Below are 115,343 nucleotides of genomic sequence, written 5' to 3'. Positions count from 1 at the left end.
GAGCTGGGTGGACGACGAGGCGTAAGCCGAATGGACAGGGGGCCGCGGAACAGCTCGCGGCCCCCTCGTCCATGCGCCCGGCCGAGACCGCCGCGGCGCCTTGTCCACCGCGTAGAACCACGCACGGGTGATCCTTCCGCATCGGCACAGGACGCGCCCCCCACCGCCACTACACTGCCAAGCACAAGCGCGTCAGGCTCACAGCGTCGTGCGTCTTCCACGCGGCTTTCCCCCTTCACCGCCTTCGGCCGTCGGGACGGCCGTCCGCGAAGGACTAGTGAGGACTGAAGACCACGTGAGCTCGAAACCCGTCGTACTCATCGCCGAAGAGCTGTCGCCCGCCACCGTCGACGCCCTCGGGCCGGACTTCGAGATCCGGCACTGCAACGGCGCGGACCGCGCCGAGCTGCTCCCCGCGATCGCCGACGTCGACGCCGTCCTCGTGCGCAGCGCGACGAAGGTCGACGCCGAGGCCATCGCCGCCGCCAAGAAGCTGAGGGTCGTCGCCCGCGCCGGCGTCGGCCTGGACAACGTCGACGTCTCCGCCGCCACCAAGGCCGGCGTGATGGTCGTCAACGCCCCGACCTCCAACATCGTCACCGCCGCCGAGCTCGCCTGCGGCCTGCTGGTCGCCACGGCCCGCAACATCCCGCAGGCCAACACCGCCCTGAAGAACGGCGAGTGGAAGCGCAGCAAGTACACCGGCGTCGAGCTCAGCGAGAAGACCCTCGGCGTGGTCGGCCTCGGCCGGATCGGCGTCCTGGTCGCGCAGCGGATGTCGGCCTTCGGCATGAAGGTCGTCGCCTACGACCCCTACGTCCAGCCGGCCCGGGCCGCGCAGATGGGCGTCAAGCTGCTGACCCTCGACGAGCTGCTGCAGGTGTCGGACTTCATCACCGTGCACCTCCCCAAGACGCCCGAGACCGTCGGTCTCATCGGCAACGAGGCGCTGCACAAGGTCAAGCCGTCGGTCCGGATCGTCAACGCCGCGCGCGGCGGGATCGTCGACGAGGCGGCGCTGGCCAGCGCGCTCAAGGAGGGCCGGGTCGCCGGCGCGGGACTCGACGTCTACGCGACCGAGCCCTGCACCGACTCGCCGCTCTTCGAGTTCGACCAGGTCGTCGCCACCCCGCACCTCGGTGCGTCGACGGGTGAGGCGCAGGAGAAGGCCGGCATCTCGGTCGCCAAGTCGGTGCGGCTCGCGCTGGCCGGCGAGCTGGTGCCGGACGCGGTCAACGTCCAGGGCGGCGTGATCGCCGAGGACGTCAAGCCGGGGCTGCCGCTGGCCGAGCGTCTCGGCCGGATCTTCACCGCGCTCGCGGGCGAGGTCGCCATGCGCCTCGACGTCGAGGTGTACGGCGAGATCACCCAGCACGACGTCAAGGTGCTCGAACTCTCCGCACTCAAGGGCGTGTTCGAGGACGTCGTGGACGAGACGGTGTCCTACGTCAACGCCCCGCTCTTCGCGCAGGAGCGCGGGGTGGAGGTGCGGCTGACGACCAGCAGCGAGTCGCCCGAGCACCGTAATGTGGTGACCGTGCGCGGCACCCTCGCGGGCGGTGACGAGGTGTCGATCTCCGGCACGCTGTCGGGCCACAAGAACACCCAGAAGATCGTCGCGGTCGGCGAGCACTCCATCGACCTGTCGCTCGCGGACCACATGGCCTTCATGCGCTACAGCGACCGCCCCGGTGTCGTCGGCACCGTCGGCCGGATCCTGGGCGAGGCGGGCATCAACATCGGCGGGATGCAGGTCTCCCGGGCCGATGTCGGCGGCGAGGCGCTGGTCGCGCTGACCGTCGACGACACGATTCCCCCGAACGTGCTCACCGAGATCGCCGAGGAGATCGGCGCGACCTCCGTGCGCGCGGTGAACCTCGGCGACTGACCCGCCGGTCTGCGCAGCTCAACGGGCCCGGGCCCCGCTTCGGCGGAGTGCTCGGGCCCGTTTGCGTGCCCGCATCGTACGGATGCCGGCGCGATCCGCGACCGCGGTTCCGGCAGGGCCGACGGGGACGCCGTTCACTCGAATGGCGTAATGACGGGCTCGGGGCGGTGCGGTCGCGGGGCCCGCCGGCGCCGTCGTGCGCCGGCCGGGGCGCCCGCCCGCCGGTCCTTTCGAGTCGCTGCGGAAGGGACGGCGTCGCGCAATGGGAAGTGTGCGGCCCGCGTCGGTGTGCGGAAGGAGAGCGCCATGAATGCACCCCTGGGAGACGCCCCCCGGAGCCTGACCGGTCTGCATGTGGTCGATGCGGACGGCGCGAAGATGGGCAAGGTCCAGCAGGTCTACCGGGACGACGCCACCAACGACCCCGAGTGGATCACGGTGCGCACCGGGCTCTTCGGCATGAAGGAGACGTTCATCCCGCTGGCCGGGGCCCGCAGGAGCGGCGACCGGCTGCATGTTCCGCACGACAAGGAGGCCGTCAGGACCGCGCCGCGGATCGACGCCGACGGGCACCTCGACCCTTCCGAGGAGGAGGAGCTCTACCGCCACTACGGGATGGCGCGGCCGAGTGCGTACGGCCTTCCGGGGACGCCGGGGCCGGGGGAGGGGCGCGGCGAGGCGCCGGACTCCGGCGGGGAGCCCGGCCCCGGCGGGGAGCCCGGGGGCGGGGCGGCGGATCCGGGTACCGGGGGGACCCCGCGCCCCGGCGGGACATCCGGGACCGGCGGGATGCCGCCGTCCGGGTAGGGCGTGCGGGGAGGGCGTGCGGAGGCCGGTGGGGGCCGTCGGGCGGAGGGTGTACGGGCGTTTAATACGGACGTCTGGTACGAGCGTATGCGCAGAGATAGGCTGCCTCCATGGGACACCGTGAAGACCTTCTGGAGGGCGCCAAGCGCTGCCTCCTGGAGAAGGGGTATGCGCGCACCACCGCCCGCGACATCGTGGCCGCATCCGGTGCCAACCTCGCCTCCATCGGATACCACTACGGCTCCAAGGACGCCCTGATGCGCCAGGCGATCATCGCGTCCACCGAGGAGTGGGGCGCCGGTGTGGCCCAGGTGCCGGCCGGCAGCGGCGGGGCGGAGGCGGGGGACACGGAGCCGCTGGAGCGGTTCGCCGCGGTCTGGGACGCGGTCCTGGAACGGATCGCCACGGAACGGGAGTTCATCGCCGCGCAGGTGGAGGTGCTGGGGCTGCTGCCGCGCGACGCGGCACTGCGCGAGGCGATCGGCGAGGTGCTCCCGGAGGGCGGCGAGGGGCTCGTCGCGGTCTTCGAAGGGGTGCCGGACACCGAGGTCGACCCGGAGGCGGCGCGGGTCGTGGGCTCCTTCTACCAGGCCCTGCTCACCGGCCTGATGGTCCAGTCCCTGCTCACGCCGGACGCCATGCCCTCCGGGCGGGACCTGGCGGCCGCACTGCGCCGGGTCACCGCGGGCGAGGTGCTGGGAAAGAAGTGACCCGGGCGGCGAGGCCCGCCTCCGCCTCCGCCCGCCTCCGCCCGGCCCCGCCTCCGCTCGGCCCCGCCTCCGCCCGGTCCCCTGAACCGTTCGGCTCCCGGAACCGCTCACCCCCTGAACCGCCGCTGGTGAACGGCCCGTTGTCAGTGGGTGGGTGCATCATGCGTGCCATGCATCAGAGCACCGCCGACGTCCTGCACGCACTCGCATATGAGCACCTTCCGCCCGAGACCGCCGAACGGTGGATCGGCCTGCTGCGGCAGGGCCTGCGCCTGGAGAAGGCCACGGACACCGATCCGGTCGCCGGGCGGCTCGGAGGTCTGCCGGAGCTGCCGGAGGCCGAGGAGTGGCCCGTATGGGAAGGGCAGGGCCCGCTCTCCTTCGTGGCGGCGCTCGACTGCGCCGCGCTCCCCTCCGCCGCCCTCGACATCGCCCTGCCGACGGAGGGAACCCTGGCCTTCTTCCACTTCGACGGGCAGGTGGACGACGGCTGGGCGGTGGTCGCCCCCGACGAGCCCGACAGCTGGGCGGGGGCACGGGTGCTGTACGTTCCCGCGGGCGTCCCCGTCGCGGAACGGGCGGCCCCGGAGGGCATCCGGCCGTATCCCGGGGTGCCGCTGACGTCGCGCGTGGAGACGACGGCGCCCTACGGGCGGCACCCGGTGGTCCGTCACGAGTTCGCGCCGATGCCCGAGGACCACCCGGTGTGCGGCGACGCCTTCGAGGAAGCCCTGTGGGACCACTCCGGGGGCACGGAGCACCGCATCGGCGGTCATGCGCACCCCGTGCAGGGCGACGTGGAGACCGAGGTCGCCCGCGGTGCCCTGGGCTCTCCGCCGTGGGACGACCCCCGTATCGGAAAGGAGGCACTCGGCTGGGTGCTGCTCGCCCAGTTCGACAGCGACGACGACGCCGACATGATGTGGGGCGACTGCGGCGTCCTCTACTGGCTCATACGCCCCGAGGACCTGGCCGAACGCCGCTTCGACCGCGCCATGTTCACCTGGCAGTGCGGCTGAGGCGGGGGAATGCGGCTGACGCGCAGCCGCCCGCCGGTGGCGGGCCGGCGGGGTGACCACGGCCGGGGCGGCGCGGTGCGGGGTGCCGGGCACCCCCGCGGCCCCGGTGCGGCTCACAACCGTGCCGCCTTGAGGGCCATGTGCAGCAGCAGCCGGTGCTCGCCGTCGTCCAGGTCGAGGCCGGTGAGCTTCTCCACCCGGCCCAGGCGGTAGTAGAGCGTCTGGCGGTGGATGCCCAGGGCCTGCGCGGTGCGGCTCGCCTGGCCCGCGCAGTCGAGGAACACCTCGGCGGTGCGCGCGAGTTCGGCGTGTGCGGGGGCCAGCAGCGGGGCGATGGCCGGGTCGGGTGCGGTGTCCGGCAGCGCGGTCAGCATGCGGTACGGGCCGAGGGCGTCCCACTGGGTGACCGGGCCGAGGCGGGGCTCGGCGCGGGCCGCGCGGGCCGCGTCCAGCGCCTCGCGCCAGGTGGCCGGGAGGTCGGTCAACTCGATGGCGGCGGGGCCGATTCCGGCGGCGCCCGGCCGGGGCGGCACGGGGTGTCCGGCGGGTCCGCCGTTGCGCTCCCTGCCGCGCCCCGCCCGCCCCTCGGCCGGGACGCCGCCCGCGCGCGGGGAGCGCAGCAGATGCTCGGCCACGGTATGGGCCGGAGCGAGCGCGCCGGCCGAACGCAGCCGCACCAGCGCGGCCAGGACGGGCGCGGCGGCCGCGGACGGCGGCCGGGCGCCTGGCGCGGTGCGGCCGGCGGGCCCCTTGCCGGACGGCGCGGCGGCATCCGCCTCGTCCGCGCCCTCGGCCGGCGCCGCGGGACCGCCCACCGGCAGGGTGCACGCCGCCAGCAGGCCCGGCAGGCTGGGCAGGGGGGCCACATCGGTGTCCGAGGTGTCCCAGGGCAGCACCGCGACCAAGGCGAGCGGGACGCCCGGGGTGAAGCGCAGACTGTCCTGCAGCGCCTCGCGCAGCGCGACCGCGGCGGCCTGCCGCCCGGTGGGCTGCGCGGCCAGCAACTCCCGCAGCAGGTCGCCGAGTTCGGACCCGGCGCGGGCCTCGTCGGCCAGCAGCGCCCCGATCCGGGCCGCGGTCTCCATCGCCTGGGCGATCCGCGGGTCGGGCGGCGCGCCGCGGCCGCCCAGTTCGAGATCGGTCAGATGCCCGTCGTCCAGCAGCCAGACATAGCCGTGGGCGATGCCCCGATGGCGTACGGGCAGGCAGATCCGCCCCTTGAAGACACCGGCCGCCGGGTCCGGCGGAATGCGCAGCGCCGTGGTGGCACGGGCGATCCCGAACGCCTCGAACCAGGCCCGTACCGCCGCCGACGAACGGCGCTGGAGGATCGAGCGGGTCCGCACGGGGTCCATGACCTCGTCGTCGTCGCCCTCGTGCGCGCCGAACGCAATCAGTCCGAAATCGCGGTCCTCCAGCGTCGCCGGGGCGCCGAGCGCCGCCGAGATCTCGTCCACGAGCTGCTGGTAATCGCCCCGCATCGGCCGCCCGGCTCCTCTCCTGTCGTCACCCCACCGGCCCCGCCGGCACCGCGGTGCCGGCACCTCCGGCCCCTGGGGCACCTTTCACCCCGCTGTCACCGCTGACCCGGCCCGCACCCCTCCATTCTCATACATCTGTCTGAGATCCCGACCACGAAGGCGTGACAGCTGTCGATGGCCGGGAAGTGGCGCGATCCTTAAATTTCAGGTGGCTCAATCTTGCCGACGCGTTCGTCCCGTCCGGCGTCCGCCGGTACTTGTCACCCTGAATCGTGGAGGTGCCCATGCTGGGTCCCGTGCTCCTCGCCGCAGCGCGCAGCGACAGCATCCGCCGCATCGTCGCGGCCGCGCCGGTCACCCGCCCCGTGGTGGACCGGTTCGTCGCCGGCGAGCGACTGGACGAGTCCATGGCGGCCGTGCGGTCCCTGGCCGCCCGTGGCCTGGAGGTCACCCTCGACCACTTGGGCGAGGACATCACCGACCCGGCCGAGGCGCTGCGCAACCGCGACGCCTACCTGCAGCTGGCCGCGGCCCTCAAGGAGCACGGACTCGGCGTCAAGGCCGAGATGTCGGTCAAGCTGTCCGCTTTCGGGCAGGCCCTGCCCGGCGGCCACGAGCTGGCGCTGAAGAACGTCACTCCCGTCGTCGAGGCCGCCGCCGAGGCCGGGACGACCGTGACCCTCGACATGGAGGACCACACCACGGTCGACTCCACCCTCGCCATCCTCGCCGACCTGCGGGAACGCTTTCCCCAGACCGGCGCGGTGCTGCAGTCCTACCTCTTCCGCACCGAGGACGACTGCCGCGCGCTCGCCGGGGAAGGCTCCCGGGTGCGGCTGGTCAAGGGCGCGTACAAGGAGCCCGCGACCGTCGCCTTCCAGGACAAGCGGGAGGTCGACAAGGCGTATGTGCGCTGCCTGAAGATCCTGATGGCCGGAGAGGGCTACCCCATGATCGGGTCGCACGACCCGAGGATGGTGGCCATCGGCCAGGAGCTGGCACACCGCAACGGACGCAAGCCGGCCGACTACGAATTCCAGATGCTGTACGGCATCCGCGAGGCGGAACAGCAGCGGCTGGTCGCCAACGGGCACCGTATGCGGGTGTACATCCCCTATGGCACCGACTGGTACGGGTACTTCATGCGCAGGCTCGCCGAGCGCCCCGCGAACCTCGGGTTCTTCCTGAGGTCGCTGGCGACCCGCGGCTGACCGCCCCGCGGGGGCGGGCGCGGGTGGATGCTGGAAGCCCGGGGCGCGTCCCGGACGGCACCGCCCGCGGCAGCCCACCCGAAGCGGCCGCGGCCGCACCACCGACGTACGAAAACCGACGAGCGAAATCGAAGGAGACACGGCCGCTATGGACGCTGTGACCCAGGTCCCCGTGCCGGTGAACGAGCCGGTCCACACCTACGCCCCCGGCAGCCCGGAGCGTTCCCGTCTGGAGGCCAAGCTCAAGGAGCTGGCCGACAACCCGATCGAGCTGCCGATGACCATCGGCGGCGAGCGTCGGATGGGCGGCGGCGAGCGTTTCGACGTCGTCCAGCCGCACCACCACGCCTCCCGGCTCGGTACGTACGCCAACGCCACCGTCAAGGACGGCCAGGACGCGGTCGACGCCGCGCTGGCCGCCGCCCCGGCCTGGCGCGCGCTGTCCTTCGACGACCGCGCCGCGATCATCCTCAAGGCCGCCGACCTGCTCTCCGGCCCCTGGCGCGAGACGATGGCCGCCGCCACCATGCTCGGCCAGTCCAAGACCGCCCAGCAGGCCGAGATCGACACCCCCTGTGAGCTCATCGACTTCTGGCGCTTCAATGTGCACTTCGCGCGCCAGATCCTCGCCGAGCAGCCCCCGGCGAACTCCCCCGGTGTCTGGAACCGCTCGGACCACCGCCCCCTCGAAGGCTTCGTCTACGCGATCACGCCCTTCAACTTCACCGCGATCGCCGGCAACCTCCCGACCGCGCCCGCCCTCATGGGCAACGTGGTGGTCTGGAAGCCGTCCCCGACGCAGACCTACGCCGCCGTGCTGCTGATGCAGCTGCTGGAGGAGGCCGGGCTGCCCAAGGGCGTCATCAACCTCGTCACCGGCGACGGCAAGGACGTCTCCGAGGTGGCGCTGACCCACCCGGACCTCGCGGGCATCCACTTCACCGGTTCGACCAAGACCTTCCAGTACCTGTGGAAGACGGTCGGCAACAACATCGAGAACTACAAGACCTACCCGCGGCTCGTCGGCGAGACCGGCGGCAAGGACTTCATCGTCGCCCACCCCTCGGCCGACCGCGCCGTGCTGAAGACCGCCATGACCCGTGGCGCCTTCGAGTTCCAGGGCCAGAAGTGCTCCGCCGCCTCCCGCGCCTACGTCCCGGCCTCGCTGTGGAACAACGGCCTCAAGGAGGAGTTCGCGGCCGAGGTCGACGCCCTGTCCATGGGCGACGTCTCGGACCTGTCGAACTTCATGTCCGCCGTCATCGACGAGCGCTCCTTCGCCAAGAACAAGGCGGCGATCGACCGCGCCAAGGCCGACCCGACCATCGAGGTCGTGGCCGGCGGCACCTACGACGACAGCGAGGGCTACTTCGTCCGCCCGACGGTCCTGGTCTCCACCGACCCGGAGAACGAGATCTTCAAGGACGAGTACTTCGGCCCGATCCTCGGCGTCTACGTCTACGACGACGCCGACTACGACGCGATGCTCACCCAGATGGAGTCCGCCTCGGCGTACGGCCTGACCGGTTGCGTCATCGCCCAGGACCGCGCCGAGGCCGCCCGCACCTGCGAGCTGCTGCGCTTCGCGGCCGGCAACTTCTACATCAACGACAAGCCGACCGGTGCCGTCGTCGGCCAGCAGCCCTTCGGCGGCGGCCGCGCGTCCGGCACCAACGACAAGGCCGGCGCCAAGCAGAACCTGATGCGCTGGACCTCCACCCGCTCCATCAAGGAGACCCTGGTCCCGCCGACGGACTACCGCTACCCGCACATGGGCTGACGCCCGCGCAACGCCGACGGCCCGGCTCCCCTCTCCCCGGGGGCGCCGGGCCGTCGGCATGGGGTCGGGCGGAGCGCGGCGGACCGGAGAGCGTCCGGTGGGCGACCCCTCGACGGACCCTTCGGTGCGACGGACGCTTCGATGATCTTGGCGTGCAGGCCCTCGGGGAGTTCCCTGGCTCCGCCGCGCCAGGGAGCGCCCCCCCATGGCTGTGACCAGCGAATGTTCCCGGATCACCAGTGCGGGCACCCGCCCGCCGTCTCAGATAGTAGGAAGCCCAAGTAATTGTGCAGACATCACGGCCGAGCTGTCCTAGCGTTGTAGGAGCCGAACGTAACGCTCCATCGAGCGATTGCGGATGTGGCCCGGTGCGCAAGCGCAGGTGACCCCTGCCGTGCCGAGGCCCCCGCGTTTTCCGGCCGCTTCTGGATCGACGCATCCCATTTCTTCTCGGGGCACTGGCATAGGAGACGTGAATCATGGCCGAGACTGCCGTCCGCAGGACCCGTCACTCCGCCCGTACGACCAGCGACGCCGACCGCAGGAATGCCGCGGCCGCCCTCCAGCGCGCCCTCGACCGCCGTGACAACGGCGGCTCCACCGGGCACTGAGCCGATGCGCGCGCGAGGCGGGTCGGTGCTGACGCGGTCGGCGTCGATGCCCTGCCGGTGCTGCTGGCGCATCCGGCTGTCCGTGGCCCGGTGGCTCTTCCTCTCCTGAGCGGTCCGAGCCTCTAGGGGCGCCCGGATGCGGGCGCCCCTAGAGGTGGCCGCTGCTCACCGCGCGGGCGGGCGGGTCACCTCGAAGTGGTCGATGCGCTCGCCGGACTCGGCGAGGGCGGTGACCTTCATCCGCGGGCGGTGGCCCGGCGAGACCTCCACGGCGATGAAGGAGAAGCCGGTGTAGCGGACCCGGGACCACTCCACGGTGTCCTTGTTCTTCACCTGGCCCTTGGCCCAGTGGTAGGTGTCGACGTGGTCGACGTCCTTGACGTGGCCCTCGTAGCTGTCCGGCACGGGGAAGTCGTACAGGGCCCGGCCCGCGCCGCCCGCGGTCACGTACACCAGACCCTCGCGGGCGGTGTCGACGCTCTCCCCGATCGGCATCTTCTTGGTGACGCGGCCGCCCTTGAGGGCGTCGGTCCGCTCGTAGATGTGGTTGTGGCCGTTGATGACCAGGTCCACCTGGTGCTTGTCGAACAGCGGCAGCCAGGCGTCGCGCACCCCGCCGTCGGAGGCGTGCGAGTTGGTGGTGGAGAAGGCGCAGTGGTGGAAGAACACCACGATGAAGTCGATGCCGTCGCTGGCCCGCAGTTCGGCCAGCCTGCGATCCAGCCAGCGGGTCTGCTTGCCGCCGGTGTAGCCCTGGTTGGCGGGGATCTCGTACGACACGTCGTTGGCGTCCAGGGCGACGACCGCGGTGTTGCCGTAGGTGAAGGAGTAGACGCCGGGGGCGTTCTCGGCGTCCGGGCCGTTGCCGGGCAGCGTCCAGCGGGCCTGCTGGCCGCCGTAGCCGTGGGGGGAGTACCAGGCCTCCATGTCGTGGTTGCCGGTGGTCACCATCCACGGCACGGACTTGGCCACCGACTCGGTCTGCGCGAGGAACTGGTCCCACACCCGGGCGTCGTAGGCGTCGTGCTCGGAGCCGTCGCCGTCGGTGTCCGCGTAGCAGATGTCGCCGGCGTGCAGGTGGAAGGACGGGTTCTGACCCAGGATCAACTGGTCGTTGGCGAGGGCGTGGTAGCTCACGCCCTGGTCGCCGAAGGCGGTGAAGACGAACCTCTCGGGCCGGGCCGGGGCGGTGCGGAAGGTGCCGATGGTGGAGAAGTGGCGCGGGTCGGCGGGGTCGAAGCCGTCGTGGCCCACACCGTAGTAGTACGTCGTTCCCGGGCGCAGCCCGTCCAGCGCGGCGTGCAGGTAGTACTGCTGCACGGCGGGCAGCGCGGCGGACAGCGCGGGGGTGTGCAGATCGCGCACCTCGGCCTCGATCCTGCGCCCCAGGTCCCACGGCTCGGTCCCCACCCGCAGATACGGCCGCCCGACCGTGAACGGCACCTGCCAGCTCACCCGCATCTGGCTCCTGGGGTCGGCGCCGAAGGCCAGGTGGCGGCCGAACGGGGCGACCAGCGCACCGTCGACGCCGACGGCGGCGGGGGAGGCCGGCAGGGTGGGGGAGGCCTGGGCCGAACCGGCCAGCAGACCGGAGCCCGCGACGACTCCGGCGGTCGCGGCCGAGGTGCGCAGCAGACCGCGGCGGCTCAGCTTCGTACGGAGGTAGTCGTGCTGCTCGGGCATGCTCATCCGGGCCGCCAGCTGCTCCGGAATGCCGACGCGCGGGGTGTGCGAGGGCGGGTGGGTCCCCCGGGTGTTTCCAGTCATGGCGCCGAAGGTGGCAGGGCGAACCGACCGCGACGGGGACAGCGGGTGAACGGCGGCTGACCGGCTCCCCACCTGTCCGTATGGCGGACGTTACGTGTCAATCCATGGGACGGAGAGTAGGGTCCGCAGCATGTCTCGCAGCATTCGCCTCGCAGTGATCCCCGGTGACGGTATCGGCCAGGAGGTCGTGGCCCAGGGCCTGAAGGTCCTGACCGCGGTCCTCCCGCAGGACGTCAAGCTGGAAACCCAGGAGTACGACCTCGGCGCCCGGCGATGGCATGCGACCGGTGAGACCCTGCCCGACGAGGAGTTGGAGTCGCTCAAGCAGCACGACGCGATCCTGCTCGGCGCGATCGGCGACCCGTCCGTGCCCTCCGGGGTGCTGGAGCGCGGTCTGCTGCTCAAGCTCCGCTTCGCCTTCGACCACTTCGTGAACCTGCGCCCGTCGAAGCTCTTCCCGAACACCGCCACGCCGCTCGCCGGCCGCCCCGACATCGACTTCGTGGTGGTCCGCGAGGGCACCGAGGGCCCGTACACCGGCAACGGCGGCAGCCTGCGCACCGGCACCCCCGCCGAGGTCGCCACCGAGGTCAGCCTCAACACCGCCTACGGCGTCGAGCGCGTGGTCCGCGACGCCTACGAGCGGGCCAACGCCCGCCCGCGCAAGAAGCTGACGCTGGTGCACAAGAACAACGTCCTGGTGTACGCGGGCCACATGTGGAAGAACATCTTCGACAAGGTCGGCCAGGAGTACCCCGAGGTCACCACCGACTACCTGCACGTCGACGCCGCGACGATCTTCTTCGTCACCCAGCCCGAGCGGTTCGACGTGATCGTCACCGACAACCTCTTCGGCGACATCCTCACCGACCTCGCCGCGGCCGTCACCGGCGGCATCGGCCTCGCCGCCTCCGGGAACATCAACCCGACCGGTGAGTTCCCCTCGATGTTCGAGCCGGTGCACGGCTCCGCACCGGACATCGCCGGCACCGGCAAGGCCGACCCCACGGCGACGATCCTCTCCGTGGCCCTGCTCCTCCGTCACCTCGGCTACGCGCCGCAGGCCGCCCGGATCGAGGAGGCCGTGGCCGCCGACCTGGAGGCCCGGGAGGGCTCGGCGCGCAGCACGGACGAGATCGGCGACGCCCTCGCCGCACGCGTAGCGGGCTGAGGCCCGCAGCGCACACCCGCACACGGACAGCGCCGGGCCCGTCACGGGCCCGGCGCTGTCCGCGTCGCGCATCCCCCGGGTCCGCCGCCCGCGGGATGCGACCATCGGACCCGGAACGGGCCCTCGGTTCCGGTGGCCGATACCCGGGGGCGATAATCGGACGTGGCAGCGCCGCCCGCGAGGAAACTCGGACGTCCAAGTAACGACCGGTACGTTCAAGAAGTCGTGCGCGGCCGCCGCACACACCGCACCGGTGCCGCATGGTGGGGGCCGCCCCCCTGACCCCCGGCCGGAGGGCTGGGCCGGTGACGCTCCTCCAGCTCATGCTGGGAGGTACCTGCAGGGATCGGAACACGCAGTGAAGGACAGGCATTCATGACGACGCCCACGATCGAGCTCAAGCCCTCCTCGCACCCGCTCTCCGACGCGGAGCGGGCGCAGATCCTGGCCGCCCCCGGCTTCGGCCGCCACTTCACCGACCACATGGTGACGATCAAGTGGACCGAGGGCCGCGGCTGGCACGACGGGCAGCTGGTGCCGTACGGGCCGCTCTCCCTCGACCCGGCGACCAACGTCCTGCACTACGCGCAGGAGATCTTCGAGGGCCTCAAGGCCTACCGGCAGCCCGACGGCTCCGTCGCCACGTTCCGCCCCGACGCCAACGCCCGGCGCTTCCAGGCCTCCGCGCGCCGGCTGGCCATGCCGGAGCTGCCCGTCGAGACCTTCATCGAGGCCTGTGACCTGCTCGTCCAGCAGGACAAGGGCTGGGTGCCGGCGCACGGCGGCGAGGAGTCGCTCTACCTGCGCCCCTTCATGATCGCGACCGAGGTCGGCCTGGGCGTGAAGCCCGCCAACGAGTACCTCTTCGTGGTCATCGCCTCGCCCGCCGGCGCGTACTTCGCCGGTGGCGTCAAGCCCGTCTCCATCTGGCTGTCCGAGGACCGGGTGCGCGCCGTCCCCGGCGGCATGGGCGACGCCAAGACCGGCGGCAACTACGCCGCGTCGCTGCTCGCGCAGGCGGAGGCCGCCGCGCACGGCTGTGACCAGGTCGCCTACCTCGACGCCGTGGAGCACAAGTGGGTCGAGGAGCTCGGCGGCATGAACCTGTACTTCGTGTACGGCGACAAGATCGTCACCCCCACGTTGACCGGCTCGCTCCTCGCCGGCGTCACCCGTGATTCCCTGCTGTCCGTCGCCCGCGACCTGGGCTACGCGTCGGAGGAGGCCCGGGTCTCCATCGACCAGTGGCGGGCCGACACCGAGAACGGCACGCTCACCGAGGTCTTCGCCTGCGGTACGGCCGCCGTGATCACCCCGGTCGGCACGGTCAAGAGCGCGGGCGGCGAGTGGGTCCAGTCCGGCGGCGAGCCCGGCAAGGTCACGCTGAAGCTGCGGGACGCGCTCCTCGACGTCCAGCGCGGCATCGCCGACGACAAGCACGGCTGGATGCACCCGCTGGGCTGATCCGGGTTTCCGGGCAGCCGGCCGAGGCCGCTCCCGGACGGACCGAGGCCGCCCCCGACGTCGCGTCGGGGGCGGCCTCGGTCGTGTCCCGGCCGGTTCAGCCGGCCTCCGCGGGGGCCTTCGCCGGGGCAGGGGCGTCGGGGGCGGGCGGCACCGCGCGCAGCGCCGCGACCGGGCGCGGGTCCCGGGCGGAGAGGGCGAGGTGGACGAGGCCGCCCACGGCCGCCGCGAGCAGGAAGCTGATGTCGATACCGCCGGTCACGGGGAGCAGCGGCCCCTGGTAGAAGGGCGTGTCCACGCCCAGCAGGCCGACCGCCGAGCCCAGCGCCCAGGCGGCGGTGGCCCGGACGTTCCAGCCCGCCCGGTACCAGTACGCGCCGCCACGGGTGCCGCGGTTGTAGACCTGCAGGGACTCCGGGTCGTAGGCGCCGCGGCAGCGGACGAAGCCGATCACGGTGATCACCGCCCAGGGGGTGCCCACGGCCGTCATCAGCAGGACGAAGGAGGTCATCGCGTCCTGGGCGGCCCACAGGAAGTGGCCGGCGTACACCAGCGCGGTGGAGAGCGCGGCGACGACGTAGGTGGCCTGGGTGCGGCTGGCGCGCGGCAGGATCGCGTCCAGGTCGAGGCCCATGCTGTAGAGCATCAGGCCGGAGTTGCCGACCGAGCCGGCCGAGGCGTTGAGCAACAGCAGCGCCAGGTACCAGAACGGGGCGCCGGCCACCAGCGGCCCCGCGTAGTCCTCGCCCGCGCCGACGGCGAGCGCCGTGAACGTACCGAAGAGCTGGGGCACCAGGAGGCCGACCAGCAGGCCCAGACAGGTGGCGCCGAAGACCTTGCGCGGGCTGTGCCGGTGCGGGGAGATGTAGCGGCTGTAGTCGCCGAGCAGGGTGATGAACGCGATGGGGCCGCTGAGCCCGGCGGAGACGGCGGCCAGCAGCCAGGTCTGCCAGAAGCCGCCGAGCAGATAGCCGCCGGCGTGCGGCGCCGCGGTGGTGAAGGTGCCCGCGTACGCCACGACGCCGACGGCCAGCAGGACGGTCAGTCCGACGGCGAGCACCTTGCTCAGCCGCAGCAGCACCCGGTAGCCGTAGACCGCGCCGACCGCGGTGGCGCCCGCCAGGAGGGCGTAGACCAGCGCGTAGGTCGTGCCGCTCGACGGCAGCCCGGTCAGGCGGTGCAGGCAGCCGACGACCGCGTCGCCGCCGACCCACAGCGTCAGCGCGGTGTAGCCCAGCGACAGCAGCAGGCCGATGACCGAGCCGATCAGCCGGCCGCGCACGCCGAAGTGGGCGCCGCTGCTGGTGGACAGGTTGGTGGCGCTGCGCAGCGAGACCAGCGCGAGCGGGGCGGTCAGCAGGGTGCCGACGACGGTGCCGGCCACCAGGGAGGTCACCGAGGGCCAGAAGCCGAGCCCGAAGGAGACCGGGAGCCAGCCGAAGATCACCACGCCGAGGGCGAGGTTCGACCCGAGCAGGATCGAGATCAGGTCGCGAGGGCCGCTGGTGCGTTCCTCGTCCGGGATGGTGTCGACTCCGCGTTGTTCGATCGGCATGAGGGCTCCCCTGAGAGGCCGGACAACAGTGGGTGAGCAGCGCTCCGGGGGCCGTGTTCCGTACGGGGGCGGTGCGCGCCGGGCGCTGTTCACGCTGTCGAGATCATGTAGAGCGGCGCTCTATCCGCCGCATCTTTTAGAGCAGCGCTCAATGTCGCTCATCCCTGTGCTCTCGGTCAATGCTTTCGTCCCGGCCGATTTCGTGGTTAGAGTGTCGCTCTAATCGATCGGGAGGAGTGACGGGATGCGGTTGACCCCGACAGAACGCGACCGGCTGCTGCTGTTCGGCGCGGCCGAACTGGCGCGGACGCGCCGGGCCCGCGGACTGAAGCTGAACGTGCCCGAGGCGACCGCGTTGATCGCGGACACAGTCTGCGAGGCGGCGCGGGACGGGCGCCGCCTCGCTCAGGCCATCGAGGCGGCGCGCGGCGTGCTCGGCCCGGACGACGTGCTGCCGGGCGTGGCCGATGTCGTCACCGAGGTGCATGTGGAGGCCGTCTTCGACGACGGCTCCCGGCTCGCGGTGGTCACCGACCCGATCGGCGCCGGCTCCCCGGCCGCCGGGAGCGACCGGGCACCCGCGCCCGGGGCGGTGCTCCCCGGACCGGCCGGCCAGGAACCCGTGCCCGCGGTCCGCCTGACCGTGCGCAACACCGCGACGGTGCCGGTCAGCGTCACCTCGCACTTCCACTTCTTCGAGGCCAACCCCCGGCTGGACTTCGACCGGGCCGCCGCCTACGGCATGCGGCTGTGCGTCCCGGCCGGCTCGTCGGTGCGGTTCGACCCCGGCGGCGCCGAGGAGGTGGGCCTGGTCCCGATCGGCGGTGACCGGATCGCGATCGGCTTCGCCGGTCTGGTGGACGGCCCGCTGGACGCGCCGGGCGCGAAGACGGAAGCGCTGCGGCGGGCCGCCGCCTGCGGCTACCTGGGAGCGGAGGAGCAGGCATGACCGGGACCATCGACCCCCACGAGTACGCGTCGGTGCACGGCCCGCGGGCCGGCGACCGGGTCGTCCTCGGCGACTCGGGCCTGGTCGTCCGCGTCGAGTCCGATTCCCAGCGGCCCGGCGACGAGTTCCTGGCCGGCTTCGGCAAGACCGCCAGGGACGGGCTGCACCTCAAGGCCGCTTCGGTCCGCGAGACCTGCGACGTGGTGATCAGCAATGTGCTGGTCATCGACGCCGTCCAGGGCATCCGCAAGGTGTCGATCGGCATCCGTGAGGGCCGTATCCACGCCATAGGGCGGGCAGGCAACCCCGACACCCTCGACGGCGTCGAGGTCGTCGTCGGCACCGGCACCTCGATCGTCTCCGGCGAGGGCATGATCGCCACCGCGGGCGCCGTCGACACCCATGTCCATCTGCTCTCGCCCCGCGTCATGGAGGCCTCGCTGGCCTCCGGTGTGACCACGATCATCGGCCAGGAGTTCGGGCCGGTCTGGGGCGTCGGCGTCAACTCCCCCTGGGCGCTGGGGCACGCCTTCGGCGCGTTCGACGCCTGGCCGGTGAACATCGGCTTCCTGGGCCGCGGCTCCTCGTCGGGCGACGCCCCGCTCGTCGAGGCGCTCGCCGAGGGCGGCGCCTGCGGCTTCAAGGTGCACGAGGACATGGGCGCGCACGCCCGGGCCCTGGACACCGCGCTGCGGGTCGCCGAGGACCACGACGTCCAGGTCGCCCTGCACAGCGACGGCCTCAACGAATGCCTCACCGTCGAGGACACCCTGCGGGTGCTGGACGGCCGGACCATCCACGCCTTCCACATCGAGGGCTGCGGCGGCGGCCATGTCCCCAACGTCCTGAAGATGGCCGGGGTCCCCAACGTCATCGGCTCCTCCACCAACCCCACCCTCCCCTTCGGGCGGGACGCGGTCGCCGAGCACTACGGCATGATCGTCTCGGTCCACGACCTGAAGACCGATCTGCCGGGCGACGCCGCGATGGCCCGCGACCGCATCCGGGCCGGCACGATGGGCGCCGAGGACGTGCTGCACGACCTCGGGGCGATCGGCATCACCTCCTCCGACGCCCAGGGCATGGGCCGCGCGGGCGAGACCGTCCGCCGCACCTTCGCGATGGCGGGCAAGATGAAGGCCGAACTCGGCCCGCTGGAGGGCGACGGCCCGCACGACGACAATGCCCGGGTGCTGCGCTACGTCGCCAAGCTGACCCTCAACCCCGCCATCGCGCACGGCCTTTCGCACGAGATCGGGTCGATCGAGGTCGGCAAGATGGCCGACATCGTGCTGTGGAAGCCGCAGTTCTTCGGCGCCAAGCCGCAGCTGGTGCTGAAGTCCGGCTTCCCCGCCTACGGCGTCACCGGCGACCCCAACGCCGCCACCGACACCTGCGAACCCCTGGTGCTCGGCCCGCAGTTCGGTGCGCACGGGGCGACCCCCGCGGAGATCTCCGTCGCCTTCGTCGCCCGCGCGGCGGCCGAACAGGGCGGTGACGGGCTGCCCACCCGCCGCCGCCGGGTCGCCGTCCGCGGCACCCGCGGCATCGGCCCCGGCGACCTCGTCCACAACTCCCGTATCGGACAGGTGCAGGTCGACGGGCGCAGCGGCCTGGTCACCCTCGACGGCGACCCGATGCGCTCGGAGCCGGCCGACACCGTCTCGCTCTCGCGCCTGTACTTCCTGTAACAGCCCGGCCCGAGCACCCCGGCCGGCGCGGCGGCCCGCCGCGCCGGCCGGCCGCCGCCCCGCCCCCGCCCCGTGACACCGACCGCCACCGCGAACCGTGAGGACCCCCGCATGAACACCCCTGCCGCCGACGGCTTCCGCATGCCCCCGGAGTGGGCCCGCCACGAGCGCACCTGGATGGCCTGGCCAGGGCCCAACTTCACCTTCGGCGCGGAGGGCGGCGAGACACTGGCCGGGGCCCGCCGCGCCTGGGCCGCGGTCGCGCGCGCGGTGCGCCGCTTCGAGCCGGTCACCGTCGTCGCGGGACCGGGCCAGTCCGAGGGCGCCCGCGCGCTCCTCGGCGCGGACATCGACCTCGTCGAGCGCCCGCTGAACGACGCCTGGATGCGTGACATCGGCCCCACCTTCCTCACCGACGGCACGGGCCGACTCGCCGCGGCCGACTGGGTGTTCAACGGCTGGGGCGCCCAGGAATGGGCCCGCTGGGACCTCGACGAGAAGATCGCCGAGCAGGTGTGCGGGCTGGCCGGCGCCCGCCGCTACGCCACCGGCCTGGTCAACGAGGGCGGCGGCATCCACGTCGACGGCGAGGGGACGGTCCTGCTCACCGAGACCGTCCAGCTCGACCCGGGCCGCAACCCCGGCCGTACGCAGGAGGACGTCGAGGCCGAGATCCACGCCCACCTCGGCACCACCAAGGCGATCTGGCTGCCGCGCGGCCTGGCCGCCGACTACGGGCAGTTCGGCACCCGCGGCCATGTCGACATCGTCGCCGCCTTCGCCCGCCCCGGCACCGTGCTCGTCCACACCCAGCCCGACCCCGGCCACCCCGACCACGCGATCGGCACCGAGATCGCCAAGCTGCTGCGGTCCTCGACCGACGCCAGGGGCCGGCGGCTGGAGGTCGTCGAGGTGCCCGCGCCGACCGTCGTGGAGGAGGACGGCGAACTGGTCGACTACTCCTACATCAACCACTACCTCTGCAACGATGGCGTGGTGCTGTGCGGCTTCGACGACCCCCGTGACGAGGAGGCGGCCGCGATCTTCCGCAGGCTCTTCCCCGGGCGGACGGTGACCCTGGTCGACGCCCGTACGATCTTCGCAGCGGGTGGCGGTATCCACTGCATCACCCAGCAGCAGCCGAAGGCCTGACCCGCAGGCCCCGTCCAGCCGACCCGGAGGTCCCCGTGCCCGGTCCCGTGCGCCGCCCGCGGCGCCGGCTCAGCCAGCCCCGCGAGCAGGTCCTCGCCGCGGCGATGACGACCATCGCCGCGGAGGGCCTGGACCGGCTGACGATGGCCGGTCTGGGCCGCGAGGTCGGCATGAGCAGCGGCCACATCCTGTACTACTTCGGTACGAAGGACGAGCTGCTGCTGCAGACCCTCCAGTGGAGCGAGGAGCAGCTCGGCGCCGAGCGCCGGGCCGCCCTCTCCCGCCGCGTCCCCGCCCGCGAACGGCTGGACGCCCTGGTCGACCTCTACCTCCCCGAAGGCCACCGCGACCCGCGCTGGACGCTGTGGCTGGAGGTGTGGAACCGCTCCCAGAGCGCCGACGACGAGACCCGCGAGCGCCAGCTCGACCTCGAACTCGCCTGGCACCGCGACCTGGTGGCGCTCCTCGTCGAGGGCATCTCGAAGGGCGAGTTCCGCCCCGTCGACGCCGAACGCTTCGCCACCCGCACCCGCGCCCTCCTCGACGGCTTCGGCACCCACCTGGTCGTCGGCCTGCCGGGCACGGACCGGGAGCGCGTACGCGACCACATACGGGAGTTCCTGGACGAGTCGCTGACCGCCTGACCGCCTGACCGCCTGACCGGAGCCGGCGCACCGGCCGCCGGCCGTCCCGTGACCGCAACGCACGCAAGTACCTGCGATCGTTGCCGACCACGCTCTTGCCGAAGACCCGCCGGTCCGCGACCGTGAGCGGCTATGGGACGAGAGCAATGGAAGAAGATCTGGGTCGGCTCGGCCGGCAACATGGTCGAGTGGTTCGACTGGTTCGTCTATGCGAGCTTCGCGGTCTATTTCGCGGATTCGTTCTTCCCGAAGGGGAACGACACCGCGAACCTCATGAACACCATGGGGATCTTCGCCGTGGGCTTCTTCATGCGACCGGTGGGCGGCTGGGTGCTCGGCCGGGTCGGTGACCGCAGGGGCCGCAAGGCCGCGCTCACGCTGACCGTCACGCTGATGTCCGCCTCGGCGATCCTGATCGCCGTCGCGCCCACCTACGGGGCCGCGGGCTACGGCGGGGTGGCCGTGCTGCTCCTCGCCCGGATGCTCCAGGGGCTCTCGGTCGGCGGGGAGTACGCGGCCAGCGCCACCTACCTCACCGAGGCCTCCGCGCCCGGACAGCGCGGGTTCGCCTCCAGCTTCCAGTACGTGTCCATGACCGCGGGCCAGCTGCTCGGCCTCGGCCTGCAGATCGTGCTCCAGCGGACCCTGTCCGAGGACGCGCTGCACAGCTGGGCCTGGCGGATCCCGTTCATCATCGGCGCGCTGGGCGCCGCGATCGTCTTCTACCTGCGCCGCAACATGCTGGAGACCGAGGTCTACGCCGAGGACGAGGGCGCCCACGCCGACCCCGCCCGCGGCACCCTCAAGGCGCTGCTGGCCCACAAGCGCGAGGCGTTCTTGGTCATCGCGCTCACCATGGGCGGCACGGTCGCGTACTACACGTACACCACCTACCTCACCAAGTACCTCTCGGGCAGCGCCGGACTGTCCAAGCCGACCGCCTCGCTGGTCAGTTTCTGCGCGCTGTTCCTCTTCATGTGCCTGCAGCCGCTGGCGGGCAAGCTCTCCGACCGGATCGGCCGCCGTCCGCTGCTGATCACCTTCGCGGTCGGCTCGACCTTCCTGACCGTGCCGATCATGACGCTGCTCAAGCACGCCGGCAGCTTCTGGCCGGCCCTCGGGCTCTCGCTGCTGGCGCTGGTCGTCGTCACCGGCTACACCTCGATCAACGCCTGTGTGAAGGCCGAGCTCTTCCCGACCGGCATCCGGGCGCTGGGTGTCGCCCTGCCGTACGCCATCGCCAACGCGCTGTTCGGCGGCACCGCGGAGTACGTCGCCCTGTGGTTCAAGGAGGGCGGCATCGAGTCCGGCTACTACTGGTACGTCGCCGGCTGCGCCGCGGTCTCGCTGGTCGTCTACGTCACGATGCGCGAGACCCGGTCCATCGATCTGCACCGGGTCGGCAAGCGGGACGCGGGCGAGAGCGGCGAGGCGCGCGTGCTCGCATCCTGAGACGCTACGGGCACGGGCGGTGGTCGTGTGCCAGACTGCCCCCGTGCTCTCGTTCGCCATGATTATTGGCAGCAGGCGCGCCGGTCCGCAGTGACCGCCCCGTACGAACCGAGTACGGCGTGGCCACCGTCGTCCCAGACCCGCGCGCAGACCTCTCGCACCCGCGAGGGGTTTTTTCGTTTCCGGCCCACCTCTCGCCGGAGGCGGAGCGCGAGGGACCATGGAGGGACGGTGGAACCGGTTATTCCGGTAGACCGAGATCCCGACAGGAGCCAGACCAGCATGACGGACGAACCCCAAGCCCACCCGGCCGACGCGGTGTCCGACGACTTCCACGTCTTCGACACCACGCTCCGCGACGGCGCGCAGCGCGAGGGCATCAACCTCACCGTCGCCGACAAGCTGACCATCGCCCGGCACCTCGACGAGTTCGGCGTGGGCTTCATCGAGGGCGGCTGGCCCGGCGCCAACCCACGGGACACCGAGTTCTTCGAACGGGCCCGCGCGGAGATCGACTTCCGGCACGCGCAGTTGGTCGCCTTCGGCGCCACCCGCAAGGCGGGCGTCCGGGTCGAGGACGATCCGCAGGTCGCCGCGCTCCTCGACTCCCGGGCGCCGGTCATCACGCTGGTCGCCAAGTCCCACACGGGCCATGTGGAGCTGGCGCTGCGGACCACGCCCGAGGAGAACCTCGCGATGATCCGGGACACCGTCGCCCACCTGCGGGCCCACGGCCGCCGGGTCTTCCTCGACTGCGAGCACTTCTTCGACGGCTACGCCCTGGACCCGGTCTACGCCAAGGAGGTCGTCCGCACCGCGAGCGCGGCCGGCGCCGATGTCGTGGTGCTCTGCGACACCAACGGCGGCATGCTGCCCGCGCAGGTCACCGCCGTCGTCCGGACCGTCCTCGCGGACACCGGCGCGCGCCTGGGCATCCACGCCCAGGACGACACCGGCTGCGCGGTCGCCAACACCCTGGCCGCGGTGGACGCCGGCGCCACCCACGTCCAGTGCACCGCCAACGGCTACGGCGAGCGGGTCGGCAACTCCAACCTCTTCCCGGTCGTCGCCGCCCTGGAGCTCAAGTACGGGCGCCCGGTGCTGCCCGAGGGCAAGCTCGCCGAGACGACCCGGATCTCGCACGCCATCGCCGAGGTCGTCAACCTCACCCCGTCCACCCACCAGCCCTACGTCGGTGTCTCCGCCTTCGCCCACAAGGCCGGCCTGCACGCCTCCGCGATCAAGGTCGACCCGGACCTCTACCAGCACATCGACCCGGCGCAGGTCGGCAACACCATGCGGATGCTGGTCTCCGACATGGCGGGGCGGGCGTCCATCGAGCTCAAGGGCAAGGAGCTCGGCGTCGACCTCGGCGAGGACCGCGAGCTGATCGGCCGGGTCGTCGACCGGGTCAAGGAACGCGAACTGGCGGGCTACACCTACGAGGCCGCCGACGCCTCCTTCGAGCTGCTGCTGCGCGCCGAGGTCGAGGGCCGGCCGCGCCGCTACTTCACCGTCGAGTCCTGGCGGGCGATCGTCGAGGACCGCCCGGACGGCACGCACGCCAACGAGGCGACCGTGAAGCTGTGGGCCAAGGGCGAGCGGATCGTCACCACCGCCGAGGGCAACGGCCCGGTCAACGCGCTGGACCGGGCGCTGCGGGTCGGCCTGGAGCGGATCTATCCGCAACTGGCCCACATGGAGCTGGTCGACTACAAGGTCCGCATCCTGGAGGGCGCCCTGGGCACCGGCTCCATCACCCGGGTGCTGGTCTCCACCAGCGACGGCCGGGGCGAGTGGTCCACGGTCGGCGTCGCGGAGAACGTCATCGCCGCGTCCTGGCAGGCACTGGACGACGCGTACGCCTACGGACTGCTGCGGGCCGGGGTCGAGCCGCAGGAGTGAGCGCCGCGGCAGCGGCACGACCGCGGCCCCGCACGGCCCTCGGGGGAGAGGCGTGCGGGGCCGCGGTCGTACGGCGGGGCATACGGGGTCAGGCCTGCGGGGCGGCCTTGACGGCGGAGATGTCGAAGACGAGCTTGACCTTGTCGCTGACCATCACCCCGCCGGTCTCCAGCGCGGCGTTCCAGGTCAGGCCCCAGTCGGAGCGCAGGATCTCGGCGCTGCCCTCGAAGCCGACCCGCTCGGCGCCGTAGACGTCGGTGGCCGCGCCGTGGAACTCCAGGTCGATGGTGAGCGGCTTGGTGACGTCGCGGAGGGTCAGGTCCCCGGTGATGCGGTAGCGGTCGCCGGCGACGCGCTCGGCGGCGGTGCTGCGGAAGGTCATCAGCGGGAAGGCCTCGGCGTCGAAGAAGTCGGCGCTGCGCAGGTGGCCGTCGCGGTCCGCGATCCCGGTGTCGATGCTGGCGATCGTGACGTCGAGGGACGCGGTGGAGCGGGACGGGTCGGCGCCGTCGAGGTGGAGGGCGCCCTCGTACTCCCCGAACGTGCCGCGGACGTTGGTGACCATGGCGTGGCGGACCGTGAAGCCGATGCTGCTGTGGGCCGGGTCGATGGTGTAGTCGCCGGTCAGCGCTGCGAGGGCGGGGTCGGCGTCGAGGACGGCAGCGGTGGCGGGGGCGGTGGTGTCGCCGGTGTCGGCGGTGCGCTTGCGGTGGAACAGAGCCATGGCTCCTCCTCGAAGACGGCGCACCGGACGGGTGCGCAGGTTTGGTTTAAGCTTCAACGAGATTCACCGTAACGCCATCTGGTTCAACATTCAACCTCTCTCCTCGGGCGGGCTCCGCCGAGCGGGTGGCCGACGGCGTTGCGGCGCGGTCATTGCCGCCCTCCGGCGGCTCGTGCTAGACCATCGGGAACTCCCAAGTGCGCAGCGCCACACCCCAGTTGACGCCATGGAGAGGACCGACCGTGCCGCCTTTCCCCGCCACGTCCGTCTGGTCACGCCGAGGATTCCTCGCCACCGCCACCGCGAGCGCACTCGGCCTCGCCGCCCGCCCCGCCGGCGCCGCCCCCGGCCCGGCCCTCCCTCCCGGGGACGCCTTCACCGCCCTGCGCGGCCGCTGGTGCGAACTCACCCTCGGCAGCGGCTTCGATCCCGCCGCCCCGCCGTACGCCGCCGCCCTCAAGGAGACCGGCGACCTCGCCGGCGCCTTCCGGGCGGGCATGCGGCCGGCCGCCGGGTCCCTCTGGCCGGACTGCCGCTACGACCCGCCGTCCGGGATCACCCGGAGCTACGGCCGGCTCGCCACCATGGCGCAGGCCTGCGCCCAGCCCGGCACCGGCCGCACCGGCGACCCCGGCCTCGCCGAGGCCGTCCGCACGGGGCTCGACCACCTCGAAGTCACCGTCTACAACACTGCCACCGCCCGCTACGGCAACTGGTGGGAGTGGCAGATCGGCAGCCCCAGACTCCTCCTCGACACCCTCGCGATCCTCGACGACCGGCTGCCCGGCGGCCTCGACGACGGCCTGCGCGAGCGCTGCCTGGCCGCTGTCGACCACTTCGTCCCCGACGCCATGCTCGGCGACTACACCGGGACCAGCACCGGCGCCAACCGCGTCGACCTGTGCCGGGTGGTCGCGCTGCGCGGCATCGTCGGCCGCGCCCCCGCCAAGATCGCCCTGGCCCGCGACGCCCTCTCACCGGTCTTCCCCTACGTCACCCACGGCGACGGCCTCTACGCCGACGGCTCCTTCGTCCAGCACACCTGGGTCGCCTACTCCGGCACCTACGGCTACGTCCTGCTGGACGGCCTGGGCCGGCTGTTCACCCTGCTGGGCGGCTCGCCCTGGCAGGTCACCGACCCGGCACGGCAGATCGTCCTCGACAGCGTCGAGCACGCCTACGCCCCGCTGCTGCACAACGGCCTGATGATGGACAGCGTCAACGGCCGGGCCGTCAGCCGCGGCTACCTCCGCGGCGACGAGCGGCACATCCTGCGCAGCGACCACTACCACGGCCATGCGCTGATCGCCGCGATCGCGGTGCTCGCCCAGGCCGCGAGCACCGCCGAACGGGACCGCTGGCACGCCATGATCAAGGGCTGGGCCGCCCGCGACCGCACCCTGCCGGTCCTCACCGACCGGCAGTACACGGTCGCCGACCTCGCCCGGCTCAGGACGATCGCCGACGGGCCCGCGGCCACCGCCCCCGAACCCGTCGGCCACCGGCTGTTCCCCGCCATGGACCGCGCCGTGCACCGCCGCCCCGGCTGGGCCGCCGGCCTGGCCATGGCCTCCGACCGCATCACCTACTACGAGAACGGCAACGGCGAGAACCCGCGCGGCTGGCACACCGGCGCCGGCATGGTCTATTGGTGGGGCGCCGACTTCGGGGGCGACCAGTACACCGATGCCTTCTGGCCCACCGTCGACCCCTACCGGCTCCCCGGGACGACCGTGTCCACCAAGCGGCTGGCCGACAACGAGGGAGGCGGCTGGGGCGAGCCCAAACCCGCCGCGCGCTGGGTCGGCGGCACCACCGACGGGGAGTTCGCCGCCCTCGGCCAGGACCTGCGCGGACTGGCCTCCACCCTCACCGCCAGGAAATCCTGGTTCGCGCTCGCCGACTGCCTCGTCTGCCTGGGCGCCGGCATCACCTCGCGCGACGGGGTGCCGGCCGAGACCGTCGTCGACAACCGCTGCCTGGGCGAGCGGGGCACCGCCGCGCTCACCGTCGACGGCGTACGCCGGCCCGGCACGCTCGGCGTGACCACCTCCTTCCGCCGCGCCCACTGGGCCCACCTCGCCGGGCACGGCGGCTACGTCTTCCCCGGCGGCGCACCCCTGACCGTGCTGCGCGAGGCCCGCACCGGCTCCTGGCACGACATCAACACGACCTCCTCCACCGAGCCCTTCACCCGCCGCTACCTCACCCTCTGGCACGACCACGGCACCGACCCGCTCGACGCCCGCTACTGCTACCTCCTCATGCCGGGCGCCGGCCCCCGCACCCTCGCCGCCCGCGCCGCCGACCGGCGCTGGCTGACCGTGCTCGCCAACGACGCCGGCCGCCAGGCGGTCGCCGTCGACCCGCTCGGCGTAACGGCCGCCAACTTCTGGCGGGCGGGCAGCGCGGGGCCGCTCACCAGCAGCGGACCGGTGAGCGTGCTGGTCAGAGAGCGCCGCGGACGGCGGCGGCCGACGGTACGGCTGTGCCTCGCCGCCCCCGAGCGCACCGGCGAACCGCTGGAGATCACCTGGTCACGGCCGGTGCGCACGGTGCTCGCCCACGATCCGGCGATCGAGGTGCTGGCCACCGGCCGCGCCCTGCGGCTGCGGCTGGCCCCCGGTACCGACTGCGCCACCCACACCTGCACGGTACGGCCGGGCTGACCGGCCCCGGCGGCCCCGCCGGGCCACCGGTCACGACAACGGCAGTCGGCTCCTCTTTGTCGGCCCCATACAGTCGCGGGGCGGCGCGGCCACCCGAACGGACGCCGCGGCGCGGGGCCCGTGCAGCACGGTTCTGTACTGCCTGCCCACCAAATCGCATGCGACGTTGTACGAAACCGACATCGGTGCGGGACGCCCCGCGCACGTACCGTCGATACATGACCACTGTCGAAGATCTGCCCGCCGGCGCCAACGACGCCCGCGGGCGCGTCGCCGAGCTGCACGCCATCCGCGAGCAGGTCCGGCGAGGACCCAGCGAGCGGGCGACCGAAGCGCAGCGTGCCAAGGGCAAGCTGACGGCGCGCGAGCGGATCGAGCTGCTGCTGGACGAGGGTTCGTTCAACGAGGTCGAGCCGCTGCGGCGGCACCGGGCGACGGGCTTCGGCCTGGAGGCCAAGAAGCCCTACACCGACGGCGTGATCACCGGCTGGGGCACCGTGCACGGCCGGACCGTGTTCACCTATGCCCACGACTTCCGGATCTTCGGCGGCGCGCTGGGCGAGGCCCACGCCACCAAGATCCACAAGATCATGGACATGGCGATCCAGGCCGGTGCGCCGCTGGTGTCGCTGAACGACGGCGCCGGTGCCCGTATCCAGGAGGGCGTCTCCGCGCTCGCCGGCTACGGCGGCATCTTCCAGCGCAACACCAAGGCCTCCGGCGTCATCCCGCAGATCTCCGTCATGCTCGGCCCCTGCGCCGGCGGCGCCGCCTACTCCCCGGCCCTGACGGACTTCGTGTTCATGGTCCGAGAGACCTCGCAGATGTTCATCACCGGCCCCGACGTGGTGCGCGCGGTGACCGGCGAGGAGATCACCCAGAACGGCCTGGGCGGCGCCGACGTGCACGCCGAGACCTCGGGCGTCGCCCACTTCGCGTACGACGACGAGGCCACCTGCCTGGAAGAGGTCCGCTACCTCCTCTCGCTGCTGCCGGCGAACAACCGGGAGAACCCGCCGTCGGTGCCCAGCGAGGACCCCGCGGACCGCTCCGGCGACGCCCTGCTGGACCTCGTCCCGGCCGACGGCAACCGCCCGTACGACATGCGCAAGGTGATCGAGGAGATCGTCGACGACGGCGAGTTCCTGGAGGTCCACGAGCGCTGGGCGACCAACATCATCTGCGCGCTGTCCCGGCTCGACGGCCGCGTCGTCGGCATCATCGCCAACCAGCCGCAGTCGCTGGCCGGCGTGCTGGACATCGAGGCGTCCGAGAAGGCCGCCCGCTTCGTCCAGATGTGCGACGCCTTCAACATCCCGATCGTCACCCTGCTGGACGTCCCCGGCTTCCTGCCCGGCGTCGACCAGGAGCACGGCGGCATCATCCGGCACGGCGCCAAGCTGCTCTACGCGTACTGCAACGCCACCGTGCCGCGGATCTCGCTGGTCCTGCGCAAGGCCTACGGCGGCGCCTACATCGTCATGGACTCGCAGTCCATCGGCGCGGACCTGACCTACGCCTGGCCCACCAATGAGATCGCCGTGATGGGCGCCGAGGGCGCCGCCAACGTCATCTTCCGCAAGCAGATCGCCGAGGCGGACGACGCCGAGGCCATGCGGGTGCGCATGGTCAAGGAGTACAAGTCCGAGCTGATGCACCCCTACTACGCGGCCGAGCGCGGCCTGGTCGACGACGTCATCGACCCCGCCGAAACCCGCCACACGCTCATCCGCGCCCTGGAGATGCTGCGCACCAAGCATGCGGACCTGCCCGCCCGCAAGCACGGCAACCCGCCCCAGTAACCACCCCCGCACCCGCACCCGGCACTACGCCCACCGCGACGACGGAGACCACACCGTGAATTCTGCCCACCGCACCGACTCCATCCGCGTGGAGAAGGGCCAGGCCAGCGAGGAAGAACTCGCCGCCCTGACCGCCGTCCTCCTGGCCCGCGCCGCCCACCGGCCGACCGCCGCCCCGGCCCGACCCCACGCCACCGCCGCCCGCTGGCGCCGCCTGGAGCGGCAGAGCGGCTTCCACGGAGCGACCAGCTGGCAGCGGTGACGCTTCGCTGATGCCGCCGACGAGGGACCCCGCGGGTGCGGGGTCCCTCGTTTTTCGGCGTGTGTCTGCGGGTGCGTTGTGGCTGGGCGCGCAGTTCCCCGCGCCCCTTTTGGGGCCGTTGTGCCGGGCCTCGGTGGCGTCGGTTGGCCCGTGGGGGTTTGTACGGGGTGGCCCGTGTGTGCCGTGGCTGGTTGGTGGCGGCCGGGGCTTTGCGGGGTCGGTGGTTGCCGCGGAGGTCGGAGGGGACGCACCGGCACCCTCCCCCAGCCTTCGGCCGGGAGGTGCCCCCACGGCGCGGGCGGCCCTGGTACGTGGCACAGAATCGCCCGGCGTTCGCTCCGGTCCTGCGGGCGGGTCCCGGTACATCCCCTCCGACCTACGCCCGTTGCCGACCGCGACCCGGTGACACCGTTCCTCACCGATCCACGCGTCGGCCCCGGCCAAGCCTCGCCCGGAGCAGGCTCGGCCGGATGACGACTCCTCGGCAGCCGGAACCGGCGCGGCTGGCCAGAGCCTTGCCAAGGGGCGGGCTCCCGGTGCCGTAACGGTGATCGGTACGGCGGGAAAGACGCCAACGCGCGGCGGTCGGAGGGGATGTCCGGTGCCCCGCCCGCAGGACCGGAGCGGACGCCGGGCCGGTCTCTCCCACGTACCAGATGCGCCCGCGCCGAGGACGGGGTACCGGGCGTCCCCTCCGACCCACCACCCACGGCGCCTGGGCGAAACGGCCCCAGCCACCGGCAACCCGCACCAAGGCCACGCAGCGAAGCGACCCCGTGCCCGGCCCCAGCCACACACAACGCGCCACCCGACCCGACCGCGAAGCGACCAACGTGCCCGGCCCCGGCCACCGGCAACGCACCACACCCCGTGCCCACATGAGGGATATACCTCCCGAAAGCCCCTGAACCAGCGGGATATGAGGCCTCATCTCTTTTCGGACGTGGTGTTCCGGTTTGGCATGTGGCGTCCGGATCAAGGCGTAGGTTCGCCCCAATCCTGGGGAGCAGAGCTGCGCAAGCCGCCCTCCCCGTGCTGGCATGCGCTCGTCATCCACTCCTGGTGTTCCCGCAGCGCGGGCCTAGGACGACCGGAAGGAAAGCCCATGCTCAGCACGCTCAGTGCTGGTGCCGCAGTGGCATCGTTGCTCCTCGCCGGATCGGCATCCCCCACCACCGCCACCCGCTTCGGCGACGACCCGCCGAGCGGAAAGATCACCATTACCGTCGCCACGGTCAACGGATCGGGCTGCAGACCCGGCAGCGCCGCCGTGGCCATCGCCCCCGACAACACCGCGTTCACCGTCACGTACAGCGAGTACCTCGCCCAGGCGGGCGCCGGCAGCAAGCCGACCGACTCCCGCAAGAACTGCCAGATCGCGCTCAACGTGCACGTCCCGCAGGGCTTCACCTACGCGATAGCCCGCGCCGACTACCGCGGCTACGCCTCCCTGGCCCGGGGGGCCAGAGGGCTGGAGCAGGCGGGCTACTACTTCCAGGGCCAGCAGCAGACGGCCCGTAAGAGCCACACCTTCACCGGCCCCTACGACTCCAACTGGCAGACCTCGGACGAGACCGACGTCGACGCGCTGGTGTACGCCCCCTGCGGCGAGGAGCGCTACTTCAACATCAACACCGAGATGAGGGTGGACGCCAAGTCGGCGGACCCCAAGGCCACCAGCTACATGGCCATGGACTCCACGGACGGCAGCATCAACACGGTCTACCACTTCGCGTGGAAGGAGTGCCCCGCGCGCAAGTGAGCCACGCACGCCGGCCCGGGACCCGTACAGCGCCGCGTACGGGCCCCGGGCCGGGCACGACGAAGGCCCCCGCACCGCAGTGGTGTGGGGGCCTTTCGTCGTACGGCGCGTGCGGGCACGGGGAGCCCGGACGCGTCCCGTGGGCCGTCTAGCGCAGCCGCGCCATCAGGGCGTGCTCCACGAGCGTGATGAGCGCGCTCTTGGCCTCGCTGCGGTGCCGGGCGTCGGTGGTGATGATCGGCGCGTCGGGACCGATCTGGAGCGCCTCGCGCACCTCGTCGGGCGTGTACGGCTGGTGGCCGTCGAAGCCGTTGAGGGCGATGACGAACGGCAGGCCGCTGTTCTCGAAGTAGTCGACCGCGGGGAAGCAGTCGGCGAGCCGGCGGGTGTCGACCAGCACCACGGCGCCGATGGCGCCGCGGACCAGGTCGTCCCACATGAACCAGAAGCGGTCCTGGCCCGGCGTACCGAAGAGGTACAGGATCAGGTCCTGGTCCAGCGTGATCCGGCCGAAGTCCATCGCCACGGTCGTGGTCGTCTTGTCCGGCGCGTGCGTGAGGTCGTCGATCCCCGCCGAGGCGGAGGTCATCACGGCTTCGGTACGCAGCGGATTGATCTCTGAGACGGCCCCGACGAACGTGGTCTTGCCCACGCCGAAGCCGCCCGCCACCACGATTTTCGCGGAGGTGGTGGAGCGGGCTGCACCGCTAGAGCTTGCGAAGTCCACTGAGCACCCTTTCGAGCAGTGTCACATCTGGCTGTCCGCCGGCGGTCTCGTCCCCGCCGGGCTGATGGATGGCGACGAGTCCGGCCTCGGCCAGGTCGGCGACGAGGATCCGGGCGACGCCGAGGGGGATGGAGAGAAGCGCGGAGATCTCGGCTACTGACTTGATCTCGCGGCAGAGGTGGCAGATGCGCTGGTGCTCCGGCAGCTGGCCCTGCATCTTCGCGGGGTCGGCGGTCGTGCTGACCAGTGCCTCGATGGCGAGCTGGTAGCGCGGCCTGGTCCGGCCTCCGGTCATGGCGTACGGGCGCACGAGCGGGTTGTTCGCGCCCGTGGGGGCGGGCTCGGGAGCGCGCCGCTGCGGCTGCACCGGCTGGATGCGCGGTGCCTGCGGCTGGTCGTACACCGACGGCTCGTACGGCTGGGAGTCGTACGGCCGTGGCTGCTGCTGCGGGGGCCGCTGCGGCCGGCGGCTCGGCGCAGACGGGAAGTTGAAGCGGTTGTTATGGGTCTCGCCCACAGGCCCGGACTCCTGCCCGGAACCATACGGGTATCCGCTCGGGGGCGTTGCCACGTCTCCTCCTCCAACTTGCCTGTCTGACGCCGGTCGCGCCACCGAACCATAAGGCGCGGTGGCGGGAAACGCACTGCCTGTCTTTTAGTTGAGAAGGCTGCCCTGCAGTTCGGCGCGCAGATCCGGCGTCAGTACCGTGCCCGCGCGGTCGACCAGCAGGGCCATCTCGTAGCCGACCAGGCCGATGTCGCACTCGGGGTGTGCGAGCACGGCCAGCGACGATCCGTCCGAGACGGACATGATGAAGAGGAAGCCGCGCTCCATCTCCACCACGGTCTGGTTGACGCTCCCGCCCTCGAAGATGCGGGAAGCGCCGGAGGTCAGCGAGGTGAGGCCGGAGGCCACCGCCGCCAACTGATCGGCTCTGTCACGAGGGAAACCCTCGGACATGGCGAGGAGCAGCCCGTCCGCGGAGACCACGACCGTGTGGGACACCCCGGGGGTGTTGTCCACGAAGTTGGTGATCAACCAGTTCAGATTCTGCGCCGCCTGGCTCATCGGGCTCACACTAACGCTCCTGATCGTAGGTGCTGCCGGGGCCGTAGCCCTGTTGGTCATTCTGGGGGACCCCGGAGGGGTCCGTGCCGACGTTGCGTCCCTGCTGGACACCGCGGCGCAGGTTACTCAGCCTGCCGCGGACGTCCTCCGGGGCGCGGGAGACCTGGGGGCCGCCCTGCGGCGTCTGCTCCGCGGCACCTTCGACCAGGTTGGCCTTGGGCACCCGCCGGGGGAGACCGGAGGAGGTGACTCCGCCCGCCTTCGGCTCGCGAAGCCGCTCCGCCCTCTCCCAGCGATCGTCGTTGGAGCTGCGCCAGTCGGAGCCGTCCTGGCCGGTCTCCGGCGTGCTCCCCTGCTGCTGCACCTGCGGTGCCTGCTGGTCGCGGCCTCCGCGGCGCGGAAGGCCGGCGTCCGTCAGCGAGGGGGCGTCGCTCGGTGTGGGGCCCGGACGCTCGAATGGTACGCGCTCGGGGGCGTCAGCGGGAGCGGCAGTTGTATTCCGGTCGGATTCCGCTTCGGTCCCGAAGTAGCCCTCGAATGCCGGGCGTTCGGCCCATTCGTCCGGCTGTGCCGGTTCGTGGGAGACAAAGGGCTGCTGGCCCGTGGTCTCCGCGAAGCCCTGCTCGCCGAACGCCTGCCCGCCGTGGGACCGGTCGTCGTAGAGCGGTTGATCGGCTTCCGCATATGCCTGGGCCGGGTAGTCCTGGTAGCCACCGCCGGCCGGCGCCTCGTCACGGAAGAGCGGACGCTCGGCCTCCTGGTAGTCGGCGGCCTGCTCACCGCCCGCCTGTGCCTCCAGCGCGGCCCGGCGCTCCTCGCGGAGCAGCGAGCGGCCCATCATGTCCAGGTCCGCGCCGTCGTTACGGCCGTAGCGGCTGTCGTCGAAACCCAGCTCGGCGGCGGTGCGCTGATGGGTCTCGAACGAGGGCTGCTGGTGTTCCGGAACAATCCGGGAGACCGTGAAGTCGTCGTCGAACTGCTCCTCGCCGCCACCACCGTGGGTGATCGCCTCGGGCAGCATGACCAGCGACGTGGTGCCCGCCTGCTCGCCGGAGGGGCGCAGCTGCACCCGGATGCCGTGCCGGTCGGCCAGCCGGCCGACCACGAACAGGCCCATGCGCTGGGAGATCGCGGCGTCCACGCTCGGCGGGTTGGCCAGCTTGTGGTTGATGTCCGCGAAGTCCTCGGGGGTGAGCCCGATGCCCTTGTCGTGGATCTCGATCATCACCCGGCCGTCGGGCAGCCGGGTCGCGGCGACCCGCACCTTGGTCTGCGGCGAGGAGAACGTGGTGGCGTTCTCCAGCAGCTCGGAGAGCAGGTGCACGAGGTCGGTCACGGCGGTGCCGTGGATCTCGCTCTCGGGGACGCCGGTGAGTTCTATTCGCTCGTACGACTCGACCTCGGAGGTCGCCGCCCGCAGGACGTCGACCAGCGGCACCGGCTGGTTCCAGCGGCGGCCGGGCTCCTCGCCCGCGAGGATGAGGAGGTTCTCGCCGTTGCGCCGCATACGCGTGGCGAGGTGGTCGAGCCGGAAGAGGTTCTCCAGCTGGTCCGGGTCCGCCTCGTTGTTCTCCAGGTCGGTGATCAGCTCCAGCTGGCGCTCGATCAGACCCTGGTTGCGGCTGGAGAGGTTGGTGAAGATCGCGTTGACGTTGCCCCGCAGCAGCGCCTGCTCGGCGGCGAGCCGGACGGCCTCGCGGTGCACCTGGTCGAAGGCGCGGGCGACCTCGCCGATCTCGTCGGTGGTGGCGATCGGGATCGGCTGCACCCGGGTGTCGACCCGGCCCGGGTCGGTCCGCGAGAGCTGGTCGACCAGCATCGGCAGCCGCTGCTCGGCGATGCCGAAGGCGGCGGTGCGCAGCTGGCGCATGTTGCGGCTCATCCGGCGGGCCATGAGACCGGCCACGATGAACGCGATGATCAGCGCGGCCAGCACGATGCCGGAGTCGACGAAGGTGGACTGCCGGGCGTCCTCGGAGATCTGGGCCGCCTCGTTCACGGCCTTGTCCGCCAGGTCCTTCTCGATGGACCGGTACATGTCGAACTTGCCGGTCGCGGCCGCGAAGTAGCTGTCCGAGGTGATGCCGCGCACGCCGAGCGTCTCCGGCGCCGCGCCGGTGGCCATCAGCGTGGACATCTGGTCGATCGACGGCGGGGTGCGGAACGGCCGGCCGGCGGCCTGCGCCTGTGCCTTTGCCCGTGCGACCTTCTGCTGGGCGGCCTGCTTGAGCGCCGCGCCGTCCTTGTTCAGCCGCTCGACGTCCTCGGGCGTGCCGCCGGAGGTGTACTCGCCGATGGCGATGCCCTCCAGGTAGCGGTACGACGCGAAGGCGGTCAGCTGCAGCTTGTGCTCCTTGCCGCCCTGCGGGGTGGCGGGGTCGACCAGGAGGTGGGTGCCGATGGAGCGCTCGAGCGACTCGGCGGCCTTTGCCAGTGCGATGGCGTAGACCGTACGGCCGTAGGAGGTGATGTTGCCGGTGCCCAGGCCGAGTTCGTTGGCGAACTCCATCAGCGGGTGCTGGACCTCGACATAGCCCTCTTCGGTCTGCACGCCGTGCAGCCGGGAGGTGTAGGCGACCTGACGCAGCTTCTGGAGCTTGGGCTCGACCTTCTCGAACGCGGCGAGACGGCGGTTGAGGCCCGGCTTGTCCGGAATGGTCTTGGCGGCCTGGTGGAACGCGTCGGCGGCGGCGTCGGTGGTGTCCCGCGCCTGCTGGACGACCGGGTCGTCCTTCTTGCCCTTCAGCAGCGGCGCCGCGGTGCGGTCGCGCTCGTCGATCAGCGCGGTGCTGTAGGAGAGCGCGGCGCGCACCAGCTTCGCGGTGTTCTCCGCGTCCTGCGCTTCCTGCCAGGTGCCGAACGAGCTGTCCACCCGCAGACCGCCGAAGACCAGGGCGAGCAGCACGGGGATCAGCAGAATGGCGTTCAGGCGGGTCGCCACGCGCCAGTTGCGCGGGGAGTACTTGCCGCCACTGACCGGAGGCTTCGCGACCGTGCTTTCGGGCGCGTCGGAAGCCGGTAGGCCACCTCTGGGTGGCGGGGTGAAGTTGCCCCGCCGCGGTTCCTGCGGCTCGGGGCTCGCCTTGCTTCGCCTCACTCGACCAACAACCTCTCGGCGCCGGCACTGATTTGCTGTGCCGTTTCTTCTGGGCGTTCCTACTCCGGAGTTCAGCGAATTTCAGCACGTCAGGGCGGTGCGTTCCAAACACTGGGCAAAGCCGGAGCAGGGCCGAAAGGGCCTGAGATAAAAGGGGCGTTAAGGGCGAGCGACGCCAAAATGCAGGAGATTTGTGAGCGCAGCGAAGCCGGACATGCGCGCGGGGTGTCGAAAGCCCGCTGATTCACTGTCGAAACGTTATGAAGCAAAATTGCAGGCGTGTCGAAGGACACAGATCCACTCGTGGATGCCGGGAACCCGCCCGGGGCAGGGGGGTGCGGCCCCGCCGGTGAAACCGCTGTACGGCCCGCTCCGGATGCCGGGCGGGCCGTCTGGGCCTTACTGCAGCCGCGCCATCAGGGCGTGCTCCACGAGCGTGATGAGCGCGCTCTTGGCCTCGCTGCGGTGCCGGGCGTCGGTGGTGATGATCGGCGCCCCCGGGCCGATCTGCAGCGCCTCGCGCACCTCGTCGGGCGTGTACGGCTGGTGCCCCTCGAAGCCGTTGAGGGCGACGACGAACGGCAGGCCGCTGTTCTCGAAGTAGTCGACCGCGGCGAAGCAGTCGGCGAGCCGGCGGGTGTCGACCAGCACGACCGCGCCGATGGCGCCGCGGACCAGGTCGTCCCACATGAACCAGAAGCGGTCCTGGCCCGGCGTACCGAAGAGGTACAGGATCAGGTCCTGGTCCAGCGTGATCCGGCCGAAGTCCATCGCCACGGTCGTCGTGGTCTTGTCCTGGACGTGGCTGAGGTCGTCGATCCCCGCCGAGGCGGAGGTCATCACGGCCTCCGTGCGCAGCGGGTTGATCTCCGAGACGGCCCCGACGAAGGTGGTCTTGCCCACGCCGAAGCCCCCCGCCACCACGATCTTGGCGGAGGTGGTGGCGCGGGCTCTGTTCCCGTCGGAGCCGTCAGAGCTTGCGAAGTCCACTGAGCACCCTCTCGAGCAAGGTCACGTCCGGCGTGCCGCCGGCTTCACCGCTGCCGCCGGGCTGGTGGATCGCCACCATGCCGGCCTCTGCCAGGTCCGCGACCAGGATCCGCGCCACACCCAGCGGGATGTGCAGCAGTGCGGAGACCTCGGCGACCGACTTCACCTCACGGCACAGGTGGCAGATCCGCTGGTGCTCGGGCAGCAGCCCGGGCAGCTGAGAGGGGTCGGCGGTCGTGCTGACCAGCGCCTCGATGGCGAGCTGGTAGCGCGGCCTGGTCCGGCCTCCGGTCATGGCGTACGGGCGCACCAGCGGCTGGTCACCTTCGTTCCCGTACGGCGCTTGGCTGTAGGCGCCGTACGGGCCGGAAGTGGCAGGTGGCGGGGTCATGGGTCCTCCGGGCGGGACAACTGACTGTCGTCGGGTTGGGCCGGTGGGGGGTGCGGCACATGGATGGTTGGGGCTGGACCAAGCGGCGCTGCGGGCGCCGTTCAGTGCAGCAGGCTGCCCTGCAGTTCGGCGCGGAGGTCGGGCGTCAGGACGGTGCCTGCGCGATCGACCAGGAGCGCCATTTCGTAGCCGACCAGGCCGATGTCGCACTCGGGGTGTGCGAGCACGGCCAGCGACGATCCGTCCGAGACGGACATGATGAAGAGGAACCCTCGCTCCATCTCCACAACGGTCTGGTTGACCGTCCCGCCCTCGAAGATGCGGGACGCGCCGGAGGTCAGCGAGGTCAGGCCGGAGGCCACCGCCGCCAACTGATCGGCACGGTCGCGGGGGAAGCCCTCGGACATGGCGAGGAGCAGTCCGTCCGCGGAGACCACCACCGTGTGCGACACCCCTGGGGTGTTGTCCACGAAGTTGGTGATCAACCAGTTCAGGTTCTGCGCCGCCTGGCTCATCGGACTCAACTAACGCTCCTGCTGGTGAGTGGGATCGACAACGCCGTGGGTGCCGGTGGACGACGTCCCGGCCTGCCGGCCTTGCTGGATACCCCGACGGAGATTGGTCAGCCGGCCCCGCACGTCACTGGGCGCACGCGAGACCTGCGGACCGCTCTGGTGGGACTGCTGCTGGGCGGTGCCCGCGACGAGGTTCGCGCGCGGGACGCGGCGGGGCAGCCCCGAGGTGGTGATCCCACCGGCGGCGGGCTGGCGGATCTGCTCCGCCTGCCGCCAGGTCTCGTCGTTCGGCGAGCTGCGCCACTGCGAGGCCTCGGCGGGCGCCGCGTTGCGGGCACCGTTGACCGGCGCCTCGCCCCGGGCGCCGCCCCGCTCCTCGCCGCCCTGGGCGGCACCGCGGCGCGGCAGCCGCGGGGCCTCGGGCTCGGCGGCACCCTGGGGCGGCACGCCGGCCGCGGCGGCCGCGGGGTGGTTGAACCAGTCGGACTCGATGGTGTCGAAGATCGGCGTACGGCCGTCGCCGGGACCGGCGTCCGCGCCGCCGAGCACGTCGGAGGACGGCGCACCGCGCTCCTGCGGCTCCGCCACCGGGAACTGCCCGGTGCCCTGCGACTCGTCGGCGTACGCACCGCGCTCCGCGTCCGGCCGCTGGTACTGGCCGGTGTCGCTGCCGGACGGCTGGTACTGCCCGGCGTCGGCCGCCGGGCGCTCGTACTGGCCGGTTTCCGAGGCGGGGCGCTCGTACTGCCCGGTCTCCGAGGCGGGGCGCTCGTACTGCCCGGTCTCGGAGGCGGGACGTTCGTACTGGCCGGTCTCGGAGGCGGGGCGCTCGTACTGGCCGGTCTCCGAGGCGGGACGCTCGTACTGCCCGGTGTCGCTGCCGGACTGCGGGAGGCGGCCCGTGTCGTACTGGCCGGTGTCGTAGCGCTCGGCGTCGTAGCGGTTCGTCTCGTACTGACCGGTGCCGCTGCTCGGCAGGGCGAACTGCCCCGTCCCGGCGGGCCCGTTGTCCGCGCCCCGGCCGGCCGGCCGCGCGCCCTGCGGGCCGCGCCCGCCCTGGGAGCCGTCCGCCGCCGGCGGCGGACCGTTGAAGTCGGGACGGGCGAACGCCGCGGTGTCACCGGGGCCGCCGCCCGGCGCGGGCCGCTCGAAGCTGCCGGTGCTCTCCGGCTCCTCGTGGCCGCGCGGCCGGTCCTGCGCCTCGCGGGGCGTCAGCGGCCAGTCGTCGGAGGCGCCGCGCTCACGGCGCGCACCCCAGCTCGTACCGCCCGGCTGCTGGGTGTCCTGACCGCCCTGGCCGCCGGCGGGCGAACGGCCCGGCAGCTCGGCCGCGGCGTTGCGGGGCGGCAGCTGCGGGCGCTCCTCGCGGCGCGGCGCGCCGGTGGGCGGGGCCACGGTGGGCGCCGGGCCGTTGTCCGCGCCGCGGGTGGGCAGCGAGGGACGCGCGCCGCCGGAGCGGCCGGCGGCCGGGCGGGCGTCGCCGCCCTGCGCCGGGGCGCCGGGGGCACCCGCACCCGGAGGGGCCGTACGGCCGGACGGCGCCGGGGCGCCGAAGGCGTTCGGGGCACCGCCGCCGGGGCCGCCGCGGCCGGGCAGCGCGGGGCGCCCGCCGGCCGAGGGACCCGAACCGACCTGACCGCGCGGCTGGAGGCCCGCGAGCCGGCTGGCGGGCGTGCCGCCGTGGTCGCCGCCACCGCTCTTGGCGTTGCTGGGCGCCGGCTTCTTGCCGCCCTGGGCGACATCGACCGGCAGCATGACCAGCGCGGTGGTGCCGCCGGAGTCGGACGGCCGCAGCTGGATGCGGATGCCGTGGCGCAGCGACAGCCGGCCGACCACGAACAGACCCATCCGCCGGGACACCGAGACGTCCACGGTCGGCGGGCTGGCCAGCCGCTCGTTGATCGCCGACAGGTCCTCGGGCGACAGGCCGATGCCGGTGTCGTGGATCTCGACCAGCACCCGCCCGTCGGGCAGCGCGTGACCGGTGACCTTGACCTTGGTCTGCGGGGAGGAGAACGAGGTGGCGTTCTCCAGCAGCTCGGCGAGGAGGTGGACGAGGTCGTTGACGACCCGGCCCGCGACCTCGGTCTGCGGAACGGCGTTGAGCTCGATCCGCTCGTACTGCTCCACCTCGGAGGCGGCGGCGCGCAGGACGTCGACCAGCGGCACCGGCCGCGTCCACCGGCGTCCCGGCTCCTCACCGGCGAGGACCAGGAGGTTCTCGCCGTTACGGCGCATTCGGGTCGCGAGGTGGTCGAGCTTGAAGAGGGAGGAGAGCTGGTCCGGGTCGGCCTCGCGGGACTCCAGTTCGGAGATGAGCGAGAGCTGACGCTGGATGAGGCCCTGGGAGCGGCGCGAGAGGTTGGTGAACATCGCGTTGACGTTGCCCCGCAGCAGCGCCTGCTCGGAGGCGAGGCGGACCGCCTCGCGGTGCACGTCGTCGAAGGCCGCGGCCACCCGGCCGATCTCGTCCCGGCTGTGCACACCGACCGACTGGACGGAGGTGTCCACGTCCTGCGGGTCGGACTCGGACAGCTGCTTGACGAGCTCGGGCAGCCGGTCCTGGGCGACCTTCTGCGCGGTGTCCTGCAGCCGGCGCAGCGAGCGGACCATGGAGCGCGCCACGACGAACGCGCCGACCAGCGAGACGCCGAGGACGAGCAGGATCAGCGCACCGCTGATGATCGCGGACTGGGTCGCCTCGTTGCGCAGCTCGCGGGACTTCTGCTCCATCTCGGAGAGCAGGGTGGTCTCGATCCGCGACATCTCGTCGATCTTGACGGTGTCGGAGTCGTACCAGTCGAGGTAGCGGTAGTCCTGGCTGCGGATGCCGGAACCGCTGGCGAAGGCGCGGTGCGCGAACGCGACCGCGGCCTTGATCTCGTCGTTGTTGCCGTCCAGGCCGCGGGTGAGCGCGCCGGCGTTGTTGGTGTAGATCTGCGAGAAGCGGTCGCGGGCCGCCTTCTCGCTGTCCTCGGCGTTACGGCCGGCCAGCCGGTCGTTGGAGGACAGCTGGGGGCCGCCCTTGTGGGCGAGGCCGGCGCTGACCAGGGCGCGCTGGATCGACGCGTACTCCTTGGCCGACGAGAACGCCGCCAGCGCACGGGTACTGCGGATCATCTCCGGGTTGCTGGTCGCCTGCGCCATGTCCTGGGACAGCGACAGCAGCGAGTTGATCAGCTGGTTGTAGCTGGTGACGGTCCGCGCGGAGTTGTCGCCGTCCTTGTAGGCGTTGGCGCGGATCTCGTTGAGGGTGTTGAGCTGGCGGCCGATCTCCAGGACGGTCGCGCGGACACCGGCCATCGTGGCGTCCTGGCCCTGGATGTCGCCGGTGGCCTGGTTGAACGACAGCTTGGCGCGGTCGGTCGCCTCACGGGGCGCGACGACGTTCGCGTCGTCCTTGGAGTTGCCGCTGCCGGCCAGCGGGCCGGCCGACTTGTCCCGCTCCACCTGCAGCGCGTCGGCGAGCTCGGTCGCCTGCCGGGTCATCTCGGTGAGCAGCTGCATCTTGTCGAGCTGGTCGATGTTCTCCATCGACGTGCCGATGCGCATGCCGCCCAGCGTGGTCGCGGCGACCACGGGCAGCGCGAGCAGGGAGACCAGGCGGGTGCTGATGCGCCAGTTGCGCAGCGCTATTCGCGAACCGGGGCCGCTGGGGCCCTTCGGCGCCTTGGGCTTGCTGTCCGCGGCGTCATTGCCCGGCGCCTGGCCGCCGTCGACGGGCAGTGTGCCCCCGGCGGAACCGTTGCTCTGGGCGCGCTGGGGCGAGGAGGCGCGGTCTGTCCCGCCGCGCAGCTCCGGGTCCGCCGCAGCGCTGCCATCCCTCTTGAAACGTCCCTGCACTAGCGTCGCAACCTCTGGACCAGGCGTCCCGCCGCGGCGGGACGGTGTCGAGTCGTATGGGGGACCGCTGAGCCCCCCATGGCGGTCGTGAGTGACCGGCGGGCTGCCCTCTCTGGCCGAGAGAGCGGCACCACCGCGCGGCGCTTCGTTGCGCCCTGCGCGCCGGCTGAAACGTGCGGCGGTCCGTGGAATTCCAGCACAGTGCAGGATCTCCAACAAGAGCGGAGCCGGTCACTGTGACTTGGGTGACGCAATGTACGGAGCGTGTCACGACTTGTAGAAGGTGGCCCCGTCGATAACGGACTTTTACCCGCGAGTCGTTCGCTCGTGGCGGCTGTCCCAGGTGCGGTGATCGGGAGCGGAACGTGCAGTTCAATCCGCCATTGTCCGATTCGCCCAGGGATGTTGATCACGGGAAATGCGGCATTTGTCGCACAGTTCGTGAGCAAACTCACAGGAAGATCGTTGAGTTCCGCCGGACTCCGCAGGGAATAGCGTGCAAGCCTGACGCTTTACACGGTTGCCCGAAGTGACAAGGCGACCTTTCCCGGACCCTTTCCCGACCTCTGATGACGCGAGGCAAGCAGCAGTGAAGACGACGACGATGTTCCGCAACATAGCCAACCCGCGGCGCACCACCCTGGCCCACCTCAAGGACGCCGAAGAGCTGGCCGTCGAGGCGCCGGAGCACACCGTCGACCTGCCGGCGCAGACCGCCAATCCCCGCCGCACCGTCCTGATGGACGCGCCCGCGCAGGACGTCACGGCGTAGCGCGTCACCGGATCGGCGGCGGCCCCGCGATAGCCTGGAGTGTCAACTCCGGCCAGTGATCAATTGAGGGGCAGCGGCAACCCGTGCGCATCGCCAGATTCTCCATCGACGGCAACGTCGGCTTCGGCGTCCTCGAAGACGACGAACTCGACGTCATCAAGGGGCATCCCTTCGCGGAATTCGAGCGCTCGGGCCAGAAGGTCCCCCTCGACAAGGTCCGGCTGCTGCCGCCGGTCCTGCCCAACAAGGTCGTGGCGATCGGCCGCAACTACGCCGATCACGCCGCCGAGCTGGGCAACGCCGTCCCGGACGTGCCGGTCACCTTCTTCAAGCCGTCCACCTCGGTGACCGGCCCCGGCGACCCCATCGCGTACCCCTCCTTCTCCCAGGAGGTGCACCACGAGGCGGAGCTCGCCGTCGTCATCGGCCGCATGTGCCGGGAGGTGCCCCGCGAGCGCGCCAAGGACGTCATCCTCGGCTACACCTGCGCCAACGACGTCACCGCCCGCGATGTGCAGCAGCGCGAGAAGCAGTGGGCCAGGGCCAAGGGCTTCGACAGCTCCTGCCCGCTCGGCCCCTGGATCGAGACCGGGCTCACCCCCGAGGACATCGCCGCCGGCCTCGCCGTGCAGTGCACGGTCAACGGCGAACAGCGCCAGCTCGGCCGCACCAGCGACATGGTCCGCCGGGTCGAGGACCTGATCGTCCACATCACCGAGGCGATGACCCTGCTCCCGGGCGACGTCATCCTCACGGGCACCCCCGCCGGGGTCGGCCCCCTCAACGTCGGCGACGAGGTCGCCGTCACCATCGAAGGCATCGGCACTCTCACCAACAAGGTGATCAAGCGTGGCTAACGCGACCCCCGTCCGCGTCCGTTTCTGTCCCTCCCCGACCGGTAACCCCCATGTCGGCCTGATCCGTACCGCCCTGTTCAACTGGGCCTACGCACGGCACAACCAGGGGACCCTGGTCTTCCGGATCGAGGACACCGACGCGGCCCGCGACTCCGAAGAGTCCTACCGCCAGCTGCTGGACTCGTTCCACTGGCTCGGCTTCGACTGGGACGAGGGCCCCGAGGTCGGCGGCCCGCACGCGCCGTACCGCCAGTCGCAGCGCATGGACCTCTACAAGGACATCGCCGAAAAGCTCATCGCCGCCGGCCACGCCTACCACTGCTACTGCACCACCGAGGAGCTGGACGACCGCCGCGAGGCGGCCCGCAAGGCCGGCCGCCCCTCCGGTTACGACGGCACCTGCCGCACGCTCACCGACGAGCAGAAGGCCGCGTACGAGGCCGAGGGCCGTACCTCCATCGTCCGCTTCCGGATGCCCGACGAGCCGATCACCTTCACCGACCTGGTGCGCGGCGAGCTGACCTTCACCCCGGAGAACGTCCCGGACTACGGCATCGTCCGTGCCAACGGCGCGCCCCTCTACACCCTCGTCAACCCGGTCGACGACGCCCTGATGGAGATCACCCACGTCCTGCGCGGCGAGGACCTGCTCTCCTCCACCCCCCGCCAGATCGCCCTGTACAGGGCGCTGATCGAGCTGGGCATCGCCAAGACCGTCCCGGCCTTCGGCCACCTGCCGTACGTCATGGGCGAGGGCAACAAGAAGCTCTCCAAGCGCGACCCGCAGGCGAACCTCAACCTCTACCGCGAGCGCGGCTTCCTCCCCGAGGGCCTGCTCAACTACCTGGCGCTGCTCGGCTGGTCCTTCTCGGCGGACCAGGACCTCTTCTCCGTCGCCGAGCTGATCGAGAAGTTCGACATCGCGGACGTCAACGCCAACCCGGCCCGCTTCGACCTCAAGAAGGCCGAGGCGATCAACGCCGACCACATCCGGCAGCTGGACGTGAAGGACTTCATCACGGCCTGCGAGCCCTGGCTGAAGGCCCCGCACGCCAACTGGGAGCCCGCGGACTTCGACGAGGCCGCCTGGCAGGCCATCGCCCCGCACGCCCAGACCCGCCTGACCGTCCTCTCCGACATCACCGCCAACGTCGACTTCCTCTTCCGCAAGGAGCCGGTCGAGGACGAGGCGTCCTGGACGAAGGCGATGAAGGGCGACCCCGTCGCCCTGCTCACCACCGCGCGCGCCAAGCTGGCGGCCGCCGACTGGACGTCCGGCCCCGAGCCCCTCAAGGAGGCCGTCCTGGCCGCCGGCGAGGAGCACGGTCTCAAGCTCGGCAAGGCACAGGCCCCCGTCCGGGTGGCGGTCACCGGCCGCACCGTCGGCCTGCCCCTCTTCGAGTCCCTGGAGGTCCTCGGCCAGGAGCGCACCCTCCAGCGCATCGACGCGGCCCTGGCCAAGCTGGCCGGCTGACCCGCAGCACCCCCCCCACGGGCCCGGACGCCGCACGGCTTCCGGGCCCGTGGCCTGTCCGCAGCGCTCGGCTACATTGCGGGTATGCCCGTTCGCGCCGTTCTCTGGGACATCGACGACACCCTCTTCGACTACACCGGGTCGGACCGGGCCGGTGCCCTGCGCCACCTCCGGGCCGAGGGCCTCCTCCCGTCCCACCGCGGCGAGGAGGCGGCACTGCAGCGCTGGCGGGCGGTCATGGAGACCGAGTTCGCCCGGTTCCTCGCCGGCGAGGTGGGCTTCCTCGATCACCGCAGGGCCCGCGCCCGGACGTTCCTGGAGGCCCCGCACCTCTCCGACGCCGAGGCCGATGCCTGGTTCGGCCGGTACATCGCCCATTACGAGGCGTCCTGGGTCCTCTTCCCGGATGCCGCACCCGTCCTGGAGGAGCTGGGATCGCTGGTGCGGCAGGCGGTGCTGTCCAATGCCTCCACCCCCAACCAGGAGCGCAAGCTCGCCGTCCTCGGCATCCGCGGCGCCTTCGAGGCGGTGCTCTGCGCCGACGAGCTGGGGTACGCCAAGCCCGCCCCGGAGGCATTCCACGGGGCCTGTAAGGCTCTTGGCCTAACGCCCCCCGAGGTGGTCTACGTGGGCGACAAGCTCGACATCGACGCCCTCGGCGCCCGGGACGCCGGGCTCACGGCCGTATGGCTGGACCGTGCGGGCACTGGGGAGGAGCCCGGGCAGGAGCCGCCGCCGGGGGTGCGGCGGATCGCGGGCCTGGCGGAGCTCCCCGAGCTGTTGCGCGGAGTTATCGGTTTTGGTGCGCCGTCCACGATCAGGTAATGTTCTTCCTGCGCCGCCCGAGAGGGCCGAAAGGCCCGGCCGGAAAGCGCAAGCCAAACAAACCCCCCACCGGGGGTTGAGTTTTGGTGGGCTATGGTGTAATTGGCAGCACGACTGATTCTGGTTCAGTTAGTCTAGGTTCGAGTCCTGGTAGCCCAGCAAGAGATCTTTCGGTCCACTGTGATCGTTTCGAAGGTTTCTTGATCGCAGTACCAGGCCCCCGTTGTGTAGCGGCCTAGCACGCCGCCCTCTCAAGGCGGTAGCGCCGGTTCGAATCCGGTCGGGGGTACAGATCCTTCCTCTCCGTTTCCTTCGGGTCGCTCCCGGATGCGACGACGCAGAGCCCACGCGGCCCCGGTCGCGTGGAGGATCGCTAGGGCCCCCGTTGTGTAGCGGCCTAGCACGCCGCCCTCTCAAGGCGGTAGCGCCGGTTCGAATCCGGTCGGGGGTACTGGTCTAAACCACCATGGGCTATGGTGTAATTGGCAGCACGAGTGATTCTGGTTCATTTAGTCTAGGTTCGAGTCCTGGTAGCCCAGCGCAGTGTCCCTCGGGATGCTCAACTGCAGGAAAACTTGCCCCCGTTGTGTAGCGGCCTAGCACGCCGCCCTCTCAAGGCGGTAGCGCCGGTTCGAATCCGGTCGGGGGTACAACAGGGAGAAGCCCCCCGCATCATGCGGGGGGCTTTTTCGTGTCGACTCCCGCTGCCGGAGCGCCGGTTGGGCCCCTCCGCCACCGTCCGGCCCGGCGCGGCAGTTCAGTGGCGGTCGCCGGCCGACGGCGCCGGCCGGGTCGTTCTCATCGGGCTCGGGGGCGTGGGGGAGGACGGCTCCGCCCGTCAGGGCCCCTGTCACCCTTTTGGGGAGTGTCACTATCCAAGTGCCGGGCAGTGCCGCCGCCCGGTGACCCAGGGGTGGTCATGGGCGGTGAACCGGTGCCGGGGCGGAGGACGATGGACGGCGACCGGGAAGCGGTGGTCTTCCCCACCGGGGTGCGGGTCAACAGCTGGCGCACGGTGCGCAGTTGACGTCCGGAGCTCCGAGCCGTGCCGCGCATGATCAAGGAGCCGGTCCGGGGTCCGGACGGCGGGAAGATCGGCTTCCGCGTGCTGTCCGGGCTTTCGGGGAGCGTCGCCGTCCTGGAGTACTGGGACTCGCAGAGAAGCTGTCCGCCTGCGCCGCGGATCCCGGCGACGAGCGTCGGCCGGCCTGGGCGGTGTTCAACCGCCGGGCGCGACAGGAGCACGGCAAGGCCGGCTTCCGGCATGAGACCTGTCTCGCCCCGGCCCGCTCGTACGAGACCGGCTACGTCAATATGCCGTCGTCCGGGCTGGGCGAGGCCCTGGAGGCGGTGCCGGTCGGCCACCGCGGGGAGCGGGCGGCGGACCGGATGGGGCCTGAACGCCTGAGGCGACCCCGCGCGGACAGTCCGCACGAGGCCGCCTCATTTCGGCGTCGTGGCCCTTTTCAGTGTCGTAGCCGCGGCCGACAGCGGCTCCTGCCCCGGCCGACAGCGGCCCCTGCCCCGGCCCGCCCCGTCGCGACGTGCTCATTCGGTGCTTGGCCGCCTGTTCCGGCATCGCGACGGCGGCCGACCGCGGCTCCTGCCCCGGCCCGTCCCGTCCCGTCCCGTCACGGGGTACTCAGCCGGTGGTCGGGCTTTTGCGGCATGGGGACGGCGGCCGACCGCGGCTCCTGCCGCGGGCCGCCCCGCCTCGGGGTGCACAGTCGGTGCTCGGGCTTTTCGGCATCGCGACCGCAGCCGACCGCGGCCCCTGCCCCGGCCCGCCCCGCCTCGGGGTACTCAGCTTGTGCGCCGCAGCCCCTCCGAGAGGCGGGCCGCTGCGTCGATGACGGCCTGGGCGTGCATCCGGCCGGGGTGGCGGGTCAGCCGTTCGATCGGGCCGGAGACCGACACCGCGGCCACCACGCGGTTGGAGGGGCCGCGGACGGGGGCGGAGACCGAGGCCACGCCCGGCTCCCGCTCGCCGATCGACTGGGCCCAGCCCCGGCGCCGTACGCCGGACAGGGCGGTGGCCGTGAAGCGCGCCCCCTGCAGGCCGCGGTGCAGCCGCTCGGGCTCCTCCCAGGCCATCAGGATCTGGGCGGCCGAGCCCGCCTTCATGGGGAGCGTGGAGCCGACCGGGACGGTGTCCCGCAGTCCGGACAGCCGTTCCGCCGCCGCCACGCAGATCCGCATATCGCCCTGCCGGCGATAGAGCTGGGCGCTCTCGCCGGTCACATCGCGCAGATGCGTGAGCACCGGGCCCGCCGTGGCCAGCAGCCGGTCCTCGCCGGCCGCCGCGGCCAGCTCGGACAGGCGCGGGCCCAGGATGAACCGGCCCTGCATGTCCCTCGCCACCATCCGGTGGTGTTCCAGTGCCACGGCCAGCCGGTGGGCCGTGGGTCGTGCAAGCCCTGTCGCCGCGACCAGCCCGGCGAGGGTGGCCGGACCGGACTCCAGAGCGCTCAAAACCAGAGCTGCCTTGTCGAGAACGCCGACGCCGCTAGAGTTGTCCATGCAACGATACTCGCGTCTCACACTGTGAAACGCAAGTTCAATTTTCCAGGGAAGTCGTCAGTCTGTAGGTGTGGCCCTGGACCAGGGCCCGGCGCAAAGGCCCGGCAAGGGGACTTCTGCGGGCATCGCGCACAGACGAGAAAGGCCGGCACTGCGGCCGGCCGGAGGGAAAGCGATGGGACGGACACTCGCGGAGAAGGTCTGGGACGACCATGTCGTCCGGCGCGCGGAAGGCGAGCCCGACCTCCTCTTCATCGATCTGCACCTGCTGCACGAGGTCACCAGCCCGCAGGCGTTCGACGGCCTCCGCAAGGCCGGCCGCCAGGTGCGCCGCACGGACCTGACCATCGCCACCGAGGACCACAACACCCCGACCCTCGACATCGACAAGCCGATCGCCGACCCGGTCTCGCGCACCCAGCTGGAGACGCTGCGCAAGAACTGCGCCGAGTTCGGCGTCCGGCTGCACCCGCTGGGCGATGTCGAGCAGGGCGTTGTCCACGTCGTGGGACCGCAGTTGGGACTGACCCAGCCCGGTACCACCGTGGTCTGCGGTGACAGTCACACTTCCACCCACGGTGCCTTCGGCGCGCTGGCGTTCGGCATCGGCACCAGCCAGGTCGAGCACGTCCTGGCCACCCAGACGCTGCCGCTGGCGCCGTTCAGGACCATGGCGATCACCGTCGACGGCGAGCTGCCCGAGGGCGTCACCGCCAAGGACCTGATCCTGGCGATCATCGCCAGGATCGGCACCGGCGGCGGTCAGGGCTACGTCCTGGAGTACCGGGGCGAGGCCATCGAGAAGCTGTCGATGGAAGCCCGGATGACCATCTGCAACATGTCGATCGAGGCGGGTGCGCGGGCCGGCATGATCGCCCCCGACGCGACCACCTTCGACTACCTGCAGGGCCGCGACCACGCCCCGCAGGGCGAGGACTGGGACGCCGCGGTCGCCTACTGGAAGACCCTGCGCACCGACGACGACGCCGTCTTCGACGCCGAGGTGCGCATCGACGCCTCCGAACTGGCCCCGTTCGTCACCTGGGGCACCAACCCCGGCCAGGGCGCCCCGCTTTCGGCCAGCGTCCCCGACCCGGCTTCGTACGAGGACGCCTCGGAGCGCTACGCCGCCGAAAAGGCCCTGGAGTACATGGGGTTGACGGCGGGTCAGCCGCTGCGCGACATCAAGGTGGACACCGTCTTCGTAGGTTCGTGCACCAACGGCCGCATCGAGGACCTGCGCTCGGCCGCCGCGATCCTGGAGGGCCGCAAGGTCGCCGACGACGTCCGCATGCTGATCGTGCCCGGCTCGGTCCGGGTCTCGCTGGAGGCCGTCGCCGAGGGTCTGGACAAGGTCTTCACCGCGGCGGGCGCCGAATGGCGGCACGCGGGCTGCTCGATGTGCCTGGGCATGAACCCCGACCAGCTGGCGCCCGGTGAGCGCTCCGCGTCCACCTCCAACCGCAACTTCGAAGGCCGGCAGGGCAAGGGCGGGCGCACGCACCTGGTCTCGCCGCAGGTTGCCGCCGCAACGGCGGTTCTCGGCCATCTGGCCTCACCGGCCGACCTGTCCGATGTCGCCGTCGCCACGCCCGCGGGAGTCTGAGAACCATGGAAGCCTTCACCACCCACACCGGCCGGGCCGTCCCGCTGCGCCGCAGCAATGTCGACACCGACCAGATCATCCCTGCTCACTGGCTCAAGAAGGTCACCCGCGACGGCTTCGAGGACGGGCTGTTCGAGGCCTGGCGCAGGGACCCGCAGTTCGTCCTCAACCAGGAGCGGTACCAGGGCGCCACGGTGCTGGTCGCCGGCCCCGACTTCGGCACCGGTTCCTCGCGCGAACACGCCGTCTGGGCCCTGCAGAACTACGGCTTCAAGGCCGTCATCTCCTCGCGGTTCGCCGACATCTTCCGCGGCAACTCCCTCAAGAACGGCCTGCTGACGGTGGTCCTGCCGCAGGAGACGGTGGACCGGCTGCAGCAGCTCCTGGAGGCCGACCCGGCCGCCGAGGTGACCGTTGACCTGGTCGGCAGGCAGGTGCGCGCCGAGGGCATCAGCGCCGACTTCGAGCTGGACGAGAACGCCCGTTGGCGACTCCTGGAGGGGCTGGACGACATCAGCCTCACCCTTCGGGAGGAGTCGTCCATCGTGGATTACGAGGCGAACAGGCCGTCGTTCAAGCCGCGTACCATCGAGGTCTGACCTCGGGTTTTATGGCTCAAAGCTATATTGCGTACGATGCGCCCCCTGTGCAGTTGGCAGGGGGCGCATCTGCGTGTCGAGGCGCCTGTTGAGGCCCCGTGAAGCGACAACTCGCCGCAGATGGCACAATTAGCGCATGGAACGCGACGACCAACTCGAGCTCTACGGTCTCGTCGCCGACCGGCTCAAGGACGCACATACAAGAGTGCGCACACTGCAAGTCCCGGAGGGCGTACGGATGGCGCTGACCCGGAAGCTGCTCGTCATCACGGCCGCGGCTAAACACGATCTTGCGGACGCGGCAAGGCGTCTGGAGTGGTTCATGGAAGACCTCGACGAAGGTCGTTATCCCGAAGATGTGCGCGCCGACGGAAGTCCGTGAAGGTCGACTTCGTTGCGGCACAAGGGTGATTAGCCCGTTTCGTGTTTGATTTGCGGTATATATCTGCCTAACGTGCGAAAAAGCTTGGAATCTTTCGTTCCAGCAATGTCTCCGAAGGGGAAGACGTGAACAAGGCGCAGCTCGTAGAAGCCATTGCCGACAAGCTCGGCGGCCGTCAGAACGCCGCGGACGCCGTGGACGCCGTACTGGACGCAATCGTCCGTTCCGTTGTCTCGGGCGACCGCGTTTCGGTCACCGGATTCGGCTCGTTCGAGAAGGTCGACCGCCCCGCCCGCTACGCCCGCAACCCGCAGACGGGTGAGCGCGTACGGGTCAAGAAGACCTCCGTGCCGCGCTTCCGCGCCGGTCAGGGCTTCAAGGACCTGGTCAGCGGCTCGAAGAAGCTCCCCAAGGGCGGCGAGGTCTCCGTCAAGAAGGCCCCCAAGGGCAGCCTCTCCGGCGGCACGGCCATCAAGAAGGCCGCCGCCAAGAAGGCCACCGCCAAGAAGACCGCCGCCAAGAAGACGACGGCGAAGAAGACGACGGCGAAGAAGACCACCGCGGCGAAGAAGGCCACGGCCAAGAAGACGACGGCGAAGAAGACCGCCACGAAGGCCACCGCCAAGAAGGCGGCCCCGGCCAAGAAGACCACCGCGAAGAAGGCCACCGCGAAGAAGACCGCCCCCGCCAAGAAGGCGACGGCGAAGAAGGCCCCCGCGAAGAAGGCCACCGCACGCAAGACCACCGCCAAGAAGACCACCGCACGCAAGCGGTAATGCAGCAGCGGCGACGCCACGCGTCGGGCCGGTCTCCCTTCGGGGAGCCCGGCCCGCGGTGTGTTCGGGGCCCCTGGGGGCACGCGTCCCGCCCCGTCGCCGGCCCGCGGGCGGGCGACGGGGCCCGAAAGGCGCTCGTCTAGGCTCTCTCCCATGCAGGCCACCGCGTATACGTACGACTCCGAGACCCGCTCCGGCAGCGTGCTGCTGGACGACGGCACCCCGTTGCCCTTCGACGCGTCGGCCTTCGACGCCGGCGGCCTGTTGCTGCTGCGCCCCGGTCAGCGGGTGCGGATCGACGTCACCGGCGAAGGGGACGACCGGAAGATCGCCCTGATCACGCTCCAGACGCTCTGACCTGCGGCGGCAGCAGGCGCGCCGCGCCGTCGGGCGCCTCGGCCGCCGCGGGCGCCCCGACTGCCAGCCGCGGCGTCTGGAGCGCGGTGTGCGGGCCCACGCCCAGCGCCAGCGCGGCCAGCAGATCCTCGCCGGTGTCCACGTCCCGGCGGACCGAGGGCACCCCGGGCATCGTGAGCTCCCGCGCCCCGGAGGCCAGGTGACGGGCCCGGGACGGACCTCCGAATGCCGGTTCCAATTCCACTCCGGAAGTCGCGGTCAGAAGTGTTGTCCCGAAATCCGACGCATCCGCGAGAAATGCACGCGGAAATAGCGAAGCGGAATGGAGCACCAGTTCCAGTTCGGCGGGGCGCAGCGCCGGAAGGTCGGCGTTCAGGGCGGCGACCGCCGCGCCCGGGCGACGCGCCCGGACCGCGCCCGCGCCATGGGCCAGCGCCGCGTTGAGCCCGCCGGCCGGTGAGTCGGGCACGATGCGCGCGCCCAGCGCCGCCAGTCGCTCACCGGCCACCCCGTCGTCCGTGACAACCGCCACATCCCGGACGTCCTTGCAGGCCAGCGCCGCTGTCACGGTGTCGAGGGCGAAGGCGAGAGCCAGCCGTGGCCGAAACTCCTCCCCTGCGGCCCCGGAGAGCCTGCTCTTGGCCCGCACCAGCGGTTTCAGCGGCACCACCAGGCTCCAGCCCACATCCGCTCCGTCTCTTCGCATCGGCGCCATTCTCACCTGCTGCCGCCGCTCTCCGGGAGCGTCGGGGTTACGGTGTCCTCGACATAGCGGGTACCTGGGGCGACACTTGTGCGGCTGCCGGCCCGCAGCAGCTTTGCAGGTCCCACAAGGAGGGTGTCCCAGTGTCCCGCCGCAGAATCGGCTTCTGGTACCGCTTGGCCGCGGTCATCTGCAAACCGCCGCTCTTGGTTCTGTTCAGGCGGGACTGGCAGGGAATGGAGCACATTCCGGCCGACGGCGGATTTATCACCGCGGTCAACCACAACTCGTATCTTGATCCGCTCTCGTATGCGCACTATCAGTACAACACCGGGCGGGTCCCCCGATTCCTCGCCAAGGCGGGCCTCTTCAGGAGCGGCTTTGTCGGCCTGATGATGCGCGGCACCGGGCAGATCCCCGTGTACCGGGAAACCACCGACGCCGCCAACGCGTTCCGCGCCGCCGTCAGCGCCATCGACAAGGGCGAATGCGTCGCCTTCTACCCCGAGGGCACCCTCACCCGCGACCCCGAGCTGTGGCCCATGCAGGGCAAGACCGGCGCCGCCCGGGTGGCGTTGCTGACCAAGGCGCCGGTCATCCCCGTCGCGCAGTGGGGCGCCAACGACGCGATGCCGCCGTACGCCAAGGAGAAGAAGCTCCGGCTCTTCCCGCGCAAGACGCTGCGGGTGAAGGCGGGGCCGCCGGTCGACCTGAGCGCGTTCCACGGCCAGGAACCGACCGCGGAGGTGCTGCGCGCGGTCACCGACGTCATCATGGCCGCGATCACCGAGCAGCTGGCCGGCCTGCGCGGCGAGCCCGCGCCCGCCGAACCGTACGACTGGCGCAAGGCCGTCGCCCGGGAGCGCCGCGCGGCCCGCGAAGCCGCCAGGGCGGCCCAGGGCGCCGCGGCGGCGACGGCTCCCGCCGAGCGCGCCGCCGCCCCGGAACCGGCCGTCGGCCCGCAGCAGGCCCGAAGCACCCAGCAGGCACAGGAGGATGAAAGCAAGTGACGCGCTGCGCCGTCTACGGCACGGGGTCCTGGGGCACCGCCTTCGCGATGGTGCTCGCCGACGCGGGATGCGAGGTGACCCTGTGGGGGCGCCGCGCGGCCCTGGTCGACGCGGTCAACAGCGGCCGTACGAACCCCGACTACCTGCCGGGGGTCGAGCTCCCCGCGTCGGTGCGGGCCACCACCGACCCCGCGGAAGCGGCGCGCGGCGCGGAATTCGCGGTGCTGGCCGTGCCCGCCCAGACGCTGCGCGGCAACCTCGCCGAATGGGCGCCCCTGCTGCCCGCCGAAACGGTTCTGGTCTCCCTGATGAAGGGCGTCGAACTGGGCACGGCCAAGCGCATGAGCGAGGTCATCGAGGAGGTCGCCAAGGTGCCGGCGGAGCGCGTCGCGGTGCTGACCGGCCCCAACCTCGCCAAGGAGATCGCCGCCCGCCAGCCCGCCGCGGCCGTCGTCGCCTGCGCGGACGAGGAGGTCGCCCGGCGCTTCCAGGCCGCGTGCCACACCCCGTACTTCCGGCCCTACACCAACACCGACGTGGTCGGCTGCGAACTGGGCGGGGCCGTCAAGAACGTCATCGCGCTCGCCGTCGGCATCGCCACCGGCATGGGCCTGGGCGACAACGCCAAGGCGTCCCTGATCACCCGCGGTCTGGCCGAGACCACCCGGCTCGGCCTCGCCATGGGCGCCGACGCGCACACCTTCGCCGGGCTGGCCGGCATGGGCGACCTCGTCGCCACCTGCTCCTCGCCGCTGTCGCGCAACAACACCTTCGGCACCAACCTCGGCCGCGGCATGACGCTGGAGGAGACCATCGCGGTCACCAAGCAGACCGCCGAGGGCGTCAAGTCCTGCGAGTCCGTACTGGATCTGGCCCGCAGGCACGGCGTCGACATGCCGCTCACCGAGACGGTCGTGGAGATCGTCCACGAGGGCAAGCAGCCGATGACCGCCCTCAAGGAGCTGATGTCGCGCACCGCCAAGTCCGAGCGGCACTGAAACCGGAGCCGAATCGTCCGCCGGGTCCCGTTCCGTCCCGGGCGTGGTACCCCGGCCACCGGGGCGGGCACCGGCGCGACGCCACCAACGGCCGCCGCAGCACTGACTCCGCGCCGGTCAGCAGGTACCCTCAAGCCGATATGAGCAGCGAGACCTCCCCACACAAGCCCCGCGTCGCCGTCGTGTTCGGCGGCCGCAGCTCCGAGCACGCGATCTCCGTGCTCACGGCCGGCGCCGTGCTGCGCGCCATCGACCGCGAGAAGTACGACGTGCTGCCCATCGGCATCACCACCGACGGCCGCTGGGCGCTGACCGCCGACGACCCCGAGCGGATGGCCATCGCGGACCGGCAGCTGCCCACCGTGGCCGCGCTCGCCGAGTCCACCGAGGGCGGCGTGGTGCTCCCCGTCGACCCCACCAACCGCGAGGTCGTCTACACCGAACCGGGCTCGGTCCCCAAGGCGCTGGGCGAGGTCGACGTCGTCTTCCCGGTCCTGCACGGTCCCTACGGCGAGGACGGCACCCTGCAGGGCCTGCTGGAGCTCTCCGGGGTGCCCTACGTCGGCTCGGGCGTCCTCGCCTCCGCGGTCGGCCAGGACAAGGACTACATGAAGCGGGTGTTCACCTCCTTCGGGCTGCCGGTCGGCCCGTACGAGGTCATCCGCCCCCGCGAGTGGGAAAAGGATCCTGCTGCCGCCCGCAGGAAGATCGTGGACTTCGCCGGCGAGCACGGCTGGCCGCTCTTCGTGAAGCCCGCCCGGGCCGGCTCGTCCATGGGCATCACCAAGGTCGACGACCTCGGCGGCCTGGACGAGGCGATCGAGGAGGCCCGCCGGCACGACCCCAAGATCCTCGTCGAGTCGCTGCTGCGCGGCCGCGAGATCGAGTGCGGGGTGCTGGAGTTCGAGGACGGCCCGCGGGCCAGTGTGCCGGCCGAGATCCCGCCGGTCACCGCGCACGACTTCTACGACTTCGAGGCCAAGTACATCGACTCGGCCGACGGGATCGTGCCCGCGCCGCTGACCGACGCGCAGACCGCCGAGGTCCAGGAGCTGGCCGTCGCGGCCTTCGAGGCGGCGTCCTGCGAGGGCCTGGTGCGCGCGGACTTCTTCCTGCAGGACAACGGCGAGTTCGTGATCAACGAGATCAACACGCTGCCCGGCTTCACGCCCATCTCGATGTACCCGCGGATGTGGCAGGAGAGCGGAGTGAGCTACCCGGAGCTGATCGACCGGCTCCTGCAGGCCGCGCTGCAGCGCTCCACGGGACTGCGCTGAACCACCGCGCCCGCCGGCACCCGCCCGCCGGGACTAGACCCCGGCGGGCACCGTCTCGCGCACGGCGCTCCCGAGATCGGTGAGCACATCGACCTCGGGGGCGTACTTCCCGGGAACGGTCACCTCGACATAGGCCTTCCGCAGCACCGTCGTGAAGCGATAGCCGTCCTGCTGCTTCTCGAAGAGCCACTCGACCCCGTTGACTTCCGCCGCGTCGGCACGGGGGTTGTAATGTTCACTCCCGTACGTCAGGACGTCGGGCTTCGGCACCCCGCAGCGCAGTTTCACGGCAGGATCGCCCCATATGGCAGTGAAGTCGGAGACGGGCTCGGGGGTACCCCGCCCCAGCCCGTCCACGGTCCGCGGCAACTCCTTGTGGAGCTCCCTGCAATACCGCGCCGCTTCGCCCCCGGGGGAGGGCACGGCCACGTCTTCGGAGGAGCAGCCCACCGCGGCGAACAGCACGGTGAGCACCGGGAGGGCCAGGTACCGGCGGCGCACAGGGATCACCCGGCCGAGGATACGGGGGAGCTAGAGATGGACGACCGGGCAGGTAAGGGTGCGCGTGATGCCTTCCACTTGCTGGACTTTGGCGACCACCATGCGGCCCAGCTCGTCGACCGTGTCCGCCTGTGCGCGCACGATGACGTCATAGGGACCGGTCACGTCCTCGGCCTGCAGCACACCGCGGATCGTGGAGATCACCTCGGCCACCGCCGAGGCCTTGCCGACCTCGGTCTGGATCAGGATGTAGGCCTGTACCACGGAACCTCCAGGGCGGCTACGAGGATCATGTGGGAAGAAGGGACGCCACGGTACCGCGTCACCGAGCGGAGCGGGGAGACCCGCGCGGTGAACACGGCAAGTGCGGCACAGTCGTCAGCCACGTACGGACCGTCCGTACACATGGGAAGGGCAACAGCATGAAGGGCACCGTGGGCGAGCTGGGGGAGTTCGGGCTGATCAGGGAGCTCACCTCCCGGCTGACCACCACTCCGGCCGTACGGATCGGGCCGGGTGACGACGCCGCGGTGGTCACCGCGCCGGACCGGAGGGTGGTCGCCAGCACCGACATCCTCCTGGAGGGCCGGCACTTCAGGCGCGACTGGTCCACCGCCTACGACGTCGGCCGCAAGGCCGCCGCGCAGAACCTCGCCGACATCGCGGCGATGGGCGCGGTGCCCACGGCGATCCTGCTCGGCCTGGTCGTGCCCGCCGAGCTCCCCGCGACCTGGCCGACCGAGCTGATGGACGGGCTGCGCGACGAGTGCCAGGTGGCCGGCGCCGCGGTCGTCGGCGGCGACGTGGTGCGCGGCGACACCATCACCGTCTCCATCACCGCGCTCGGCGACCTGCGCAACCAGGAACCGGTCACCCGGGCCGGCGCCCAGCCCGGCGACGTGGTCGCGGTGACCGGCTGGCTCGGCTGGTCCGCCGCCGGCCATGCCGTCCTCTCCCGCGGCTTCCGCTCCCCGCGCGCCTTCGTGGAGGCCCACCGCCGCCCCGAACCGCCCTACCACGCGGGTCCCGCGGCCGCCGGGCTCGGCGCGACCGCCATGACGGACGTCAGCGACGGACTGGTCGCCGACCTCGGGCACATCGCCGAGGCCAGCAAGGTCCGCATCGACCTGCGGTCCGCCGGTATCGACATCCCCTCGCAGATGTCCGACATCGGCACGGCCGTGGGCGTGGACCCGATGCAGTGGGTGCTCAACGGGGGCGAGGACCATGCGATCGTGGCCACCTTCCCGCCCGATGTGAAGCTGCCCGCCCGCTGGAAGGTCATCGGAGAGGTGCTCCACCCCTCCGCGCTGCCCCAGGTGACGGTGGACGGCGCCCCCTGGGTGAAGGCCGGCTGGGACCACTTCGGCGACAACGGGGACGCCGAATAGGCCGGGCGCGGGCCGGGGACGGCGCCCGCACGGGCGCCGCGGGAGCGCGCGGTGGCGCCGAGTAGATTCGGCGGTATGCACCTACCTCCACGCGTCCTGACCGTCGCCGGGTCCGACTCCGGCGGCGGCGCGGGCATCCAGGCCGACCTGAAGACGATGCTGGCGCTCGGCACCCACGGCATGAGCGTCCTCACCGCCGTCACCGCCCAGAACTCCCTGGGCGTGCAGGGCGCGTGGGAGCTGCCGGCCGAGGCCGTACGGGCCCAGTTCCGCAGCGTCGTCGACGACATCGGCGTACAGGCGGTGAAGACCGGGATGCTCTCCTCGGCCGCACTCGTCGAGACCGTCGCCGAACTGCTCGCCGGAGTGCGGGCACCGGTCGTCGTGGACCCCGTCGGAGTCTCCAAGCACGGCGACGCGCTCCTCGCCCCCACCGCCCTGGACGCGGTCCGCGGCGCGCTGCTGCCGACGGCCACCGTCGCCACCCCCAACCTGGACGAGGTCGCCCAGCTGACCGGCGTCCGCGTCGAGAAGGAGGCCGACATGCGGCGCGCTGCCGCCGCGATCCTGGAGTTCGGTCCGCGCTGGGCGCTCATCAAGGGCGGCCATCTGGCGGCCGGGCACGGCGAGCGCGCCGTCGATCTGCTCACCGACGGCACCGAGGAACACTGGCTGCGCGCCCCCCGCCACGACAACCGGCACACCCACGGCACCGGCTGCACCCTCGCCAGCGCGCTCGCCGCGCAGCTCGCCAAGGGGGACACCGTCCCGCAGGCCGCCGCGGCGGCGAAGGAGTACGTCACCGGGGCCCTCGCGGCCGGCTTCCGGCTGGGCGCGGGCATCGGCCCCGTGGACCACGGCTGGCGCTGGCGCGGCGCGCACTGACCGCACGCGGTGCGGACGCCCCGGGCGCAGCGTCAGGGGTGTCCGCCGCCCCCGTGAACGGCGCCCGGGAACGGCAAAAGCCGGTCCGCCACGAAGGCGGACCGGCTTCTGAGCAACCGGCTGGGCTGCGCTACGGCTAGGGCGTCAGCGCGAGACCTTGCCGGCCTTGATGCACGAGGTGCAGGCGTTCAGCTTCTTCGGCGTGCGCCCGATCACTGCACGCACCGTCTGGATGTTGGGATTCCAACGACGGTTGGTGCGGCGATGCGAGTGCGAGACACTCTTGCCGAAGCCCGGCCCCTTGCCGCAGACGTCGCAGTTGGCAGCCACGGGTCACTCCAAAGACTTCAGATGCACTTACGGTGAAATCCCGACGAGCCGAGTGCATTGCCCGACCGGCACCGTCAGGAGAGGAATGGCCCGATTCTCATCGGGCAACCGGAGCAGCATACAACGACCGCTCCCGTAGAACGAAACTACCACGCGGCCACGGGCCCCCGCCCCGGCCCCGCCCCCGCAGCGCGACTACTGTGCGGTGCATCCCGTGACCCAGGAGGACGACGTGCCCTACCCGCTCGACGCCGCCGCGGTCCGCTCCTGGTGCGGGCTGGCCCTGGAGGCGCTCGGACGGGAACGCGAGCGGATCGACGCGATCAACGTCTATCCCGTGGCCGACGGCGACACCGGCACCAACCTCTACCTGACCGTCGAATCGGCCGCCCGCGCGGTCGAGGCCGCCTTCGACGGGCACGCCGAGGCGGGCACCGCGCCCCGCCTCGCCGACGCCATCGGCGCCATGGCGCACGGCGCCCTCATCGGGGCGCGCGGCAACTCCGGAACGATCGTGGCGCAGCTGCTGCGCGGGATGACCGAGGTGCTGTCCGCCGCCGACGGCTCCGCCGAAGCGCTGCGGCAGGCCCTGCGCCGGGCCGCCGCGTCGACCTACGAGGCCGTCGCCCACCCCGTGGAGGGCACCGTCCTGACGGTGGCGACCGCGGCGGCGGATGCCGCGGAGCGTGCCGCGGGCGACGACGCCGATGCCGCCGGGGTCGCCCGCGCCGCCCACGAGGGCGCCCGCGCGGCCCTGCAGGAGACCCCCGGGCAGCTCGCGGTCCTGGGCCGGGCCGGTGTCGTGGACGCCGGTGGATGCGGGCTCGTCGCGCTGCTGGGGGCGCTCGCCGATGTGCTGTCCGGGGAGGTCTCGGCGGCACCGGTCGCGATACGGGCCGACGCCCCGCTGCCCGAGGCGGCCGGCTGCGCGGACGCCGGCCCGGTCGCCGCGGCCGGCGGCCAGGACCCGGACGGGCCCGCCTTCGAGGTGATCTACCTGCTGGAGGCCGACGACACCGCGGTGCCGCATTTGCGGGAGCGGCTCGACGGGCTCGGCGACTCCCTGGTGGTGGTCGGCGGGGACGGCCTGTGGAACGTCCACGTCCATGTCGACGACGCGGGCGCCGCCGTGGAGGCCGGCATCGAGGCGGGCCGCCCGTACCGGATCCGGATCACGCACTTCGGCGGTGCCCGCGCCAAGGAACCGGCGATGACGGCGCGGGCCGTGGTCGTGGTGGTGCCGGGCGCCGGGCTCGCCGAGCTGTGCGCGCAGGCCGGCGCGACCCCCGTACCGGTGAGTCCGGGGGAGCCGCCCGCCAGCGGCGAACTGGTGCAGGCGATCCGGCAGGCGCACGCCCGTGAGGTGATGCTGCTGGCCAACGACCCCGACCTGCGGCACACCGCGGCGGCCGCCGCGGAGGAGGCCCGCGCCGAGGGCGTGCGGGTCGCGCTCATCCCCACCCGCTCCGCCGTCCAGGGCCTCGCGGCGCTGGCCGTGCACGAACCGGCCCGCAGTTTCGACGAGGACGTGGTCGCGATGACCGCGGCCGCGGGCGCCACCCGCTACGCCGAGCTGGCCCTCGCCGAGCGGCAGTCGTGGACGATGGCGGGCGTCTGCCAGGCCGGCGACGTCCTCGGCCTGATCGACGGCGATGTCGCGGTGATCGGCTCCGACCTCACCGGCACCGCGATGACCGTGCTCGACCGGATGCTGTCCGCGGGCGGGGAGATGGTGACCCTGGTCCTCGGCGCGCAGGCACCCGACGGGCTCGCCGAGCGGCTGGAGGGGTACGTCCGCGAGCGCCATCTCGCCGTGGACACCGTCGTGTACGACGGCGGCCGGCACGCCGCGCCGCTGCTCATCGGCGTGGAGTGAGCGCGCGGGCGCGCTGCGAGCACGCCGGACCGGCGAGCGGAGCGGGATTGTCACAGGCGTGGTGTGCAATAGAGGCGTGGCAGCGCTCGACGAACCCCTGAAGAAGATCCTCGGTGGCAGCACCGCGAAGGTCCTGGCCGAACACCTCGGCCTGCACACGGTCGGCGACCTGTTGCACCACTATCCGCGCCGCTACGCCGAGCGCGGCGAACTCACCCGGCTCGCCGACCTCCCGCTGGACGAACACGTCACGGTCGTCGCCCAGGTCGCGGACGCCCGGGTGCTGAAGTTCAACGGCGGCCGGGGCCAGCGCCTCGAAGTCACGCTCACCGACGGCAGCGGCCGGCTCCGGCTGGTCTTCTTCGGCAAGGGCATCCACAAGCCGCACAAGGACCTGCTGCCCGGACGCCGGGCGATGTTCGCCGGCAAGGTGTCCGTCTTCCACCACAAACTCCAGCTGGCCCACCCCGATTACGAGCTCCTCGACGGCGACGCCGGAAACGGGGCCGAGGCGGTCAGCGCCTTCGCCGGCCAGCTCCTGCCGCTCTACCCGGCCTGCCAGCAGATGGCGTCGTGGAAGATCGCCAAGGCGGTCGACGCGGTGCTGCCCCGCGCGCAGGAGGCCGCCGACCCGCTGCCCGAGGCGCTCCGGGACGGCCGGGACCTGGTCCCGCTCCCGGAAGCGCTGCTCAAGATCCACCGCCCGGCGAGCAAGGCCGACATCGCCGCCGCGCGGGACCGGCTGAAGTGGGACGAGGCGTTCGTCCTGCAGGTCGCGCTGGCCCGGCGCCGCCTCGCCGAGACCCAACTCCCCGCCGTGGCCCGCAGCCTGGTGACCGGCGGCATCCTCGACGCCTTCGACGCGAAGCTGCCCTTCACGCTCACCGACGGCCAGCAGAAGGTCAGCCGGGAGATCTTCGACGACCTGGCCACCGAGCACCCCATGCACCGCCTCCTCCAGGGCGAGGTGGGCTCCGGCAAGGCCCAGCCGCTGGACGCGCTGGTGCTGACGCCGCGCGGCTTTCGTCCCATGGGGGAGATGGCCGTCGGCACCGAAGTGGTGGTGCCCAGCGGCGAGCTCGCCGTGGTGGACGGCGTCTTCCCGCAGGGCGAGCGCGAGGTGTGGCGGCTGGTGCTCTCGGACGGCAGCGCCGTCGAGTGCGACGACGAGCACCTGTGGATCGTCGGGGACGGCGTCGCCGGGGAGCAGGTGCTGACCACCCGCGAGCTGCGCCGCGACCTCCACGGCCCCGACGGCCGCCCCCGGTGGTCGATCGCGGCCGCCGTGCCGGTGGACCTCGACGACGGCGGGCACCGGCCGCTCGATCCGTATCCGGTGGGCCGGGGGCTGGCCGCGGACCGCGACCCGGCGGCCCGGGTGCCGGACGCCTACCGCAACGCGCCGCTCAAGGACCGGCTGGCCGTGCTGCGGGGCCTGCTGGACGCCGGCAGCGGGCCCGCGGGGGCCGGTGTGTTCCCGGCCGCGCACCGCCCGCTGGCCGACGACCTGGCGTGGCTGGCGCGCTCGCTGGGCGGCCGGGCCCGGCTGAGCGCCGCGGGGGAGGGGACGTACGACGTCGACGTGGCGCTGCCGGCGGAGGGCGGGGCCGGCTTCCGGCGCACGATCCGGGCCGTCGAGTACGCCGGCCGCAAGCCCGTCCAGTGCATCAGCGTCCGGCACCCCGACCACGCCTATGTGACCGACCACTTCACCGTCACCCACAACACCATGGTCGCGCTGCGCGCCATGCTCGGCGTGGTCGACAGCGGCGGCCAGGCCGCGATGCTGGCGCCGACCGAGGTCCTGGCCCAGCAGCACCACCGTTCGATCACCGAGATGATGGGGGAGCTGGCCGAGGGCGGGATGCTCGGCGGCGCGGAGCAGGGCACCAAGGTGGTGCTGCTCACCGGCTCCATGGGCGCCGCCGCCCGCCGGCAGGCGCTGCTCGACCTGGTCACCGGCGAGGCCGGGATCGTCGTCGGCACCCACGCCCTGATCGAGGACAAGGTGCAGTTCCACGATCTGGGCCTGGTCGTCGTCGACGAACAGCACCGCTTCGGCGTCGAGCAGCGCGACGCGCTGCGCGGCAAGGGCAAGCAGCCGCCGCACCTCCTGGTGATGACGGCGACCCCCATTCCGCGCACGGTCGCCATGACCGTCTTCGGCGATCTGGAGACCTCCGTCCTGGACCAACTCCCCGCCGGGCGCTCGCCGATCGCCACCCATGTGGTGCCGGCCAAGGACAAGCCGCACTTCCTCGCCCGCGCCTGGGAGCGGGTCCGCGAGGAGGTGGCGGCCGGCCACCAGGGCTATGTGGTCTGCCCCCGGATCGGCGACGAGGAGGACGCCCCCAAGGGGGCGAAGAAGACGGCCGGCTCCAAGGGGGGCGCCGGCACGGAGGGTTCACCGGAGGACGCGGAGGAGAAGCGGCCCCCGCTCGCGGTGCTCGACATCGCCGGGCAGCTCGCCGAGGGGCCGCTCGCCGGGCTGCGGGTGGCGGTGCTGCACGGCCGGATGGCGCCGGACGACAAGGACGACGTGATGCGCCGGTTCGCCGCCGGCGAGCTGGACGTCCTGGTGGCCACGACCGTCATCGAGGTCGGGGTGAACGTCCCCAACGCCACCGCCATGGTGATCATGGACGCGGACCGTTTCGGCGTCTCCCAGCTGCACCAGCTCCGCGGCCGCGTCGGCCGTGGCGCCGCACCCGGCCTGTGCCTGCTGGTCAGCGAGATGCCCGAGGCCAGCCCGGCCCGTGCCCGGCTCGCCGCCGTGGCCGGCACCCTCGACGGCTTCGAACTCTCCCGTATCGACCTGGAGCAGCGGCGCGAGGGCGACGTCCTGGGCCAGGCGCAGTCCGGCGTCCGCTCGTCGCTGCGGATGCTCGCGGTCATCGACGACGAGGAGGTGATCGCGTCCGCCCGCGAGGAGGCCACCGCGCTGGTCACCGCCGATCCGGAGCTGACCGGATACCCGGAGCTGCAAACCGCCCTGTCCGCCCTGCTGGACGAGGAGCGGGAGCAGTATCTGGACAAGGGGTGAGCGGGCACCGCGGCTCGCACCGGGGGCGCGGCCGGCGGGACCCGCCGCCCGGCACGGCCCGCCACCACGTGAGAACGATCACCGCTGCGCGCGCCGCGGGGAAGCCCCGGCCGGGCGCCGGGCCCCGGCCGACGGAATATCGTGGGGGAGTGGAGCCCGCCCGGCTCCCTCCACCGACCACGCGCAACGTAAGGACGGGCCCATGACCCGCGTGATCGCCGGTACGGCCGGCGGCCGCCGCCTTGCCGTACCGCCGGGAAACGGCACCCGCCCGACCTCCGACCGTGCGCGCGAGGGCATGTTCTCCACCTGGGAGTCCCTCGACGGGCCGCTGGGCGGTGCCCGGGTGCTCGATCTGTACGGCGGTTCCGGCGCGGTCGGGCTGGAGGCGCTCTCCCGCGGCGCCGCGCACGTCCTGCTGGTCGAGGCCGATGCCCGCGCCGTGCGCACCATCCGGGACAACGTCCGCGCGGTCGGCCTCCCGGGCGTCGAGGTCCGGGCCGGCAAGGCCGAGCAGACCGCCGCGGCGGCGGCCCCGGGAGAGCCGTACGACATCGTCTTCCTGGACCCGCCCTACGCGGTCACCGACGCCGAACTCTGCGAGATCCTGCTCACACTCCGTGGTCAGGGGTGGCTTGCCGACGACGCACTCGTCACCGTGGAACGCAGTACCCGAGGCGGCGCGTTTCCCTGGCCGGACGGTTTCGCAGCGATCAAGGCCCGTCGTTACGGCGAGGGGACGCTTTGGTACGGTCGCGCCGCTTCGACGTCCGCCGAATCGACGTCAGCAAGCGTGTCATGACCGGATCGGAGAGCGAGGAACCCGAGTTGCGCCGCGCCGTCTGTCCGGGGTCGTTCGACCCCATCACCAACGGGCACCTGGACATCATCGCCCGTGCCTCCAAGCTGTACGACGTCGTCCATGTCGCCGTGATGATCAACCAGTCCAAGCAGGGGCTGTTCACGGTCGACGAGCGGATCGAGCTGATCCGCCGGGCCACCGCCGAGTACGGCAACGTGGAGGTCGAGTCCTTCCACGGCCTGCTCGTCGACTTCTGCAAGCAGCGCGACATCCCCGCGATCGTCAAGGGGCTGCGCGCCGTCAGCGACTTCGACTACGAGCTGCAGATGGCCCAGATGAACAACGGCCTGTCCGGAGTGGAGACCCTCTTCGTCCCCACCAACCCCACCTACAGCTTCCTGTCCTCCAGCCTCGTCAAGGAGGTCGCCGCATGGGGCGGCGACGTCTCCCACCTGGTGCCGTCGTTCGTCCTGGAGGCCCTCACCGAGCGCCTGCGCAAGAAGGACTGACGCCGCAGGACGCACCGCCCCGATGAGGCCCGGATGACGGGGCGTCAGTTGGTGTCGGGCAAAGGGGCCGTGGACGTACAGTCGTCCCGTCCCGTCGTTCCAACCCCCTTCAGAGAGTGGCGAGTCCAAAGTGGACGTGCAGAAGAAGCTCGACGACATCGTCGCGACCGTCGGCGGTGCCCGGTCCATGCCCATGTCGGCATCGTGCGTGGTCAACCGCGCCGAGCTGCTCGCCATGCTGGAGGAGGTCCGGGCGGCGCTCCCGGGCTCGCTCGCCCAGGCGCAGGAGCTGATCGGCGGGCGGGAGCAGATGGTGGAGGAGGCACGGGCCGAGGCGGAGCGGATCATCGAGACCGCGCACGCCCAGCGCGGGTCGCTGATCTCCGACACCGAGGTCGCCCGGCAGTCCCAGGACGAGGCGGACCGGATCCTCACGGAGGCCCGCCGGGAGGCCGAGGAGATCCGCGCCGAGGCCGACGACTACGTCGACAGCAAGCTCGCCAACTTCGAGGTCGTGCTGACCAAGACCATCGGCTCCGTCGACCGCGGCCGCGAGAAGCTGCTCGGCCGCGACCCGGCGTCGGAGGGGCAGGCCTTCCCGGACGAGGACGGCACCCAGGCCCCCGAGCGCAGCGCCGACCCGGAGACCCTCCGCCGGCGCGCCGACGCCTACGTGGACGCCAAGTTCGGGGCGTTCCAGGCCGTGCTGACCAAGACCCTGGAGGCGGTGGGCCGGGGCCGCGACAAGCTCCAGGGGGCCCGCGCGATCGACGAGCTGGGCCTTCACCTGGCCGCGCAGGGCGACCCGCAGTCCGGGCACCAGGCTGACGCCGAGTACCTCGCCGGCCTGGCAGGCATCGGCACCGACCAGGAGCAGCAGCCGCCCCAGGCGCCTCCGATGCCGCAGGCGCCCCCCATGCCCCAGGTGCAGCCCCAGGAGCACCAGCAGCCCCTCCAGCCCCAGCAGCAGGGCTACTACACCGACCCGGCGCTCTACCCGCAGCAGGACGCCTACGGCTACCAGCAGCCGCAGGACGTCCCGTACGCCCAGCACCAGGACCCGTACGGCTACGACTGGCAGCAGCAGGCCCAGCAGCAGGGCTACGACCCCAATGCCTACCTCCAGCAGCAGGTACCCCAGCAGCCCCAGCAGCCTCCGCACGGCCATCCCGCGCAGCCCGGCGCCCTGGACGAGACCAGCCTCTTCGACACCAGCATGATCGACCTGGACCAGCTCCGGGCGTACGAGGAGGGGCGCCAGTAGGCGGCCCCGCCCGCGGCCGGGGGCGGGACCGGGAGCGGATTGGGCCTATCGGGGCCCGTCCAGTATCCTGGCTCTTCGGTCGCGCGTATCTCCGCGATCACTGCTGCCCGGATCCTGTACCGCAGGAATGCGGACGGCACGGAAACCCCGTAGAAAGCAGGAAGCCATCAACGCCCGCCTCGACCACCGTTCCCCTCTCGTGTTCGACACACGCGAGCTGGGCCGGCGTCCCGGTGCGCTCAAGAGGGTCTCCCGCTCCGTCGAGGCCCCCCGGGACCTCGGCAACGAGGTCATCGGTGTGACCGAGGGCGCCCCGATCGAGCTCGACCTCCGCCTGGAGTCGGTCATGGACGGGGTGCTTGTCACAGGCACCGGCCGTGCAACCGTCACAGGGGAGTGCGTAAGGTGTCTGGAGCCGCTGGAGCGAGAGCTCGACGCGGACTTCCAGGAGATGTTCGCCTACCCCGACGCCGACGCCAGGGTCCATGAGGACGCCGGCGACGACGCCGAGGACGAGGAGGACACCCTCTTCCTCGAGGACGACCTGTTCGACCTCGAACCCGTGCTGCGTGACGCGGTGGTGCTTGCACTGCCGATGCAGCCGGTGTGCCAGGACGACTGCCCGGGCCTGTGCTCCGACTGCGGAGTGCGACTGGCGGACGACCCGGACCACCACCACGACGCCGTCGACATCCGTTGGGCGGCACTGCAGGGACTCGCCGGGACCGTCAAGGACGGCGAGAAGGACAACATGGGCGGCGCCGAAGCGGGCGTCGACGAGAAGCAGGAGAAGTAGCCGTGGCTGTTCCGAAGCGGAAGATGTCGCGCAGCAACACGCGCCACCGCCGGTCGCAGTGGAAGGCTGCGGTCCCCACCCTGGTGGCGTGCGAGCGCTGCCACGAGCCGAAGCAGCAGCACATCGCGTGCCCGAGCTGCGGCACCTACAACAAGCGCCAGGTCCTCGAGGTCTGAGCGGCTGGTGACAGGCTTCATGTCAGACGCCAATTCGACTTCCCGCAAACGCGGGGATGAACCGACTCCGGCGGACACGGCCTCGTCCCACACGCTTCTGGAAGGGCGGCTCGGGTACAAGCTCGAGTCCGCCCTTCTGGTGCGTGCGCTGACGCACCGCTCGTACGCATACGAGAACGGCGGTCTGCCCACCAACGAGCGGCTCGAATTCCTCGGGGATTCGGTGCTCGGCCTGGTGGTCACCGACACGCTGTACCGCATCCACCCCGATCTTCCCGAGGGCCAGCTGGCCAAGCTCCGGGCCGCGGTGGTCAACTCGCGTGCGCTTGCCGAGGTGGGCCGCGGCCTCGACCTCGGCGCCTTCATCCGCCTCGGACGGGGCGAAGAGGGCACGGGCGGCCGGGACAAGGCATCCATCCTCGCCGACACCCTCGAAGCGGTGATCGGCGCGGTCTATCTCGACCAGGGCCTCGACGCGGCCGGCGAGCTGGTGCACCGGCTCTTCGACCCGCTCATCGAGAAGTCCTCCAGCCTGGGCGCGGGCCTGGACTGGAAGACCAGCCTCCAGGAACTCACCGCGACCGAGGGTCTCGGTGTTCCGGAGTACCTGGTCACGGAGACCGGACCGGACCACGAGAAGACCTTTACTGCTGCCGCCCGCGTCGGTGGTGTCTCGTACGGCACCGGCACCGGCCGCAGCAAGAAGGAAGCCGAGCAGCAGGCGGCCGAGTCCGCGTGGCGGGAGATCCGTGCCGCCGCGGACGAGGCGGCCAAGGTCGCCGAGGCGGAGCAGGCGGCGGAGGCCGCCCCGTCCGCCGGGGACGACACCGCCGGCTAGCCGCACACGGCGCCCCGTGGCGCGGTGCCCGTACCCCCGTTGCGCTCCGGCGCGGCGGGGGTCCTTCTTGTCCGGAGCCGGGCCTGCCGCGGTCCCCGGTGACGCTCTGCGCCGGCCACCCCAATTCGGCGGTCACCGGCGGCGGTTGCCCCGCTGTCCGCGGACCGGGCGCGAGGCGCCGGGCGGGCCGTCGGAGCCCCGGAGGGGAGAGGTACGCTGCGGCTGTCGTTCCCAGCCGTCCCGAGGAGTCCCGTGCCCGAGCTGCCCGAGGTCGAGGTCGTACGCCGGGGACTGGAGCGCTGGGTCAGCGGACGCACCATCGCCGAGGTCGAGGTGCGGCACCCGCGCGCGATCCGCCGGCACACGGCCGGAGCGGCCGACTTCGCGGCGCGGCTGACGGGGCTGCGGCTCGGCGCCGCGCGCCGGCGCGGCAAGTACCTCTGGCTCCCGGTGACCGGTGGCGGACCGGCCGCACAGACCGCCGCCGAGGGCCTCGCCCCCATGGTCACCCCGTCCGTCACCCACGGACTGGCGATCCTCGCCCACCTCGGGATGAGCGGCCAGCTGCTGGTCCAGCCGCAGGACGCCCCGGACGAGAAGCACCTGCGGATCAGGATCGGCTTCGACGACGCCCTGGGCACCGAACTCCGCTTCGTCGACCAGCGCACCTTCGGCGGCCTCTCGCTGCACGACACCGTTCCCGGCGACGCCGACCACCTGCCCGACGTGATCGCGCACATCGCCCGCGACCCGCTCGACGACGCCTTCGACGACGCCGCCTTCCACGACGCGCTGCGCCGCCGCCGGACCACCATCAAGCGGGCCCTGCTGGACCAGACGCTGATCAGCGGCGTCGGCAACATCTACGCCGACGAGGCGCTGTGGCGCAGCAAGCTCCACTACGAGCGGCCGACCGCCGGCTTCACCCGCCCGCGCACCGCCGAACTCCTCGGCCACGTACGGGACGTGATGCATGCCGCGCTCGCCGTCGGCGGCACCAGCTTCGACAGCCTGTACGTCAACGTCAACGGCGAATCCGGCTACTTCGATCGTTCCCTGGACGCCTACGGCCGCGAGGACGAGCCCTGCCGCCGCTGCGGCACCCCGATCCGCCGCCGTCCCTGGATGAACCGCTCCAGCTACTTCTGCCCCCGCTGCCAGCGGCCGCCGCGCGCCTGAGCGCGGCACGCCGGCGCGGCCGCCGGCTCATCCGGCGGCGTGCCGGGCGTCATAGCGTTCCCGGGCCGCGAGCACCTGCGGCATCCGGTCCTCCACCAGGTCGATCAGCTGCTGCAGCTGGCGGGCGACCTGGTGGCCCAGGGGCGTCAGCGCGTAGTCCACACGGGGCGGGTTGGTCTGCTGCGCCTCGCGGTGGACGAGTCCGTCGCGCTCCAGCGCGTGCAGGGTCTGGGCCAGCATCTTCTCGCTCACCCCTGCCACCCGGCGCCGCAGTTCGTTGAAGCGGAACGTGCCGTCGAGGAGCGCGCCCAGCGTCAGGCTGCCCCAGCGGTCGGTGACGTGCTTGAGCGCGTCACGGGACGGGCAGTCGCGCGCGAAAACGTCGAAGGCCAGGTCGTCCGTACAGCCGGAGGGGGGCTCCCCGGCCGGTTCGGCAGTGGTCTCGGTCGCCATGGAGACACCATAACTCCCGCACAGCGCTAACTCATGGGTTGCGCTTTCTAAAAGTTAGTGCTTCTCTTTCTCTCGTCGCCGCCAGGCGCTCCCGGGCACCGAACGTCCCGGGCTGCCGTGATCTTGAGGAGAACCGCCGTGACCAGCCCCGCCCTGCCCGCCCCCGTCGTCTCGCTCGCGTACCACTCCGGTTTCGGCCACACCGCCGTCCTGGCCGAGGCCGTCCGTGCCGCTGCCGCCGGGGCGGGTGCCACCGTCCACCTGATCAAGGTCGACGAGATCACCGAAGCCCAGTGGGAGCTGCTCGACGCCTCCGACGCGATCGTGTTCGGTTCGCCGACCTACATGGGCACCGCCTCCGGCGCCTTCCACACCTTCGCCGAGGCCACCGCGAAGCGCTGGGCGACCCGTGCCTGGCAGGACAAGCTCGCGGCCGGCTTCACCAACTCGGCCTCCAAGAGCGGGGACAAGCTGCACACCCTGCAGTTCTTCACGGTGCTCGCCGCCCAGCACGGCATGAACTGGGTCGGCCTCAACCTGCTCCCCGGCTGGAACTCCTCCACGGCCTCGGAGAACGACCTCAACCGGCTCGGCTTCTTCCTGGGGGCCGCGGCCCAGTCCAACAACGACCAGGGCCCCGAGGGCGTCCACAAGGCCGATATCGCCACCGCCGAGCACCTCGGACGCCGCATCGCCGAGCAGGCCCGCATCTACGTCGCGGGCCGCGCCGCCCTCGCCGCCTGACCGGCGCGTACGGGGGGCGCCGCCCCGCGCCACGAGGCCTGAGGCCCACGCGCGACATTCCCGCCCCGCATGCGAGACGCCCGCGCCGCCCCGTGACGGATCACGGGGCGGCGCGGGCGTCTGGGGCCGCTGCCCCCGGACGGCCGGCTGTCTAGAAGCCGAAGTCCTGCGTCCACCACGGGCCGCCCGGCCCGAAGTGGGCGCCGACGCCGAGGGTCTTGTACTCGCAGTTGAGGATGTTGGCGCGGTGGCCGGGGCTCTTCATCCAGGAGTCCATGACGGCCTGGGCGGTGGCCTGGCCGCGGGCTATGTTCTCGCCGCCCAGGTCGTCGATGCCCGCGTCCCGGGCACGGTCCCAGGGCGTGTCCCCGTCCGGGTCGGTGTGGTCGAAGAAGCCGCGCCGGGCCATGTCGTCGCTGAACTGCTGTGCGAGACCCCCCAGTTCCTTGTCCGCCGTGACGGGCGAGCAGCCGGCCTGGGCGCGCTCCTGATTGACCAGGGACAGCACCTGCCCCTCGGCGGACGACTGGGTGTCGGGAGCCTTCGACGGGGCCGCGCTGCGCACGGGCGCCGCCGAGGACGGCCGGCCGGCGGGCTCGGTGGACCGGCGCGCCTCGGTCTTCCCGGTGGCGGAAGGTGTCCGGTGGGGGGAAGGGGATGTCGAGGGGGTGGTGGGGGAGGAGGGGCGGCCGGTGCCGGGGACCGCGGAACGCCCGCCGCCACGGCTCGCCTGCTCCGTGGCACGGTCGGAAGGGGGTGCCGACGTGCCGCCCAGCGGCTCGGTGGCCTCCGGCAGTGCGCCGGCCCGTACGCGGTCCCCCTGGTCGCCGTTGGTCCCCCCGTCGAACTGGCCGTGACCGGGGATCAGTCCGGAGGCGACCGCGACGGCTCCCATCGCCACCACCGCGGAGGCGCCGAGCAGTCCGGTGCGCACGGGCGCCCTGCCGCGGCCGGCGGCCGCGCGGTGTCCGTGGCGCCGCGCCCCGGCCGGTGCGCCGGGCCGAGCGGCTGCCGGTGCGTCAACAGGCCCCGTGCCGGGGGCATCGGGGGCTGGGGGAGCAGAGCGTCGATGGCGGCCCATCCGCTGTCTTCCTTCCGTCCTCAGCGTCAAGACGGTTCACTCGTAAGAGTGAGCCTCGCTTGTCGGGGGACTGTACGCCATGACGCGAGGGGCAGAAGTGACCGTTGAGCAATTGGCCAGTTAACGTGCACACATGAACGAGGATGTCCGTGTGACCGCCTGGGTACGTGGTCAGGTCCAAGAAGTGGGCTTCCGTTGGTTCACCCGGGCCAACGCGCTTCGCATCGGCGAACTCGCGGGATTTGCGGTCAATCTCGGTGACGGCCGCGTCCAGGTGGTCGCCGAGGGGCCGAAGGAGCGCTGCGATGCGCTGCTGGAGTGGCTCCGGACCGGAGACACGCCCGGGCGGGTCGACGGAGTCACTGAGATATGGGCCACGCCCCGCGGGGGTTACGACGGCTTCGAGATCCGCTGAGCGGGCCCGCCGGAACCGTCCGTACGGCCGTCACAGGCGATCTTGCGGAGGCGTCCTTGTCACCTGCTCACAGGAGATAAGGCCTGGTGGTTGCCAACTCGGCCGACCCGTGCAAGGCTGCCGCTGTACGGATGATCTCCACGCCCCCGCGGGACCTTTCTGGGGAGTCGGCGCAGCGCCCTCGCGGCCGCGCACTCTCAGGTGCCCGAGGATACGGGGTGTGATCGTGTTGACCGTCAAACCGTTTGGTGAGACTCTGGAATCCCCGCGCACCTTAGCTGTTTGGCATTGAGTACACCAGAGAATGACAAGCACCGCGGGTGCGAATCCCTCACGACCCACACCGCTTCGGTCGGTCACTCATTGTGGAGGACCATCCATCATGGCAAAGGCGCTTCTCGGTTACGTCGGCGGCTCCGACCCCCGAGTCCTCTCCGAGATGCGACGGCTTCAGCAGCGCGTCCAAGACCTTGAATCCGAACTTATTCGGATGCAGGCCGAAAACGACATGCTGTCGGCTGCCGCACGTCGCGACGACTCGATGCTCGACATCGACGTACCCCAGGCGGAGCCCGCGCTCACCTGACCCCGACCTCAGGGCCGGTAGAGCTGCTCGCCAGCCGCTTGAGGCACCGCTCTCTTCAAGATCTGCAAGGGACGCTTCGGCGTCCCTTCGTCGTTTCCGGCTTATTCGCTCTCCGGCCTTTTCGGACCATACGGCCACTTCAGCCGTGCCGCCCCTCCCTTACCGCATGATGTGCCCTGCGCTTTCGGCAATGAAACCGAAAATGAACGGCGCGGTATACCCGGGGCCCGTACGGGGCGGGAGAGCGGCGCCGGAATGTTGGGGTCGTCCCCCGAGGGGCGGCCGGTAGAGTCCAACGGCGTGCATCTCAAGAGTCTGACCCTGCGAGGTTTCAAGTCCTTCGCCTCCGCCACGACGCTCCGGTTCGAGCCGGGCATCACCTGCGTCGTGGGCCCGAACGGCTCCGGCAAGTCCAACGTGGTGGACGCGCTGTCCTGGGTCATGGGCGAGCAGGGAGCCAAGTCGCTGCGCGGCGGCAAGATGGAGGACGTCATCTTCGCCGGGACGACCGGGCGGCCGCCGCTCGGCCGGGCCGAGGTCTCGCTCACCATCGACAACTCCGACGGTGCCCTGCCGATCGAGTACGCCGAAGTCACCCTCACCCGGATCATGTTCCGCAACGGCGGCAGCGAGTACCAGATCAACGGCGACACCTGCCGGCTGCTGGACATCCAGGAACTGCTCTCCGATTCCGGTATCGGCCGGGAGATGCACGTCATCGTCGGGCAGGGCCAGCTCGACTCCGTACTGCACGCCGACCCGATGGGCCGCCGGGCCTTCATCGAGGAGGCGGCCGGCGTCCTCAAGCACCGCAAGCGCAAGGAGAAGGCGCTGCGGAAGCTGGACGCGATGAAGGCCAACCTCGCCCGCGTCCAGGATCTGACCGATGAGCTGCGGCGCCAGCTCAAGCCGCTGGGGCGGCAGGCCGCGGTCGCCCGGCGCGCCGCCGTCATCCAGGCGGACCTGCGCGACGCCCGGCTGCGGCTGCTCGCCGACGACCTCGTCACCCTGCGCCGGGCGCTGCAGGCCGAGATCGCGGACGAGGCGGCGCTGAAGGAACGCAAGGAGGCCGCCGGGGCCCGGCTGCGCACCGCACAGCAGCAGGAGGCGGCGCTGGAGGAGGAGGTGCGCACCCTGACGCCGCGGGTGCAGCGCGCCCAGCAGACCTGGCACGAGCTCACCCAGCTCGCCGAGCGGGTGCGCGGCACGATCTCGCTGGCCGAGGCGCGGGTCAAGAGCGCCTCGGCGGCCCCGCCGGAGGAGCGGCACGGGCGCGACCCCGAGGACATGGAGCGCGAGGCCGCCCGGATCCGCGAGCAGGAGGCGGAGTTGACGGCGGCGCTGGAGGCGGCGAGCCGGGCGCTGGAGGACACCGTCGAACACCGTGCCGGACTGGAGCGGCAGTTGGCGGACGAGGAGCGGCGGCTGCGGGACGTGGCCCGGGCCATCGCCGACCGCCGGGAGGGCCTGGCCCGGTTGAGCGGACAGGTGACCGCCGCCCGCGGCCGGGCCGCCTCGGCACAGGCGGAGATCGGCCGGCTGGCCGAGGCGAGGGACGACGCCCGGCGCCGGGCGGTCACCGCCCAGGAGGAGTACGAGCAGCTCAGGGCCGAGGTCGACGGGCTCGACGCGGACGACGAGGAGATCGCCGAGCGGCACGAGGCGGCCCGCAGCGAGCTGGCGGAGGCCGAGTCCGCGCTGTCCGCCGCGCGCGAGGCGCTGACCACGGCCGAGCGGGAGCGGGCCGCGACCGCTGCCCGGCACGACGCGCTGGCGCTCGGGCTGCGCCGCAAGGACGGCACCGGCGCGCTGCTGGCCGCCGCGGACCGGCTCACCGGCCTGCTCGGTCCGGCGGCGGAACTGCTGACCGTCACCCCCGGTTTCGAGATCCCGGTGGCGGCCGCCCTCGGCGTGGCCGCGGACGCCCTGGCCGTCACCGGGCCGGGCACCGCCGCCGAGGCCATCCGGCTGCTGCGCACCCAGGACGCGGGGCGGGCGGCGATGGTGCTGGGAGGAAGCGGGAGCCGGACGGCGGCGGGGCGGGTGCCTGCGCCCGCGCGGGCGGTGGAGACCGGGGAGACGGTGGGGGCCGGGGAGGTCCCCGGGGAATCCGAGGCCGCTGCGGCCGCCGTTCGGGTGCCGCAGGGGAGGGCGGCCGTGGCACCGGGGGCCGCCGAGCCCGTCGGGCACCGGGTTCCCGGACCCCGGTCCGGGCCCGTACCGGCGGAGGAAGTGGTCGGGGGATCCGCGGAGTTGACGGCCGCCGTGTCCCGGCTGCTGCGGGACGTCGTGGTGGTCGGGACGCTGGAGGACGCCGAGGAACTGGTGGCGGCACGGCCGGAGCTGACCGCGGTCACCGGTGACGGCGATCTGCTCGGGACGCACTTCGCGCACGGCGGCTCCGCCGGTGCGCCCAGCCTGCTGGAGGTGCAGGCGTCCGTCGACGAGGCCGCCGCGGAGCTGGAGGAACTGGCGGCGCGCTGCGAGAAGCTGGCGCAGGAGCAGCAGGCCGCGGCCGGGCGGCGTACGGAGTGTGCCGCGCTGGTCGAGGAGCTGGCCGAGCGGCGGCGGGCGGCGGACCGGGAGAAGTCCAAGGTCGCCGGCGACCTGGGGCGGCTCGGCGGGCAGGCGCGGGCGGCCGCGGGGGAGGCCGAGCGGTCGGACGCGGCGGCGGCCAGGGCCGAGGAGGCGCTGGCGCGGGCCACCGAGGAGGCCGAGGAACTGGCCGAGCGCCTTGCGGTCGCCGAGGAGGAGCCCGGCGCCGACGACGAGGAGCCCGACACATCCGTACGGGACCGGCTGGCCGCCGACGGTGCCAATGCGCGGCAGACCGAGATGGAGGCCCGGCTCCAGGCGCGGACGCACGAGGAGCGGGTGAAGGCGCTCGCCGGGCGGGCGGACGCGCTGGACCGGGGGGCGCGCGCCGAACGCGAGGCGCGGGTGCGGGCCGAGCGGCGGCGGGCGCGGCTGCGGCACGAGGCGGCGGTGGCCGGGGCGGTCGCCGCCGGGGCCCGGCAGCTGCTGGCGCATGTCGAGGTGTCGGCGGTACGGGCCGAGGAGGAGCGGGGCGCGGCGGAGCGGGCCAAGGCCGAGCGGGAACAGGCGCTGGTGACCGAGCGCAATCAGGCCCGGGACCTGAAGTCCGAACTGGACAAGCTGACGGACTCGATGCACCGCGGCGAGGTGCTGGGCGCGGAGAAGCGGCTGCGGATCGAGCAACTGGAGACCAAGGCGCTGGAGGAGCTGGGGGTGGAGCCTGCCGGGCTGATGTCCGAGTACGGCCCCGAACAGCTCGTCCCGCCGTCGCCGGCCGCCGACGGCGAGGTGCTCCCCGAGGACCCGGAGCACCCGCGCAACCAGCCGGTGCCCTATGTCCGGGCCGAGCAGGAGAAACGGCTCAGGGCGGCCGAGCGGGCGTACCAGCAGCTCGGGAAGGTGAATCCGCTGGCGCTGGAGGAATTCGCCGCGCTGGAGGAACGGCACCAGTTCCTGAGCGAGCAGCTTGAAGACTTGAAGAAGACCCGTGCCGACCTGATGCAGGTGGTCAAGGAGGTCGACGAGCGGGTGGAGCAGGTCTTCACCGAGGCGTACCACGACACCGCACGCGAGTTCGAGGGCGTCTTCGCGCGACTCTTCCCGGGCGGCGAGGGGCGGCTGGTGCTGACCGACCCGGACGACATGCTGGCGACCGGCGTGGACGTGGAGGCGCGGCCTCCGGGGAAGAAGGTCAAGCGGCTGTCGCTGCTGTCGGGCGGCGAGCGGTCGCTGACCGCGGTGGCGCTGCTGGTGTCGATCTTCAAGGCGCGGCCCAGTCCGTTCTATGTGATGGACGAGGTGGAGGCCGCGCTGGACGACACCAATCTGCAGCGGCTGATCCGGATCATGGAAGAACTCCAGGAGAGCTCCCAGCTGATCGTGATCACCCATCAGAAGCGGACGATGGAGGTCGCCGACGCCCTTTACGGGGTATCGATGCAGGGCGACGGCGTATCCAAGGTCATCAGCCAGCGGCTGCACTGACGGCGGACGCGGCAGGCGCGCAAGCGGCACGACCGCAGGGTGGTTTCGACCGGAATGGGTGGTTCTGGCGGCCACCCTGACGCCCTTGGCGATCGCCCGGAGTATCCGACAGTGCATCAGTTCAGAACTTGAACGAAAGGGTCCTGGGTCGGCCGAGAAACAATTTCATTCCGGCCTATTGACTTCGAAACTTGAAGGCATAGTCTCTGCAACGTTGCTTTTACCTTCAAGTGGTGGGTACCCCCAACCTATGCACCACTTGTAGGGCCAGCCCCCTAACCCGGCAGCGCAGCCGGGCCACTGGAGTTCACGTTGACCAGCACCGCGCAGCCGACGGGCTCGGAAGGCCGTAAGGCCCACCCCGACCATCTCGGCCATGTCATCTTCATCACCGCGGCTGCCGCGATGGGCGGCTTCCTCTTCGGTTACGACAGTGCCGTCATCAACGGCGCCGTCGAGGCGATCCGCAGCCGCTACGACGTCGGATCCGCAGTCCTCGCCCAGGTGATCGCCGTCGCGCTGATCGGCTGCGCCGTCGGGGCGGCCACCGCGGGCCGGATCGCGGACCGCATCGGCCGCATCCGCGTGATGCAGATCGCCTCGGTGCTGTTCGTCGCCAGCGCCATCGGCTCCGCCCTGCCGTTCGCCCTGTGGGACCTCGCCCTGTGGCGGATCGTCGGCGGTTTCGCGATCGGTATGGCCTCGGTCATCGGCCCGGCCTACATCGCCGAGGTCTCGCCGTCCGCCTACCGGGGCCGCCTCGGCTCGTTCCAGCAGGCCGCGATCGTCGTCGGCATCGCGATCTCCCAGCTCGTCAACTACGGCATCCTCAACCTCGCCCACGGCAACCAGCGCGGTGTCGTCGCCGGCCTGGAGGCCTGGCAGTGGATGCTCGGCGTGATGGTCGTCCCGGCCGCCCTGTACGGCCTGCTCTCCTTCGCGATCCCCGAGTCGCCGCGCTACCTGATCTCCGTCGGCAAGATCTCCCGTGCCCAGGAGGTGCTCGCCGAGGTCGAGGGCAAGACCGTGGACCTCGACAAGCGCGTCACCGAGATCCAGGACGCCATGCGCCGTGAGGAGAAGCCGAAGTTCAAGGACCTGCTCGGCAGCAGGTTCGGCTTCCTGCCGATCGTCTGGGTCGGTATCGGTCTGTCGGTCTTCCAGCAGCTGGTCGGCATCAACGTCGCCTTCTACTACTCCTCGGCGCTGTGGCAGTCCGTCGGCATCGACCCGAGCAGCTCGTTCTTCTACAGCTTCACGACGTCGATCATCAACATCATCGGCACCGTGGTCGCGATGGTCTTCGTCGACAAGATCGGCCGTCGCCCGCTGGCGCTCATCGGCTCGGCCGGTATGGCCCTCGCCCTCGCGGCGGAGGCCTGGGCGTTCGCCTCCAAGACCGCGGCCGGCACCCTGCCCGCCACCGAGGGCACCGTGGCACTGATCGCCGCCCACGTCTTCGTGCTCTTCTTCGCCCTCTCCTGGGGCGTCGTGGTCTGGGTCTTCCTCGGCGAGATGTTCCCGAACAAGATCCGCGCCGCCGCGCTCGGCGTCGCCGCCTCGGCGCAGTGGATCGCCAACTGGGCCATCACGGCCAGCTTCCCGAGCCTGTCCGACTGGAACCTCTCGGGTACGTACGTCATCTACGCGGTCTTCGCCCTGCTCTCGATCCCCTTCGTGCTCAAGTTCGTGAAGGAGACCAAGGGCAAGGCGTTGGAGGAGATGGGCTAACCCCCCGCCAGTCCTTCTCCTCAGTACTGGGTACTGCCCCGGGTCAACAGGGACCCCGGGCAGTACCCGTTTTTTGTGCCCGGGACGACGGGGCGTCTCGGGCGTCGCCGCTGTCCTGGGCCCGTACCCGGTTCGTCTTCTCCCCGGAGGCTGATCCGCCGCCCCCGCCCGTTCAGCCCTCCAGGCGGGGCAGCACCCGCTCGGCGAAGAGGTGCAGCGAGCGCCAGCCTTCGTCGACGGGCATCCCCCCGCACAGCGGATGCAGGATCAGCGCGCCGTGCCCGCCGTGCCCGCCGTTCTCCCGGGCGAGCCGGAGGCATTCGTCCGGGGTGACGATGCGGTAGACGCCCTCCGCGCGCAGCGCCGCCACGTCCTGGGCGGTCGAGCGCACCGCGGAGCGGGTGCCGGCGGACTGCCAGGAGGCGTACATCCGGGCCTCGTGCAGCAGATGGCCGCCGTACGCGGCCCAGGTGCGGTCGGGGTCCTCGGAGAGGTGGAGGAGCGAGGTCCGCTCGGGCGGCTGCATCACCCAGCCCTCGGTGCCGAAGACGGCGCGCTGCTGGTGGTAGTAGGCCTCCAGCTCGGGGAGGTGGGCGCTGGGGAAGAGGGGGAGCCCCAGGCGGGCCGCGCGCCGGGCCGCGGCGCGTGAGCTGCCGCCGATCAGCAGCAGCGGGTGCGGCCGGGTGCAGGGGCGCGGGGTGACCTGGACCGTGCGTCCCCGGTAGGTGAAGGGTTCGCCGGTCCAGGCGGACAGCAGGGTCTCCAGCACCTCGTCCTGGAGCGCGCCGCGGCCCCGCCAGTCCTTGCCGTGCGCCGCGTACTCCTCGGGCCGGTAGCCGAGGCCGGCGACGGTGACCAGCCGTCCGCCGCTGAGGAGGTCGAGCGAGGCGAGGTCCTCGGCCAGCCGGAGCGGGTCGTGCAGCGGGGTGATCAGTGCGGAGACGGTGACGCCGATCCGGCGGGTGGCACCGAAGACCGCGCCGGCGAAGGTGAGCGGGGAGGGCATCCAGCCGTTGGTGGTGGCGTGGTGCTCCTCGGTCTGGACCATGGTGAGGCCGCGGTCGTCGGCGAACGCGGCCATCTCGACGGCGGCCCGGTAGCGCGCGGACTGCGTGGCGGGCGTGGGTGCGGGATCGACGAGGTTGATGCGCAGGACCGACAGGCAGCCGGCCGGAGCGGCGGGGCCCTCCTCGGGCCGGGGGCTCCGGGAGGGCCGCGTGGCGGTGAGGTGGCCGGGTGACGGGTGGGCGGGCAGGGCAGACATGGCAAACGTCCCCTTCGCCAAGGCGGTTGGCGAAGGGGACGTTAGCTGACGTTGCGTCAGTTCACTAGGGGCCGGCCGGCGGGGCCGGGCCGGGTCAGGCCGCCGCGACGGACTCCCGGGCCTCGGCCGCCTCGCCGTCGCCGGCCGCCGGGACGGACTCCCTGGGCGCCGGCAGGACGGCGAAGGCGATCGCGGCGATCGCGATCGTGGCCGCCCAGCCCAGGCCGTTCTCGCCGATCCAGGTGGTGGCCAGCGGGCCGGTGAACCACTGGACCTTGGTGAAGCACAGGCCCGCGCCGAGCGCGACCGCCCAGGCCGTCATGGCCTGCCAGCAGAAGCCGCCGGTGTACCAGTAACGGCTGGTGCGGCCGGTGTTCATCAGGCTGTCGGCGTCGTAGCGCACCGCCAGCTTGCGCCGCCGGGCCATGTCGACGCCGTAGACGCCGATCCAGGCGGAGAAGGAGACCGCGAGCAGCGTCAGGAAGGCGATGAACTGGCCGATGAAGTCCTTCGCCACCAGCATCATGAACAGGCCGCCGACCAGGCTGATGACGGCGTTGATGCTGACCGCGAGGGCACGCGGCAGCTTGACGCCCATGGTCTGGGCGGTGAAGCCCGCGGAGTACATCGACAGGCTGTTGATCAGCACCATGCCGACCAGCGCGGTGACCAGGTACGGGACCGCGAGCCAGGACGGCAGGATGGTGCCGAGGAACGACATCGGGTCGGTGTTCTGGCCGGCCAGCTTCGGGTTGGAGACGGCCATCACGCCGCCCATCAGCACCATCGGCAGCAGGACCAGGGCCGCGCCGGACACGGTGGTGCCGACGATCTTCTTGCCGGACGCGGAGTGCGGGAGGTAGCGCGCGAAGTCGGGGCCCGTCGGCACCCAGCTGATGCCGCCGGCCGCGATGGTGCCGATGCCCGCGATCACCATGGCGGTGGTGCCGGCCTTCTTGGCGAAGATGGCGTCCCAGTCCATCGTGGCGACCAGGTAGACCAGCACCATGATGCTGAACAGGCCGAACAGGTACGTCGAGTACTTGTTGCAGACGTTGAGCGCCTTGCGGCCCAGACCGCTGACCAGGTAGGTGACGGCCACGAACGCGAGCAGGGTGACCACGACGAGGACGTTGTTGCTCTCGATGCCCAGCAGCAGATGCAGCACGGTCAGCACCGCGTACGCGCCGGTGACCGCGTTGATCGTTTCCCAGCCGAAGCGGGCGACCCACAGGATCGCGCCGGGGAAGTAGTTGCCGCGGACGCCGAAGGCCGCCCGGGAGAGCATCGCGCCGGGCGCGCCGCCCCATTTTCCGGAGACCGACAGCACGCCCACCATGCCGAAGGCGACGGCCGCGGCGATCGCGGCCACCAGCAGGACCTGCCAGAAGTTCAGCCCGTTGTTGACCACGAGCGAGGCGCCCATGGTGAGCAACAACACGCTGATGTTGGCGGCGACCCAGGTCGGGAAGAGCTCGCGGACCCGGCCGTGGCGTTCGTGGTCGGGAACGGGCTCGATGCCGCGGGTCTCGACGGCGCCGTCGGTCTCGGGCGGGGAAGCAGACGTGGTGCCCATGGTGCAGGTATCTCCGTGCGGGGATCTGGAGGCACCCCCTGGGGAGAGGAGGTGCAGGCAGCGGCTGTGGTGCCTGGCCGGCATTTTGGCTGCCAGGACTCTACGCGCGTTGCGCGGCCCCGACCATCGTACTTTGATCCAACTTATGGCGATGTGCACCGTTGGACCCCACGACGAGTACGAGTGTCACCCAGGTTCGTCGAAGGGTCCAGCCGGGCCCCTGCGACCGGGCCGGCCGCGGCCCGGCGCTCGATCCGGGCCGCCCCTCGTCCAGGTTCGGCGCGTGCGGTCCCCACGGGCGGGGCGTGGCTGATACTGGAGGGGTTATGGAAACCGTCATCCTTGCCGTAGTCATCGCCGTGGTCGTGCTCGGCGCGATCAGCGGGCTCGTCGTCAGCGGACGCAAGAAGAAGCAGCTGCCGCCGCCCCCGCCGGCTGCCCCTGATACCTCCGTCACCGCGCCGCCTGCCGAACCGCATGTCGGGGAGGAGGCCGAGACCCCTCGCGACGAAGAGCGTCGCACCATCGAAGAAGTCACGCTGCCCACCGCCGAGGCCCCCGTGGCCGAGGCGCCGGCCGCGGAGCCCGAGGCGCCCGCCGCGCCCGAGATCGAGGTTCCCGAGCCCACCGCCGGACGCCTGGTCCGGCTGCGCGCCCGGCTCTCCCGCTCCCAGAACGCCCTGGGCAAGGGCCTGCTGACCCTGCTGTCCCGCGAACACCTCGACGAGGACACCTGGGAGGAGATCGAGGACACCCTGCTGACCGCCGACGTCGGCGTCGCCCCCACCCAGGAACTCGTCGAGCGGCTGCGCGAGCGGGTCAAGGTCCTCGGCACCCGTACCCCCGACGACCTGCGCGCCCTGCTGCGCGAGGAGCTTCTCGCCCTCATCGGCACGGACGCCGACCGTACCGTGCACACCGCCAACGGCATCGGCAACGGCGGCGACGAGATCCCCGGTGTCGTCATGGTCGTCGGCGTCAACGGCACCGGCAAGACCACCACCACCGGCAAGCTCGCCCGGGTCCTGGTCGCCGACGGCAAGTCCGTGGTCCTAGGCGCCGCCGACACCTTCCGCGCCGCCGCCGCCGACCAGCTGCAGACGTGGGGCGAGCGGGTCGGTGCCCGTACGGTCCGCGGCCCCGAGGGCGGCGACCCCGCCTCGATCGCCTTCGACGCGGTCAAGGAAGGCATCGCCGAGTCCGCCGACGTCGTGCTGATCGACACCGCGGGCCGGCTGCACACCAAGACCGGCCTGATGGACGAGCTCGGCAAGGTGAAGCGGGTCGTCGAGAAGCACGGACCGGTCGGCGAGGTGCTGCTCGTCCTCGACGCCACCACCGGCCAGAACGGCCTGGTCCAGGCCCGGGTGTTCGCCGAGGTCGTGGACATCACCGGTGTGGTGCTCACCAAGCTCGACGGCACCGCCAAGGGCGGCATCATCATCGCCGTCCAGCGGGAACTCGGCGTCCCCGTCAAGCTCGTCGGCCTGGGCGAGGGCGCGGACGACCTGGCGCCGTTCGAGCCGGAGGCCTTCGTCGACGCCCTGATCGACTGACGCCGCGGCCAGGGCATCGCGCCCGGACCGTCATCGGCCCCCGACCCGCACACGGCGGGTACCGGGGGCCGACGTCATGGCCCCGGCCGCCGGGGTCCCGCGAGCGCCCGCGCGCCGTACGGGCGGGAGCCGCCGGGCATCACGCCGCCGCGCGGTGGCACACATACGCCAGGGTGCCCACCACCAGCCGGGCCTGCGGTGGCCGGTCCGTGGTGGCCGGCGTCGGCGGGCGCAGCCAGCGCACCGGGCCGTGGCCGCCGAGGTCGGAGGGGGGCGCGGTGATGTGGTCGCCGGGGCCCAGGGAGCGCAGGTCGAGCGCGGCGTCGTCCCAGCCCATCCGGTAGAGCAGGTCGGGGAGTTCCTTGGCCGCGCCGGGGGCGACGAAGAACAGCGCGCGGCCGGTCGGGGTCACCGCGGTCGGGCCGAGCGGCAGCCCCATCCGCTCCAGGCGCCCCAGGGCGTTGCGGCCCGCGGCCTCCGGCACGTCGAGGATGTCGAACGACCGGCCCACCGGGAGCAGGAGCGCGGCGCCCGGCGTCTCCGCCCAGGCCGCCGCGGCCGTCTCCCAGGTGGCCCCGGCCGTCAGCTCGGCGGCGAAGGCCAGCGGATGGGCGCCGGGGGAGGGGCAGTCGGCGTCGCCGCACGAGCAGTGGGTACGGCCGCTGCCCGCCCGCACCGCGCGGGCGCCCGGGACGACGTCCCAGCCCCACAGGCCGGTGTACTCCGCCACCGCCGTGATGTCGGTCGAGCGGGCGCGGCGCCGGGAGCTGGAACGGATCTCTCGGATGCCGCCGATCGTGAAGCCCATGCCCCCTCCAACGGGTGGTGCGTGCCAGTGGTTACGAGTCGGCGGGTTGACGACATGCTGCCCTTCACGCTCCGTCGCCGGCCCGCGCTGCCGGTGGTGTGACGTCGTGTGCCGGGTGGTGCGCTGCGGCTCGCGAGCCCTTCCGTGCTTCGCTCCGCCCGGCCGTGCTCGACCTGTGTCAAGTCAATCGCGAGACCCTGTCGGGGAGTTCATACGAAGGGGTGGCGAATGGTGGCGTTTCCGCAATCGCCCTCGCGTGAGGCGTGATCGTAGGATTACTTTCGGTGCACGAACCCCGAAGAGGCATCGTTCGCACGGGTATGCCGGTGGCAACGCACCGGTGTGCACAGGCCAAAAGGTGTGGCCGGAATCCGTGGTCGGGTAGATGTACCCCGGACAGGCGTCGCAACAGGCGCCGGGCCGTGGGCGGTTCGCAGTACGCACCAGGCATCAGGACAGGTATCGGGAGGGGCTTCCAGTGGGCGGCAACGGCGGCAGTGGCGGCACCGACGCCGCCAAACAACCCAACGCACAACTGGGTTCGTGGTTCATGCGCAGCGGCTGGTCCAAGGGGGAGCTGGCGCGACAGGTCAACCGCCGGGCCCGCCAGATGGGCGCGCACCACATCAGCACCGACACCTCCCGGGTGCGCCGCTGGCTCGACGGCGAGCAGCCGCGCGAGCCCATCCCGCGGATCCTGTCCGAGCTGTTCTCCGAGCGCTTCGGCTGCGTGGTCGGCATCGAGGAGCTGGGGCTGCGCTCCGCCCACCAGTCCCCGTCCGTCTCCGGTGTGGACCTGCCCTGGGCCGGGGCCCAGACCGTCAGCCTCATCAGCGAGTTCTCGCGCAGCGACCTGATGCTGGCGCGCCGCGGCTTCCTCGGCACCTCGCTCGCCCTCGCCGCGGGCCCCAGCCTCATCGAGCCGATGCAGCGCTGGCTGGTGCCGGTGCCCGCGGGCCAGGGCGGCGCGGCGGAGCCCGACCGCGCCCGGCGCCCGGCGCGGCTGTCCAAGCCGGAGCTGGACCTCCTGGAGTCGACGACCGCGATGTTCCGCCAGTGGGACGCCCAGTGCGGCGGCGGGCTGCGGCGCAAGGCGGTGGTCGGCCAGCTTCACGAGGTCACCGACCTCCTCCAGGAGCCGCAGCCGGAGGCGGTGTCCAAGCGGCTGTTCAAGGTCGCCGCCGAACTCGCCGAACTCGCCGGCTGGATGAGCTACGACATCGGGCTGCAGCCCACCGCGCAGAAGTACTTCGTGCTGGCCCTGCACGCCTCCAAGGAGGCCGGCGACCGGCCCCTGGGCTCGTACATCCTCTCCAGCATGAGCCGGCAGATGATCCACCTCGGCCGGCCCGACGACGCACTGGAGCTGATCCACCTCGCCCAGTACGGCAGCCGCGAGACGGCCACCCCCCGCACCCAGGCCATGTTGTATGCGATGGAGGCCCGCGCCTACGCCGGCATGGGCCAGCCCAGCAAGGTCAAGCGGGCCGTCCGGATGGCCGAGGACACCTTCTCCGACGCGCTGCCCGGCGAGCCCGAGCCGGACTGGATCCGCTTCTTCTCCGAGGCCGAGCTGAACGCCGAGAACGCCCACTCCTACCGCGACCTCGCCTATGTCGCCGGGCGCAGCCCCACCTACGCCTCGCTGGCCGCGCCCGTCATGGAACGCGCCGTGGAGCTGTTCGGCCAGGACCCCGAGCACCAGCGCTCGTACGCCCTCAACCTGATCGGGATGGCCACCGTGCACCTCCTGCAGAAGGAACCGGAGGCCTGCGCGGCGATGGCGCAGCAGGCGATCCCGTTCGCCCGGCAGGTCCGCTCGGAGCGGGTCAACACCCGGCTGCGCAAGACCGTGGACACCGCGGCGCGGGAATTCGGCGGTGTTGCCGACGTGATCCGGCTCAGCGACGAGCTCACCCGCCAGCTCCCCGAATCAGCGGCGGCCGTCTGACGGCACGCCCCTTCGACTCCGGCCGCGGCCGCCGCCCCGTACAGCCCGACTCGGCTCCCCCATGCCAGGTCACGCGGGCGGCAGCCGCGGTCGGGCTGTGGTGTGCGCACCCCTTTGCGCCCGAACCGGCGCCGCTCTCGCGTCAGTGGCTGGGCCCCGCAGGGGTTGCTCCATCGGTGGTTTCGGTGGGTTGAACGGGTGAGGGCGGGCTGATCTGGGAGTTCACCGTGGCGTAACACGAGAGGCGTCTTCGTCACTGGGGGGAAACACCCGCAAGGTTTGGCCGAAACCACGCTGCGACAACCTCATCGCGAAGTCGGCCCACCAGAAACACGCCCGCACGGGCCGCATCGACGACGAGGAGACGCCGATGCCCCCAGGCATCCTGACGCTTGCCGCAGACAAGGTGACACTCAGCCCCGCCAACACGGGGTTCATGCTGATCTGCTCCGCACTGGTGATGATCATGACCCCCGGCCTCGCCTTCTTCTACGGCGGCATGGTCCGGGTGAAGAGCGTGCTGAACATGCTGATGATGAGCTTCATCAGCCTGGGCATCGTCACGATCCTGTGGGTCCTGTACGGCTTCGGGCTCGCGTTCGGCACCGACAGCGGCGGCTTCATCGGCTGGAACGGCAACTTCGCCGGCCTCAGCGGCATCGGCCTGACCGAGCTGTGGGGCACCAGCACCATCCCGGTCTATGTGTTCGCGGTCTTCCAGCTGATGTTCGCGGTGATCACGCCCGCGCTGATCAGCGGTGCGCTCGCCGACCGGGTGAAGTTCACCGCCTGGGCGCTCTTCATCGCCCTGTGGGTCACCCTCGTGTACTTCCCCGTCGCCCACTGGGTCTGGGGCGAGGGCGGCTGGCTCTTCGAGCTCAAGGTCATCGACTTCGCCGGCGGCACCGCCGTGCACATCAACGCCGGCGCGGCGGCGCTCGGCGTGCTCCTCGTCGTCGGCAAGCGCATCGGCTTCAAGAAGGACCCGATGCGCCCGCACAGCCTGCCCCTGGTGATGCTCGGCGCCGGACTGCTGTGGTTCGGCTGGTTCGGCTTCAACGCCGGCTCCTGGCTCGGCAACGACGACGGCATCGGCGCGGTCGCCTTCGTCAACACCCAGGTCGCCACCGCCGCCGCGATGCTCGGCTGGCTGGCGTACGAAAAGCTCCGGCACGGCTCGTTCACCACGCTCGGCGCGGCCTCCGGCGCGGTCGCCGGACTCGTCGCGATCACCCCGGCCTGCGGCGCGGTCAGTCCGCTGGGCGCCATCGCGGTCGGCGCCATCGCCGGTGTGCTGTGCGCCATGGCGGTCAACCTCAAGTACAAGTTCGGCTACGACGACTCCCTCGACGTCATCGGCGTCCACCTCGTCGGCGGTGTCGTCGGCTCCCTGCTCATCGGGCTGTTCGCCACCGGCGGGGTGCAGAGCAAGGCCAAGGGCCTGTTCTACGGCGGCGGCTTCGAACAGCTCGGCCGGCAGGCCGTCGGCGTGGTCTGCGTCCTGCTCTACTCGCTGGTCGTCTCCTACGTCCTTGCCAAGGCCATCGACCTGGTGATGGGCTTCCGGGTCGGCGAGGACGAGGAGGTCGCCGGCATCGACCAGGCCGCACACGCGGAGACCGCGTACGACTTCACCGGCGCGGGCGGCGGCACGGTCGGCCGCAGGGGACCGGCACTCGGCGAGGCCCAGACGAAGAAGGTGGAAGCGTGAAGCTCATCACGGCAGTAATCAAGCCGCACCGGCTGGACGAGGTGAAGGACGCCCTGCAGGCCTTCGGGGTGCACGGCCTGACGCTCACCGAGGCCAGCGGCTACGGCAGGCAGCGCGGCCACACGGAGGTGTACCGGGGCGCCGAGTACACCGTGGACCTGGTGCCGAAGATCCGCATCGAGGTGCTGGTCGAGGACGCCGACGCGGAGGAGCTGATGGACGTCGTCGTCAAGGCGGCCCGCACCGGCAAGATCGGCGACGGGAAGGTCTGGGCCGTCCCCGTCGACGACGCCGTACGGGTGCGGACCGGGGAGCGGGGACCGGACGCACTGTGACTCCGCCGCCGCCCCGGCGCGGCTCCGGCACCAGCGCGGCATCCGCCGCCGGGGCCGGAGCGCCCGGGCGGCGGATGGCCGCCCGCCCCGCGGCGGCCCAGACTGAGGGTGCACGGCGGCATCCGGGGAAGACGACGGGGGACCACACGACCGAGGAGCGCGCGCGGTGACCGAGAGCGTCGAGGAAACGGCAGGGCCGGACCACGCGGTGCGCCCGGCGGACGAGCCCGCCCCGGAGGGCGGCTACCCCGCGGCCCGGCTGCGGCTCCTCCAGGACGAGGCGGCCATCGGGCCCGACCGCCGCGCCGCCCTCGCCCGGATGACCGACGACTGGCTGGCCGGGCTGCTGAACCGCCACGCCACCGCCGCAGGACTGTCCGGGACCGCGCTGGTCGCCGTCGGCGGCTACGGTCGCGGCGAACTCTCCCCGCGCAGCGACCTCGACCTCCTCCTGCTGCACGACGGCCGCGCCGACGCCGGCGCCCTCGCCGCGCTCGCCGACCACCTCTGGTACCCCGTCTGGGACCTCGGCCTGGCCCTCGACCACTCCGTACGCACCCCCGCCGAGGCCCGCAGGACGGCCCGCGACGACCTGAAGGTGCAGCTGGGCCTCCTCGACGCCCGCCACCTGGCCGGCGACGCGGACCTGACCGCCGCACTGCGCACCGCCGCCTACGCCGACTGGCGCGAGAGCGCCCCCAAGCGGCTCCCGGAGCTCCACGACCTGTGCCAGGAGCGCGCCGAGCGGCAGGGCGAGCTCCAGTACCTGCTCGAACCCGACCTCAAGGAGGCCAGGGGCGGGCTGCGGGACGCCACCGCACTGCGGGCGGTCGCCGCCTCCTGGCTCGCCGACGCCCCGCGCGGCGGCCTGGAAGCCGCCCGCACCCGGCTGCTGGACACCCGCGACGCGCTCCACCTGACCACCGGCCGGGCCACCGACCGGCTCTCCCTCCAGGAGCAGGACCAGGTCGCCGGCGCCCTCGGCATGCTGGACGCCGACGCCCTGCTGCGGCAGACCTACGAATCCGCCCGCACCATCTCCTACGCGGCCGACGTGACCTGGCGCGAGGTCGGCCGGGTGCTGCGCGCCCGCTCCGTCAAGCCCATGCTGCGCGGCCTGCTGCACGGCCGGACCGCGGGCAAGGGCGAGCGCTCACCGCTCGCCGAGGGCGTCGTCGAACTCGACGGCGAGGCGGTGCTGGCCCGTACCGCGCGCCCCGAGCGGGACCCGGTGCTGGTGCTGCGCGCCGCGGCCGCCGCCGCCCAGGCCGGACTGCCGCTGGCCACCCACTCGATCCGCCGCTGCGCCACCGCTGCCCGGCCGCTGCCCGTGCCCTGGCCCGCCGAGGCCCGCGAGCAGCTGGTGACGCTGCTGGGCGCGGGCACCCACACCGTGCCCGTATGGGAGGCCCTGGAGGCCGAGGGCATCATCACGCGGCTGCTGCCCGACTGGGAGCGTGTCCGCTGCCGCCCCCAGCGCAACCCCGTCCACACCTGGACGGTGGACCGCCACCTCGTCGAGACCGCCGTACGGGCCAGTGCGCTCACCCGCCGGGTGCACCGCCCCGACCTGCTGCTGATCGCCGCCCTGCTGCACGACATCGGCAAGGGCTGGCCCGGTGACCACTCGGCGGCGGGCGAGACCATCGCCCGCGACGTGGCGGCCCGGCTCGGCTTCGACGCCCGCGACACCGCGGTGATCGCCACCCTCGTACGGCACCACCTGCTGCTCATCGAGACCGCCACCCGGCGCGATCTGGACGACCCGGCGACCGTCGGCGTGGTCGCCGAGGCGGTCGGCGGCACCGGCACCCTGGAGCTGCTGCACGCCCTGACCGAGGCCGACGCCCTGGCCACCGGGCCCGCCGCCTGGAGCGCCTGGCGCGGCGGACTCGTCGCCGACCTGGTCAAGCGGGTCGCCGCGCACCTCGCGGGGGAGCCGGGGACGGAGGCGCGCGAGGCCGACGAGCCGACCGCGGAGCAGGAGCGGCTGGCGGCCGAGGCCCGGCGCACCGGCGGCCCGGTCCTGGCGCTGCACACCCGCTCCGAACCCCCCGCCGACCCCGGGGACGGTGACGGGGCGCCCGCCCGGGAACCGGTCGGCGTGGAACTGCTGATCGCCGTCCCCGCCCACCGGGCGCCCGGCCGCCGCCCCGCGACGGCCCCGGCGGGCACCCCGGGCGTCCTGCCCGCGGCCGCGGGTGTGCTGGCCCTGCACCGGCTCACCGTCCGCGCCGCCGACCTGCTGCTGCTCGACCCCGCCGACGACGGCCCGGTCCTGCTGCTGCGCTGGCGGGTGGCCGCCGAATACGGCTCGCTGCCGCGCGCCGACCGGCTGCGCGCCGACCTGGTCCGTGCCCTGGAGGGCTCCCTCGACATCCCCGCCCGTCTCGCCGAGCGCGAACGCGCCTACGCCCGCCGCGCACGTGCCGTGCTCGCCCCGCCGCCGCGGGTCACCGTGGTCACCGGCAGCTCCCGCACCGCGACCGTCATCGAGGTCCGGGCGCAGGACGCCCACGGCCTGCTGCACCGCATCGGCCGCGCCCTGGACACGGCGGGCGTCGCCGTCCGCAGTGCCCACATCAGCACGCTGGGCGCCAACGCGGTGGACGCGTTCTACGTCACCGGCGCGGACGGGGAGCCGCTGGCCGACGACGCGGCCCACGAGGTGGCGAAGGCCGTGGAGCGGGCCCTGCAGTAGCGGCCGGCGAGCAGGGCGGGACCGGTTCGCTTGCGCAGCCGGATACCCTGGAACCCGACTGGACCCCGCCCCCGACCCCGAGGATCGACGACCGCCGTGTTCGATACGCTTTCCGACCGCTTGGCGAGTACTTTCAAAAACCTCCGGGGCAAGGGCCGCCTGAGCGAGGCGGACATCGATGCCACGGCACGCGAGATCCGTATCGCGCTGCTCGAGGCCGATGTCGCCCTCCCCGTCGTCCGCGCCTTCATCAAGCAGGTCAAGGAGCGCGCCACCGGCTCCGAGGTCTCCCAGGCGCTGAACCCGGCCCAGCAGGTCATCAAGATCGTCAACGAGGAGCTCATCGGCATCCTCGGCGGCGAGACCCGCCGGCTGCGGTTCGCCAAGACGCCCCCGACCGTGATCATGCTGGCCGGTCTGCAGGGTGCGGGCAAGACCACCCTCGCCGGAAAGCTCGGCCGCTGGCTCAAGGCGCAGGGCCACGCCCCGCTGCTGGTCGCCTGTGACCTCCAGCGCCCCAACGCCGTCAACCAGCTGCAGGTCGTCTCGGAGCGCGCCGAGGTCGCCTTCTACGGCCCCCAGCCGGGCAACGGCGTCGGCGACCCGGTCCAGGTGGCCAAGGACTCCATCGAGTACGCGCGGACCAAGCAGCACGACGTCGTCATCGTCGACACCGCCGGCCGCCTGGGCATCGACCAGGAGCTGATGCAGCAGGCCGCGGACATCCGCGACGCGGTCAGCCCGGACGAGGTCCTCTTCGTCGTCGACTCGATGATCGGTCAGGACGCGGTCAACACCGCCGAGGCGTTCCGCGACGGCGTCGGCTTCGACGGCGTGGTGCTCTCCAAGCTCGACGGCGACGCCCGCGGTGGTGCCGCGCTGTCCATCGCGCACGTCACCGGCAAGCAGATCATGTTCGCCTCCAACGGCGAGAAGCTGGACGACTTCGACGCGTTCCACCCGGACCGCATGGCGTCCCGCATCCTCGGCATGGGCGACATGCTCAGCCTGATCGAGAAGGCCGAGCAGACCTTCAGCCAGGCCGAGGCCGAGAAGATGGCGGCCAAGCTGGCGAAGGGCCCCAAGGAGTTCACCCTCGACGACTTCCTGGCCCAGATGGAGCAGGTCCGCAAGATGGGCTCCATCTCCAAGCTGCTCGGCATGCTGCCCGGCATGGGGCAGATGAAGGACCAGATCAACAACCTCGACGAGCGCGAGGTCGACCGCACGGCCGCCATCATCAAGTCGATGACCCCGGCCGAGCGCCAGGAGCCGACGATCATCAACGGCTCGCGCCGGGCCCGCATCGCCAAGGGTTCCGGTGTCGACGTCAGCGCGGTCAAGGGCCTCGTGGAGCGGTTCTTCGACGCCCGCAAGATGATGTCCAAGATGGCCCAGGGCGGTGGCATGCCCGGGATGCCCGGCATGCCGGGGATGCCGGGCATGGGTGGCGGGGCCCGCAAGAAGAAGCAGGTCAAGCAGGCCAAGGGCAAGCGCAAGAGCGGTAACCCGATGAAGCGCAAGGCCGAAGAGGAGGCCGCGGCGGCGCGCCGCGAGGCCGCCCAGTCCGGCAACCCGCTGGGCCTGCCGCAGGGCGGCCAGGACCCGCAGAACTTCGAACTCCCCGAGGAGTTCAAGAAGTTCATGGGCTGAGCCCACGGCTTCGCTCGCGAGCCTCCGACCGCCACCGGGCGGGCGGAGGCTCGTCGCCGTTCCCAGCACCCCGCGACGGGCCGCCCCCACGGGCCGTCACACCCCGTCGACTCCGGCGGCCCCGCCCGTCGGGCCGGACGTCACCTCGACCGTGCCGGGGGCGAGCGCCAGGGGGAAGGCCCGCGGCAGCCGCACGCTCACCGGGCGGCACCGTTCCCGCCGCCCCCTTCCGGCGGCCCGTCGTCCGCCCCGTCCTGCCCGGTGAGGAACCGCAGCGGGTTGCGCCGCGTCAGCCGGTCGATCATCTCCTCGTCCACCCCGGCCGCCCGCAGCCGCGGCAGGAACGACCGGAACAGGTGCCCGTAGCCCATCCCGCCCTCGCTGACCAGGTAGCCGTGGCGGGAGACGTCGCAGCTGAGCAGCACCCGGTCGGCGTACCCGGACTCCAGGAGCGCCAGCAGCAGCCGCAGCCGCACCCGGTCGCTCCGGTAGCTCTCCTTGCCGACGGTGTCGAACGCGATGAACGCACCGGCCGCCGCCAGCTCCCGGTGCACCGCCGGATCGTCCAGCAGGTCCTGGTGCCCGATGCTGACGCGGTCCGGCGGCAGCCCGGCCGCCGTCAGCAGCTCCAGCTGGGCGAGGCCGCCGCGGCCGAACTGGGCATGGGTGGCAACCGACAGGCCGGTCGCGGTGGCGGCGAGCGCCGCCGCGGTCAGCGTCCGCGCCTCCGGCTCGCTCGGCAGATCGCCGTGGCTGCCGACCTCGCCGATCACCCCGGGCCGGATCCCGGAGCCGCCGCAGCCCCGCTCGATCTCCCCGACCAGGGTCCGGGCCAGCCGCTCCGCGCTGGTGCGGCTCAGCTCCGCGGGGTGGAACGGCTCGTAGTACCAGCCGGTCGCCGCGACCACCGCGACCCCCGAATCCGCGGCGATCCGGGCCATGGCGGCCACATCGCGCCCCATGCCCCGGCAGGTGAGTTCGATGAGCAGCCGCAGGCCGAACTCGGCGCGCAGCGACGCCAGTTCCTCGGTGATCGCGGCCCGGTGCCCGGGGGTCAGGGTCGCGGCGCTGTCGGCGCCGCGGGTCAGGTCGAGCGCCAGATGCTCATGCGCGAGCACCGGTCCGCGCACGGCGGAAGCGGGCAGCGGGCCCGAGACGGTCTGCAGCGAAGCGTTCATCAGTGCCTTCCCGGCCGCCCGGCGCGACCGCACCCCCGTCCGGGAGCGAGCCCGTCAGGGGATGAGGGGGGCGGACGAAGACTGCCGGCCCCCTGCCGGAAGCCCGCTCCGCACACCGCGGCCGTCCCGCGCTACCTCGTCCGCGCGATCAGATAGCGGAAGACGTTCGGCATCCACACCGTCCCGTCCGCCCGCTGATGCGGATGCAGCGCCTCCGCCAGCTCCTTCTCCACCTCGCGCTGCTCGGCGGCCTCCAGCGCCGGGTCGAACAGCCCCGTCGACAGCAGCCCCCGCACCGCGCTCGCCAGATCCGCGTAGCCGAACGGGCAGGCCACCCGGCCCGAACCGTCGGGCCGCAGCCCGGCCCGCTCCGCCAGCTCCTCCAGGTCGTCCCGGCTGCTGGGCCACCAGCCGGCGGAGCCGACGCCGTAGTCGCCCGGCGGATCGGTCAGCCGCCGCGCGACCCGCAGCACCCCGGCCGTGGCGCACCGCTCCACCGGGCCCCAGCCGCCCAGCACCACCGCACTGCCGCGCTCCGCCAGCCCGGCCGCCGCGGTCAGTGACGCCGTCAGCCCCTCGACGGTGCTCACACAGCCCACCGGGTGGAACGCCGTGATCACATTGAAGGCGGCGCCCTCGGGCACCGCGTCCTCCAGGCCGCCGCTGACCAGCCGGGTGTGCTCCGGCATGCCGTCCGGCGTGAGCCGCTCGCGCGCCAGCTCCAGCCGGGACTCGTCCGCGTCCGCCCCGCTGACCTGCGCGCCGCGGGCCGCCGCCAGCAGCAGCGCCAGCCCGGAGCCGCAGCCCAGCCCCAGCAGGCGGGTGGCGGGACCGATGCCCAGGCGGTCGTACGCGGCTTCGTAGAGCGGCACCAGCATCCGCTCCTGGATCTCGGCCCAGTCACGGGTGCGCGCCCGTGCCCCGGCCCACGCGGGCGGGTCGTCGCAGCGCATGGATCCGGAGTGCGGAAGCTGGTGCCGCACGAGCGTCGGTGACATCGATAGCGCCCCTATTCGCCGAGAACCCGAAGCTGTTCCGTACCGATCGCCCCCGTGTTCGCGCGTTGTGCGCCCCCGCGAACCAGACAACTGCGCATTCGTCCGGGCGTCCAGGGGGTGCGCCGGGATTGGCTCCCGCGCGCCCCCGCGTGCGCCGGGCCCGCTCCCTGGAGCGCCGTTCCAGGGTGACCCGGCCGGCGCCGATCCGCCACGGCAGCGCCCGCCACCGGGGTCCCGGGGGCCGTCCGGACGCCCGTGCCCGCCGGCGCCTACGGTGGGGTGGCGAGCCGGTGCCGCCGGGCCCGGGTGCCTGCCCGTACCATCGCCGCGGTGATCGTTTCCCCGGTATGCGACCGGCTACGCCATGCGGCGTACGCGGGGATACGTACCGGCTTGAGGGCTGCTGGGCGCCTTCTGCGCAGATCTGCGCACCACGCCCTGGCCATGACTCATGACCGGAAACTGACTGGTACGTGCAAATTATTTGGGATGGCCCGGAATCGGAACACCGGACGACCCCGGCTCGTTGTCACGACGTGAGCACGACACCGCCTGTCCTCGCCGCCGAACTGGCGCTCGCCTGGGCCGATATTCAACGGCACCACCCCGAGCTGCCGGACCTGGCCGCCCCCGAGTCCCTGATCGGAGAGTCCTCGTCCGCCTGCGGCGCGGAACTCTCCTTCGAACGGCTGCTCCATGAGGCAGTCCACGGCATCGCCGCCGCCCGCGGCGTCCGCGACACCTCCCGTGCAGGCCGCTACCACAACCGCCGCTTCCTGGCGATCGCCGAGGAGCTGGGCCTGGACCACGCCGACGAGCCGCACCCCAGCAGCGGATTCTCCCTGGTCACGCTCAACCCCGAGGCCAGGAGGCGCTACCGCTCCACCATCGAACGGCTGGCCAGAGCCCTCAAGGCGCACTCCGCCGCCACCGCCACCGACACCACCCGCAGCTTCCGGGGCCCGGCCGCCCGGCACGGCTCCTCCGGAGGGGGCGTCCGCGTCAAGGCCGTCTGCGACTGCGGGCGCAATGTCCGCGTTGTGCCGTCCGTGCTCGCCCAGGCGCCGATCGTCTGCGGCGGCTGCGGAAAGCCCTTCCGGATCCCCGAGGTGGCCGCGGTCGGCTGACCCACGGGCGTGTGGCACAATGGCTAGCTGTACTCGACAGTCGCACAGGACCCCTCTCTCCTCCGGCTGACGCGTCCATCGGGCACCCCGAGTACCGCAACCCCACGTGGCATCCCGTTGTGCCCCACCACGTCAAGACCAGGAGACACCACTCCCGTGGCAGTCAAGATCAAGCTGAAGCGTCTGGGCAAGATCCGTTCGCCTCACTACCGCATCGTCGTCGCCGACTCCCGTACCCGCCGTGACGGCCGGGCCATCGAGGAGATCGGCCTGTACCACCCGGTGCAGAACCCCTCGCGCATCGAGGTCGACTCCGAGCGTGTCCAGTACTGGCTGGGTGTCGGCGCGCAGCCGACCGAGCCCGTCACGGCCATCCTCAAGGTCACCGGCGACTGGCAGAAGTTCAAGGGCCTGCCGGCCCCGGCGCCGATGAAGGTCGCCGAGCCGAAGGCCGACAAGCGCGCCCTCTTCGAGGCCGCCGCCAAGGCGTCCGGCGACGAGCCGAAGGGTGAGGCCATCACCCCGAAGGCGAAGAAGGCTGACAAGAAGGCGGACGAGGCTGCGGCCGAGTCCACCTCCGAGTCGACCGAGGCCTGAGCATGCTCGAGGAAGCCCTCGAGCACCTCGTCAAGGGCATCGTCGACAACCCCGACGACGTGCAGGTAGCCTCGCGCACCCTGCGTCGCGGGCGCGTGCTCGAGGTCCGGGTCCACCCCGACGACCTCGGCAAGGTGATCGGCCGCAACGGCCGTACCGCCCGCGCTCTGCGGACCGTCGTGGGCGCCATCGGCGGCCGTGGCATCCGCGTCGACCTCGTCGACGTGGACCAGGTCCGCTGACAAGTTGAACACCGGCTCGGGCCGGGGAGGGCCCTCGGGCCGTCCCCGGCCCGAGTTCGTTGGTGACCGTGGACCCGTCCGCGTCACCACCCATCGAGAAACCACGACGGTCCTCGGCCACCTCCGCGAAAGCGGCGGCCGTCCAGCCGTGACAAGGGGAGAGAGAACAGCGTGCAGTTGGTAGTGGCACGGATCGGCCGCGCCCACGGCATCAAGGGCGAACTCACGGTAGAGGTGCGCACCGACGAGCCCGAGCTGCGGCTCGCCCCGGGCGCCGTCCTCGCCACCGAACCGTCCTCCGTCGGACCGCTGACCATCACGGCCGGCCGGGTGCACAGCGGCCGGCTGCTGCTGCGCTTCGAGGGCGTCACGGACCGCACGGCCGCCGAGGGGCTCCGCAACACCCTGCTGATCGCGGAGGTCGACCCCGAGGAGGTCCCCGAGGACCCCGAGGAGTTCTACGACCACCAGCTGATCGACCTCGACGTCGTCACCCGCGACGGCACCGAGGTCGGCCGGATCTCGGAGATCTCCCACCTGCCCTACCAGGACCTGCTGGTCGTCCGGCGGCCCGACGGCAGCGAGGTCCTCATCCCGTTCGTCGCCGAGATCGTCCCGGAGATCGACCTGGAGGAGCAGCGCGCGGTCATCGACCCGCCGACCGGCCTGCTCGACGCGAGCCAGGCCGAGATCGCCGGCAGCCGCGAGGAGAGCTGATGCGGCTCGATGTCGTCACGATCTTCCCGGAGTACCTCGAACCGCTGAACGTCTCCCTCGTCGGCAAGGCCCGGGCCCGCGGACAGCTCGATGTGCGCATCCACGACCTGCGCGCATGGGCCCACGACAAGCACAACACCGTCGACGACACCCCCTACGGCGGCGGCCCCGGCATGGTCATGAAGCCCGAGCCGTGGGGCGAGGCGCTCGACGAGATCCTCGCCTCCGGTGAGGGTGCACCGGTGATCGTCGTCCCCACCCCGAGCGGTGCCCCCTTCACCCAGCAGCTCGCCGTCGAACTCTCCGCCAAGCCCTGGCTGGTGTTCACCCCGGCCCGCTACGAAGGCATCGACCGCCGCGTCATCGAGGAGTACGGCGACCGCGTCGACGTCCGCGAGGTCTCCATCGGCGACTACGTCCTGGCCGGCGGCGAGGCGCCGGTGCTGGTCATGGTCGAGGCGGTGGCCCGGCTGCTGCCCGGCGTCCTCGGCAACGCCGCCTCCCACCAGGACGACTCCTTCGCCCCCGGCGCGATGGCCGACCTCCTGGAGGGGCCCGTCTACACCAAGCCCCCCGAGTGGCGCGGCCGCGGCATCCCCGACGTACTGCTCAGCGGCCACCACGGCAAGATCGCCCGCTGGCGCCGCGACGAGGCCTTCCGCCGCACCGACCGCAACCGCCCCGACCTGATCGAGCGCGCCGACCCCGCCGCCTTCGACAAGCGCGACCGCGCGATACTCGACGCCCTGGGCTGGTCGGAGGGCGCGGACGGCCGATTTGGGCGGACGACCGGGGCCGTGGAAGAATAGGCCGCTGCTGTGTGCGTCCGGCGCGCGCCCCTGCCACAGGGGGAACGACGCCCGCCCGACGGAACGGCATCCGACACATCATTTTCGATATTCCGTTGATGACCTGTGGCATCAGCGAAGAAAGCAGTAGGTCATGCACCTTCTCGACTCCGTCGACGCCTCGTCGCTGCGCAGCGACATCCCGGCCTTCCGCCCGGGCGACACCGTCAACGTCCACGTCCGCGTCATCGAGGGCAACCGCTCCCGTGTGCAGCAGTTCAAGGGCGTTGTCATCCGCCGTCAGGGCGCCGGTGTCCGCGAGACCTTCACCGTCCGCAAGGTCAGCTTCTCCGTCGGCGTCGAGCGCACCTTCCCGGTGCACACCCCGATCGTGGAGAAGATCGAGGTCGTGACCCGCGGTGACGTCCGTCGCGCCAAGCTGTACTTCCTGCGCGAGCTCCGCGGCAAGGCCGCGAAGATCAAGGAGAAGCGCGACAACTGAGCCGGGCCGTCCCGGAGCACGAATTTTTGCGCCGGGGCAACGCAAACCCCCGCTCGCGTACGGTGTCCGGATCCGGCCGGATAGGCTCATGGCCCGATGGACACCGACGCACAGCTCACGGAGCGCGACCTCTCTCCCACCCCCGACCAGGGGCCGGAGCAGGGGTCGCGCTCCGCGCGTTTGCTCGCCCGCGCGGCCGGGCTGCGCCACCGGCCGGCCACCCTCCTCGCACTCTGCCTGGCCTTCGTCCTGCTGCTCAGCGCCTTCGTCGCGCAGCCCTTTCTGATTCCCAGCACTTCCATGGAGAACACCCTCCAGGTCGGGGACCGGGTGCTGGTCAACAAGCTGGCGTACCGTTTCGGCAGTGAGCCGGAGCGGGGCGATGTGGTGGTGTTCGACGGCACGGGGTCCTTCGTTCACAGGGAGCAGGGGGAGAATCCCGTCACCGGGCTGCTGCGCGGAGCCGGCGCGGCGCTGGGCCTGGCCCGGCCCGCCGAGACCGACTACGTCAAGCGCGTGATCGGCACCGGTGGTGACCATGTGACCTGCTGCGACAAACGGGGGCGGATCGAAGTGAACGGTGAGCCCGTGAGTGAGGCGTATCTCCACCCCGGGGACGCGCCGTCCTCGGTGGATTTCGACATCGTGGTGCCCGAGGGCCGGCTGTGGGTCATGGGGGACCACCGCGCCAGATCCAGTGACTCCCGCGACCACCTCGGCGACCCCGGAGGCGGCACGGTCCCGCTGGACAAGGTCATCGGCCGCGCCGACCTGATCACCTGGCCCGCGAGCCGCTGGCGCACCTTCGAGCACCCGCGGTCCTTCGACCGGATACCCGCCCCGGCAGGCCCCCATGGGTAGCCGCGGACGCCCCCGCCATGCGAGCCAGGGCACCGGCAGGCCCGGCAGGGGGGCCGGCCGGCCCCAGCGGGGCCGCGGCGGGCCGGAGCGGGGCACCGACAGCCCGTACGGCGGCGGCGACGCCTACGGGGGCAACGACGCGTACGGGGCCACCGGGGCGTACGGCGGCGGTGACGCCCATGGCGGCCCGCGGGAGACGGGCGGGAGCGCCGGTCCCCGGACGGACGAGCCCGCGACCGGCAGGCGGGCGGGACGGACCGGCACCGGTGGCCGGGCCGAGCGGCGGCGCCTGGCCCGGCGCATCAAACGCCGCAGGCAGCGCTCCTACCTCAAAGAGATCCCCATCCTCGTCGGCGTGGCGCTGGCCATCGCCCTCGTCCTGAAGACCTTCCTCGTCCAGGCCTTCGTCATCCCGTCCGGCTCCATGGAGCAGACGATCAAGATCGGCGACCGGGTGCTGGTCGACAAGCTGACGCCGTGGTTCGGTTCCAAGCCGGCGCGCGGCGACGTGGTCGTCTTCAAGGACCCCGGAGGCTGGCTCAAGGGCGAGCAGAACAAGCCCGCCGACGACGGCGGCGCCTTCCAGCCGGTCAAGGACGCCATGACCTTCATCGGGCTGCTGCCGTCGGCCGATGAACAGGATCTGATCAAGCGGGTCGTGGCGGTCGGCGGCGACACCGTCAAATGCTGCGACGAACAGGGCAAGGTCACGGTCAACGGCACCCCGCTGACCGAACCGTACGTCCACCCCGGCAACCCGCCCTCCACGCTCAAGTTCACCGTGAACGTCCCCATCGGGCGGATCTTCGTGATGGGCGACCACCGGTCCAACTCCGCGGATTCGCGCTTCCACCTGGACGAGCCGTACCGTGGCACGGTCTCGGAGGAAAGTGTCGTGGGCCGCGCCGTGGTGATCGGCTGGCCGTTCAGCCACTGGCGGCGCCTGGAAGAGCCGGACACCTTTACGAGCGTGCGCGACGCGCCGGGCGCCAAGGCGTCGGCGGCAGGTGCGCCGCATAGGCTGTCCACCGACAGTTTGACCGTACTCCCGACCCCTGCGGAACTCCCGCTCGTTATGGGAGTGGTGGGCCTGCACCGGTTGACGGGCGGGCGAGTGCGTGGAGTGAGGAGCAGATGTGGGGGACTTGGCGGTCGGCGCGCGGTCCGGAACCGAAGAGCCCGAAGAGCCGGCAGGTCGCGGTGAGCCCCCGCGGCCGGTGACGAGTTCCGTGCATCCGTCACCGCCCCGGTCAGGGGCGCAGGCACAGACGCAGCGTCCGTCATCGGCGGATTCTTCGGACCCGTCGGGCACCGGGGGCACGTCGGATACGTTGAACACGTCAGCGGGCGAGGAGGCGAGCGGCGGCATGAAGAAAGCCAAGAAGCCGCGTGCCTTCTGGAAGGAGCTGCCGATTCTCATCGGCATCGCCCTGCTCCTCGCGCTGCTGATCAAGACCTTCCTGGTGCAGGCGTTCTCGATCCCGTCCGACTCGATGCAGGACACCCTGCAGCGCGGGGACCGGGTCCTGGTCGACAAGCTGACACCGTGGTTCGGCTCCAAGCCGCAGCGCGGCGAGGTCGTCGTCTTCCACGACCCGGGCGGCTGGCTGAACGAGACGCCGACCCCCGAGCCGAACCCCGTGCAGAAGGTCCTCAGCTTCATCGGCCTGATGCCCTCGGCCGAGGAGAAGGACCTGATCAAGCGGGTCATCGCGGTCGGCGGCGACACCGTCGAGTGCCACGGCACGGGCCCGGTCAAGGTCAACGGCAAGGCCCTCAAGGAGGACTCCTACGTCTACCCCGGTGCCACCCCGTGCGGCGACCGGGCGTTCGGCCCGATCCACGTCCCCAAGGGCCGGATCTGGGTGATGGGCGACCACCGCGACGACTCCCTCGACTCCCGTTACCACCAGAACCTCAAGGGCAACGGCACGGTCTCGGAGAACGAGGTCGTCGGACGGGCGTTCACCATCGCCTGGCCCGTCAACCGCTGGGCGATGCTGCCCGTGCCGGACACCTTCGACCAGCCCGGAATCAACAAGGCCATGGCGGCGACGCCGGCGGCCCTCGGCCTGGCCGGCGCGGTACCGATCGTGATGTGGCGTCGCCGAAGGCTGACCGGAACACGTAACCCCAGGTAAGGTGCCGTCCCGGATCTTCGACGCGGGCTCGGTCCGCGGGGTGGGAGCGCTGGGATGAGCAGCAGTACGGAACGCAGGACCGACGGCCGCGGCCGGACGACGGGCAGTGTGCTGTCCGGTCTGGCCGTGGCCGTCGGCTGCGTGCTGTTCCTGGGCGGCTTCGTATGGGCGGCGCTGATCTACCGCCCCTATACGGTGCCGACCGACTCGATGACGCCGACGATCGCGGTCGGGGCGCGGGTCCTGGCGGAGAAGGTGGACGGCTCCGAGATACGCCGCGGCGACATCGTCGTCTTCAAGGACTCCACCTGGGGCGACCTGCCGATGGTCAAGCGCGTGGTCGGCGTCGGTGGCGACAAGGTCGCCTGCTGCACCAAGCAGGGCCGGCTGACCATCAACGGAACCCCCGTCGAGGAACCGTATCTGCAGGGCAGCGGGCCCGCCTCGCCCATCGGATTCAAGGCCACCGTCCCCACCGGCCAGCTCTTCCTGCTCGGCGACCACCGCAGCGACTCCCTCGACTCCCGCGTCCACCTCACCGACGGCGACCACGGCTCCGTGCCGCGCAGCGCCGTCAACGCCCGGGTCGACGCCCGTGCCTGGCCGCTCGGCAGCGTGGGCGTGATGCAGCGCCCGACGACCTTCTCCGCCCTCCCCGGCGGCACCTCGAAGCCGGGACCGGTGCAGCCCATCGCCCTCGCCGTGGTCGCCGGTGCGGTCCTCATCCTGGTCGGCGCGGCCCATGGGCCCCTCGCCCGGCGCAGGGCGCGCAAGCGTGCCTGAGGAGCCGGGACGGGGCGCCGAGGAGCCGGCCGCGGCCCATGGGGCGCCTGCCGGTGACGCACCGGAGCCGACTCTGGTGCGCCAGGTCTCCCGCATCGTGCTCCTCGACCCCGACGACCGGATCCTGCTGCTCCACGGCTTCGAACCGGACCGCCCGGCCGACCAGTGGTGGTTCACCCCCGGTGGCGGCCTGGAAGGCGCGGAGACCCGTGAGGAGGCGGCCCGCCGCGAGCTCGCCGAGGAGACCGGCATCACCGACGCCGTCCTCGGCCCCGTCCTGTGGAAGCGCCGCTGCGCCTTCCCGTTCGACGGACGGCGCTGGGAGCAGGACGAGTGGTATTACCTGGGCAGGACCGACCGGACTGTCACCGACACCGGTGGGCAGACTGACCTGGAACGACGCAGCGTCTCGGGACTGAGGTGGTGGACTTCGGAGGAACTGTCCGCCTCGCATGAGACGGTGTATCCGACCAGACTCGCCGAGCTGCTGCGCACGCTGCTCGACGAAGGGCCCCCCGATGCGCCAGTGCTCCTGGAGACCGAGCGGGTCTGACGCACAATGGGGGGACGCACGGCTGAAGGGGATCTGCCATGAGCGCCGAGGACCTCGAGAAGTACGAGACCGAGATGGAGCTGAAGCTCTACCGGGAGTACCGCGACGTCGTCGGACTGTTCAAATATGTGATCGAGACCGAGCGGCGCTTCTACCTCACCAATGACTACGAGATGCAGGTGCACTCGGTCCAGGGTGAGGTGTTCTTCGAGGTGTCGATGGCCGACGCCTGGGTCTGGGACATGTACCGACCGGCCCGCTTCGTGAAACAGGTTCGCGTCCTGACATTCAAGGACGTGAACATCGAGGAGCTCAACAAGAGCGATCTGGAGCTTCCGGGGAGCTGAGGCGGCCGGCAGGGCGGAGGGGCGGGTCGCGGGCCGCCCTCCGCCACCCGGACGGGTGAGCGAGTTGTCCACAACCCGCTCGCTGTCCACCAAGATCCAACAGGTCGGGGCGGGAGCGTCACAGTCGGTGCCGGAGGTGGTACCGCATGAACGCCATGCAGGCCGGCCGCAGGGCCGGGGACGACGCACGGACCGCACAACGACCGCGGAGGGCGGCCTCCGGAGCACCACCCACGAAACACCAGCCGCCCGGCGGGCCCACGGAACACCAGCCGTCCGGAGGCGGGAACCGGGCCGCCGAGCCGGCCCTCACCGATCCGCGGGCGGACAAACCGGCAGACTTCCGCCGCCGCGCACTCGGCCGGTACGGCGAAGACCTGGCCACCCGCCGGCTCATCGAGGCCGGAATGCGCATCCTGGACCGCAACTGGCGCTGCCGCGACGGAGAGATCGACATCGTCGCCGCCGACGGAGACGCCCTGGTGGTCTGCGAGGTCAAGACCCGCCGCGCCGGTTGGTACGAACACCCCATGGCGGCCGTCCGCCCCGAGAAGACCGCCCGCCTGCGGCTGCTCGCGGAACGCTGGCTGGAACAGCACGGCGGCCCGCCACCCGGAGGCGTACGGATCGATGTCATCGGCGTCCTGCTGCCGGCCCGCGGCGCCCCGGTCGTCCAGCACGCCCGAGGGGTGGCCTGATGGGATTCGCCCGGACCTGCTCCGTCGCCCTGGTCGGCGTCGAAGGCGTCGTCGTCGAGGTCCAGGCCGACCTGGAACCCGGCGTCGCGGCCTTCACCCTCGTCGGACTCCCCGACAAAAGCCTCATCGAATCCCGCGAGCGGGTGCGGGCCGCGGTCGTGAACTCCGGCGCCGACTGGCCGCAGAAGAAACTCACCGTCGGTCTCAGCCCGGCCTCCGTACCCAAAGGCGGCAGCGGATTCGACCTCGCCGTCGCCTGCGCGGTCCTCGGCGCCGCCGAACGCCTCGACCCCCGCGAACTCACCGACCTGATGATGATCGGCGAACTCGGCCTGGACGGCCGCGTCCGGCCCGTCCGCGGCGTGCTGCCCGCCGTGCTGGCCGCCGCCGACGCCGGATACCGCCAGGTCGTCGTCCCGGAACAGACCGCCGCCGAAGCCTCGCTGGTCCCCGGCGTCTCCGTCCTCGGCATCCGCAGCCTGCGCCAGCTCATCGCCGTCCTCGCCGACGAACCGGTGCCCGACGAGGAAGACCCCCGCGAGGAAGGCCGCCCCGACCCGCTCCTCGCGGGTCTGGTCGTCCCCGGAACCGGCGCCGGCGCGGGCCTGCCGGCCGGTGAACACACCCCCGACCTCGCCGACGTCGCAGGCCAGCACAGCGCCCGCCGCGCCCTGGAGGTCGCTGCCGCCGGACGCCACCACATCTTCTTCAAGGGCCCGCCCGGCGCCGGCAAGACCATGCTCGCCGAACGCCTCCCAGGGCTGCTGCCGCCGCTGTCCTCCAAGGAATCCCTGGAGGTCACCGCTGTCCACTCGGTGGCAGGCACCCTCCCGCCCGGAGCGCCGCTCGTGCACCGGCCGCCCTACTGCGCCCCGCACCACTCCGCGACGATGGCCTCCCTGGTGGGCGGCGGCACCGGACTGCCCCGCCCCGGAGCCGTGTCCCTGGCCCACCACGGCGTGCTCTTCGTGGACGAGGCCGCCGAATGCAGCCCGCGTGTCCTCGACGCGCTGCGCCAGCCACTGGAATCCGGCCATGTCGTCGTCGCCCGCGCGGCGGGCATGATGCGCATGCCCGCCCGCTTCCTCCTCGCCCTCGCCGCCAACCCCTGCCCCTGCGGACGCCACGGCACCACCGGCGGCGGCTGCGAATGCCGCCCGTCCTCCATCCGCCGCTACCGCGCCCGGCTCTCCGGGCCCCTGATGGACCGGGTGGACCTCCGCATCGCCGTGGAACCCGTGGGCCGCTCCGAACTCGCCGCCCTCGGCCGCGGCGCCGAATCCACCGAGACCGTGGCCGCCCGCGTCCACGCCGCCCGCGAGCGCGCCGCGGTCCGCCTCGCCGACACCCCGTGGCAGACCAACAGCGAAGTACCCGGCCATGAACTGCGCACCCGCTGGCACGTCCACCCGGGCGCACTCGCCCCGGCCGAACGCGACCTCGAATGCGGTCTCCTCACCGCCCGCGGCCTCGACCGGGTCCTCCGCGTCGCCTGGACCGCCGCCGACCTCGCCGGCCGCGACCGCCCCACCCTCGACGACGTCAACTGGGCCCTGGAACTCCGCACCGGCGTACGCCGCGGCGCACCGACGGCAGCAGGCGGAGGCGGCAGCACCCGCAAGACCGCCGCGGCCGCCACGTCATCCCACAGCCAGGCACCGCGATGACCAGGACCGATGCCTGGGGCTTCGACATGGAAGAACCGGCCGCCGCCACGGAGGGCCGCCGGGGCCACGGCCCCGCTCCGGCAGCCGAGCGGGGCCGCACCACGCCCCCGCCGACCGGGCCGCACCCCGTCGCGCCGGCGACAACCGATCGGCGCTCCACCCACCGCCCGGAACGTGAACCGCAGCGCACCGCTCGCGCGGCCCTCACCCGCATCCTCGAACCGGGTGATGAAACCGCCGGCCGCTGGCTGCACGAGATGGGCCCGGTGGCGCTCTGGCACACCCTCGCCGACGGCTCGGCGGCCCCGCCCGCGGGCGCGACCCCGGCCAAGATCGCGGGCCTGCGCCTGCGTGCCGCCCGGGCACGCCCCACCGCGGACCTCGACACCATGACCGCGCTCGGCGGCCGGTTCGTCTGCCCCGGTGACGAGGAATGGCCCCGCCAGCTCGACGACCTCGGTGACGCCCGCCCCGTCGGCCTGTGGGTACGCGGCGGCGCCAACCTCAGACTGTGGGCGCTGCGCTCCGTCGCCCTCGTCGGCGCCCGGGCCTGCACCGAATACGGCGCGCACCTCGCCACCACCCTCGGCGCGGGACTCGCCGACCGCGGCTGGACCGTGGTCTCCGGCGCCGCCTACGGCATCGACGGCGCAGCCCATCGCGGCGCACTGGCCGCCGACGGCGCGACCGTCGCCGTCATGGCCTCCGGCGTCGACCACGCCTACCCGCGGGGCCACACCGAGTTGATCGGCCGGATCGCCGAACAGGGCCTGGTGGTCGCCGAGTTACCACCCGGCGACCACCCCACCCGCAGCCGCTTCATCCAGCGCAACCGCGTCATCGCCGCACTCACCAGAGGCACCGTCGTCGTCGAGGCCGAACTCCGCAGCGGCTCCCTCGTCACCGCCCGGCGAGCGCTGGCCCTCGGCCGCTTCACCATGGGCGTCCCGGGCCCGGTCACCAGCAGCCTGTCCGCAGGTGTGCATCAACTCCTGCGCGGCGAGGCCGCGGTGGTCACCGACGCCGACGAGGTCATCGAACTCGTCGGCAGCATCGGCGACCTGGCTCCCGAGCGGCAGGGCCCGACCCGCCTGCGCGACCTCCTGGACCCCGTGGCGACCCGCGTACTGGAGGCGCTCCCCGCGCGCGGCACCGCGGACACCGGCCGACTGGCGGAGGAAGCCGGCACGCCCCGCGATGTCACCCAGAGCAAACTCTTCGAGCTGTTGTCCCTCGGATTCGTGCAAAGGTGCGGTGATCGCTGGGAGTTGGTACGACGCGCCGAGACGACCGGCGCTTCCCGGCGAGGCGGTGCTTGACCTGGGGCGAACGGGTGAAAGGGTGAGGGGAATGACCGCAGAATCCAGGTTTGCCGTGCTTCGGGCACGGGGCCCGATCCGTGGGGAGACGGTGATGAGATGCAGGAGAGGCGCGAGGTCCCGCACGCCGTGTCACCGCCTCCGGCCGCACGGTCCTCCTGGGCTCGTATCCGGCTCCCTGTCCGGGCGTCGCCACGCCGTACGAGGTAACCCTGAGGTGCGGGCAGCGGAACGTATCTGCGCACGCCCGAACCTGCCGTCCTCGCGCACCGCGACGCTTCGGTCACGCTACGCTCACAGGCAATTCAACCCTCATACATCCACCCACCCGCGTCTCGGCAGAACGGCTCAAGGCGACGAATGCCCCAGCACACCTCCGGGTCTGACCGTGCGGCTGTACCACCCGCCGCGCGCGGCAGCGTGCGCCCCGCCCCGCCCACCTCGCTCGACGAGCTGTGGCGCTCCTACAAGGCGTCGGGCGACGGGCGGCTGCGGGAACAGCTGATCCTGCACTACTCGCCGCTGGTCAAGTACGTCGCCGGCCGCGTCAGCGTCGGCCTGCCCCCCAACGTCGAGCAGGCCGACTTCGTCTCCTCCGGAGTGTTCGGACTGATCGACGCCATCGAGAAGTTCGAACCCGAGCGCGCCATCAAGTTCGAGACCTACGCCATCACCCGCATCCGCGGCGCCATGATCGACGAACTGCGCGCACTGGACTGGATCCCGCGCTCCGTACGGCAGAAAGCCCGTGCCGTCGAACGCGCCTACGCCACCCTCGAAGCGCAACTGCGCCGCACCCCGTCCGAGGCGGAGGTCGCCGAGGAGATGGGCATCGCACTGGAGGAACTCCACGGTGTGTTCAGCCAGCTGTCCCTGGCGAACGTGGTGGCGCTGGAAGAACTGCTGCACGTCGGCGGAGAGGGGGGCGAACGGCTGAGCCTGATGGACACCCTCGAGGACACGGCCGCCGAGAACCCCGTCGAGATCGCCGAGGACCGCGAGCTGCGGCGGCTGCTCGCGCGCGCCATCAACACCCTCCCCGAACGCGAGAAGACCGTGGTCACGCTCTACTACTACGAAGGGCTCACGCTCGCCGAGATCGGCAACGTCCTCGGCGTCACGGAGAGCCGGGTCAGCCAGATCCACACCAAGTCCGTGCTCCAGCTCAGAGCGAAGCTCGCCGACGTCGGACGCTGAGTCACCTTCCGGACGCCGGGGCTGCTCGCGCGCCGTGTTGCCATGCGGAGTGCCACGAAGGGCACGCCATCCGTAGAGTGGTGATGTGCCCAGGATTCGAGCGGCCTCTGTGGCCGAGCACCGGACGATGCAGCGCGGCGCCCTCTTGGACGCCGCCCGCACCCTGCTGTCCGAAGGCGGAACGGAAGCGCTGACCTTCCCCGCCCTCGCCGAGCGCACGGGCCTCGCGCGCTCCTCCGTATACGAGTACTTCCGCTCGCGCGCCGCTGTCGTCGAAGAGCTGTGCGCCGTCGACTTCCCGGTCTGGGCGGCCGAGGTGGAAGCGGCGATGGAGCGCGTCGACACTCCCGAGGGGAAGATCGAGGCGTATGTGCGACGGCAGCTCGCCCTCGTCGGCGACCGGCGCCACCGCGCCGTCGTCGCCATCTCGGCCGGCGAGCTGGACGCCGGCGCACGCGAGAAGATCCGCGCGGCGCACGGTGGGCTGATCGCCATGATCGTCGAGGCGCTCGCCGACCTCGGCCACGCACAGCCCCGACTCGCGGCCATGCTCCTCCAGGGAGTCGTCGACGCCGCGGTCCGCCGCATCGAACTCGGTGCCGCAGAGGACCCGGACGAGATCACGGAGGCGGCGGTGGCGATGGCGCTGCGGGGGGTTCGCGGCTGATTTGGGGGCCTTCTCCCTCCCCCCCCGGGCCCCCGGCCCACCCACCCACCTCCACCACCTCCACGCTCGTTCGCCCCGCAGCCCGCAGCCCGCAGCCCGCAGCCCGCAGCCCGCAGCCCGCAGCCCGCAGCCCGCAGCCCGCAGCCCGCAGCCCGCAGCCCGTGCTGGCCGTTGGCCGGCGCGCCTTGTCACGTAGGGACTGCCTGTGTGGCTTGCTCCGCCTCCGCAGGGCTGTCTCCGCGGCGCAGGTAGATAGCGGTGCGGAGCGACATCGCCCGTGCTCTGCCCCGGCGTTTCCGCCCTGGCGACCCGGGCTACCTCGTGATCACGCACCGCGCCGCCCAAGGCCGGGCCGCTCTCCCGCTCTGTGCGCTACACCTCCCCTTCGGTCTCCGTCGGTCGTGCCCTACGGAGACGACCGAGTGCCCAGATCGCCGCTGCCGCGAGTCCGCCTGCTGTCATGAGGGCGGCTGCTGTTGGCGCTGAGCTTCCCTTCTGACCTGCTGGTTTCGTCCGTACTGCTGTATGTCGTGGTTCTGCCGGCCTCGGTTGCTGGGGAACCGTGACGGCGCTCGCCGGTACGGGAATCCCGAAGATCGGCAGTAGTCGTGACGGGCCGCTGCGGAGCATGCTGCGGGGGAGCAGGGACAGGGGATCCAGGTAGCTCTTGCCGCGGCGCAACCCCCAGTGGAGGCATGGCGCTCGGCAGTGGAACGGGCCATGCTGCAGGACGGCGACCTGCTGACCAGCGATGACGCGCTGGCCCTTGTGGACCGAAGGGCGCACGGGCTCGTACGTGGTGTGTAAGGGGGGACGGCCCGAGCCGGACACCTCGATCGTCAGGACGCCACGGCCCGCGACGGTCCCCGCGAACGCAACCCGGCCGGGCGTCGCTGCTCGCACCGTTGCACCGGTGGACGCAGCGAGGTCCACACCTCGATGCCCGGCCGCCCAAGGGGACGGGGGCGGCTCCCAGCCGCGTATCACCGTGGGGCCTGTGCCCGCGGGTCCCCCCACCGGCCATGACCGGTCCGAGCCTGGTGGGTGGTTGTCCGGTGCCGCCGCTTCCTGGCGCCCCGGAACTCTTGGAGCTGCCGGATCCCCGGAGCGGGCTGCAGGCCTCGGGTGGGCTGCGTCCCTGGGGCGGGCCGTGATCCTCGGGCGTCCTGCGTCGCTGTGCCGGGTTGTGGTCCGGGGGCGTGCCGTGTCTCCGGGGCGCCCCGCCGCCTCGCCGCTTGTCACTCCCGTCACCGCTGCCCGTCTCCGCACCCCGCCTGCTGCATGAGCCGCCACCTCGGCGTGTGCCGCACCCGCCGCAGGCTGAGCCGGCATCCGTTCCGCCGCGGGTTCCGCCCTCGCACTCGCTGCCATGTACGGATCGGCGGCGATCGCGTGTCCGGGGGACAGAACGGTGAGCACCGCGGCCATGGCGGGGGCCAGCACTGCGGTCACAGCGCGGGCCGGGAAGAAGCAGCTCGGCCCGTGTCCGGTCGGTGCTCCGGGCGGGGCCGTCGGTAAGGGAGCCGGCGGCCGGAAACATGGTGGGGGAAGGACCGCCGGCGGGACGACCGGCGTGGGGAGAGGCGAAGAAGAGGGGCAGGGCGGGGGAGAGGAACAGGGAGAGGGCGAGGAGGGCGGAGGCGGAGACGGGGAGGGGCGCGGGCAGGGAACAAGCGGGGCCGCGGGCGGGCCGGAGGCCGAGCCGGAGCGCCGTCCCAGGGGTCGCTGGGTGGGGGTCTCCCGAGTGCCGTGCGAGGGGGGCTGCTCCCGGGTGTCGCACGATGACGCCTGCCGGGCATCGCCCGATGCGCCCTGTCCGGTGTCGTGCGAAAGGTTCTGTCCCGGGCCCTGTCCGGTCCCCTGCGGCGGGTTCTGCCGCAGGACCCATCCGGTCTCCTGCGGCCGGTTCTGCCGCAGGACCCGTCCCGTCGCGTGCGCTGGGTTCCGTAGCGGATTCTGTCGCGTGTTTCGTCGCATGTCCCGACCGTGGCGCAGTCCGGCGTGCGGTGGGGATCTTGGTCTGGAGCTGTGGATCGGCGGGGGGTTGTGGACAACGGTGTCACCCGTGTGGGGCTCGAAATGGTGTGTGTCGCCCGGTGCGTCGGCCGTCCCGTACACTTCTGATGGCGATCCGGGTCACCGGGTCGACTTCGCACGCCCCGCCGTCAGTGCACCAGTCCCTTTTCGGGCAGCACGACGGCCGCGCCCCTCGGTCCTTGGACGGCTCCGCAAGGTGTCTTCCCCGGCAGGCGCGTCGGGGCGTCAGGCACCGCGGCCGACCGGCCGCAGTGGAACCGAGAAAAACAAGGAGTACGGCCATGGCCGTCGTCACGATGCGGGAGCTGCTGGAGAGCGGCGTCCACTTCGGGCACCAGACCCGCCGCTGGAACCCGAAGATGAAGCGCTTCATCTTCACCGAGCGCAACGGCATCTACATCATCGACCTGCTCCAGTCGCTGTCGTACATCGACCGCGCCTACGAGTTCGTCAAGGAGACCGTCGCCCACGGCGGCTCGGTCATGTTCGTCGGCACGAAGAAGCAGGCCCAGGAGGCCATTGCCGAGCAGGCGACCCGCGTGGGCATGCCCTACGTGAACCAGCGCTGGCTCGGCGGCATGCTGACCAACTTCTCGACCGTCTACAAGCGCCTGCAGCGCCTGAAGGAGCTCGAGCAGATCGACTTCGAGGATGTGGCCGCCTCCGGCCTCACCAAGAAGGAGCTCCTGGTTCTCTCCCGCGAGAAGGCCAAGCTGGAGAAGACCCTGGGCGGTATCCGCGAGATGCAGAAGGTGCCCAGCGCCGTCTGGATCGTGGACACCAAGAAGGAGCACATTGCCGTCGGTGAGGCGCGCAAGCTCAACATCCCGGTCGTCGCGATCCTCGACACCAACTGCGACCCGGACGAGGTCGACTACAAGATCCCGGGCAACGACGACGCGATCCGCTCCGTCACCCTGCTCACCCGCGTGATCGCCGACGCCGTCGCCGAGGGCCTCATCGCCCGCTCCGGTGCCGCCACCGGCGACCAGAAGCCCGGCGACAAGGCTGCCGCCGAGCCGCTGGCCGAGTGGGAGCGCGACCTGCTCGAGGGCGAGAAGAAGGCTGACGACGAGGCCCCCAAGGCCGAGGACAAGCCCGCCGAGGCCCCCGCCGCCGAGGCCCCCGCCGCTGAGGCTCCGGCCGCCGAGGCCCCCGCGGCCGAGGCCGAGAAGCCGGCCGAGCAGGCCTGACCCGCAGCATCCGGTTGACGACGGCGGGGGAGGGCGCCACAAGCGCCGCCCCCGCCGTCCACCCGTAGATCTTTCGACTTCGAGATTTCGAGAAGAGATTCACAGACCATGGCGAACTACACCGCCGCTGACGTCAAGAAGCTCCGCGAGCTCACCGGCGCCGGCATGATGGACTGCAAGAAGGCCCTGGACGAGGCCGAGGGCAACGTCGACAAGGCCGTCGAGGCGCTGCGCATCAAGGGGCAGAAGGGCGTCGCCAAGCGCGAGGGCCGTTCCGCCGAGAACGGCGCGGTGGTCTCCCTCGTCGCCGACGACAACACCTCCGGTGTCATCGTCGAGCTGAAGTGCGAGACGGACTTCGTCGCCAAGGGCGAGAAGTTCCAGGCCGTCGCCAACGAGATCGCCGCGCACGTCGCGAAGACCTCCCCGGCCGACATCGAGGCCCTGCTCGCCTCCGAGATCGAGGCCGGCAAGACCGTCCAGGCGTTCGTCGACGAGGCCAACGCCACGCTGGGCGAGAAGATCGTCCTGGACCGCTTCGCGCAGTTCTCCGACGGCTACGTGTCGGTGTACATGCACCGCACCATGCCCGACCTGCCCCCGCAGATCGGTGTCCTCGTCGAGCTCGACAAGGAGAACGCCGAGGTCGCCAAGGGCATCGCGCAGCACATCGCCGCGTTCGCCCCGAAGTACCTCGCCAAGGACGACGTCCCGGCCGAGGTCGTCGAGGCCGAGCGCCGTGTCGCCGAGGAGACCACCCGCGCGGAGGGCAAGCCCGAGGCCGCTCTTCCGAAGATCGTCGAGGGTCGCGTCAACGGCTTCTTCAAGGACGCGACGCTGCTCGGTCAGCCGTACGCGCTCGACAACAAGAAGTCCGTCGAGAAGGTCCTCCAGGAGGCCGGTGTCACCCTGAAGCGCTTCTCGCGCATCAAGGTCGGCATCTGAGCCTGTCGCGAAGGCAGCGAATGACCTACGACCCCGCTAGGGTCGTACGCAGTCGGCCGCTCAACGGCCGGCCGCAGATGTGACGAGGAGGCCATTGCCGCACAGGGATCTGAACCAGACCCACGGCAATGGCCTTCTTCGTATGTGCACGAGGAGAGCTCAATGATTCACGGTGCCGACGGCGCGCACACAGACCATGCCGGTCACGGCGGCAGGCGACGCTTCCTGCTGAAGCTGTCGGGCGAAGCGTTCGCCGGCGGCGGGGGACTGGGCGTCGATCCCGACGTCGTGCACGCGATGGCCCGCGAGATCGCCGCCGTGGTGCGCGACGGCTATGAGATCGCCATTGTGATCGGCGGCGGGAACTTCTTCCGCGGGGCCGAACTCCAGCAGCGCGGCATGGACCGGGCCCGCTCCGACTACATGGGCATGCTGGGCACGGTCATGAACTGCCTGGCCCTCCAGGACTTCCTGGAGAAGGAGGGCATCGACTCCCGCGTCCAGACGGCCATCACCATGGGACAGGTTGCGGAGCCGTACATTCCGCTGCGTGCGGTGCGCCATCTGGAGAAGGGCCGGGTCGTGATCTTCGGCGCCGGCATGGGCATGCCGTACTTCTCCACCGACACCACCGCCGCCCAGCGCGCCCTGGAGATCGACGCCGAGGCCATGCTGATGGGCAAGAACGGGGTGGACGGCGTCTACGACTCCGACCCCAAGAAGAACCCGGACGCGGTGAAGTTCGACGCCCTCGAATACGGCGAGGTCATCACCCGGGATCTGAAGATCGCCGACGCCACCGCCATCACGCTGTGCCGGGACAACAAGCTCCCGATCCTCGTCTTCGAGCTGCTCGCCGAGGGCAACATCGCGCGCGCGGTGAAGGGTGAGAAGATCGGCACGCTCGTCAGCGATCAGGGCACCCGGGCCTGACGGCCCCAACTGCCGCGATTCCGTACGGGCATCGGCCTGTACGGGCGGCAGCTCCCGCATCGGGGGAGACCCTGGTACGGGGATGGACAACCGCCTGCCGGTCGGACACCGTGCAGGAGAAGACGCGCGGCAGGGGCGAGGCTCTGCTTCTTACCGAAAAGACCAGGAGCAAGTGGTGATCGAAGAGATCCTCCTCGAGGCCGAGGAGAAGATGGAGAAGGCCGTCGTGGTCGCCAAGGAGGACTTCGCCGCGATTCGCACCGGGCGTGCGCACCCGGCGATGTTCAACAAGATCGTGGCGGACTACTACGGTGCGATGACGCCGATCAACCAGCTGGCGTCGTTCTCGGTGCCCGAACCGCGGATGGCCGTGGTGACCCCGTTCGACAAGAGCGCGCTGCGCAACATCGAGCAGGCCATCCGCGACTCCGACCTCGGCGTCAACCCGAGCAACGACGGCAATATCATCCGGGTGACCTTCCCCGAGCTGACCGAGGAACGCCGCAAGGAGTTCATCAAGGTCGCCAAGAACAAGGGCGAGGACGCGAAGATCTCCATCCGCAGCGTCCGGCGCAAGGCCAAGGAGACCCTCGACAAGCTGGTCAAGGACAAGGAGACCGGCGAGGACGAGGTGCGCCGCGCCGAGAAGGAGCTCGACGACACCACCGCGAAGTACGTCGCGCAGGTGGACGAGCTCCTCAAGCACAAGGAATCCGAGCTCCTCGAGGTCTGATGAACGAGTCTTCCTGGGGGGCCGCCCCACCCGGCGCCGGTCAATGGGGGCCGCCCGGCCACGCACCGGCCCCCTCGCTCCGCGGGGCGGCGCCCCCCGCCCCGGCGGGTCCCGTGCACGACTGGGGCGACGCGGCGCAGACTCGGCCCATGCCCTTCGTCCCCGGGCCGGGCGGACACCAGGACGACGACCGGGATCATCGGGACATCCGGGATAGCCGGGACCACCTGGACGACCGGGGGGCTGCTCGACTGAGCGGCCCCCTGTTCCGCGACGAAAAGCCGCAGGAGCCCATGCCCACCTCTCTTTCCGGGTCCGACAGCTCGCCGGACTCAGAGAAGCCGAAGAAGAAGAGCGCGGGCCGCAACCTGCGCGCCGCGATAGGGGTCGGTATCGGCCTCGGCGTGATCATCGTTGCGTCGCTCTTCGTCTACAAGCCCGTGTTCATCGGCGTGATAGCGATCGCCGTCGTCGTGGGCCTGTGGGAGCTGACCTCGCGGCTGGCGGAGCGCAAGGACATCAAGGTGCCGCTGGTGCCGCTCGCGGTCGGCGGCACCGCCATGGTGGCCGCCGGATACGTCCGCGGCGCCGAGGGTGCCTGGGTGGCGATGGCGCTCACCGCGCTCGCCGTCCTCGTCTGGCGGATGACCGAGGCGCCCGAGAACTATCTGCGGGATGTCACCGCCGGTGTCTTCGCGGCGTTCTACGTGCCCTTCCTCGCGACGTTCGTGGCGCTGATGCTCGCCGCCGAGCCCGACGGGCCGGAGCGGGTGCTGACCTTCCTGCTGCTCACGGTCGTCAGCGACACCGGTGCGTACGCGGTCGGCTGGCGGTTCGGCAAGCACAAGCTCGCCCCGCGCATCAGCCCCGGCAAGACCCGTGAGGGACTCATCGGCGCGGTGCTCTTCGCGATGGTGGCCGGCGCGCTGTGCATGGAGTTCCTGATCGCGCACGGTGCCTGGTGGCAGGGCCTGCTGCTCGGCCTCGCGGTCGCGGCCAGCGCCACCCTCGGCGACCTCGGCGAATCCATGATCAAGCGCGATCTCGGCATCAAGGACATGGGCACCCTGCTCCCCGGTCACGGCGGCATCATGGACCGCCTCGACTCCCTGCTGCCGACCGCCCCGGTCGTCTGGTTGCTGTTTGTGATCTTCGTGGGAGCCGGCTGATCACGGGGCTTTCGCGGGTAGGAGCGGAGGAGCGGGGTCCGTCCAGCTGATCGCTTATCCGCGCGGATGACGGGTCTTTCCGCGGGTGACGGGATCTCCCGACGCGCAGAGAGGGGTCTGCCACATCATGTGGCAGGCCCCTCTTCGTGCGTCTGTGGCCACGGGTACGGCCATGCCCGCCCCCCCCGGAGCAAGATCTCCGAAGGCGACCGAGGAGCCCCCTGTCAGCGGGATCGCCGCCGGCAGGGGGATTTCCCAGCCGCCGTACCCGGGCCCGCGCGGTCCGGCGCAGGCCCAGGAGGCAGCAGCTCCCTCATCCTTTGGTCTCGACGTCGTCCGTTCGCTCACATGCCGCCGCCGGGAGGAGCGGTAGTGGCCGGCGGTGCCGTGGTGCTGGGCGGAGCGGTGGTGCTGGGCGGTGCCGTGGTGCTGGGCGGAGCGGTGGTGCTGGGCGGTGCCGTGGTGCTGGGCGGAGCGGTGGTGCTGGGCGGTGCCGTGGTGCTGGGCGGTGC

General features: G+C 71.9%; 100 protein-coding genes, 5 tRNA genes and 2 pseudogenes (1 of these 107 only partly in view). 82 read left to right on the top strand and 25 right to left on the bottom strand.

Annotated features, from left to right (window positions below):
• The 5 genes from ilvC to AB0411_RS20360 form a co-directional block, all read left to right on the top strand.
• Positions 1-25, top strand: partial view of a ketol-acid reductoisomerase gene (gene ilvC, locus AB0411_RS20380; protein ID WP_088800215.1) — the 3' portion only. Its footprint begins 974 nt before the window's first position; the window shows 25 of its 999 coding nt (coding positions 975-999); the start codon falls outside the window, past its left edge; the stop codon is at positions 23-25.
• Between the two features lie 270 nt (positions 26-295).
• Positions 296-1,888 (top strand): phosphoglycerate dehydrogenase, encoded by a 1,593-nt coding sequence (gene serA, locus AB0411_RS20375; protein WP_366418668.1) that lies wholly within the window; start codon positions 296-298, stop codon positions 1,886-1,888.
• A gap of 306 nt (positions 1,889-2,194) precedes the next feature.
• Positions 2,195-2,695 (top strand): PRC-barrel domain-containing protein, encoded by a 501-nt coding sequence (locus tag AB0411_RS20370; RefSeq protein ID WP_366418667.1) that lies wholly within the window; start codon positions 2,195-2,197, stop codon positions 2,693-2,695.
• Positions 2,696-2,805: 110 nt separating this feature from the next.
• A complete protein-coding gene (locus AB0411_RS20365) occupies positions 2,806-3,405 on the top strand; it encodes a TetR/AcrR family transcriptional regulator (protein ID WP_366418666.1) in 600 nt (199 codons plus the stop codon).
• Positions 3,406-3,575: 170 nt separating this feature from the next.
• Positions 3,576-4,424, top strand: coding sequence for a YwqG family protein (locus AB0411_RS20360; RefSeq protein WP_366418665.1), 849 nt, complete (start codon positions 3,576-3,578; stop codon positions 4,422-4,424).
• A gap of 113 nt (positions 4,425-4,537) precedes the next feature.
• On the opposite strand, the gene AB0411_RS20355 is transcribed toward AB0411_RS20360, so the two are convergent.
• Positions 4,538-5,905 (bottom strand): helix-turn-helix domain-containing protein, encoded by a 1,368-nt coding sequence (locus AB0411_RS20355; RefSeq protein ID WP_366418664.1) that lies wholly within the window; start codon positions 5,903-5,905, stop codon positions 4,538-4,540.
• A 284-nt stretch (positions 5,906-6,189) separates the two neighbouring features.
• Between AB0411_RS20355 and AB0411_RS20350 the strand changes: the two genes are divergently transcribed.
• From AB0411_RS20350 to AB0411_RS20340, 3 genes are all read left to right on the top strand, one after another.
• The gene (locus tag AB0411_RS20350) at positions 6,190-7,116 is read left to right on the top strand and encodes a proline dehydrogenase family protein (protein WP_366418663.1); all 927 of its coding nucleotides are present in this window, start codon (positions 6,190-6,192) and stop codon (positions 7,114-7,116) included.
• A gap of 148 nt (positions 7,117-7,264) precedes the next feature.
• On the top strand, positions 7,265-8,896 hold the full coding sequence (gene pruA, locus AB0411_RS20345; RefSeq protein WP_366418662.1) for an L-glutamate gamma-semialdehyde dehydrogenase: 1,632 nt from the start codon (positions 7,265-7,267) through the stop codon (positions 8,894-8,896).
• Between the two features lie 479 nt (positions 8,897-9,375).
• A complete protein-coding gene (locus AB0411_RS20340; RefSeq protein WP_088800221.1) occupies positions 9,376-9,507 on the top strand; it encodes a hypothetical protein in 132 nt (43 codons plus the stop codon).
• A gap of 165 nt (positions 9,508-9,672) precedes the next feature.
• Here the strand turns inward: AB0411_RS20340 and AB0411_RS20335 are convergent, their stop codons facing one another.
• Positions 9,673-11,274, bottom strand: a complete 1,602-nt coding sequence (locus tag AB0411_RS20335) for a fibronectin type III domain-containing protein (RefSeq protein WP_366418661.1) — start codon at positions 11,272-11,274, stop codon at positions 9,673-9,675.
• Between the two features lie 130 nt (positions 11,275-11,404).
• Between AB0411_RS20335 and AB0411_RS20330 the strand changes: the two genes are divergently transcribed.
• Both AB0411_RS20330 and AB0411_RS20325 read left to right on the top strand, forming a co-directional pair.
• Entirely contained in the window at positions 11,405-12,445 is a 1,041-nt protein-coding gene (locus AB0411_RS20330) for a 3-isopropylmalate dehydrogenase (RefSeq protein WP_366418660.1), read from the top strand.
• Between the two features lie 375 nt (positions 12,446-12,820).
• Positions 12,821-13,909 (top strand): branched-chain amino acid aminotransferase, encoded by a 1,089-nt coding sequence (locus AB0411_RS20325; protein WP_366418659.1) that lies wholly within the window; start codon positions 12,821-12,823, stop codon positions 13,907-13,909.
• 97 nt (positions 13,910-14,006) lie between these two features.
• Here the strand turns inward: AB0411_RS20325 and AB0411_RS20320 are convergent, their stop codons facing one another.
• On the bottom strand, positions 14,007-15,464 hold the full coding sequence (locus tag AB0411_RS20320; RefSeq protein WP_366418658.1) for a cytosine permease: 1,458 nt from the start codon (positions 15,462-15,464) through the stop codon (positions 14,007-14,009).
• Between the two features lie 244 nt (positions 15,465-15,708).
• On the opposite strand from AB0411_RS20320, the gene ureA reads away from it, so the two are divergent.
• The 6 genes from ureA to cimA all read left to right on the top strand — a co-directional run bounded on the left by ureA (position 15,709) and on the right by cimA (position 23,257).
• Complete coding sequence (ureA, locus tag AB0411_RS20315) at positions 15,709-16,413, top strand: urease subunit gamma (protein WP_366418657.1); 705 nt, start codon at positions 15,709-15,711, stop codon at positions 16,411-16,413.
• Complete coding sequence (locus AB0411_RS20310) at positions 16,410-18,104, top strand: urease subunit alpha (RefSeq protein WP_366418656.1); 1,695 nt, start codon at positions 16,410-16,412, stop codon at positions 18,102-18,104. Before ureA ends, AB0411_RS20310 begins: the two co-directional genes overlap by 4 nt.
• Before the next feature lie 111 nt (positions 18,105-18,215).
• Entirely contained in the window at positions 18,216-19,256 is a 1,041-nt protein-coding gene (locus AB0411_RS20305; RefSeq protein WP_366418655.1) for an agmatine deiminase family protein, read from the top strand.
• A gap of 35 nt (positions 19,257-19,291) precedes the next feature.
• The gene (locus AB0411_RS20300; RefSeq protein ID WP_366418654.1) at positions 19,292-19,900 is read left to right on the top strand and encodes a TetR/AcrR family transcriptional regulator; all 609 of its coding nucleotides are present in this window, start codon (positions 19,292-19,294) and stop codon (positions 19,898-19,900) included.
• A gap of 132 nt (positions 19,901-20,032) precedes the next feature.
• Positions 20,033-21,352: an MFS transporter gene (locus AB0411_RS20295; RefSeq protein ID WP_366418653.1), complete on the top strand. Its 1,320-nt coding sequence runs from the start codon at positions 20,033-20,035 to the stop codon at positions 21,350-21,352.
• 282 nt (positions 21,353-21,634) lie between these two features.
• The gene (gene cimA / locus AB0411_RS20290) at positions 21,635-23,257 is read left to right on the top strand and encodes a citramalate synthase (RefSeq protein ID WP_366418652.1); all 1,623 of its coding nucleotides are present in this window, start codon (positions 21,635-21,637) and stop codon (positions 23,255-23,257) included.
• Positions 23,258-23,345: 88 nt separating this feature from the next.
• On the opposite strand, the gene AB0411_RS20285 is transcribed toward cimA, so the two are convergent.
• Positions 23,346-23,981, bottom strand: a complete 636-nt coding sequence (locus AB0411_RS20285) for a YceI family protein (protein ID WP_366418651.1) — start codon at positions 23,979-23,981, stop codon at positions 23,346-23,348.
• A 242-nt stretch (positions 23,982-24,223) separates the two neighbouring features.
• Here AB0411_RS20285 and AB0411_RS20280 point away from each other — a divergent pair, with 242 nt between their 5' ends.
• The 4 genes from AB0411_RS20280 (at position 24,224) to AB0411_RS20265 (ending at position 30,476) form a co-directional block, all read left to right on the top strand.
• Positions 24,224-26,650, top strand: a complete 2,427-nt coding sequence (locus AB0411_RS20280; protein ID WP_366418650.1) for a polysaccharide lyase 8 family protein — start codon at positions 24,224-24,226, stop codon at positions 26,648-26,650.
• Positions 26,651-26,868: 218 nt separating this feature from the next.
• Positions 26,869-28,452, top strand: coding sequence for an acyl-CoA carboxylase subunit beta (locus AB0411_RS20275; protein ID WP_366418649.1), 1,584 nt, complete (start codon positions 26,869-26,871; stop codon positions 28,450-28,452).
• 55 nt (positions 28,453-28,507) lie between these two features.
• The gene (locus AB0411_RS20270) at positions 28,508-28,714 is read left to right on the top strand and encodes an acyl-CoA carboxylase epsilon subunit (protein ID WP_366418648.1); all 207 of its coding nucleotides are present in this window, start codon (positions 28,508-28,510) and stop codon (positions 28,712-28,714) included.
• 1,105 nt (positions 28,715-29,819) lie between these two features.
• Positions 29,820-30,476 carry a DUF4360 domain-containing protein gene (locus AB0411_RS20265; RefSeq protein ID WP_159469792.1) on the top strand — a complete coding sequence of 219 codons (657 nt, stop codon included), beginning with the start codon at positions 29,820-29,822 and terminating at the stop codon, positions 30,474-30,476.
• Between the two features lie 148 nt (positions 30,477-30,624).
• On the opposite strand, the gene AB0411_RS20260 is transcribed toward AB0411_RS20265, so the two are convergent.
• The 8 genes from AB0411_RS20260 to AB0411_RS20225 all read right to left on the bottom strand — a co-directional run bounded on the left by AB0411_RS20260 (position 30,625) and on the right by AB0411_RS20225 (position 41,108).
• A complete protein-coding gene (locus AB0411_RS20260; RefSeq protein ID WP_073447656.1) occupies positions 30,625-31,203 on the bottom strand; it encodes a GTP-binding protein in 579 nt (192 codons plus the stop codon).
• Positions 31,184-31,774 (bottom strand): DUF742 domain-containing protein, encoded by a 591-nt coding sequence (locus AB0411_RS20255; protein WP_374210859.1) that lies wholly within the window; start codon positions 31,772-31,774, stop codon positions 31,184-31,186. The genes AB0411_RS20260 and AB0411_RS20255 overlap by 20 nt, the downstream gene beginning before the upstream one ends.
• A gap of 84 nt (positions 31,775-31,858) precedes the next feature.
• Positions 31,859-32,272 (bottom strand): roadblock/LC7 domain-containing protein, encoded by a 414-nt coding sequence (locus tag AB0411_RS20250; protein WP_018087204.1) that lies wholly within the window; start codon positions 32,270-32,272, stop codon positions 31,859-31,861.
• Between the two features lie 10 nt (positions 32,273-32,282).
• Positions 32,283-35,369, bottom strand: a complete 3,087-nt coding sequence (locus AB0411_RS20245; protein ID WP_366418647.1) for a sensor histidine kinase — start codon at positions 35,367-35,369, stop codon at positions 32,283-32,285.
• 399 nt (positions 35,370-35,768) lie between these two features.
• A complete protein-coding gene (locus tag AB0411_RS20240) occupies positions 35,769-36,359 on the bottom strand; it encodes a GTP-binding protein (RefSeq protein WP_366418646.1) in 591 nt (196 codons plus the stop codon).
• Positions 36,340-36,750: a DUF742 domain-containing protein gene (locus tag AB0411_RS20235; RefSeq protein ID WP_042149221.1), complete on the bottom strand. Its 411-nt coding sequence runs from the start codon at positions 36,748-36,750 to the stop codon at positions 36,340-36,342. Before AB0411_RS20235 ends, AB0411_RS20240 begins: the two co-directional genes overlap by 20 nt.
• Before the next feature lie 101 nt (positions 36,751-36,851).
• Positions 36,852-37,265: a roadblock/LC7 domain-containing protein gene (locus AB0411_RS20230; protein WP_018087200.1), complete on the bottom strand. Its 414-nt coding sequence runs from the start codon at positions 37,263-37,265 to the stop codon at positions 36,852-36,854.
• Positions 37,266-37,274: 9 nt separating this feature from the next.
• Positions 37,275-41,108, bottom strand: coding sequence for a sensor histidine kinase (locus AB0411_RS20225; RefSeq protein ID WP_366418645.1), 3,834 nt, complete (start codon positions 41,106-41,108; stop codon positions 37,275-37,277).
• A 589-nt stretch (positions 41,109-41,697) separates the two neighbouring features.
• On the opposite strand from AB0411_RS20225, the gene AB0411_RS20220 reads away from it, so the two are divergent.
• The 10 genes and pseudogenes from AB0411_RS20220 to AB0411_RS20175 all read left to right on the top strand — a co-directional run.
• Positions 41,698-41,880: a hypothetical protein gene (locus AB0411_RS20220; protein WP_366418644.1), complete on the top strand. Its 183-nt coding sequence runs from the start codon at positions 41,698-41,700 to the stop codon at positions 41,878-41,880.
• A gap of 83 nt (positions 41,881-41,963) precedes the next feature.
• Positions 41,964-42,737: a fumarylacetoacetate hydrolase family protein gene (locus AB0411_RS20215; RefSeq protein ID WP_366418643.1), complete on the top strand. Its 774-nt coding sequence runs from the start codon at positions 41,964-41,966 to the stop codon at positions 42,735-42,737.
• Positions 42,730-44,211 carry a glutamate--tRNA ligase gene (gene gltX / locus AB0411_RS20210; protein ID WP_366418642.1) on the top strand — a complete coding sequence of 494 codons (1,482 nt, stop codon included), beginning with the start codon at positions 42,730-42,732 and terminating at the stop codon, positions 44,209-44,211. Before AB0411_RS20215 ends, gltX begins: the two co-directional genes overlap by 8 nt.
• An 84-nt stretch (positions 44,212-44,295) precedes the next feature.
• Positions 44,296-45,036: an HAD family hydrolase gene (locus AB0411_RS20205; RefSeq protein WP_366418641.1), complete on the top strand. Its 741-nt coding sequence runs from the start codon at positions 44,296-44,298 to the stop codon at positions 45,034-45,036.
• Between the two features lie 87 nt (positions 45,037-45,123).
• A tRNA-Gln gene (locus AB0411_RS20200) sits at positions 45,124-45,195 on the top strand.
• 57 nt (positions 45,196-45,252) lie between these two features.
• Positions 45,253-45,325, top strand: a tRNA-Glu gene (locus tag AB0411_RS20195).
• A gap of 89 nt (positions 45,326-45,414) precedes the next feature.
• Positions 45,415-45,487, top strand: a tRNA-Glu gene (locus AB0411_RS20190).
• A 16-nt stretch (positions 45,488-45,503) separates the two neighbouring features.
• Positions 45,504-45,575: transfer RNA gene (locus AB0411_RS20185), tRNA-Gln, on the top strand.
• A 38-nt stretch (positions 45,576-45,613) separates the two neighbouring features.
• Positions 45,614-45,686 (top strand) — tRNA-Glu (locus AB0411_RS20180).
• A 565-nt stretch (positions 45,687-46,251) separates the two neighbouring features.
• Positions 46,252-46,308: pseudogene (locus AB0411_RS20175) on the top strand (hypothetical protein); the annotation flags it as partial.
• A gap of 531 nt (positions 46,309-46,839) precedes the next feature.
• Here the strand turns inward: AB0411_RS20175 and ndgR are convergent.
• Complete coding sequence (gene ndgR / locus AB0411_RS20170; RefSeq protein ID WP_366418640.1) at positions 46,840-47,556, bottom strand: IclR family transcriptional regulator NdgR; 717 nt, start codon at positions 47,554-47,556, stop codon at positions 46,840-46,842.
• A 175-nt stretch (positions 47,557-47,731) separates the two neighbouring features.
• On the opposite strand from ndgR, the gene leuC reads away from it, so the two are divergent.
• The 5 genes from leuC to AB0411_RS20145 all read left to right on the top strand — a co-directional run bounded on the left by leuC (position 47,732) and on the right by AB0411_RS20145 (position 51,276).
• Positions 47,732-49,162 (top strand): 3-isopropylmalate dehydratase large subunit, encoded by a 1,431-nt coding sequence (gene leuC / locus AB0411_RS20165; protein WP_366418639.1) that lies wholly within the window; start codon positions 47,732-47,734, stop codon positions 49,160-49,162.
• A gap of 5 nt (positions 49,163-49,167) precedes the next feature.
• Positions 49,168-49,761, top strand: coding sequence for a 3-isopropylmalate dehydratase small subunit (gene leuD, locus AB0411_RS20160; RefSeq protein ID WP_366418638.1), 594 nt, complete (start codon positions 49,168-49,170; stop codon positions 49,759-49,761).
• A 136-nt stretch (positions 49,762-49,897) separates the two neighbouring features.
• On the top strand, positions 49,898-50,143 hold the full coding sequence (locus AB0411_RS20155; RefSeq protein ID WP_088800248.1) for a hypothetical protein: 246 nt from the start codon (positions 49,898-49,900) through the stop codon (positions 50,141-50,143).
• 125 nt (positions 50,144-50,268) lie between these two features.
• Entirely contained in the window at positions 50,269-50,919 is a 651-nt protein-coding gene (locus AB0411_RS20150) for an HU family DNA-binding protein (RefSeq protein WP_086720464.1), read from the top strand.
• Positions 50,920-51,072: 153 nt separating this feature from the next.
• A complete protein-coding gene (locus AB0411_RS20145) occupies positions 51,073-51,276 on the top strand; it encodes a hypothetical protein (protein ID WP_366418637.1) in 204 nt (67 codons plus the stop codon).
• On the opposite strand, the gene cofC is transcribed toward AB0411_RS20145, so the two are convergent.
• Complete coding sequence (gene cofC / locus AB0411_RS20140; RefSeq protein WP_366418636.1) at positions 51,257-51,991, bottom strand: 2-phospho-L-lactate guanylyltransferase; 735 nt, start codon at positions 51,989-51,991, stop codon at positions 51,257-51,259. The two genes, AB0411_RS20145 and cofC, sit on opposite strands and share 20 nt — an antisense overlap.
• 131 nt (positions 51,992-52,122) lie before the next feature.
• Between cofC and AB0411_RS20135 the strand changes: the two genes are divergently transcribed.
• The 3 genes from AB0411_RS20135 to AB0411_RS20125 all read left to right on the top strand — a co-directional run bounded on the left by AB0411_RS20135 (position 52,123) and on the right by AB0411_RS20125 (position 55,264).
• On the top strand, positions 52,123-52,989 hold the full coding sequence (locus AB0411_RS20135) for a lysophospholipid acyltransferase family protein (RefSeq protein WP_366418635.1): 867 nt from the start codon (positions 52,123-52,125) through the stop codon (positions 52,987-52,989).
• Complete coding sequence (locus tag AB0411_RS20130; RefSeq protein ID WP_366418634.1) at positions 52,986-53,987, top strand: NAD(P)H-dependent glycerol-3-phosphate dehydrogenase; 1,002 nt, start codon at positions 52,986-52,988, stop codon at positions 53,985-53,987. The genes AB0411_RS20135 and AB0411_RS20130 overlap by 4 nt, the downstream gene beginning before the upstream one ends.
• Before the next feature lie 140 nt (positions 53,988-54,127).
• Positions 54,128-55,264: a D-alanine--D-alanine ligase family protein gene (locus AB0411_RS20125; protein ID WP_366418633.1), complete on the top strand. Its 1,137-nt coding sequence runs from the start codon at positions 54,128-54,130 to the stop codon at positions 55,262-55,264.
• Positions 55,265-55,297: 33 nt separating this feature from the next.
• Here the strand turns inward: AB0411_RS20125 and AB0411_RS20120 are convergent, their stop codons facing one another.
• Entirely contained in the window at positions 55,298-55,774 is a 477-nt protein-coding gene (locus AB0411_RS20120) for a DUF3515 domain-containing protein (RefSeq protein WP_366418632.1), read from the bottom strand.
• 21 nt (positions 55,775-55,795) lie between these two features.
• Positions 55,796-56,029: an Lrp/AsnC ligand binding domain-containing protein gene (locus tag AB0411_RS20115; RefSeq protein WP_159469749.1), complete on the bottom strand. Its 234-nt coding sequence runs from the start codon at positions 56,027-56,029 to the stop codon at positions 55,796-55,798.
• A 158-nt stretch (positions 56,030-56,187) separates the two neighbouring features.
• Here AB0411_RS20115 and AB0411_RS20110 point away from each other — a divergent pair, with 158 nt between their 5' ends.
• Both AB0411_RS20110 and thiD read left to right on the top strand, forming a co-directional pair.
• Positions 56,188-57,156 (top strand): thiamine-phosphate kinase, encoded by a 969-nt coding sequence (locus AB0411_RS20110; RefSeq protein ID WP_086720456.1) that lies wholly within the window; start codon positions 56,188-56,190, stop codon positions 57,154-57,156.
• Between the two features lie 75 nt (positions 57,157-57,231).
• The gene (gene thiD, locus AB0411_RS20105; RefSeq protein WP_366418631.1) at positions 57,232-58,041 is read left to right on the top strand and encodes a bifunctional hydroxymethylpyrimidine kinase/phosphomethylpyrimidine kinase; all 810 of its coding nucleotides are present in this window, start codon (positions 57,232-57,234) and stop codon (positions 58,039-58,041) included.
• Between the two features lie 144 nt (positions 58,042-58,185).
• Here the strand turns inward: thiD and rpmB are convergent, their stop codons facing one another.
• A complete protein-coding gene (gene rpmB / locus AB0411_RS20100) occupies positions 58,186-58,371 on the bottom strand; it encodes a 50S ribosomal protein L28 (protein WP_006602870.1) in 186 nt (61 codons plus the stop codon).
• 214 nt (positions 58,372-58,585) lie between these two features.
• On the opposite strand from rpmB, the gene AB0411_RS20095 reads away from it, so the two are divergent.
• The 9 genes from AB0411_RS20095 (at position 58,586) to mutM (ending at position 68,854) form a co-directional block, all read left to right on the top strand.
• On the top strand, positions 58,586-60,247 hold the full coding sequence (locus tag AB0411_RS20095) for a DAK2 domain-containing protein (RefSeq protein ID WP_437042674.1): 1,662 nt from the start codon (positions 58,586-58,588) through the stop codon (positions 60,245-60,247).
• A gap of 76 nt (positions 60,248-60,323) precedes the next feature.
• Positions 60,324-63,290 (top strand): helicase-related protein, encoded by a 2,967-nt coding sequence (locus AB0411_RS20090; protein WP_366418630.1) that lies wholly within the window; start codon positions 60,324-60,326, stop codon positions 63,288-63,290.
• Positions 63,291-63,492: 202 nt separating this feature from the next.
• Entirely contained in the window at positions 63,493-64,092 is a 600-nt protein-coding gene (gene rsmD, locus AB0411_RS20085; protein ID WP_366418629.1) for a 16S rRNA (guanine(966)-N(2))-methyltransferase RsmD, read from the top strand.
• Positions 64,093-64,118: 26 nt separating this feature from the next.
• Positions 64,119-64,601 (top strand): pantetheine-phosphate adenylyltransferase, encoded by a 483-nt coding sequence (coaD, locus tag AB0411_RS20080; RefSeq protein WP_366418730.1) that lies wholly within the window; start codon positions 64,119-64,121, stop codon positions 64,599-64,601.
• Between the two features lie 130 nt (positions 64,602-64,731).
• A complete protein-coding gene (locus AB0411_RS20075) occupies positions 64,732-65,865 on the top strand; it encodes a cell division initiation protein (RefSeq protein WP_366418628.1) in 1,134 nt (377 codons plus the stop codon).
• 127 nt (positions 65,866-65,992) lie between these two features.
• Entirely contained in the window at positions 65,993-66,661 is a 669-nt protein-coding gene (locus AB0411_RS20070; RefSeq protein ID WP_366418627.1) for a YceD family protein, read from the top strand.
• A gap of 2 nt (positions 66,662-66,663) precedes the next feature.
• The gene (gene rpmF, locus AB0411_RS20065) at positions 66,664-66,837 is read left to right on the top strand and encodes a 50S ribosomal protein L32 (protein ID WP_003951102.1); all 174 of its coding nucleotides are present in this window, start codon (positions 66,664-66,666) and stop codon (positions 66,835-66,837) included.
• 19 nt (positions 66,838-66,856) lie between these two features.
• Positions 66,857-67,675, top strand: coding sequence for a ribonuclease III (gene rnc / locus AB0411_RS20060; RefSeq protein WP_366418626.1), 819 nt, complete (start codon positions 66,857-66,859; stop codon positions 67,673-67,675).
• Between the two features lie 252 nt (positions 67,676-67,927).
• Entirely contained in the window at positions 67,928-68,854 is a 927-nt protein-coding gene (gene mutM, locus AB0411_RS20055) for a bifunctional DNA-formamidopyrimidine glycosylase/DNA-(apurinic or apyrimidinic site) lyase (RefSeq protein WP_366418625.1), read from the top strand.
• A 27-nt stretch (positions 68,855-68,881) separates the two neighbouring features.
• On the opposite strand, the gene AB0411_RS20050 is transcribed toward mutM, so the two are convergent.
• Positions 68,882-69,307 (bottom strand): winged helix-turn-helix transcriptional regulator, encoded by a 426-nt coding sequence (locus AB0411_RS20050; RefSeq protein ID WP_366418624.1) that lies wholly within the window; start codon positions 69,305-69,307, stop codon positions 68,882-68,884.
• Positions 69,308-69,460: 153 nt separating this feature from the next.
• Between AB0411_RS20050 and AB0411_RS20045 the strand changes: the two genes are divergently transcribed.
• The gene (locus AB0411_RS20045; protein WP_366418729.1) at positions 69,461-70,051 is read left to right on the top strand and encodes a flavodoxin family protein; all 591 of its coding nucleotides are present in this window, start codon (positions 69,461-69,463) and stop codon (positions 70,049-70,051) included.
• Between the two features lie 151 nt (positions 70,052-70,202).
• Here AB0411_RS20045 and AB0411_RS20040 read toward each other — a convergent pair whose 3' ends face one another.
• Positions 70,203-70,985 carry a CAP domain-containing protein gene (locus tag AB0411_RS20040; protein WP_366418623.1) on the bottom strand — a complete coding sequence of 261 codons (783 nt, stop codon included), beginning with the start codon at positions 70,983-70,985 and terminating at the stop codon, positions 70,203-70,205.
• Between the two features lie 280 nt (positions 70,986-71,265).
• Here AB0411_RS20040 and AB0411_RS20035 point away from each other — a divergent pair, with 280 nt between their 5' ends.
• The 4 genes from AB0411_RS20035 (at position 71,266) to AB0411_RS20020 (ending at position 77,884) form a co-directional block, all read left to right on the top strand.
• Positions 71,266-71,547 carry an acylphosphatase gene (locus AB0411_RS20035; protein WP_366418622.1) on the top strand — a complete coding sequence of 94 codons (282 nt, stop codon included), beginning with the start codon at positions 71,266-71,268 and terminating at the stop codon, positions 71,545-71,547.
• 382 nt (positions 71,548-71,929) lie between these two features.
• Positions 71,930-72,133 (top strand): hypothetical protein, encoded by a 204-nt coding sequence (locus AB0411_RS20030; RefSeq protein ID WP_006602857.1) that lies wholly within the window; start codon positions 71,930-71,932, stop codon positions 72,131-72,133.
• 300 nt (positions 72,134-72,433) lie between these two features.
• Positions 72,434-76,153 carry an AAA family ATPase gene (locus AB0411_RS20025; RefSeq protein WP_366418621.1) on the top strand — a complete coding sequence of 1,240 codons (3,720 nt, stop codon included), beginning with the start codon at positions 72,434-72,436 and terminating at the stop codon, positions 76,151-76,153.
• A gap of 312 nt (positions 76,154-76,465) precedes the next feature.
• Positions 76,466-77,884 carry a sugar porter family MFS transporter gene (locus AB0411_RS20020; protein WP_366418620.1) on the top strand — a complete coding sequence of 473 codons (1,419 nt, stop codon included), beginning with the start codon at positions 76,466-76,468 and terminating at the stop codon, positions 77,882-77,884.
• A gap of 172 nt (positions 77,885-78,056) precedes the next feature.
• On the opposite strand, the gene AB0411_RS20015 is transcribed toward AB0411_RS20020, so the two are convergent.
• Together AB0411_RS20015 and AB0411_RS20010 are read right to left on the bottom strand one after the other, a co-directional pair.
• Entirely contained in the window at positions 78,057-79,148 is a 1,092-nt protein-coding gene (locus tag AB0411_RS20015) for an LLM class flavin-dependent oxidoreductase (protein WP_366418619.1), read from the bottom strand.
• A gap of 94 nt (positions 79,149-79,242) precedes the next feature.
• Complete coding sequence (locus AB0411_RS20010) at positions 79,243-80,724, bottom strand: purine-cytosine permease family protein (protein ID WP_366418618.1); 1,482 nt, start codon at positions 80,722-80,724, stop codon at positions 79,243-79,245.
• A 326-nt stretch (positions 80,725-81,050) separates the two neighbouring features.
• Between AB0411_RS20010 and ftsY the strand changes: the two genes are divergently transcribed.
• Positions 81,051-82,280 (top strand): signal recognition particle-docking protein FtsY, encoded by a 1,230-nt coding sequence (ftsY, locus tag AB0411_RS20005; RefSeq protein WP_366418617.1) that lies wholly within the window; start codon positions 81,051-81,053, stop codon positions 82,278-82,280.
• Between the two features lie 139 nt (positions 82,281-82,419).
• Here the strand turns inward: ftsY and AB0411_RS20000 are convergent, their stop codons facing one another.
• Complete coding sequence (locus tag AB0411_RS20000; protein WP_366418616.1) at positions 82,420-83,088, bottom strand: bifunctional DNA primase/polymerase; 669 nt, start codon at positions 83,086-83,088, stop codon at positions 82,420-82,422.
• A 478-nt stretch (positions 83,089-83,566) separates the two neighbouring features.
• Here AB0411_RS20000 and nsdA point away from each other — a divergent pair, with 478 nt between their 5' ends.
• The 5 genes from nsdA to ffh all read left to right on the top strand — a co-directional run bounded on the left by nsdA (position 83,567) and on the right by ffh (position 91,439).
• Positions 83,567-85,039 carry a transcriptional repressor NsdA gene (gene nsdA / locus AB0411_RS19995; RefSeq protein ID WP_437042662.1) on the top strand — a complete coding sequence of 491 codons (1,473 nt, stop codon included), beginning with the start codon at positions 83,567-83,569 and terminating at the stop codon, positions 85,037-85,039.
• Between the two features lie 370 nt (positions 85,040-85,409).
• Positions 85,410-86,750 carry an ammonium transporter gene (locus tag AB0411_RS19990; RefSeq protein WP_366418615.1) on the top strand — a complete coding sequence of 447 codons (1,341 nt, stop codon included), beginning with the start codon at positions 85,410-85,412 and terminating at the stop codon, positions 86,748-86,750.
• Complete coding sequence (locus tag AB0411_RS19985; RefSeq protein WP_366418614.1) at positions 86,747-87,085, top strand: P-II family nitrogen regulator; 339 nt, start codon at positions 86,747-86,749, stop codon at positions 87,083-87,085. The genes AB0411_RS19990 and AB0411_RS19985 overlap by 4 nt, the downstream gene beginning before the upstream one ends.
• Before the next feature lie 208 nt (positions 87,086-87,293).
• Positions 87,294-89,786 (top strand): [protein-PII] uridylyltransferase, encoded by a 2,493-nt coding sequence (locus tag AB0411_RS19980; protein ID WP_366418727.1) that lies wholly within the window; start codon positions 87,294-87,296, stop codon positions 89,784-89,786.
• Positions 89,787-89,882: 96 nt separating this feature from the next.
• The gene (gene ffh / locus AB0411_RS19975) at positions 89,883-91,439 is read left to right on the top strand and encodes a signal recognition particle protein (protein WP_366418613.1); all 1,557 of its coding nucleotides are present in this window, start codon (positions 89,883-89,885) and stop codon (positions 91,437-91,439) included.
• A gap of 197 nt (positions 91,440-91,636) precedes the next feature.
• Here ffh and AB0411_RS19970 read toward each other — a convergent pair whose 3' ends face one another.
• Positions 91,637-92,617 carry a phosphotriesterase family protein gene (locus AB0411_RS19970; protein WP_366418612.1) on the bottom strand — a complete coding sequence of 327 codons (981 nt, stop codon included), beginning with the start codon at positions 92,615-92,617 and terminating at the stop codon, positions 91,637-91,639.
• Between the two features lie 131 nt (positions 92,618-92,748).
• Positions 92,749-93,615, bottom strand: coding sequence for a methyltransferase domain-containing protein (locus tag AB0411_RS19965; protein ID WP_366418611.1), 867 nt, complete (start codon positions 93,613-93,615; stop codon positions 92,749-92,751).
• A gap of 536 nt (positions 93,616-94,151) precedes the next feature.
• Between AB0411_RS19965 and AB0411_RS19960 the strand changes: the two genes are divergently transcribed.
• The 17 genes and pseudogenes from AB0411_RS19960 (at position 94,152) to AB0411_RS19880 (ending at position 107,821) form a co-directional block, all read left to right on the top strand.
• Positions 94,152-94,742 carry a hypothetical protein gene (locus AB0411_RS19960; protein ID WP_366418610.1) on the top strand — a complete coding sequence of 197 codons (591 nt, stop codon included), beginning with the start codon at positions 94,152-94,154 and terminating at the stop codon, positions 94,740-94,742.
• 156 nt (positions 94,743-94,898) lie between these two features.
• Entirely contained in the window at positions 94,899-95,339 is a 441-nt protein-coding gene (gene rpsP / locus AB0411_RS19955; RefSeq protein ID WP_366418609.1) for a 30S ribosomal protein S16, read from the top strand.
• A 2-nt stretch (positions 95,340-95,341) separates the two neighbouring features.
• On the top strand, positions 95,342-95,581 hold the full coding sequence (locus tag AB0411_RS19950) for an RNA-binding protein (RefSeq protein WP_003980229.1): 240 nt from the start codon (positions 95,342-95,344) through the stop codon (positions 95,579-95,581).
• A gap of 171 nt (positions 95,582-95,752) precedes the next feature.
• Positions 95,753-96,298: a ribosome maturation factor RimM gene (gene rimM / locus AB0411_RS19945; RefSeq protein WP_366418608.1), complete on the top strand. Its 546-nt coding sequence runs from the start codon at positions 95,753-95,755 to the stop codon at positions 96,296-96,298.
• Positions 96,298-97,107 carry a tRNA (guanosine(37)-N1)-methyltransferase TrmD gene (trmD, locus tag AB0411_RS19940; protein WP_366418607.1) on the top strand — a complete coding sequence of 270 codons (810 nt, stop codon included), beginning with the start codon at positions 96,298-96,300 and terminating at the stop codon, positions 97,105-97,107. The genes rimM and trmD overlap by 1 nt, the downstream gene beginning before the upstream one ends.
• 133 nt (positions 97,108-97,240) lie before the next feature.
• Positions 97,241-97,588 (top strand): 50S ribosomal protein L19, encoded by a 348-nt coding sequence (gene rplS, locus AB0411_RS19935; RefSeq protein ID WP_086721202.1) that lies wholly within the window; start codon positions 97,241-97,243, stop codon positions 97,586-97,588.
• A gap of 96 nt (positions 97,589-97,684) precedes the next feature.
• Positions 97,685-98,449 (top strand): signal peptidase I, encoded by a 765-nt coding sequence (lepB, locus tag AB0411_RS19930; RefSeq protein ID WP_366418606.1) that lies wholly within the window; start codon positions 97,685-97,687, stop codon positions 98,447-98,449.
• Complete coding sequence (gene lepB, locus AB0411_RS19925) at positions 98,442-99,653, top strand: signal peptidase I (protein WP_366418605.1); 1,212 nt, start codon at positions 98,442-98,444, stop codon at positions 99,651-99,653. Before lepB (AB0411_RS19930) ends, lepB (AB0411_RS19925) begins: the two co-directional genes overlap by 8 nt.
• A complete protein-coding gene (gene lepB, locus AB0411_RS19920; RefSeq protein WP_366418726.1) occupies positions 99,595-100,590 on the top strand; it encodes a signal peptidase I in 996 nt (331 codons plus the stop codon). The genes lepB (AB0411_RS19925) and lepB (AB0411_RS19920) overlap by 59 nt, the downstream gene beginning before the upstream one ends.
• Positions 100,591-100,644: 54 nt before the next feature.
• Positions 100,645-101,373 carry a signal peptidase I gene (lepB, locus tag AB0411_RS19915; protein ID WP_366418604.1) on the top strand — a complete coding sequence of 243 codons (729 nt, stop codon included), beginning with the start codon at positions 100,645-100,647 and terminating at the stop codon, positions 101,371-101,373.
• Positions 101,366-101,926, top strand: coding sequence for an NUDIX hydrolase (locus AB0411_RS19910; protein ID WP_366418603.1), 561 nt, complete (start codon positions 101,366-101,368; stop codon positions 101,924-101,926). The genes lepB (AB0411_RS19915) and AB0411_RS19910 overlap by 8 nt, the downstream gene beginning before the upstream one ends.
• Before the next feature lie 38 nt (positions 101,927-101,964).
• The gene (locus AB0411_RS19905; protein WP_005311352.1) at positions 101,965-102,273 is read left to right on the top strand and encodes a DUF2469 domain-containing protein; all 309 of its coding nucleotides are present in this window, start codon (positions 101,965-101,967) and stop codon (positions 102,271-102,273) included.
• A 347-nt stretch (positions 102,274-102,620) separates the two neighbouring features.
• A pseudogene (locus AB0411_RS19900) lies at positions 102,621-102,971 on the top strand (YraN family protein); the annotation flags it as partial.
• Positions 102,971-104,638, top strand: coding sequence for a YifB family Mg chelatase-like AAA ATPase (locus AB0411_RS19895; protein ID WP_366418602.1), 1,668 nt, complete (start codon positions 102,971-102,973; stop codon positions 104,636-104,638). The pseudogene AB0411_RS19900 and the gene AB0411_RS19895, both read left to right, overlap by 1 nt.
• A complete protein-coding gene (gene dprA / locus AB0411_RS19890) occupies positions 104,635-105,957 on the top strand; it encodes a DNA-processing protein DprA (RefSeq protein ID WP_366418601.1) in 1,323 nt (440 codons plus the stop codon). Before AB0411_RS19895 ends, dprA begins: the two co-directional genes overlap by 4 nt.
• A 360-nt stretch (positions 105,958-106,317) precedes the next feature.
• Positions 106,318-107,154 (top strand): RNA polymerase sigma factor WhiG, encoded by an 837-nt coding sequence (gene whiG, locus AB0411_RS19885; RefSeq protein WP_088800290.1) that lies wholly within the window; start codon positions 106,318-106,320, stop codon positions 107,152-107,154.
• 127 nt (positions 107,155-107,281) lie between these two features.
• Positions 107,282-107,821: a TetR/AcrR family transcriptional regulator gene (locus AB0411_RS19880; protein WP_366418725.1), complete on the top strand. Its 540-nt coding sequence runs from the start codon at positions 107,282-107,284 to the stop codon at positions 107,819-107,821.
• A gap of 372 nt (positions 107,822-108,193) precedes the next feature.
• Here the strand turns inward: AB0411_RS19880 and AB0411_RS38155 are convergent, their stop codons facing one another.
• On the bottom strand, positions 108,194-109,153 hold the full coding sequence (locus AB0411_RS38155) for a murein hydrolase activator EnvC family protein (protein ID WP_437042740.1): 960 nt from the start codon (positions 109,151-109,153) through the stop codon (positions 108,194-108,196).
• Positions 109,154-110,139: 986 nt separating this feature from the next.
• Here AB0411_RS38155 and rpsB point away from each other — a divergent pair.
• The 5 genes from rpsB to AB0411_RS19850 all read left to right on the top strand — a co-directional run bounded on the left by rpsB (position 110,140) and on the right by AB0411_RS19850 (position 114,831).
• A complete protein-coding gene (gene rpsB, locus AB0411_RS19870) occupies positions 110,140-111,051 on the top strand; it encodes a 30S ribosomal protein S2 (protein WP_366418600.1) in 912 nt (303 codons plus the stop codon).
• A gap of 108 nt (positions 111,052-111,159) precedes the next feature.
• Positions 111,160-111,996 (top strand): translation elongation factor Ts, encoded by an 837-nt coding sequence (tsf, locus tag AB0411_RS19865; protein ID WP_366418599.1) that lies wholly within the window; start codon positions 111,160-111,162, stop codon positions 111,994-111,996.
• A gap of 162 nt (positions 111,997-112,158) precedes the next feature.
• Positions 112,159-112,929, top strand: coding sequence for a UMP kinase (pyrH, locus tag AB0411_RS19860; protein ID WP_366418598.1), 771 nt, complete (start codon positions 112,159-112,161; stop codon positions 112,927-112,929).
• Positions 112,930-113,104: 175 nt separating this feature from the next.
• Positions 113,105-113,662 (top strand): ribosome recycling factor, encoded by a 558-nt coding sequence (gene frr / locus AB0411_RS19855; RefSeq protein WP_030087489.1) that lies wholly within the window; start codon positions 113,105-113,107, stop codon positions 113,660-113,662.
• Positions 113,662-114,831: a phosphatidate cytidylyltransferase gene (locus AB0411_RS19850; protein WP_366418597.1), complete on the top strand. Its 1,170-nt coding sequence runs from the start codon at positions 113,662-113,664 to the stop codon at positions 114,829-114,831. Before frr ends, AB0411_RS19850 begins: the two co-directional genes overlap by 1 nt.
• The last annotated feature ends 512 nt before the right edge of the window (positions 114,832-115,343 follow it).

The organism is Streptomyces angustmyceticus (assembly GCF_040701845.1).
Lineage (GTDB): Bacteria > Actinomycetota > Actinomycetes > Streptomycetales > Streptomycetaceae > Streptomyces > Streptomyces angustmyceticus_A.
The sequence above is the reverse complement of the archived record's forward strand: the minus strand, read 5'-3'. Positions and strand labels throughout refer to the sequence as shown.

Coding starts and splice junctions, on each gene's coding strand:
- leuD (WP_366418638.1), top strand. CDS start 49,168: ATGGAAGCCTTCACCACCCACACCGGCCGGGCCGTCCCGCTGCGCCGC.
- AB0411_RS19905 (WP_005311352.1), top strand. CDS start 101,965: ATGAGCGCCGAGGACCTCGAGAAGTACGAGACCGAGATGGAGCTGAAG.
- rsmD (WP_366418629.1), top strand. CDS start 63,493: ATGACCCGCGTGATCGCCGGTACGGCCGGCGGCCGCCGCCTTGCCGTA.
- AB0411_RS20370 (WP_366418667.1), top strand. CDS start 2,195: ATGAATGCACCCCTGGGAGACGCCCCCCGGAGCCTGACCGGTCTGCAT.
- AB0411_RS20295 (WP_366418653.1), top strand. CDS start 20,033: ATGGGACGAGAGCAATGGAAGAAGATCTGGGTCGGCTCGGCCGGCAAC.
- AB0411_RS20250 (WP_018087204.1), bottom strand. CDS start 32,272: ATGAGCCAGGCGGCGCAGAATCTGAACTGGTTGATCACCAACTTCGTG.
- tsf (WP_366418599.1), top strand. CDS start 111,160: ATGGCGAACTACACCGCCGCTGACGTCAAGAAGCTCCGCGAGCTCACC.
- leuC (WP_366418639.1), top strand. CDS start 47,732: ATGGGACGGACACTCGCGGAGAAGGTCTGGGACGACCATGTCGTCCGG.
- AB0411_RS38155 (WP_437042740.1), bottom strand. CDS start 109,153: ATGCCGGCTCAGCCTGCGGCGGGTGCGGCACACGCCGAGGTGGCGGCT.
- AB0411_RS20360 (WP_366418665.1), top strand. CDS start 3,576: ATGCATCAGAGCACCGCCGACGTCCTGCACGCACTCGCATATGAGCAC.
- AB0411_RS20035 (WP_366418622.1), top strand. CDS start 71,266: ATGAACGAGGATGTCCGTGTGACCGCCTGGGTACGTGGTCAGGTCCAA.
- AB0411_RS20305 (WP_366418655.1), top strand. CDS start 18,216: ATGAACACCCCTGCCGCCGACGGCTTCCGCATGCCCCCGGAGTGGGCC.
- dprA (WP_366418601.1), top strand. CDS start 104,635: ATGACCAGGACCGATGCCTGGGGCTTCGACATGGAAGAACCGGCCGCC.
- AB0411_RS20110 (WP_086720456.1), top strand. CDS start 56,188: ATGAAGGGCACCGTGGGCGAGCTGGGGGAGTTCGGGCTGATCAGGGAG.
- ndgR (WP_366418640.1), bottom strand. CDS start 47,556: ATGGACAACTCTAGCGGCGTCGGCGTTCTCGACAAGGCAGCTCTGGTT.
- AB0411_RS20320 (WP_366418658.1), bottom strand. CDS start 15,464: ATGCCGATCGAACAACGCGGAGTCGACACCATCCCGGACGAGGAACGC.
- AB0411_RS20365 (WP_366418666.1), top strand. CDS start 2,806: ATGGGACACCGTGAAGACCTTCTGGAGGGCGCCAAGCGCTGCCTCCTG.
- lepB (WP_366418604.1), top strand. CDS start 100,645: ATGAGCAGCAGTACGGAACGCAGGACCGACGGCCGCGGCCGGACGACG.
- AB0411_RS20335 (WP_366418661.1), bottom strand. CDS start 11,274: ATGACTGGAAACACCCGGGGGACCCACCCGCCCTCGCACACCCCGCGC.
- AB0411_RS20330 (WP_366418660.1), top strand. CDS start 11,405: ATGTCTCGCAGCATTCGCCTCGCAGTGATCCCCGGTGACGGTATCGGC.
- lepB (WP_366418605.1), top strand. CDS start 98,442: ATGGGTAGCCGCGGACGCCCCCGCCATGCGAGCCAGGGCACCGGCAGG.
- AB0411_RS20010 (WP_366418618.1), bottom strand. CDS start 80,724: ATGGGCACCACGTCTGCTTCCCCGCCCGAGACCGACGGCGCCGTCGAG.
- rplS (WP_086721202.1), top strand. CDS start 97,241: ATGCACCTTCTCGACTCCGTCGACGCCTCGTCGCTGCGCAGCGACATC.
- AB0411_RS19970 (WP_366418612.1), bottom strand. CDS start 92,617: ATGAACGCTTCGCTGCAGACCGTCTCGGGCCCGCTGCCCGCTTCCGCC.
- thiD (WP_366418631.1), top strand. CDS start 57,232: ATGCACCTACCTCCACGCGTCCTGACCGTCGCCGGGTCCGACTCCGGC.
- rnc (WP_366418626.1), top strand. CDS start 66,857: ATGTCAGACGCCAATTCGACTTCCCGCAAACGCGGGGATGAACCGACT.
- ureA (WP_366418657.1), top strand. CDS start 15,709: ATGCGGTTGACCCCGACAGAACGCGACCGGCTGCTGCTGTTCGGCGCG.
- lepB (WP_366418606.1), top strand. CDS start 97,685: ATGGACACCGACGCACAGCTCACGGAGCGCGACCTCTCTCCCACCCCC.
- AB0411_RS20325 (WP_366418659.1), top strand. CDS start 12,821: ATGACGACGCCCACGATCGAGCTCAAGCCCTCCTCGCACCCGCTCTCC.
- AB0411_RS20310 (WP_366418656.1), top strand. CDS start 16,410: ATGACCGGGACCATCGACCCCCACGAGTACGCGTCGGTGCACGGCCCG.
- AB0411_RS19965 (WP_366418611.1), bottom strand. CDS start 93,615: ATGTCACCGACGCTCGTGCGGCACCAGCTTCCGCACTCCGGATCCATG.
- AB0411_RS19990 (WP_366418615.1), top strand. CDS start 85,410: ATGCCCCCAGGCATCCTGACGCTTGCCGCAGACAAGGTGACACTCAGC.
- AB0411_RS20355 (WP_366418664.1), bottom strand. CDS start 5,905: ATGCGGGGCGATTACCAGCAGCTCGTGGACGAGATCTCGGCGGCGCTC.
- AB0411_RS20205 (WP_366418641.1), top strand. CDS start 44,296: ATGCCCGTTCGCGCCGTTCTCTGGGACATCGACGACACCCTCTTCGAC.
- AB0411_RS20050 (WP_366418624.1), bottom strand. CDS start 69,307: ATGGCGACCGAGACCACTGCCGAACCGGCCGGGGAGCCCCCCTCCGGC.
- pyrH (WP_366418598.1), top strand. CDS start 112,159: ATGATTCACGGTGCCGACGGCGCGCACACAGACCATGCCGGTCACGGC.
- AB0411_RS20275 (WP_366418649.1), top strand. CDS start 26,869: ATGACCACTGTCGAAGATCTGCCCGCCGGCGCCAACGACGCCCGCGGG.
- AB0411_RS20235 (WP_042149221.1), bottom strand. CDS start 36,750: ATGACCCCGCCACCTGCCACTTCCGGCCCGTACGGCGCCTACAGCCAA.
- trmD (WP_366418607.1), top strand. CDS start 96,298: ATGCGGCTCGATGTCGTCACGATCTTCCCGGAGTACCTCGAACCGCTG.
- AB0411_RS20340 (WP_088800221.1), top strand. CDS start 9,376: ATGGCCGAGACTGCCGTCCGCAGGACCCGTCACTCCGCCCGTACGACC.
- cimA (WP_366418652.1), top strand. CDS start 21,635: ATGACGGACGAACCCCAAGCCCACCCGGCCGACGCGGTGTCCGACGAC.
- AB0411_RS19950 (WP_003980229.1), top strand. CDS start 95,342: ATGCTCGAGGAAGCCCTCGAGCACCTCGTCAAGGGCATCGTCGACAAC.
- rpsB (WP_366418600.1), top strand. CDS start 110,140: ATGGCCGTCGTCACGATGCGGGAGCTGCTGGAGAGCGGCGTCCACTTC.
- AB0411_RS19880 (WP_366418725.1), top strand. CDS start 107,282: ATGCAGCGCGGCGCCCTCTTGGACGCCGCCCGCACCCTGCTGTCCGAA.
- AB0411_RS20350 (WP_366418663.1), top strand. CDS start 6,190: ATGCTGGGTCCCGTGCTCCTCGCCGCAGCGCGCAGCGACAGCATCCGC.
- whiG (WP_088800290.1), top strand. CDS start 106,318: ATGCCCCAGCACACCTCCGGGTCTGACCGTGCGGCTGTACCACCCGCC.
- AB0411_RS20125 (WP_366418633.1), top strand. CDS start 54,128: ATGAGCAGCGAGACCTCCCCACACAAGCCCCGCGTCGCCGTCGTGTTC.
- pruA (WP_366418662.1), top strand. CDS start 7,265: ATGGACGCTGTGACCCAGGTCCCCGTGCCGGTGAACGAGCCGGTCCAC.
- AB0411_RS20015 (WP_366418619.1), bottom strand. CDS start 79,148: ATGTCTGCCCTGCCCGCCCACCCGTCACCCGGCCACCTCACCGCCACG.
- AB0411_RS20145 (WP_366418637.1), top strand. CDS start 51,073: ATGCAGGCCACCGCGTATACGTACGACTCCGAGACCCGCTCCGGCAGC.
- ftsY (WP_366418617.1), top strand. CDS start 81,051: ATGGAAACCGTCATCCTTGCCGTAGTCATCGCCGTGGTCGTGCTCGGC.
- AB0411_RS20155 (WP_088800248.1), top strand. CDS start 49,898: ATGGAACGCGACGACCAACTCGAGCTCTACGGTCTCGTCGCCGACCGG.
- AB0411_RS20070 (WP_366418627.1), top strand. CDS start 65,993: ATGCGGACGGCACGGAAACCCCGTAGAAAGCAGGAAGCCATCAACGCC.
- AB0411_RS20230 (WP_018087200.1), bottom strand. CDS start 37,265: ATGAGCCAGGCGGCGCAGAACCTGAACTGGTTGATCACCAACTTCGTG.
- AB0411_RS20030 (WP_006602857.1), top strand. CDS start 71,930: ATGGCAAAGGCGCTTCTCGGTTACGTCGGCGGCTCCGACCCCCGAGTC.
- AB0411_RS19895 (WP_366418602.1), top strand. CDS start 102,971: ATGGGATTCGCCCGGACCTGCTCCGTCGCCCTGGTCGGCGTCGAAGGC.
- AB0411_RS20265 (WP_159469792.1), top strand. CDS start 29,820: ATGCTCAGCACGCTCAGTGCTGGTGCCGCAGTGGCATCGTTGCTCCTC.
- cofC (WP_366418636.1), bottom strand. CDS start 51,991: ATGGCGCCGATGCGAAGAGACGGAGCGGATGTGGGCTGGAGCCTGGTG.
- AB0411_RS19850 (WP_366418597.1), top strand. CDS start 113,662: ATGAACGAGTCTTCCTGGGGGGCCGCCCCACCCGGCGCCGGTCAATGG.
- AB0411_RS20285 (WP_366418651.1), bottom strand. CDS start 23,981: ATGGCTCTGTTCCACCGCAAGCGCACCGCCGACACCGGCGACACCACC.
- AB0411_RS20000 (WP_366418616.1), bottom strand. CDS start 83,088: ATGGGCTTCACGATCGGCGGCATCCGAGAGATCCGTTCCAGCTCCCGG.